The sequence below is a fragment of the Vibrio phycocola genome (genome assembly GCF_054404255.1).
Window position 1 is genome coordinate 1 of the sequence record NZ_JBTAMQ010000012.1, and the last position, 115,343, is coordinate 115,343.

Below are 115,343 nucleotides of genomic sequence, written 5' to 3' on the forward strand. Positions count from 1 at the left end.
ATTTTTTTAAAGAACGGATATGTCTATTAGGATTTCTGACTTTTGCATTTGGACGCTGGAAGCTTAACCTACGCATTCTTTGTACCTTATAACATCTTTAATAACATGCCGGCTCGTTTTCGCAGGCTAGCTGTATAGTCGTCAAAACCAACAAACATCTGATTTATATTAAATAAGTATTAATATCTAAGTAATTTATTACTAGAAAAACGAGCCTACATAAATCATTCTTCAATTTTGGCGCGTTATCTCGAGAGTACTAATACCTAACCTAATAATATGTAACATATTTCGTATTTTACTACTAGAAAATCGAGCCAATTTAAACGACGTTCTTTCCAGATAGTGATAAAATCCCCGAACCAAAATTTCCGAGAACCCTCTATGTTTATCCATCGTGTTAACGACATCGACTGGCTGGTGATTACAGCTTATGAAGAACTGAAAACCATGTTTATTGAAGATGCCGGTACTATCCCCTCTTGCTTCTCGACCACCAGCGAATTAAGCCTGATTGACCAAGCTAAGCGCACGTATGGATATTTGCCTCCACTCAGCGGTGTGATCACCGATACCGGCACGTTTCAAAGCCAAAATCTCGAGGAAGATTTAAATCCACAACTTGCCTGCATAGTTGAAGGGCGTGGTCGGGTATTTATCTATTACGGCGACTATGTGGCTTTTGTCGATGACGAGCAAACCTTTATAACCCGATTGGACTGAAAGCTACTCAGTAAGTTGAAATTGGCGAATTGAATAAGGTCGGTTAACTGGCGAGCGGTTTACCTAACAAGAAATAGAGCAAACGATTTAGAATTGCTGCCTAAATTTTTCAGCTATCAAACCCAAGTTATGCATGATAGTTCGATTACGGGCTTGCTCATGAGCATTAGGTGCAAGGATAGCGATTAACAGAAAACAACTAAGGTCATTCCAGCCTTGGCAATACACTAAATGCTTATCACTCGTTTGGTAAAATTGGATGGAACTTAAAAACGGAGCATCACTAGAAGCTAAATGAATGTGCTTCACTTCCTCTGACTTCAAGATCGGTAATGTATTGGGATGATTATAAGCTTCATCTCGACCAAAAAAATCTGGTTTCTGACCCGTCTTCTTATAGTGTCTAAAGTCGTTAGTCAAAGATTGAAGCTCACTTTCAGTAAGCGAATCAATTAAGATTTTATGTTTAAAAATCCTAATATTTAATGACTTACTCACTCTTGAAACTCACCCAAATTACTCTCATCTAGCTCTGTCAATGCTTGAGCGTTCAGGTGTGCAATGGTTTCTAAGCGAGCGCTAATTGGTCTAAATGATGAAACGGAGTCAGCATTCTTCTCTTCTAAAGCTTTCATAAGTCCTTCAAAAAAAGTGGCGCTCATCATATAACCAGCAGGCTCATTGTTCGATAAAACCACGACAGGCTCCCCTGATAAGCAATCTTTAAAATGCTTTCTAGCTTCGCTCGATGACACTGCTTTTTCTGCATAGATTGTACTTATTTTCATAACACACCTGAGTACTTGATTGCGTACTTAATATTGTATATCGGCATTATGTGTTTGTACAGAATCAAGTTGATTGAGGTGTGTACTGTCACGAAATAAGGTAATTTTGAATTACAGTCAGTGCGCTAAACGCTTTCTGCCAGCTTAAGAAATTAACTTAATAAATGATAAGCTAAGTTAGCTTTCCGATTAAAACACTAACGCCAGTAGCAACGCGACAAACAGAATCAATGATATTCTCTGCCAAAACAGAATGGGATTGCGCTCTGCGATCGGTTTCCACCTGTTTTTATCCGCCTTGGGGTTTGGATTTGTGAGATCAAAGACAAATTCAGAGACCTCTTCATAACGCCGATGAGGCTCGACACTGGTGGCTTTTTTCAAGGCAAAATCGATCCAATCTGGAAGGTGGGTATTGATCGACGATGCGGACACATATTGCAGTTTCTGTTGGGATTTAACCGTGGTGGATTTTGATACCATAACACCATATGGGAATTTACCCGTGTACATCTGATAGGCAATCACTCCTAAAGAAAAGATATCCGATCGGTGAGAACCAGCATGACCAATAAAATACTCTGGGGCCGTATACTGGGCCGTTCCCATTATTGATTGTGGGTGAGAATAGATTTCGGTAATACCGGCGACATTCGTCGCACCAAAATCAATAATCTTAACAACGCCAAATTTGTCAATCATGATATTGTACGGGCGGATATCCTGATGGATCATTTCCTGCCGATGCATCGCCTGCAACCCTTTCGCTATCTGGGTGATGATTTGTCTGACCGTATTGATATCAGGCTCAGGGTTGTCCTTAATCCACTGCGATAACGTTAACCCATCAATGTACTCAGTTACAGTATATAAGCTACTTTGAACACGATTTGATTTATGCGATTGCATTAAGTGAGGATTACTCAGTTTTTTTGCGATCCAATCTTCCAACAAAAAAGTATCGAGGTGCGCAATGTCCTGACTACTTTCAGCGGAAGGGGTTTTTAACACCACAAAAGTCTCAGTTTGTGTATCTTGAGCAAGAAATACATGACTACGGCTACTTATGGAAAGCTCTCGGAGAATTTGATAACCATCGATAGAATCTCCTGGAGTCAAAATCGGTGCAGGAGAAAGGTTTAACGCCGTATAGGTTAGTTCCGTTAACTGAGGCTCGGGCAAAGCGATAACATCAACAATTTGAATCGATAGATTATCGTCACTTCCTTTATCTAACGCCTTCTGAATAAGGATGTCACAACGCTCTTTTGTACCAAGATCCAGCTGACTTGCTTGTTTAGCGATCTCTTTTTCCGAAACAAAGTTAAACAAACCGTCTGTTGCTAATAAAAACGTTTCTCCTTCTTTCACGACAAATGATCGATAGTCGATCTCGATCTCTGGATCTATCCCCAAAGCTCGACTTAAGTAACTGGTCTCGTCATTAATTCTGCGCCTATGGTCTACTGTAAGTTGCTCTAGAGTGTCACCGGTCAGTCGGTAAACTCGCGAGTCTCCGGTATGGAATAAATGGGCGGTGTGGGATTTAATGACCAAAGCACTAAAGGTACAAACATAACCTTTATTAAAATCAAAACGATGTTCGCTATTTTTCGTCTGTGAGTAGAGCCAATAGTTAATGGCTTTGAGAACTTTTAAACCCGAACTTTTCACTGTCCAAGCATCCGACGTAGAATAATAGTCAGAAAGAAAACTCAGAACGGCGGTTTCACTGGCGACTTGGCTCACCTGACTGGAACTGATCCCGTCACTGATTGCCACTGCGACACCTTTACTCGTTAAAGTCGGTTCATCAGGAACACGAGCGCCGACACTGTCTTGGTTAACAGGCTTCAATCCCGCGACTGAAGCCTGACCTATTTTTATATCAAGCACGATAGAACAATTACATTTCTACGGCTTTCTTAGACGCATCAATCTTACGCTCTGATTTTGTACGAACGTGAGTCAGATAGATTGGCAGTCCCACTAACAAGAAGCCACCAAATAGGTTTCCTAATGCTGTCGGAATTTCATTCCAAACAAAGTAATCAAGAACCGTAAATTCACCACCCATGATCATAGAGAAAGGGAACAAGAACATATTTACAATTGAGTGCTCAAAGCCCATAAAGAAGAACAACATGATTGGCATCCACATCGCCATCATTTTACCAGCCGCAGACGTTGAAATCATTGCACCGACAACACCCATTGAAACCATCCAGTTACACAACATTCCTCGGATGAAAATGGTGAACCACCCTGCAGTACCATGCTCCTGATACCCTAAGGTACGTGACTCACCTATCGTACTTACTTTGGCGGCTAGTGCTCCACCGTCAGTGTTGTAACCATAAGTCAAAATAAATGAAGCGAAAAATGCAACGGTTAGCGCGCCAGCGAAGTTTCCTAGAAATACTAAGCCCCAGTTTCGGAAAAGTTGATTTGGCGTACATCCGGGACGCTTATCAATGACGGCCAACGGGACAAGCGTAAACACACCCGTTAACAGGTCGAACTTCATCAAATAAAGCATGATAAAACCAACTGGGAATAGCACCGCACCAATTAATGCGTTGCCCGTCGTGACGATAACAGTAATGGCGAAAAATGCTGCTAGAGCAAGAATAGCGCCTGCCATGTAGGCTCTTACTAGGGTATCTTGGGTTGACATAAATATTTTCTGTTCGCCTGCATCAACCATCTTGGTTGCAAACTCACGGGGTTCTATATAAGACATCGTTACTCTCCTTGAAATGATTGTCATTTAGTTGATAGCGATTTTCATGCCAACCCCTCAACAGCCTTATATCTCTAGTGATCGTTGGCTTTTTTGTTGTTTATTTGTTAACAATTCATACCATTGTAGAACAGAGAGCACATCGATTGGGCAGATAAACTACTACTAAAGGGTTAACTTTACTTAGCGGATTTGTCTATCTAACTTGTTACTTTTAAATAAACTTATCTTAAAATACGCAGTACAAATTAATCTTAAAAACAAACTAGGACGTCATATATGTTGGTTATAGCGGTTTATGTTCCAGAAGATCATGTCAATGTAGTAATTGATGCCATGGCAACGGCAGGCGCTGGAGAGATCGGTGATTATCGGCGTTGCGCCTTTACAATAAAAGGTGAAGGAACGTTTCAACCCAAGGCTGGAGCGACACCCTTTATTGGTACCGTTGGTGAAGTTGAAGTGGTATCTGAACGAAAGATCGAAATGGTGTGTTTAAGAGACAAAGCAAAGCTCGCCATCCAAGCGATGATTCAAGCACACCCCTACGAAACGCCCGCCTATCATATCCTTGAAGCTAAAACCCTGGAGGATTTAATCTGATTAATGAAAGAGGCTCATACCTCCGCCAATAACTAAACACGATACGCTAATTTTAAGAAGCTTCTTTCGCTTCTCGGTGTTATTAATCATTGTCAGGGATAGTAAAAAACACAGTGACACGATAATAAAATACATCATTAACAGAGTATAAAAAGGCATAAGCAAGCTCCATTTTTTCATTGATGAATCTATATTTTCAATGAGATTTAGATAAATACAACAATCATTAATACGTCTCTATAGACATAATGACTCTCCGTAAAAATATTAGACCACAAGTTATCTAGGTTAGTTTCACCGCAGCGACACTGCATATCATCTACGAAGCTAAACCACGTGACACCAAGGCTTTTCGTTTAATCAGGAAGACACGATTTTCAGTTGCGTCTTCACTGCGCTATCGGGGATGTCTTTCACGTCATGCGTGACCAATACTGCGGGAATGTTTTGAGTTTGAATCTGACTAAACACCCAACTTCTAAATTGGTCGCGCAGCGTTTCATCGAGCTTTGAGAAAGGCTCATCGAGCAAGATCACTTTAGGCTCTGAAAGCAAGGTTCTCAGTAGACTAATACGTGAACGCTGCCCACCCGATAATGTCGCAATATCACGCTCTTCAAATCCAGATAACCCCGCGTGATTCAATGCGCTCGAAATTCGTTCATGCTTTTGTTGTTGGCTCAATTTAGAGGGTAATCCAAACACCAAGTTTTCGAAGACATTTAGGTGCGGAAACAGCAAATCATCTTGAAATAAAATGCCAATTTGACGCTTGGAGGTTGGGATACCAGATAGCTCTGTACCGTTTAATATCATCCCGCCCTTGCGAGAGAACACTGGCGCTAAATCACCCAAAATATCCGATAAAATGGTCGACTTACCCGAACCACTCGGGCCAGTTATTGCGCCAACTTGCCCCGCTTTAACGGTTAAAGAGAAAGGTTCGAACAGTGGGCTATCACCCATGGCGATTTGAAAATCAATTAGCTCAAATGACATACTTTATACTCTCACCTATAACGAGCTTTGCTGCATCGCTTTTCGGTTTCTAAACAAAACGGCAGGCACTAAGGTCGCCAACAAAAAAATCACGAGCGGTAGCAATTGTTGCCACATCGCCATGACCGAGATTAACCGACGATCACCACCGCTGGTCATCGCGACGGTTTCAGTCGTGATGGTGGCAAACTTCCCAGCTCCGACAAATAGTGTCGGTAAATACTGCGCAATTGAAACGGAAAAACCTGTCGCAAATGCGTAGAGTATCGGCCGCAACAACATTTGAAATTTCACTTTCCAAAAACTTTTTACCGGACATGCGCACAAAGTGACAGCGGCAACACTATAACGCTGATCGAATTTCCGGTAAGGCCCACTCAGCGTTAGAAACACGTAAGGAATAACAAACACGCTATGTGACCATAACAAGGAATAAAAATTTGCATCTAAGCCCGTTTGAATCAGAAAAACCTGAAAACCAAACAGAAAGGCAATTTGAGGAATCAATAATGGCAGATACACGATGAACAACGTTTTATCCGCATCATAATTTGGCTTTCTCTTTTTCACCCTAACTTCATTTTCAAGCATGACAATGGCAAGTACGAGCGCAAAGAATGCAGACAAACTTGCCAGTAACAAACTGTTATAGAAGGGTTCTTCGATGCGGTTAAAAATTCGGCTCCACGACCTCATTGATACCTGTTCAGGAATAAGGTCTGGATAACGCCAACGCGAAGCAAAGCTCCACATCAGCAATTGTACGATTGACGCAACGTAGAGTGAGATTAATGAAAACATGGCGAACATCGCCACTGGGTATTCCCAATATACGCTTCTTCTATGCGAGACACCGCGCAGCAATTGTCGACCACGCAGGTTTCTTAATGGCGCTTCTACGAAATGTAAACCAACCAACACCACAACATTGATAGCAAGTAACAGCGTCGCACCTGCTGCCCCTATCGTTCTATATTGAAAGTCTGGATTATAAAACCATTGATTAACCATAACCGCCAGTGTTGGTGGCGTCGTTGGCCCGGCGATCATCGCGATATCAACCACCGTTAACGAATACGCGACCACAGCAAAAAACGGTAATTTGATTTGTTTATAGAGCCTTGGAAACAACAACCAAGCCCACGCGTAACGTTTTGTGTGTCCCAAGCTTTCCGCCAAAATCAGCGTCTGCTTTGCTTTCAAGGTTGGTAAAATCGCCAACGACATAAACAATAGAAATGGTATCTCTTTTAGAGCAAGAGTTACGATTAAACTGATGCCATTTACATCCTGAAACGTTGTCCATAATGGCGGGAGCGATAAGCTTTCGGTAAATTGCGCGGCAAAACGAACCAGCCAACCACTCGGCATCACCAGCAAGCCTAACCCTATCGCAAAAGCGGCATGAGGTATTGATAATAAAGGAGCAAGGCTACGTTCAATTCGATTGAAAACCGTTGATGGGTATAACCCAATTAAAATCAGTAAGGTCACGATAAGTGCTAATAAAGAAGCACCTAAGCCCGTAACTAAGGTTTTTATGGTCGCAGGAAGCGCACCGGGATGGGCGAATAATTGTTCCCACGGCGTAAAGCTAAGCGTGTTGCTATTTATTGCCGGAAACCAACCGAAGGCAGGTAACCATGTTCCGAGAAGGCCAACAACAACAGGCACAAGAAATAGGCTCGTTGTAAGCCAAGGTGAGGCCCCAAAAATGGAGCCTCTTAATAAAACGGATTTTAAAATACTCAAGGTCGCTATTAGTTTCCGTATCGTTCTAACCAAGCTGCTTCAAGTGCTCTAACCCAACTGGTATCAGGTTCGCGCAATACATTAGAAAGCTCTTCATTTGAAAGGGTTGCAACGCCCTTTGGTAAGTTCTCAAATATAGCACGATCGCTATCGGTTAGCTTGCCCATTGCAAGAACGGTTGGGTCTCCCCAAATATCGGTGTTGGCTTTACGAGCCTGAGCTTCCGGTGACATTAGGAAGTTAGAAAAGACCATCGCACCTTCTGCGTGACTGGTATTAAATGGAATGGTCAAGAAATGGGTATTACCGATTGTCCCACCTTGGTGAATGTAAGTACGGACAGTATCCGGCAGCTGACCTGTCGCAATTGCACTGCTGGCGTCAAATGGGTTAAAGCTAAGTGAAATAAAGATCTCACCATCATTCAACAACTGCTTCATGCGAGGTGCGCCATCGGTGAATGTCGTGCCCTTTTGCCACATGTTTGGATGCAACTGGTCAAGATAGTTCCACAATGGAGCTGTCACTTCATCGAAATTACTCTCTTCTACAGGCGAATAAAGTGCCGGATTATTATCGGTAAGTTCCAATAACACTTGTTTTACAAACGTGGTGCCGTGAAAAGCAGGTGGAGCTGGGTAAGTAAATCGTCCAGGATTCTGCTTCGCAAACGCCAGAAGATCTTCAACATTGTCAGGTGCTTTAGAAACGTACTCAGAATCATACTGGAAGATTAACTGTGCCATGCCCCAAGGTGCTTCTAAATTATCAACAGGAACAGTGAAATCAAACACCGTTGTCGGTTTATTCTCGACATCAACATACTGATAACTCGGCAGGTCTTGTGTAAATGGGCCGTAGAGCAAACCATTCGACTTCATGTTGGCGAAATTTTCACCGTTAATCCAAATAAGGTCGACCGCACCACCTGTATCCTTGCCAGCAGACTTTTCAGCAAGCACTTGACTCACCGCATTCGGCGCAATGTTTTTGACATGTTTTACCGTGACGCCATACTGATCGTTTACTCGGTCAGCGGCCCACTGAATGTAGTCATTTATATTTTCATCCCCACCCCAGGCATGAAAATAAACGGTTTGTCCTTGTGCTTTTTCAACAATACTATCCCAGTCTGCTGCCGTAGCAACCGAAGTAGACAATGCGGCGGCAAGGGTAAGTAAACGAGTGGAAAGTTTCATGTAATTCCTTATTTTTTATATGATTATAGTTAATAAATTCTGATACTCTCACAAAATTCAAGACTATCGTTTCACCAAATAGTTCCGAACTTACCAAGTAAACATAAGTAGCTCCTTAAATAAGGATAGCTCATATGAGAAGTTATCTGATTATCATTAGTCGTTCTTAACGGGACTATTGTTACAGTAGTTATCACAATATTTTTAATCATCTTTGTAAGCATATGTTTTCGCATGACTAACATTAATAAGAGACACTGTAACTAAAACAACAAAGGCGAACCATTCAGGCTCGCCTTTAATTTGCAATTACCACACTTTTTAGCCCACAAACGCTAAATTGATTAGGCTAATACATATTCACTAATCGCACGGTTAAACGTGACAATATCGAACGAACCTTTTACTTCAAAACGAACGCATCCGACTTCGCTCAAATAGAGTTCAATTTCGCAATCTATGTCGAAAGTTCCCGACGTTTCTACCGAGAATGCATTTACTTTACTGAAAGGTAGCGACGTATAGTCAACTTTTGAACCCGTAATCCCTTGAACATTCGCCGCTATAACGCGCTTATTTGTAAAGATCACCTGGTCACGAACACTTTTAAATGCCGTCAGTATGGTTTCACCGTCTATTAGAAACTTATGAAAATCTTCTCTCGCATCCGAAAGCTTAATCGGCTTGAGTTTAAACACTGAGGAGTTTTTGAAATCAATCATTTATCTATCCTATTTCGATAATTTATACGAGTGTATTGAATTGTAAGGCGAATGGGTGAATTGGATGTGATTTTTTTGGAATTGGTCCGAATTAATGAAATCAAATTTACTCTCATAAAAATTCGAGTCACTTCATCGATTTCAAACAAGAAAAATAGCAGATGAATTGGATAAAATGGTAAAAACGTCAGAATAAATACAAATTATAAGAAAAACGTCAGATTAAAATATCAATTTGAGTAAAACATCAGAATAAGCCGAATACTCATTCATTATGCATCTGAATTATATTTACAGCCATATTGTCCTCCTCAATTTGAAAGTTTTACCTATTCGAATCACCACATAATTCGAATACGCCCATTAATCAAATCAAAATATGATGTGAATAAGGACATTATTCGCATCATTAGAGAGTTTTAGGATGGGATAATTTTAAAGTGAGAGGCAAGAAATCGATCTAAAACGCATAGCGAGTTGAAAGGATCAATCGGTCTCGGTCACTTACACCTGAAAGTAACGAATAATCTCCGCTCACATAATCGACATAACGAAGCGTGGTTTTCCAGTTGTCGCTGATGTCGTATTCCAATTTGATCGACTGAATTCGGCCTCCTGCCATATCCGCATCATACGCTAACATTTGAGCCGATAAACTGAGTTGTTCATGGAGAAAACTTTGCGTGTAGATCAACGCCCAGCGCGCGGTTGCTTCATCTGGAGCAAAATCGGTCTCCATGAAATCATAACTATCGAAGTCGATAATAGTTGCAGCTTGGAATTCCACCACCAATCGACCAATACTCGAGGGATCGTAATCAAACCCTAGCGAACCAATAACGCGATCGTAACGACTCATTTCACCATTGTTACTCTGTGCTTCCATCCCATTCTCAAACGCACCTTCTGCTTTCAGTAAAAACGCATCAATAACATAACTTGTGGCCAACGCAATGGTGTGAGTTCGAGGGTACTGAACATCGACAATAGAGCCATTTTGCAATTTCAAAACTGGAGTGTGAGACAACTGCGTAATAAGGTTAAGCTGCCAATCAAGCGCGCCTTTTACCCCAGAGAATGAGCTAAACCAGCCCATATTCTCTAGCGAAAACGCTTCCGCTTCGAGCTCGAAACCAGACGCTTCTAACGTACTTTGAATACCGATATCAAAATCAGAACCGGTGACTGGGTAACGTAATAATTCATGAGTATGAACAATCCCTGCTTTAATCAAAATATCACCGACATTCCCCTTTAGCGCGGTGGTCCACGCTGGAGCATAACTGTCACCAACATCGACAATACCGGGTACTTCCAAGTTCTGCGCATACAGAACATTCGAGGCGGACAGAGCATCGGCGATACCCAAGGTAATACGTTGAATACCTGTACTTATTTGCCAATTACCCAATTGATAAGAGGCTTTGAGCTCATTTATATCAGAATCAAATTCTCGAGCATCAACATCGTCATCACTCCACGTCTCATCAGATCGCAGCTCGAAAATAAGATCGGTGCTTAACTCAATATCCGCATCAATACGAAACTCGTCATTCGGTTGATAGGTAATGTCTGGATTGAGACTAATAGCCAAACTTGATAGGCCAGAATAAGCCTCGTCAACGGCGGTATCTTCATTACTATTAGTGTTGATAATCGTTTTAACACCTGCCGCCAATTCTATTTGGAGTGGACCTGTTTCACTTTGTATGGTTTCGATTTCAATATCGGCAAAGGGATCTTCGGCGAATAAATCAGAAAATTCATCTGCAATTGCCGAAACCGAATATAACGAGAGTCCCATCAGTACAGTAAGGAATCGAACTCTCAATCCCTGATACTGTTCTAACTGTGCTGGCTTAGGATAATTCAAAGCCATACGCCTTCCCCTCATCATAATCCCCGTTCTAAGCGATTTAAGGTAAACTCACCGTCATCCAACGCCGGACCCACTTCAACATCATCAACTTTCATCAATGTACGGTGAACCGTTTTACCGTTTTTCTGAGTGATCATTTGCGTTTCTAGGTTAATCCAGTAGCCATTTATAAACTCCGATTTCGCGATATTAAGGAGCTTGATTTCACCTTTTTTCTTCTTGTAGCTAATGCCGCGAACAACCTGAAAATTATCTTGTTTCACGTAGATGATTGAGCGGGTATAGCCATACTTATCAATGATCTCGTCGCTCACTGGGAGAGATTCAATAATCCAAACGGAAGCGCCATTGACTTGATCTTCTTTAATTATTTTATAGTTCCATTCTTCTAGGTTCCGGTCGTTCATATCGGCGTAAGAGAAATCACTCCCCATAAAACTCGAGGTCTTATCTGCGCTGGCAATCCGTTTCGTTTTCTTCAGCGAAGGCAATAGCATCCATTGGTCGTCATCTTTAACGGCTTCGCCATAATCGACCATGAGAAATCCTGTCCCTTTAACATCTGACGGTTCTAAAAAGAACATCAGCGATTTTTCATCATCACCAAATTTTTTTCTTTGAGTCGTTAACGAACGAATACGTTGCTTCCCTTTATTATCCACCAGCACCATACTCATTTTTGAGGTTAGAGAATCCGGCTCAGGAAAGGCATCGACGTTTTGCATAATTTCATCAGCAGTTAGCGCCAATGCCGAGCTTGATAACGCAATCGCAGTAACAGCCGTCACTAATTGAACGAACTTTTTCATGTTAAGCTCCTGTGTGAGCAATCGATTGAGGCTGATGATTTCGATAGTACCAGCGCAATAAAAATGGAGTTAGAGTGAAGTTAGAAATCAGCGCGAGAATAAAGGCGGTACCGCATAAAAAGCCTAAATTAAACACACTCGATACTTCGCTGAATAGAAATACATAAAAGCCAACGGTCAAGACAATACACGTGGTGAACAGTGCCTGACCTGCCCCAGCAAAGGCATCCAACATCGCATTGTAACTCGTGTGTCCTTGCTCCAAACCGTGGCGGAAATGGTGGGTAAAGTGCACGGTGTTATCTACTGCAATACCGATCGCTATCGTAGCGACTAGCATAGTCAGCATATCGAGCGGAATCCCCATCGGATGCATAAAGCCCATCACTACGATGATCGGAGCCATATTTGGGATCATCGCAAGCGCACCTAAGCCAAATGATGACAGCAGTAACATCATCATGATGCCAATCACTATGGTCGCAATCAGATAACTAAATGCCGTCGACGTAATCAGAGCCGACAACGCCCCCGCCATAATGGCGACCAGTCCTGTGACTTTAACCTTGACGGTGTCACCGAATATCTCGGCACCTTGCTGTTGCAGCTCGTCGACAAGGTGGCTGTAATGAATAAGGTCATTCCAAGGCAACACCAAGCGCATTTTGGTTTGACTGAAATCACCATCAACAATCTTGAATAGCTCATCGGAGGCACTATTTTCAAATAAGAACAGTTCTTCAATCAAGAGCTGCTCTGAATCGGGCAAACGATACTGGCTATTTTCGCCGCCTTGAAGAGCGCGATTCGATTCCCGCACCACATCAATAATAGAGCTGGTTCCTTTTATCTCGACTTCACCATCTTTAAAACCATTTAGCTTGTCTTGCCAAATCGCCAATTTTTTCAGTAATTCGAGATTTTTTATACCATTGCTTTTACCCGTATCAATCACCACATCAAAGGTCATGGTTCCGCTCATATTGTCATCGATAATTAAGGTGTTTCGAGTGATCTCAGCCCCCTGTGGCATCCAATTCATCGGGTCATGAGAAAATTTAAGATTCGCGATTTGAGTCAGTGAAATCAATACCACCACTAACCAAGCTATCGCAAGCTTGCCGCCATGACGCCAACTAAAATTCGCGATTATTTCCATCACATGACTAGCGCTGTGACGTTCACTTTTCTGTGTCACTTTTCGCATTGGTAATATCATAACAACCGCAGGAATCACACAAATGGTTAATACGAATGCGAGCATGACTCCGACAGCAGCAAACACACCTAAATTTCTAATCGGCACAACATCGGCTATACCCAAAGACAGCAAGCCGCCTGCGGTGGTTAAAGAGGTCAATAACATCGGAACCGCGGTACGCTCAACAGCATGGATCATTGCGGACTTTTTATCGTCTCCAATTCGAATCTTACGATAAAAATGCGTCAGTAAATGCACGGCGTCACCAATGGTGATCGCCAATAAAAATGACGGCAACAGAATAAGAGGAAGCTGAATTTTATTTCCGGTTAAGACCAATATCGATATCGTCAGCAGTAACGCCGCCAAAACCGCAAACATAGGCGCAACCACCGCGTTTAACTGACGGAAGAAGACAACCAAGGTTAACGCTATCAACAATACCGTCAAACGCAGGAAGAAACTCATTTCCGATTGCATCGTGTTTTGCAGCGCTTCATCAATAAGCGGCATCCCAGCAAGTACCGGTTTCAAATCTTGGTAGTTTTCTAGCTCAGTTCGGATCATAGAAATAAGGGATATCACTTGATCACGGCTAACTTCTGGCAGCTCAGTGTTTAACTCTGGATCTGGATTTTTTGAGTCAAAATTTGTGGCCGAAAAATCAAAATCATCTGTGGTAAAAGGATCTTGCTCAGCGTCTGCTTCATTTTGGTCTTGGCCATAGTCATAGGTTTGTAACTCAATAATGATCAACGCCATGCTCCGATCTTCATTCACTAACATCTCATTGGCCAATTTGTTTTGAGTTATTCGTCGTTCTATTTCAGCAACATCTGTATCGTTTTTTGGCAATTCATCAATCAGGTCTAGCACCTGAAGTTCATCTACCGAACCCTGTTGAAATGGCGCATTAACCAGACTGGTGACATCGCTGACATACGGTAACTCGTATTCAATATATTCATGGAGACTTATTAGCTTAGTTAAAAACTCAGGGGTTAATACTTCACCCTGTAATGCCAACATGATTACATCATTGCGACCAAACTGCTCTTTTACTTCATTGTAAATAACGCGCACATCGGCTTGTTCGTCGACAAAGCTTTCCATTTCAGGATCAAACTCAACCGATCTCAGTGCTGTCGAAAATGCCGCCAACAACATGACAAAAACCAACAGCGATGTTTTCGGACGCTGCATAATTTTATCGCTCAACGTGGAGAAAAATCCTTCCAACTGCTGTCGCCATGTCGTCATCTTATTTCTCCAAACCAAAAAATTTCGTCAGTAATTGGCTATTCAGTTCCGCCAACTGTTCATAAAATTCATCATTTATTCGGCCTGGTTCAAGTTCCTCAACCATAGGCTGGAGCACCTTAGGCATTACCAACATGCTCTGAATAACGGTTCGAATAAGGTGAGGGTCATAATCCTTGCCACTCTTATCACCAATTTGGCGAGAGGTTTTAAGTGCTAATTGCAACACTCGTTTAAATATGGTGTCCATAATCCAGTCACGCATGTCATTGCGTTCGTATAAAACGGTTCGGAGTATTAAATGAGTAAATTCTGCAGGAACAGAACGATAGAAATTGAGAAAGAAGCTATTTAGACTTTCATGATTCAAATCATCCAAGATGTACTCTAAACGATCCAAATTATGATTGAGGTAAGAGCCGAGCATTTCGCGGAACAAGCCGCTTTTAGACCCAAAATAATACCCAATCAGTGCGGAGTTAACTTGCGCCCTATCGGCAATTTTTCGAATTGAAATATTGTTGTAACTGTTTTTAAGAAAGAGTTCACGGCTCGCATCCAACAATGCTTGTCGTTTACCATCATCAGAGGATTTGGTTTCGGTCATTGTTAAGATCCAAGCAAATTAATCAACTGATTAACAGCTTAGATCTTTGCTTACAGTTAAGACATCTTTTTCGCTAATCAAATTTAATCATTTGATTAAAGTCAAAAACAACTTAACTCGTCGACTGCAATAACAAACAAATCACGATCAACCCCATGCCAAACCAGCCGATCAAAGGAATCACCTCACCGACCACCAACACGGCTAACGCAGCGGCAACAACAGGCTCAAACAAGGTTAATAACGTCGCGCTGCTGGCCTTAACATGCCTTAATCCGAAGCCAAACGCGATATACGCAATACACATTGGGATAATAGCCATGTAGCCCAAAATCAGCGTATTTGATGCAGAAGTAAACAAATTGCCACCCGTAAATGCCAGTGTGGGAAGCAGCAACAGCGCGCCAAGACCAAAAATACTGCCAAGTGCCGCTTGAGATGGGATCCCCTCATCAATCATGGCTTTCGCTATCCAAGAATACGTTGCATAGGTGAGGCCTGCGACAAGGCCCAAAACAATGCCCAACGTTTGTAGGCTTTCATCCCGTATTGGAACAGAATGAGCTGAAACGGAAGACTCAGAAAATGTGAGTAAGGCAATACCAACCATTCCAATAACAAAGCTAATTAGCCACTTTTTTGTAATATGACTATTATTGCTAAAAAGACGCTCTAATAACACAGTAAAGAAAGGCGCCGTAGCGATGGAAATTACCGTCCCTACCGCCACACCAGCAAGTCGCATCGACGTGTAAAAAGCCAATGGATACACAGCTAACGCTAACGCGCCGATCAACAGCATTTTCTTGTGTTTGATTAATTGGCTCGATGCCTGATTTAACGCCTTATAAGCAAAACATGCTTGTAAAAGTCCACCAACGCCCATGGAAAAAGCACCTATTGCGAGAGAACTAATCTCAGGAGCAAAGCTCGCAGCCGTGCCAGTAGTACCCCATAAAATTGACGCGAACAAGATTGCGAAGCTACCAAATTGATAGGGTGTAATTCGATGCTCAGCCATTAACATTGTCATTTTAACTCTTTCCCGTGCATTATCTTAGTCATTAGGATAACGAAGTTAAAAATATATGTTTGTGCTAAAAGGACGTAAACATTGATTAACGAGACGCTTTTAATCAAGATTGACTAAATTCGCGAGGCGTACGCCCAAAGTAAACTGAGAATCGACGGCTAAATGCAGAAAGGTCGCTGTATCCTACTTTCTCAGCCACCAACTGAACCGGTAAGTCGGTATACGTCAGGAGGGCTTTCGCTTTTTCCATGCGTTGCTGCGTAATGTATTGAAGAGCACTCATTCCCAAGCTCTCTTTGAAGAGCTTTTTAAATTGCGTAGGACTTAGAAAAGCCGCCTGAGCAAGCTGAGTAATCGTTAGCGGTTGGTCAAGATGTTCAGCAATGAATGACAACACCGTACGAATACGAGGATCAAGCGTTTGAACGATATCCTGCTGTTCAAGCAACATCCCGAAAACGCTCAGTATCGATGCTTCCATTCCACTATCAACTTGATGCTCTAATTGCTTTTCAACAAACTGAAGAAAACTCAGCATAGGCGGTGACACAGAAAATACACTCAGGTGACTATTAAGCAAATGAGCGGGTAGCTCAGCCATATCGGCCACAATAAAACGCGAAGCTTCGTCGGCTTTGAATCCATGTGCCACACCGAGAGGAATCACCACACATTCACCCACCGACACTTTGCCCACGTAATCATTCATCACCATGCTAATACTGCCTTGAATCGGCAATACCAGTTGGTGATGATCACTGTGCGAGTGACTTTTCAATTGCTTGGTGTAACAGCGAATACTTAAACTAGTTTTCATCAGGGCCACAGGTAAATGAAAAGAAAAAATAGTATAACGCCTAAATACCGATCCTTAAATCTTGAATAAAGCGAGTCATATCTGACAAAAAGAACTAAGCACTTCTGCTGCAACATGATTCCGATATTAAGCCTATTTAATTAAGATTATTAACCTTGGAATAAAAAAAACCACTTCCTACTTTTCTTTAAAATATAGAGTAAAAAAACATCATTTAGAAAGATGCCATAACACTAATTGTTAATTTATTAATGATTCAGATCAATTTTATATCAAATGTCTAAAAAATAAAGTTTTAAAAAATAAATTTATATTTTACAAACACTTATAATTAAATATACCCCCAAAGTAGTAGCACGTGCAATTGCATTTATTTCGCGCCGTGAATAAACTAAATTCACACTAAGAAACAATAAAAAATTGATCATTATTACTCGCTGTTTTAGGCAAACTATTTTTGTAACGTATCGATAAAAACACCAAATAATAACCGAAAACCTAATTCAAAAATAGCCACCAGATTCAACAAAAATGTCTTCGAATTTGGTACCACACCGGCGAGAACAGATTTAAAATTACTACAAGGACCTGGGACATGAGCAAGCAAAGAATAATCGTGGTCGGAAATGGTATGGTAGGCCATAAATTTATCGACACACTCATACAAACTGAGCGCGATGACTTTGAAATAATTACGTTTTCTGAAGAGCCACGGTTAGCCTATGACCGTGTTTACCTTACATCATACCTTGAAGGAAAATCAGCTGAAGATTTGGCTTTGACCAGCGAAGCTTATTACCAGGAAAACGACGTTACTTATGCGGTAAACGAAAAAGTAGAACAGATAAAAATCGAAGAAAAGCAAGTTATCACCACCAGCGGTCGCGTCGAAGCTTACGATAAATTAGTGTTTGCGACTGGGTCTTACCCGTTTGTTCCACCGATCCCTGGAAACAACCAAGAGCATTGCTTTGTTTATCGCACACTGGAAGATCTCGATGCAATTGAAGCATCAAGTAAACAAAGTAAAAGTGGCGTTGTCATTGGCGGAGGCTTGCTAGGTCTAGAAGCCGCGAATGCAATTAAATCTCTAGGTTTAGAAACTCACGTTGTTGAATTCGCACCACGCTTGATGGCCGTACAACTCGATAACGGCGGCGGTGACCTACTACGCAGTAAAATTGAAAGCATGGGCGTTTCTGTGCACACAGGCAAAGCAACTACCGAAATCGTCGCCGGTGAGCAAGCTCGTTACCGCCTTAACTTTTCCGATGACACATTTATAGAAACCGACATCGTAGTCTTTTCAGCCGGCATTCGTGCTCAAGATGCACTCGCAAAAGGTACCGAGATCGAACTCGGTGCGCGTGGCGGTATTGCGATCAACGACCATTGCCAAACCAACCTTGCCGACGTTTACGCAATTGGCGAATGTGCCGCTTGGCAAAATCAAACCTACGGCCTTGTAGCACCGGGCTACCAAATGGCCAAAGTCGCAGCAATGCATATTCTAGAAGATCAATCAGCACCTGAATTTGTCGGCGCAGATATGAGCACCAAACTCAAGTTGCTCGGTGTTGATGTGGCTAGCATTGGTGACCCAACCGGTGAAACCCCAAACTGTAAGAGCTACGTGTATCTAAACGAAACCCAAGGCGTCTACAAACGTTTGATCACATCTGAAGACAACAAAACCTTACTTGGTGCTGTTTTAGTGGGCGATGCTTCTGATTACGGCAACTTACTTCAGTTAAAACTTAATGACATGGAGCTGCCAGAACATCCTGATACTCTGATTCTCCCAGCTCATGCAGGTGCAGAAAAACCCGTGATGGGCGCAGATTCACTGCCAGAAAGCGCGGTAATTTGTTCTTGTTTTGATGTCACCAAAGGCAAAATAGCTCAAGCTGTTGCCGAAGGCCACCACACCATCGGCGATATTAAAGCAGTAACCGGTGCAGGTACCGGCTGTGGTGGCTGTGTTCCTCTTGTGACCGATGTACTCAATGCTGAACTTACGAAAGCGGGAATCGAAGTTAACGACCATGTATGTGCACACTTTGAATATTCTCGTCAGGAATTATTCCACCTTATTCGCGTTGAAGGCATCCAATCCTTTGATGAATTAATAGAAAAACACGGTCAAGGTTATGGCTGTGAAGTATGTAAGCCAACCGTGGGTTCTATCCTTGCTTCTTGCTGGGGTGAACATATTCTCAACCCTCAATTGGTCGGTCTTCACGATACCAATGACAACTTCCTTGGCAACATGCAAAAAGATGGCACGTATTCTGTCATTCCTCGTATGGCTGGCGGTGAAGTGACGCCTAAAGCGCTCGGTGCTCTCGCTAAAGTCGCGGAAGATTATAACCTGTACACCAAAATTACCGGTGCTCAACGTATTGGGCTATTTGGCGCTCAAAAAGACGATCTTCCAGCAATTTGGCGCGAGTTGATTGACGCTGGATACGAAACCGGACAAGCCTACGCGAAAGCCTTACGCATGGCGAAAACCTGTGTCGGTAAAACCTGGTGCCGTTATGGTGTGCAAGACAGTGTCGGCCTTGGGGTTGAGTTAGAAAACCGTTACAAGGGAATCCGAACGCCTCATAAAATGAAGTTTGGTGTGTCTGGTTGTACTCGCGAATGTGCCGAAGCGCAAGGTAAAGACCTCGGCATTATTGCCACTGATGCGGGCTGGAATATGTACGTATGTGGAAATGGCGGGATGAACCCTCGTCATGCCGACCTACTCGCCTCTGATCTTGATAAAGAGACTCTGATTAAGTACATCGACCGTTTCATGATGTTCTACATCCGTACTGCAGACAAGCTGCAACGTACGTCTTTATGGATGGATAACCTAGAAGGTGGCATCGATTACCTACGCGATGTTGTGATTAATGACAAATTAAGCATCAACCATCAACTCGAACAGGATGTCGAGAAGCTGATTGAAGAATATCGATGTGAGTGGACCGACGCTATCAACAGCCAAGAGCAATTGACGCGTTTCTCTCATTTCATCAACTCTGACCAACGCGATGACAATGTTGTGTTTGTCAGCGCTCGAGATCAACATCGTCCGGCAACTTTTACTGAAAAACACCCTGAACTTAAAGGCGACATCATGCACGTAACTTTGGAGGAAGAAGTATGAGCAATTGGACCAAAATCTGCGAAGTAAACGCGATCGCACCGGGAACAGGTGTTTGTGCTTTAGTCGACAATCAACAAGTTGCGGTATTTCGCCCGCGATCAGATGAAAACGTGTTCGCGATCAGCAACATGGATCCATACGGAAAAGCGAATGTGCTATCTCGCGGCTTAATTGCCGAACATAAAGACGCACTTTGGGTGGCGAGTCCGTTAAAAAAACAGCGGTTTAACCTCGCAACTGGCGCGTGCATGGAAGATGAAAACTACAACGTAAAAGCCTACAGCACACGCGTGGTAGATGGCTTAATTGAAGTCTCCGCATAAGCTGATTTAAATTTTCGCCATCGAGATTCAATAGCTTAAACACTCTCGGTTTTTCGTATAAAGACTGAACCACCGAGAGTATTTCACTATTTAATTTTAACTTTTAACTTTTAACTTTTAACTTTATGTAGGTATTAACTATGTCAGATCCAAAACCAATGGAATTCGTTCAAACCATGATTGATGTGGGCGAAGCGAAAGTAAAAACCGGCACTCGTGATCTTATTCTTCGCGGCACAATGGCGGGCATCATTTTATCTTTAGCGGTTGTGGTTGCGATTACCACAATCGTTCAAACCGGTATCGGCATTGTGGGCGCACTCGTGTTCCCGGTCGGTTTTGTTATTCTGAGCCTAATGGGCTATGACTTGGTTACTGGCGTATTTGGTCTAGCACCACTGGCTAAACTCGATAACCGCCCGGGTATCACCTGGAGCCGAGTATTTCGTTGTTGGGGGCTCGTTGGATTGGGCAACCTAATTGGTTCTCTCATTGTTGCTGCGTTAATTGCTGTTTCACTGACGAAAAACTTCAGCATCGACCCAAATGCAATCGCACAAAAGTTCATTGCTGCATCGACCGCTCGCTCTGCTGGTTTTGAAAGCTTGGGAACCGATGGCTGGATCACTTGTTTTGTTCGCGCTATTTTTTGTAACTTAATGGTATGTCTAGGTGTAATTGGCAACATGACCGCTCGCTCAGTTCCAGGTAAAGTGGCCGCAATGTGGTTCCCTATCTTTATCTTCTTCGCACTCGTGTTTGAGCACACTGTTGTTAACATGTTCCTATTCCCACTGGGTATGATGTTAGGCGCCGATTTTGGTATCGCAACTTGGTTAAATTTCAACCTCGTTCCAACCATTCTAGGTAACATCGTTGGTGGCTTAGTGTTCACGTGTTTACCTCTTTACTTAACTCACGCAAAAACAGCGCCAACACTGGATTCAGAAAAAACTGAACAACGCGCTTTAAAAACTGCAGTTAATACTAAATAGGTCCTATCAAATCCCCCATTCATCCCCTTCGATTACTTAGGGGATGAATTTAAATGCTTCAAATTTCTTCCAGCTAAAAATTACATTCTTAAATCCGTAAAACTAGCAACCTCTAACTAGGATATTATTTCCCGTTTTGGACGCGAGATAACATTCCATTAACACCGCGCTACGTCTTTAAAATAAACTTCCAAAATTATTTACAAATCTCAGATCTCGTCTAACTTTTAAATATGTAACAAATAATAATCATAACGTTGAAGAGAGTAAGCATGAAGATTAAACATAAGCTGTGGGGTTTAACGCTTTTCGCGCTCCTAGCCCTAGCGTCAGTAGTCGCGATAACTGAGATCGCGAACTTAAAAATATTAAAAATCGAAAAAACCTTAATTGAAGTTAAGTCTCTAGAAATCTCACTACTCAGCCTAAGCAACTATGAACTGGAGTATCTTTACTCTCATGATGTGACTTTAACAGAGAAGTTTAGTAAAGAAGCGAAACATTTTGATGCTTTCCTCAAGACTTTTAAAGAGGAGCTTGAAGCTTTAAATATCCCTACAGACAAATTTTCGACTCTGCAAGAAGAAATTCGCCTTTACAAGAAAGACTTTGCTCTGCTGGTTGATGGGTTTAATGCCACTGGAATAAATGACAAAAAGTTAGTCGGTGAAATGAAACATCTCCTTGAAGATATCAATTCTATATTTCTAACGTTTGAAGAAGCTCTCGAACATGAAATTGAGACAAACCAAGCCAGCATAGCCACTACCATTGTCGTATCGATACTCCTAGTTACAGGCATTCTTCTAACTATGTCTTTCTTTATAACAACTCAAATTATTCGCAAGATTGGTGACTTAGGTCAAATCATGGCCGATGTCCAAATTAATAATGATTTCACCGTTAGAGCTGACTCGAGTGGTATGGATGAATTTAGTTGCATGGCCTTTAGGTTTAACGATTTACTTTCAAAAGTTCAAACTCTCATAAAAAGCACACAAAACACTATTACTGAGCTAAATGGGACATCTAAAGAACTCGAAACGGGTAGTGTCCAAACTCAGGAAGCATTAAGTCAGCAGCAACTAGAAACCGATAGTGTTGCAACAGCAATGACGGAGATGAGAGAAACGATTAGAGAAGTTGCAGTAACCACAGAACATGCGGCAGAAAATACTCAAAATAGCTATCAAGTCGCTCAAGCGGGACTAGAGGATATCGAAAAGACTCGAAATACCATTACCGAATTATCGTCGGAGTTGGTAACAGCGAGCAACGAAGTTGATAGCCTTTCAGCCTTATCAGAGCAAATCAATTCAGTACTCGATGTAATTAAAGGGATTGCCGAACAAACGAACTTACTGGCTTTAAATGCTGCTATTGAAGCTGCTCGTGCAGGTGAACAAGGCAGAGGATTCGCGGTTGTTGCTGATGAAGTAAGAACATTGGCAGGTCGAACGCAAAACTCTACTGAGGAGATCAGTACCATTATCACATCGGTACAACAACAGACTCAGACCGTGGTCGATACAATCACACACTGTACAGAAAACGGACAGAAAAGTGTGGTCAATGCCGGTGAAGCACATGCTAGGATCCAAACAATGATGGCAGATCTGCAGAATATCTTAGACAGCAGTACTCAAATAGCAACGGCCGTCGAAGAACAAAGTGCGGTATCTGAAGAGATGTCTAGAAACATTAACAACATTAGTAATATCGCGTTGGATAATGTTCAAGCCGTAACTCAGAACACGGCATCGTCAGAGCAATTGGCGGTTCAAGCAGATGAATTAGCACATGCGATATCGCTATTTAAAGCCTAGTTAACTGTATTGGTTCAAACTAGAGCTGAAACATCGTTACATGAATGATTGTTAACCAAACAAAAATGCCCCATCTCTTTAAACTCTAGAAAGGACATGGGGCATTCTGGTTAAGAGACAAATATACAAAGGCCTAGTTTGCAAACTAGGCCTTTGATTTATACTCTAAGTAAACTGATACCGTTGCAGGTCAAGCTTTTACAACCGTCAACATTACATCGACATCGCTTTATCAAATACAACGTGACTGTATGCGCCGACTGGTTTCTTGGAGATCACGGGGGCAGATTCACTACCCAACAAAATTTCAACAGTACGTTCATAGGCCGCAGGATCTAAATAGCCGATTCCTTTGCCCGATGTATTGAGCAATTTCGCCACCTCACCCATCATACGAACCTGATGCTCTTCAGTTTGAGCACCTGTGTCATCGTAATCGAGAACGATCATTGCAGCGTCTTCGGTATTGTCCGCTGCCCACTGCCACCCTTTAATGGTTGCTTTTAAGAACTTCGCGTAGTTTTCCACTTTTTTCGCGTCGGTTAGGTCCTCTTCCATCACGTAAAGTCCATCTTCGAGTGTTGCAACACCTTGATCTTCATATTTAAACAAGGTCAACTCAGAAGGCTCTAAACCACCGTCTAGCACTTGGCCGTACTCATTGTAAGTCATGGTTGAAACACAATCTGCTTGGCCTTGGAAAATCGGGTCGACATTAAAGCCTTGCTTTAGAACGGTCACACCATCACCGCCCATCGTTTCATAGCCCAATTTAGACATCCAGCTCAAGAACGGGTACTCATTACCAAAGAACCATACACCAAGTGTTTTACCGCCAAAGTCTTGCGGTGTGCTGATTCCACTAGATTTCAAACAAGTTAACATCATCCCAGATTTGCCGTAAATCTGTCCGATATTCACCATTGATAAACCCTTTTCACGTGTTGCCAGAGCAGAAGGTAGCCAATCGACGATAATATCAGCACCACCACCAGCCAAAGCTTGTGCTGGAGCAATGTCGGGCCCTCCGGGTTTAATCGTGACATCCAAACCCATCTCTTTGTAATAGCCTTTTTCTAGAGCTACGTAATAGCCGGCAAACTGAGCTTGGGTTACCCACTTCAGTTGTAATGTTAATTTTTCTGCCGCATTTACAGCCATGCTTGAAGCAAACATAACTGCACAAACTGCTAGTGAAACGTATTTTTTCATCCATGTATCCTCGTTTATTGCCTAACAATGAGCACTTTAAGTTACTTGATATGCGTCGTTCGCACTGACTGATGCCAGAACAACACAATCCTTTCAAGTAGCGCTAAAGCACCGTAGCTCATGGAACCAGCCAAGGCTGCAACGAGAATTGTCGCCCAGACCATTTCCATATTCATCCGACCCACTTCAGTCGAAATTCTAAATCCCATACCAACGATGGGAGTACCAAAAAACTCCGCAACAATAGCGCCAATTAACGCCATGGTAGAGTTGAGTTTTAAAGCATTAAAAATAAAAGGTAGCGCCTGTGGAAGCTGACTTTTAAAGAAAATATGTCTCTTCTTAGCGGCGTACGTATGCATAAGATCTTTGTGTAACGGATCAACAGACTGCAAACCGGCCAACGTGTTAATAAACATTGGGAAGAACGTCATCACCACGACAACAGCCGCTTTTGACTGCCAATCAAACCCAAACCACATCACCATAATCGGTGCGATACCCACGATAGGAATGGCCGAGACAAAGTTACCCAATGGCAACAAACCGTTCTGTAGAAAACGACTTTTAACCGCCCACTGCGCGACAAGAAAACCCGACGTACACCCAATAACATAACCCGCAATCACGGCTTTCATAAACGTTTGCTTAAAGTCAGCCCACAGCGTGGGTAAATTAGAAATAAAAGCCATGAAAATATTACTTGGCGCGGGTAACAAAACCTGTGGAACTTCATAGCCTTGCGTTAAACTTTGCCAACAAACCAACAGTACCAGAGCAAACAGTGCAGGAACCAACGGCTTAATCAGTGTTTTATTGCCCTTGTCGTTTACCACCAATTTGGCGAGATAAGACATCAACATTGCCGCGCAAAACACCGAAACTGGCAGTAATACAATGAGCAACGCCTGTCGGTTATAGAAACCCGGCTCCAAGAAAAAACAGATATACACCTGTACCAATAACAGAAAAAAATACGCAGCATTTTTTTGCATTAGACTCATACTTTCATCCCTCTACGCCGTAGTAGCACTTTTTCAAATATCGCGACGATGGTCACCAAACTCGCACCTAATATTGCGGCCATGAACAGTGCGGACCATATTTGTACGGTTTGCCCATAGTACGACCCGCTAAGCAAGCGGGAGCCTAGACCGCCTTGTGCCCCAGTCGGCAACTCCGCGACCACCGCGCCAACAAGCGAAGCCGCAATACCAATTTTGAGACTAGCGAAAAGATAAGGCTGTGCAGAAAACCAGCGCAATTTCCAAAACAACTGAGATTTAGACGCGTTATACGTTTGCAGTAATTCCATATGCAATTTATCGGACGATCTGAGCCCTTTAACCATGCCAATCGTTACCGGGAAGAAAGAGAGATACATAGATATAATGGCTTTCGGGATAACACCAGTGAGGTTTATGGCGCCAAGTACAACAACAATAATGGGCGCAATCGCCAATATAGGGATTGTTTGCGATGCAATAACCCATGGCATAAAGCTCATTTCCAGCGTTCGGTTGTGAATAATACCGACGGCAATCATGATGCCCAGCAAGGAACCAAGCAAAAACCCTAACATAGTCGATTCGAGAGTGATCATCGAGTGATAAACGAGTGATCGCTTCGAGGTCACTTTAGTATCAAAAACCGTTTTATACCATTGCTGAGCAACCTGATGAGGCGGCGGCAGCATTGGCCTTTTTACGCTATACGCTTCCTGTGCGATTTGACTGTATGACCATTCCTGGTTTTTGCGTTCATAGGTATTAATCAGTTGATTGCCATTCATCCATAATGACGCTCCATACCAGATCACAATGACGGTAATCACAGTACACGCGACAGCAAACCATTTTTGGTGTGTGAGTTTTTCTTGCATAACCTTACCCGTCTTAGTCATTAATCGATGGCATGTTCATCTGCCAGCGCTTCACGAATTTCAGCTGCGAGTGCGTGGAAGGTATCGGTGTCTCGTAGCTCCAATGTCTTCATTTTCGGCAACGGACTCTTGATAATTTTGGTAATTCGACCCGGCCTCGGAGACATGACGACGATGTGCGTTGACAACATTACCGCTTCCGAAATTGAGTGCGTAACAAACACCACTGTTTTGCGTGTCTCTTGCCAAATTTTTAACAATTCAATATTCATGTGGTCGCGAGTAATTTCATCCAATGCCCCAAACGGTTCATCCATTAGCAATAAGTCAGGCTCAATACACAATGCACGTGCAATCGAGGCACGCTGTTGCATTCCTCCCGAGAGCTGCCAAGGGTACTTTTCATGAAAATCTTGCAGTCCCACCATTTTCAAATATTTATCAATTTTCTTATTTTGGTGGTCCTGAGAATGACCGGCAATCTCCATAGGCACTGCACAATTTTTGTTGATCGTTCGCCAAGGCAATAACGCTGGCGCTTGAAAAACATAGCCGTATAACCGATTTAAACGGGAGTCTTCAGGTGTTGTTCCATTAACTTTAATCTTTCCCGATGTCTGCTTTTCTAAATCTGCGATCACGCGCAACAAGGTTGTTTTGCCACAACCTGATGGCCCAATAAACGATACGAAATCACCTTCGTTAATTTTTAAATTGATATTGGATAGCGCATTGACCGGACCATCATTAGTTTCAAAAACCAACGACAAATCTTCCACTTCAATCATTGTTCTATTTGAGTGCGACACTGCATTCATATTGACTTCTCTTCTAATCGACAGGTTTATTAATCACGCGTAACGCTAACCGGTTGGTTATCAGCGTTGTATTTTTTAACCGCATCAAAAATGTTTGGAAAGGCTGGTCTCTTGATGTAACGCCCTGCCCCTTCAACGACATTTAATTCGCCGTTAGCGTAAACAACCTTACCCTGACTGATCGTAATAATTGGCGCGCCCTTGACAGTGCGTCCTTCGAAGATATTGAAGTCGATATTTTGGTGATGTGTCTTGGCGGAGATGGTGTGCTCTTGATCAGCGTCCCACACAACGATATCGGCATCCGAGCCAACCGCTATGCACCCTTTTTGTGGAAATATATTGAAGATTTTTGCAGCGTTGGTAGACGCTACCGCGACAAATTCATTTTCCGATAAACGCCCTTTATTAACGCCAGAATCCCATAAGACCTTCATTCGATCTTCGACACCTGCGGTGCCATTTGGAATTTTCGTAAAATCATCTTTACCCGCTGCTTTTTGCTCGGCGCAGAAACAGCAGTGATCCGTTGCTGTGGTCTGTAACGTTCCGCCTTGTAATGCGCTCCATAGAACTTCCTGATGTTTTTTGGGACGGAATGGAGGACTCATCACATGGGCAGCCGCTTTGGCCCAATCTTTTTGGTAATACACCGAATCATCAATTTCCAAGTGACCAGCAAGCACTTCACCATATACTCGTTGGCCTTCATGACGTGCTCGAGCAATTTCATCCACCGCTTCCTTACAAGAAACATGAACTAGATAGAGTGGCACTCCCAAAGATTGCGCAATACGAATGGCACGGTTGGCGGCTTCACCTTCTACTTGGGTTGGGCGAGATTGTGGGTGCGCTTCAGGTCCTGTAAGTCCAGCAGCAATTAACTTTTGTTGTAAGTGATATACCAGCTCGCCATTTTCGGCGTGTACCGTTGGCATTGCACCAAGCTCAAGGCAACGGTTGAAACTGTTCACTAGGGTTTCGTCTTCCGCCATTATCGCGTTTTTATACGCCATAAAGTGTTTAAAACTGTTGATGCCATGTTCGTTGACCAACTTACCCATATCTTCATAAACCGAGTCATCCCACCAGGTGACAGCAACATGAAATGAGTAATCAGAGACAGAGCGCGAGGCCCAATCCATCCATGTTTCGTACGCTTCCATAAGCGGTTGTTGAGGATTTGGAATCACAAAGTCAATAATCATCGTTGTACCACCAGCCAAACCAGCGGCAGTACCGGTGTAAAAGTCTTCGCTTGCGACCGTTCCCATGAATGGCAATTGCATATGAGTGTGGGGATCAATACCACCGGGCATCACTATCTTTCCAGTAGCGTCAATGACTTCAGTACCGTCTGGTACTGATAAGTCAGTTCCGATTTGCTGAATAATGCCATCTTCACAATACACATCTGCAAATAGAGTTGTATCGGCGTTTACGACTTTTCCACCTTTGACTAATAATCCCATTTTGCCATCCTTTTTCATCTGTCCATGTCTAGCGGCTTCGAAACAACGATCAATCACTCGCTAAGTTTTATAGTGATTCCCTATGCAATCATCTGACCAATTGGACAAGATATATTTTTAACTGCCTATCAAATTAACTATAAAGCCATGAAATTATTAAGTTTATTAATTTAAAAAATAATTCTACCCCCTAAATAGTGGACTAATATTTATTTATCCAAATACTCACTTTGACCCAAAACTGGGCGTAACATAACTGAGTGGTGCAATATCGTTCAATAATCTCATGCTTCTATCTTTCTTTCTGCTGAGTCCATTTAATCACCAAGAATAAAAATATCTAATAAACAATAAGTTAACAAAATTTTTATTAAAATCTGTCCAATTGGTCAAAAGATTGCATCTGTCGATTTGATTATTTTTGCACTCGACACTCGATTGCTTAGGAGCCATACATGAAAACATTTGAAATAAATAGCGACCGTTTATGGGATAGCCTGATGCAGATGGCTAAAATAGGCGGGACAGAGAAAGGTGGATGTCGCCGACTTGCTCTCACCGATTTAGACAAACAGGGTCGAGAGCTTTATATAAAGTGGGCCGAGGAAGCGGGTTGTACTGTTAAAGTTGACCAAATCGGTAATATTTTCTGCACTCGACCTGGAACGGATAACAGCCTTCCGCCTGTTGGTACTGGTAGCCACTTAGATACCCAGCCAAGCGGTGGAAAATTTGATGGTGTGTTTGGCGTACTTTCTGGCTTAGAAGTAGTGCGTTCGCTAAACGACCATAACATTGAGACCAAGCACCCAATTGAAATTTCGGTGTGGACAAATGAAGAAGGGTCACGCTTTGCGCCTGCTATGATGGGTTCGGGTGTGGTTTCGGGACGCTTCTCTTTAGAAGAGATCTTGGATACGAAAGACGTCGATGGGATTCGCTTAGGTGATGAATTAGAGCGCATTGGTTTTGCTGGAAGTGAACCCGCAACACAACGCAGCTACCACGCCTTTTTCGAAACCCATATCGAACAAGGACCTTACCTCGAAGCAGAAGACAAAATTATTGGTGTCGTCACAGGTGGTCAGGGTCAACGATGGTTTAATGCGACCATCACAGGTCGTGAGTCACATGCAGGGACCACACCAATGCATCTAAGAAAAGATGCCCTACTGGCAACGACAAAACTGATCCAAAAAATTGAAGACATTGCCAATGACCACCCACCTGGTTGTGGCACTGTTGGATTTGTTCAGGTGACACCAAACTCTCGTAATACCATACCCGGAGAAGTGTCCATCAGTATCGATATGCGACATCCAATCGATGAAGAACTTACTAAGATGGACCTAGAGCTGAAAGCTTATGTGGAGGCGTTACGTATAAGCGATAGCGTTGACATCGCTCTTGACCCATTCTGGTACTATGAGCCGATCCATTTTAACCAGAACTGTATTAGTGCGGTACGGAGTGCGACACAAGATTTGGGCTATAGCCATATGGATATTATTGCCGGTGCAGGCCACGACGCTTGTTATGTTTCGGACTTCGCTCCGACCAGCATGATTTTCACACCTTGTTTGAATGGTATTAGTCACAATGAAATAGAGAGTACCACACCAGAAGAGTGTGAAGCAGGCTGTTCTGTCTTGCTTAACGCGATGCTAAGAATGGCAGAATCGGCATCACTTATCGAAACCACAGAGACTGAAGCCGAAATCACGTAATCCGAATTCTAACGCTTTACGAAATAGCGCTTTTATTACATAAAACGCCATTACAGAAAATGGAGTGTGGCATTACACCAAACTAATGCCACACCCTTTTAATACCAACCGTGTAATCAACTCCACACCGGTATCGTAATCTTCATCATCCAACTCTTTTTTATCGAGCATAATGCAACTTTGTAAAGCGTGATCAGCGTAACCTTGGGTCGATGTCCATAGCATAAACATCAGATGTTCAGGACTGATCGGATCCATCCACTTTTTGGCAATCCAGCCACGAAAAACATCGCAAGTTCGGTCAAATTGATCTTTCAATTCCGTCTTGAGCTGCTCTTCCAAGAATTCCGCACCATGCAGTATCTCTGCTGCAAATATTTTTGAGGCTTTCGGATGCTCCTTAGATTGCTTTATTTTATTGCGAATATAGTTACGCAGAGCATCTCTTGGATGTTGATCCACCGTCATGGCATCCATGTGTTTCATCCACAACTTTAATTGGTTGCTCAGCACTGCCTGATACAATGCTTCTTTGGTTTTAAAATAGTAGAGAATGTTTGCCTTAGGTAAATCGGCCTCTTCAGCAATTGCGGCAATGGTACTTCCGCGATAACCTCGCTCAGCAAATATCGTTTCAGCCACCGATAAGATTTGCTCCGAATTTCCTTTCCGTATATCCGCTAATTTTCGACGTACAGAGGTTCCAGTTTTCTCTTTTTTCATTTCGTTTCTATGCACCCTTATGAAACTTCATGCCAAATTATAGTGCGAACGTGTCAACAAGTAAGATTCAATTTATGAATTGAATTTGAGACTCGGTGCTCCATTTTCATTGAAATTCTATTATATCAAATAATAACAAACTAATTAAATCATTGTTATTTATGAAGTTTAATTAAACACCTCAAAAATACTAACCATTTGGTCAGGAATTGGCACAGGCAATGCAAGCGTCATCCAGTATTCGTTTAACATTACCATGGAAGGGAACCCCGAATGAATTCCTATACTTCTGCTATAGATGCGACACAGGAATCGGCACTGGACGAGCTGTTCACTGACATTAATCCTGCGCTAACCGATCGCCAAGCTAATATTGAAAGCTCTCGCTGCTATTATTGTTACGATGCGCCATGTATAAAGGCCTGCCCTAGTGATATCAATATACCAAGCTTTATTTCTAGTATCCACAATGGAGACTTAGAAGGTGCGGCTAAAACCATTTATGACAACAATATTTTAGGAGGCAGTTGTGCCCGAGTCTGTCCGACTGAAATACTTTGTGAGCAATCGTGTGTGCGTAATAAAGAAGAAGAATGTTCACCCGTTTTGATTGGTCTATTGCAACGTCACGCGACAGACAACGCCAATTTTACTGACCACCCGGTCAACAGAAGTGCACCGACAGGTAAAACCATTGCGGTTGTCGGAGGCGGACCTGCCGGCTTATCGTGCGCACACCGCCTATCTATGCTTGGGAATGACGTAGAAATCTTTGAAGCAGAATCAAAAGCGGGCGGACTCAATGAATACGGAATCGCCAAATATAAACTGACCAATAATTTCGCTCAAAAAGAGGTCGACTTCATTTTAAGTATTGGTGGCATTACTTTGCATACGAATACTGCTCTTGGCCGTGATATTGAATTAACCGAACTGACTGAAAGATTTGATGCGGTATTCATCAGTATTGGCTTACAAGGAACCCGTGCTTTGGGTCTAGAAGGTGAAGAAACAAGTGGTGTCTATAACTCGGTTGATTTCATCAAGGAGCTACGCCAAGCCGAGGATATCGACAAGCTCGACGTTCCTACAAATAGTGCGGTTGTCATTGGCGCAGGTAATACCGCTATCGATATCGCCTGTCAGTTAAAGCGTCTAGGAACAGAAGAAGTAACCTTGGTTTATCGCCGTGGTTATGAGCATATGACAGCGACTGAGCACGAACAGCAAATTGCAAAGAACCACGAAGTTAGGATCAAAACTTGGTCTCGTCCTGAGGCCATTACGTTTACTGATGACGGTAAGGTCAGTGGCATGGTGTTTCAGAAAACAGCCCTTAAAGAAGGCAAACTCATCGATCTAGAGCAGCAATTTGATGTTCCTTGCGAAGCCATATTTAAGGCTGTGGGCCAAACATTAACCTTACCGGAATCTAAACAATGGTTACCTGAGATGTCTGGTGGAAAGCTTTTCACCACAGACAACTTCCAAACCAATTTAAACAATGTATTTGCTGGTGGAGATTGCACAAGCGTAGGTGAAGACTTAACAGTAGAAGCCGTACAACAAGGCAAACTCGCCGCGATCGCCATCAATAAGCAACTCACTATTGGTGCCAACATAATTGCAGAGGGCAAATAACATGGCTGACTTATCAACGAATTTTATTGGCATTAAATCTCCTAATCCATTCTGGCTTGCTTCTGCGCCACCAACTGACAAAGCTTACAACGTTGAACGTGCCTTTGAAGCGGGCTGGGGTGGCGTTGTTTGGAAAACGTTGGGTGAAGATCCCGCCGCAGTCAATGTGTCATCTCGCTACTCAGCAATATATGACACTTATGGTGAGGTAGCAGGATTTAACAACATCGAACTCATCACCGACCGCTCATTGGAAGTAAACCTACGCGAAATCGAAGCGGTGAAAAAAAGCTGGCCTGACCGAGCATTGGTTGTATCGTTAATGGTGCCATGTGAAGAAGAGTCATGGAAAAAAATTGTTCAGGAAGTGGAAAAAACCGGAGCGGATGGACTCGAACTAAACTTCGGCTGCCCTCATGGCATGCCAGAACGAGGCATGGGTGCGGCAGTTGGTCAAGTACCAGAATACGTTGAGCAAGTTGCACGCTGGTGCAAGATGTACTGCAAGATGCCAGTGATCGTGAAACTAACGCCTAACATCACAGACATTCGCTTCCCTGCTCGAGCCGCTAAGCGTGGCGGTGCCGATGCCGTTTCCTTAATCAATACCATTAATTCAGTCACAGGAATCGATCTCGACAATATGGTGGCTCGACCAACCGTTGATGGCAAAAGTACCCACGGTGGATATTGTGGCCCAGCAGTCAAACCTATCGCACTAAGCATGACGAGCGAGATTGCACGAGATCCTGAAACCTACGGTTTACCTATTTCAGGCATCGGAGGGATCAGCAATTGGCGAGATGCCGCAGAATTTATTTCGCTCGGTGCTGGTTGTGTTCAAGTATGTACCGCGGCAATGGTCTATGGCTTTCGAATTGTCGAGGAGATGAAATCTGGGCTTTCAAATTGGATGGATAGCCAAGGGTATGAAACGATAGAAGACTTCCGTGGTTTGGCCGTACCAAATACCACTGACTGGAAGCATCTAAATATGAACTACAAAGTCGTAGCGAGTATTGATGAAGATAAATGCATTGGATGTGGTCGTTGCTATATTGGCTGTGAAGATACCTCACACCAAGCCATATCGATGGTTGAGCAGCAAGAAGGCACGAATAAGTTCAGCATCATCGAAGAGGAGTGCGTTGGCTGTAACCTTTGCCAAATCACATGCCCTGTTGATGATTGCATTACCATGGTTCGTAAAGATGAAGACAAGCCTTATATGGCCTGGACACAGGACCCGCGTAACCCTTATCGTGATGCCTCATAAACAAGAGATAGCTATCCGCATTAGGTCTCATTAAAAACCAAATGCCCCATAACCTTTGACGTAAAAAGGTGATGGGGCATTTTATATTTCCAGTAGTACTTTGACGTCTATCGATTACTTAGCGTCAAGTGTTAACAGTACACTGCTGCTGTCTTGTTCTATATCGAAACGACTATCGAGCAAGAACACACGGGATGCATCGACTTTGATAACATCAACCAAGTAAGCTTTAACGGCTTGAGCGCGCTGTTGAGCGAGTAAACCAAGTTCCGCTTCCGTCACTTCTTGTTTATTCAACACGAAGTTATACAGAGCGATATGCCAACGTTGAGCCAAGTCTTCCTTGGTTAACTTAACGCCTTTGCTCTTCTGCTCATCGTTAATGGTGTCTCTAACCGTTTTGGCTTTTTCACCAAATTGTGTTTTGTAGAGTGCTTGTAATGCATCTGACAAATCACCAGAAACCGGCATCGTACTCGCGCTGAGATCAGAAGGTAACTGATCGACCGTAATTTTCGCTTCTTGCGCTAATAGCTGATTGAACTTACTAAGCGCAATCGCCTTACTATCTTCAACCACATTCACCGCACCGTCCACACTGACAGAGAGCTTAGGACGAGAATCTAATGCGTCACCCAACGTTTTCAGCTTCTTTTGTTCTGCAGCGGTTAGTGAACTAATACCGTAATCAAATGCGATGCTATTTAGCTCTTCATCTGACCCAACAAGGTTACCAATCAATGCAAATGGCGCTGTTGCGGCTTTAACAATGACATTGGATATGGCGTGCCAAACAATCGCACCAATTCCAAATTCTGGATCATCTACATCTCCTGAAACATCAACACCGAGATCAATCACGCCATTACGGTCTTGTAACAGTGCGACCGCCAAATCAAGAGGTAAAGAGGCGGCTTCTTTACTGTCACTCGATTTACCCAATTGCAGTTGGTTAATGGTCACGTGGTTTGAACCCTTGAGTTTGTTTTTCTCTAGCTGATAATTTAATGCTAGAGATAACTGACCTTTATCGATATAACGACCAGCATAGGTACCCGAATATGGGTTTACCGTGGTGAGTTCAACACTGTCGAAAATAACGTCCAAATCCAAGAATGGCTGTTCAAGTAACGGGTTAATTTCTCCGTTGACCTTAACCGGTGCATAACGGTCAATTTTACCGCTGATATCAACCGATGCTTTCGTTCCTGGAACACTTGATATTTGACCAATTTTCCCCTCAAGTTGCTCAATACCAGACGCAAAATTAGGCGTTAATGAGTTATCTGCAAAGAATGCCGATCCATCGTTGAACGCAACTTTCTTCACACTGAGTGCAAAAGGTTTATCGTTGCCCGAACTTTTTGTTTCTTTCTTAGCTTGGTCGCTACTTGGCTGCTCAACTACAAGGTCACCGATGTTGGTGGTGCGATCTTTATTGATCACCACGCGAGCATATGGTTGTCCTAACGTCAGCGTATCAATACCCAGCTTTGAGTTTTTCAAATCGAAATCAAACTGATTGACGGCCAATGAACGCCATTTCACAAACGGTTTCTTAAGCTGATTATCGCGAACAGACAATTTATCCACTTGCAGCCCACCACTCGCTTTAACCTTACCTTCCGCATTTGCATCTAACTTAACTTGAGTACTGAATGCACCATCAGTCAGCGTCGCATTCATTGCGGTTGCTAAGTACGGTTGAAATTGAGTCAGTTTCAGCGATTTTACATCGATATCGGCAAGAACCGCTTGCTGCTTAGCATCGGCTTGACCTTTCACGCTGATGTCTCCTTTGCCATTTACTGACGTAAAGAAATCAAAGTCTATTGGCGTTGAAAGATCACTAACGATTTTTTGAGTGGTTAAGTTAATAGGTGCGATAACCCATTGGTTCGCCCCTTTGGTTATCACTTTTTCATCGACATTCAACTGATATTCTTTCAGTTCAATGCCATTAAGTGTCACTAACCATCCGGGAGCCTCAGTCGTTGGCTCTGACATCTCTTCCGCAGGTGCACTTGCTGTGTTACCACTTGACTTAGGAGTAAACAAAGTCGCGAGATCGGCTCCGTTTTCATCAACTTTCGCAGAAACTTTTAGGCCATTGGAGGTAATAGACGCAATATCCACGGTTTGATTTTCAACATTAGTCGCAATGTCGTTCACAGCAAACGTGGGCAATGAGACCACAGATTGATCATTGGCATCAAAATTAAGATTGTTAACCGCAAACATGCCTTTAGCTGTGGTGATACTCATGGCATCGTCTTCTTCAGTCTGACCCAATGTTTGCACAATGTGGTAGTCAGACGAGAAATTAACGTCACCAGTTGTCAGTTTTGCTTCGATGTCTTTTTCAACAAATCCCCATAAACGTGATAATTGAAGACTCTTAATCTCAACATCACCGACGACTTCTAATGGCTTCAACTGAACTTGGCCTTGCACCGCAACCATCGCAGAATCGGCATCGGTAATGTTCAGTTGGTACTCATTCTTTTTCTCTGTATCGCTAATTAAGCTTCGTGTCGAAAATTCACCCAGCGATACATTAATATCTGGATAACTAAGTTCCGTGTCCGTTACACCATCTAATAGGCGTACATTACCCTGAACCAATGCCGTTTTCTTGATGGCCACAGGGAACAATGGCGCTTGTCGATCTTCTGGCTCTTCAGCAACAGGCTCTTCTTCCTGAGTCGTATTGCGAGCAACTGCCTCGAGAATATCACTGAAGTTAAACACCAATTCATCACTGTTGTTCAAACGTTCAATATTGATGAAAGGCTTGTCTAAGGTAATGTACTCAACCGAAACCGCAGCGTTAAAAATCGATTCCCAGAAATTAACTTGAATACTTGCTAGATCAAATTGAACAAACGGTTCTGATTCTTCCATAATCGCAAACTGTTCAACATCAAACTGAAGCGTAAATGGGTTAATGCGAATATCGGATAAAGTCACTGGGCGTTCAATCAACTTCGAAACCTGTTCCGGGATCTGCTGTTTGGCGACATAAGGTACTAATAAACCAAGCAAGGCTGCATAAATGAGATAGGCACATATTGCGTATGAGCCCCAGCGAATGGTCCGTGGGTATGACCGAAACTTCGCGGCGCCCGCTTTGAATTTGTTCGTCATGATGGCTTACTACTCCTCGGCTAAAACAATAATTATTGGTCACTCATCAAGATAATGCTCTACTTTACGATAATCCAGATAAGTCGTTATCTCTCGAAGTACTTTGCAAGGCCGTTCAAAGCGATTTACTTGTCACTCGAAACGACCTTATAGCGTAATAGTGCTTTCTAACGTTGCAAACGAGCTTTTGCTTCGTCGACTTTAGCAACATCTAACCCTAGCTCTTGCACCGCTTCTTTAATCAAAGCTGGGTTCTGCATTACCTGCCCCATTAACAGTTTTAACTCCTCTTGAGGCAACCCTAGTTGACTGATCGTCGCCATCGCTGCGAGAGGATTTTCTGTTAGCGCTTGAAAAATCTCGTTAATTTGTTCGTCGCCAATACTGTTTTCTTTTAACATTGCAAGAATCGGATTCATTCGATTACCTTTTTTATTTCCAAGTAAAATAGCAGTCTATCACTGGGTTCAATCGGATTGAACTCTCATTTGTCGTCATTGCATTAATATGAAAAATGGCGAACAAGGATCTCCCCTATTCACCACAATCGATAGACACTATATTGGTGGCTAAATAATACTGGAACCCAGTATCAAAAACGCCATATGTCTTGATTCTTATTTGCCAATAACGCGTACCGCTCGCACCATATTGCGTGCATGAGTTTCGTCTCCTTGAGGATGCTTCCCCCCATTCCAAGGGTAGAAGGTATCAGGTTGGGCTGAACGAGTATCGCCACGTTGCGCTCCTGCGCCATGAACATCCATCGGACTACCACCTAATGCTCCCATACCACGACCAAAGCTGATATCGATACTTTCATTACGTTCACAAAAGGGAGTGGACGTCCAATAGTCACTCCAATCTTGCAAGCCTGCCATATTCACAAACGGTGTACATTCTAATAGTGGATCAATGGCGGGAGAGTTTGTCACATCTGGACAACGGTCATAATCGACAATACTGTGCAGTTGCTTAGCATCCGGTAGCCGCCAATCATCGTGCCCAGCAAATAACAAGTTTTCACAATAGTTCATCGCAGATAGCCAATCCATTCTACCGTCACCCGTTGGTCCTGTACGAAAGAAACCACTGTCATATTTCATCCACATTAGACCGGTAGCCAAATCTGAGACGGTTCCATCGCCGTTATCAACAAGCATATTTTGGCCGTAATGAGTATTGCCGCGTACATAGAAAACGGTAAACGTTTTAACCGAAGGGTAACCTTTCAAAAAGCCATCGCGGAAGTTATACCCAAACATCGTCGTGGTGGAGCCTAATGTTCTGCTGCGATAGATCGTACTAGTCACGGTCTGAGTATCTAAAAATCGGTCACCTGGATTTAATACCGCTGGCTCATCGGGCATTTCAAAAAAATCAGTATTGAAAAATGGCTCTGAAGTATCAAATTCAAAACCAAATGAACCAGAAAAATCAGCCAGAGAGTAAAGCTCTTTAATCGTTGGGATACGCCAATCATTAAAACCACCCAGCTTTTTGGCGTTAAAATCATTTAAGCCTTCAAGTGCCTCACGGAACGTTTTTTTCTCTTTTCCAAATAAAAACGGGCTACTTGTCCACATCAATCCCGTCACTTCATCTTCAACAATGTTCTTTTCAGCATCAAAAAATCGATAGCTCGCCTTATTTACCTTATCCGTTTGATTGTAGTAAGCACTTTGCTTACCGAAATCTTGTTCTGGTTTAGGCTCTGAACCTTCTTCATAAACACCCGTATTGTGGTAATACTTTTTCGTACCGCAACTAACGATTGGATAGCCACCTTCGGCAGCGGTATAACCAACCTTATTATGAAGCTTCTTAGTGAGTGCTCTAGCTTCTTCAACAGTAAATTGAGGTATGTTTGACAGTAGAAAGGCCAGTGTATCGGCTTCCGTGTCATTCAATAATCCAACATCTTTTGCAATCTCAATCGCTTTTTCTTCGTCACCATCAGCTTCACCATCAAGAATTTCAACAAACTTCACCTGTTGGTCCCAGCTAATGGCGTGCTGAGTATGAGCTTGCGCCACCCGTGGGTCGATATAACCTAGCACGTCTTTAGCTTTCATTCCGGTTCCGATACAGAGTTTTGAATTGGTATTGTAATTCATGCTCGTGAGCCTCATTCAATATGCACTTACTGATAACTTATGATTGACTCAATATAAAGATTCACAGACAACTGAAAATACTTAAAAACATTAAGTCACTATTCGAGATTGCTAAACACTGTAATATATATACATGATTCAATTCGAATAGTTGCTCACAAATTAATGAAGCACTATTGGCGCAACTTTGTCACTAAAATAAAAACGAAGAAAATATTAGATTTATTTTATGGTATCTATCAATAGCAATAATTACATACAAAACATTAATTTAATTATTGTCTTCAATAAAATATATAAACATTTACTCGTAGGAAGGAATATAAATCCACTTTAAAACTAAGGATTTTATTTATGGGAATGTGATTTTTATATATGGGAATTAATTTATTGAAGAAGAAAAAATAAATTTAATTTTTATACAATAATGCTAAATGAACCTACAGGTAAATAAAAAGCCAGATTAAAAATAATCTGACTTTCTAAAGTGCACTTCTATCTTGATAATAATATCGAAAGCGATTATGACTTATTTAACCAAGGGTCAAACAGCTTACCTAATTTTGGCATGATAACCCAAGTTAGGAGGCCGATAACAACAAAGGTTTCAATCCCGAATCCAACCCAAGATGGTACGACACCTTGATGAAGTGGACCAAGTATTTTTGCAGCCGCATACACACATGGCCATACGCCAAACCATGTCACTAACGCCATTTTCCATGTAGGTGGATTTTTAAGGCCATTCGAGGCAAAGAACGCTTCCATTCCGTGCAAAGTCTTACGAGTGTAGTCTGGTTCAACAAGAGGTTGAATGTACGCAGTCCACTCGCGGAAAGTATCAGAAGCATAAAACGCGTCATGATCTTCCTTAGTAGCAAAAGAACGAATAATGCCATATACATGATTGTCTTCACCTGGCATAGGACGTATTAATTGTGCGCCAAGAGCACCCGGAGCTTTCGCTGATGTAGAAAAGAAATCACGAATTGCCTCTTCAAATGCCTTTTCTTTACCTGGCAGAACTCGGCGTGTGATCGCAACGTGAACAGTTTTACTCATATATCTTTCCTTGGAACCTCTTTATTTTCAGGCGGCAGTATAACGGATTTTTAACATATCTCAATCATACTTGGTAATATTTATTAACCAATGTTTTTCTTTCTTTACCATAAATCTTAATTTATTTTCTGGAGGCCCTGAAAAACCTAGCATTTTCGCTTTTTAGTAAATGGAAAGTTTAATTTACCTATCTATCATTAATGAATAAAATCACGACTAAACATTAAGTTTCTCTGCTTAACTCTCACTTATATAACTAAAAACAGCTATTCAAATGGCTTGAAAAATATAGTCATGCGTACTGTATAAATAACTCACTATTACCGATGACCAATTGTGACCTCAAAATAGAATGGAATGTACCGGTCAACTTTCCTTTTTTAACTGAAATACAGAATCATTTTGTCGAGCTTTATTGAATGCATAACTGGCGATCACTCCCCAACACAAAGTCTGTGCCCAAAGTAGAGTCCAATCACTTTTGACCTGAGCCCAATCGGCCCCCATCTGATTCAATTTAAGGAAGCCACTCACCGCGGGTTTAGTTGGAAATAATGAAGCTAACCAATTCAGTGGGGCCGGAACCATCTCTGACGGCCAAATAAAGCCCGCGGTAAATATCAATGGCATCGAACTAAGCAGTACAACAACCGTAACCCATTCTCGACTCGGTGTGACGGCACCAAGCCAAATACCGATAAAGCAGGAAGTGAGTAAAAATGGCAGCATCAACGTAAGAATATCGACTGGACTTGCAAGTCTGCTGATACCATAACTATCAAAGCTCATTCCAAAATAATACATCCCCATTAGATAATAGATGAGGACAAGCATGACCGTTCTAATCGCTAAAGTCGTGTAATTCGGCTGAGATTCCCAATAGCCGTAACTTTCTCGTTGCGTGCCTCCAATAAGCCCCGCCGCCATAGCCAAAGTTTGTTGAAGAATTAGGACAAACACCCCAGCAACAACATAGTCAACATAACCAAGTCTAGGGTTAAATGTCGGCTTAGTATTTAAATAGGTCGCAGAATATTGCTTGCTCGCCAACGCCAATGGAACGCCATCGTTAAGTAGCTTGGCGACTTTAACTTTCGCAGCTAACGTTCCTCCAGCCCCTGCAAGACCTTGAACAACAGTTCCATAGACCAGAATAAGAGATGCATCTCCGGCATAGGAAAGCACCGGGCTTTTTCCCAGCAGAAGGTTTTTGTAAAAATCTTCAGGAATCACGATATAACCCGTGATCTCTTCGTTTAAGAATGACTCCTTTGCAGCGGCTATTGAGTACAACCGGCTAACGACTTTTACGTTTGGTGACGCATCGACCATTCTCTCTAATTGATAACTGGTTTGACTTCCATCTAGATTGACAACCGCAATCGCTTGCTCTCTAGGTGTTTGATGGCTGTAAGGTAGCGGATAAAGAAAAGAATAAAATACAATCCCACCGAAGATCGTTAGTACAACAACGGGATTCGTTAAAATGGCCTTAAGCTCAAGCTTAATATGTTCCATTAGCCTCATGCCGCCATCTCCTTATTCATGTGCTTTTTAATCAAAAGCACGGTAAGAATGAGCGGAAAAACATACCCAACCATAGGAACAAGATGAGAAAGTGACTGCAACGCTCCTACCCCAGCACTTGCTTGGCTTACTTGAACTTCAATATAGTGGCTAGCCGGAAGTAATCCTCGCCATATTTGCGCTAATGAGCCCATATCGGTAGCGGGAAATGTAATGCCCATAAAAGCAAATCCAGGTGCCGTAAACGCCCCAGCAAAACTCATGGCTCTAGCGGCGTTACATGTTAAGAAAAAGAAAAAACACGCCATAACCATACACGCCAAAGTCGTAATAGCTTGAGCAAAAAGCAATACCACCCAACTTCCTTCCATTGGCCACTCAATAAGTTTATAAAACCAAAGCAAAAAAGTGGCGCCTAACAACCAGAACCAAATAAAGTAAGGGAATAAGCTTTTGCTTAAATCTATAACCGTAGTTGAACGACCTAGCCATGATTTCAACCCAGCTATTTGATAATTTGCATTCAGCACTAACACCGTGAATGCAACGATACATATTTGCCAAATAGCTGGAATAATTGCCGATACCAAAAACTGAGCATAATTCGTGCTTTTGTTATATAACGGTGTAATTTGAGTCCTAACGGAAACGGCACGACCAAAGGCAGCAGCACTTGTCGTATTACCCTTGGCTAAATTCTGAACCACGCCCACCTTCGCATTAAACGTTCCTTGTGCGCTTTGAGCAGCAGAACTGATCAATTTGCCAACAAGCAGGTATTGGCTGTTGTAAAATAGCGTAACTTGCGGAGGATTCGATTGGACAATCGATTTGGTAAATCCTCTGGGAATATAGAGAATTGCGTAAATATCACCGCTGACCATCGCGTGCTTGGCTTGAGAAATATCATCGAGCTGATGGTTCACGTTAAGCATTGATGTCGCATCATAATGTTGAACCAATGATTGCGACAACGAGCTCTTACTCAAATCAACCACCCCTATCGGTAAGTTGTTTACGATGCCTTGAGAGAAAATCCAATACATGCAAAGACAAAGTAAGATTGGTACCCATGTGAGCGATGACAATAACCATTTATCTTGACGTACGACTTGCCATTGACTGCGAGAGCGCGTCAAATCATCAATTGACGCTTCGGAGGCTTGAGAAGAATGCGGCATCATATTTTACCTACATCTCAACCACTAAACTCATGCCCATTCTCAACGACACATCATTATCAACTGGGCGAGCTTCCACCTCAAACGTTCGTAAATCAAACCCTTGAGTTGCATCGGTTGAGCGCCAGGTTGCAAAGTCGCCCATCACCGCAATATGCGTTACTTTAAACCTCACATCGGCATTTAAAGCTGGAACAAAGGCATCAAACTCTTTACCTTTTTCGAACTGTTGAAGAAGATCTTCTCGAACATTTAGCACGGCCCACGTATCTTGAGTATCAATAACCGTGACAACTGGAAACCCTTGTGGAGCCAGTTCACCACTGTGAAGTAGAACCTGAGCGACTTCTCCATTGAACCATGAATGTATTTGTGTGTCCGCGGCATACGCTTCTACTTCTGCTACCGCACCTGCTGCCATGCGCTCTTTTTCTGCTGCCGCTTGCTTGGTTTCATCTCGAGCGCCTTCTTTGGTCATGGTAAACATTTGGTAGGCTGCACTTTCATTGTATTGAGCCGCTTTCCATTGCGTTAACGCTTCATCTCGCTTTTGCTCAGATACTACACCATCTTCATATAAGCTATTGATTCTTCGGTATGTTTTTTCCATCAATTCCGAAGCCGCTTTGGCTTTACGCCATTGATCTTGAGAGGCTTGGATTTGTTGTTGTCGCGCACCAGTTGCGGCTTCTTTCGCCAACGCACCCGCCGCTTTTTGGCCTGCAACCGCTTGATCCAGTTTGGCATCGATTTCTGGGCTATGAATGGTAAACACAAGGTCACCTTCTTTCACATTGTCACCCTTGCGCACTAAGACCTGGTCAATTCGCCCTGCGACTTTTGAAGATATGCTGTATTGCTGAGACTCAATTTGCCCTTGAATTCGAAAGGCTGGTGCTTCATAAGCATCAAAAAATTTAAAACCAACCCAACCAGCAATGGCGAGTACTCCTAGTGAAATCAGAAGAGGTTTAACCTTATTCATGATGCATCCTTTAATCTAAGTTGTGCTGGCGTAATCGCATTTCGTTTATAGGTGTCGAAACTGTCCATTTCATTAGAAAGTGCGAGCAATTTATTCAGAGAAAGCAAATATTGGAAACTGGCCGCGTCCTGCTGAGTTTTGATATTAGCGAGATACAATTCGGCATCAACCACATCGAGCGATCGTCCCAAGCCTTGAGTGAATGCTTTTTGTCTTAAGCGCAAATTTTCTTCCGCGAGTGTAATACTGGAATTTAGTCCCATCACTTCATCAAGCGCTTGCTCAGCTTCGAGGTACGTTTTTTCAACTAATACGCTCAGATCCTGGCGAGCTTGCTTTCTTAAATATTGAATCTGAGAAACAGCACTGCTGGCCGCTTTCATATTTTCACCGCGTCCCGTATTTTCAGTCAGCGGAATACTGACTCCAATACCAACTAACCACTCTGGTCGCAGTTGACTATACAGTGAGTCATTTTCATATAGGTTGTAATCACCGAAAGCATACACTTCTGGAAAGAACTTGCCCTTTTCAGCGTTAATCAAACTTCTTGCTTGTGTTTCTTTAGCATCAAGAATATCAAGGCCAGGGTATGTGTTTAACGTTTGGTCAATAAATGCTTCAAGTGCGGGTAAATGTTGATTAATAAAAATCTCATCACGCGGTACAACTGCTTCGGTTTGCCCTAGCACTTGAGTGAGAGCTACTTGCGCGATATTTAAATTATGTTGAGCTTTTTTGCGTTCAACCACGGCTTTATCTAACGATGCTTCCGCTTGCAATCTTTCCACGCGAGCAATCTGCCCTTGCTGTTCAAGTTTAATTGCATGGCTGCGGTGGGCAATCAACCCTTGTTCGACCGCAAGTCGAGTTTCAACCACGTGCTCAGCTAAAATGACGCTGAAATAGTACTTGCTGAGATCTTCATAACGGGCTTGAACTTCCATCGCAAGCTGACTCTCAGCCTCTTTAGTTCGCCCTTCTGCCGCACTTTTTGCGGCCGAAATCCGTCCTCCGGTAAAAATAGGCCAAATAGCACGAATCGAAGAGGTGAAGATCTCTTTATCAATTAGTGTCGCGGACACACCACCAAGCAAACTTGATAATGCACCCAAGCCAGAAATACTTTCAGTAAGATCTGATCCTGTAATCGTGACATCATCATCCAGTCGGGTGTAGGTCGCACCAATGGAGATTTGAGGCAAATTGAGGCTGTCAGTCGCATCTTCTAGATGACTATAGCGCTCAACACTGGCTCTTTGGGCAGCAATAGAATTGTTATTTTTTTGCAGTAATTCCCATGCTTCATCAAAGGAAACATCGGCTGAATTAGCGCCGAATGACAACATTCCTATCAGTGCGCCCATTGCATAAGCCACGGACCGACTCTTCATATTTGCTCCAGAAAAATACAGACGAAAAAAAGAGTTAGAGTATAAGCTCTACAACTACCCTACGCAACTAGTTAACACACACCAAATTCAGGGTCTAAGAATAGCTTCTAGACCGAATCTGATATTTGGATTAGTGGATGAAAGAGCGGCATTGTGCATAGCGAATTTAGGCGATCTATTATCCACCGAGGCATATTAATGTGACTTTAATCACGTTAATTACAAGTTGAGATCCTCACTACAAACAGAAAGGTTTATATATACAAAATATATACTCGGAGGTATTACCATGAGCGGTAAAAAAAAGTCATCGAATAAAAAAGACAGCCAACTTCTGCTGAGAATCAACAAAGAAGATCGAGATGAGTTTATCGCGTTATGTGAAGACTTAGACACCTCAGCGGCACGAGAAGTCCGTCGCTTTATTAAGCAATTTATAAAGGATCATAATAAAGGTTGAACATCATACGTTAGAAAGAAATATACGTGATTTACTCTGTTATGAACTCCCTCCTTAGATACACTTTAATTGACTAGAGACTAATGAAAACACCTTGCGTTGCTGCGTGCAAAAATGTCGATGGTATATGTTCCGGATGCCATAGAACAATGACAGAAATAATAGAATGGAAACAGTACAGTGACGAACAACGAGAAATAATTCTTCAGCGATTAAAAGGCGCGAATGAAACTCATCGATGCCCAAGTTGCAATGAACCCGTATTTTGTGGCATCAGCGCCGGAGAAAATACCTGTTGGTGCATGGGCCTTGAACGTCGCGATACATCATTGATAGTACCCAGTGATAGCTTATGTTTATGTCGAGAGTGTTTACGCAAAGCAAAATTACTAAACATCGACGAGTAGAGAACAAAAGACACTTCTATTCTCTACTACAAAGCTAACTACTTCTCTTTTAGTGCTTCACTCGTAAACTCAATGCCTTCCCAACCAAATTCGATAAAGTTACGAATATTTTGGTGATCATCATTGGTTGGGTGGAGTAAAACATCTTTACGATAAAAATCACCAAACAGTGCTAATGCTTCCTCTGCGGCCAAACCTTGTAACTTGGCGAATGCGAAAATCTTACACGATCCATTGTTTTGATCGGCAGCATTGGTTAATGCTCCGTTAGTAAACTGAGTTGGCGTAAAATCGTAGTTGGCATCAATCACAGCAATGACATCACTAAATTCTATCGATTTAGGGTCATTCTTAACGGTTTCAATAAGTGTCGTGAGTTTCATCGTTTATCCTTAACTTAACACGGTTTTATTACGTTTTTTAAAGGTAATGTAGTCTAAAGAAATTCAACTCTGATGCAAGATCTCGATTTCTCTTGGTTCATTCCGTTGCTACTCCAATCAAGGCCTATCTCATTTACTGATAGCTCTGTGTTTGTTCAATCAGTTTAATAACCGAAGGGGTTGTTAAACCCTCGACACTCTCTTTATTTTGCAAACGAGTTCGAATATCGGTACTCCGGACTTTTACTTTTTCAGGTAATGCCATCACTGAAAAATGATCCATAATCTTATCTGCATTATAAAACTTACCAAAATTCATTAGGTTATCAGGCCCAATAATAAACGTTAGGTTATCCGCTGAATACAGCTCAGCAAGATAGTTTAACAATTGATAAGTCGTCACACTCTGATTAGATTCGAGTAACTCCTCTTCAACACGGCACAACTCAACGCGATTAGATCTCGGCGCAAGATCATCGATAAAAGCCTCAACGAGCTCACAGCGTAACTGAAAATCCAGCATCTCTTTGCCCCATGCATGAGCAATGCTTGGAACGAGCAAGATAAGATCAAATTGGGTCAGTGATTCAATAACATTTTTATGTCCGAATGACGGGGGGTTGAAAGCACTGCCAAAGACGGCAATATTCCTCATATTCATCCTTTAAACTCAATTGAGAGTTTTATAATCGACTAATTTCGGTATGATACTATGTACTATTTATTATTGCTTGCACAAAAAGGGAAGGCCTTATGGAACAATTAATCCGCGACGAGATGCGTGTCTCGCCAAGCATTGACCCAAATTTTGAGATAGAACGAAGAGTAGCGTTTATTAAAGACAAATTAACCTCTTCTGGATGCAAAGCTTTAGTACTTGGGATCAGTGGTGGCGTTGATTCCACAACGTGTGGACGTTTGGCACAACTTGCAATCAATCAACTTAACGATGAATCTCAAAGTAACGACTATCAATTTATCGCTGTTCGCCTGCCTTATGGCGAGCAAAAAGATGAAGATGAAGCTCAAATTTCACTTCAGTTTATCCAGCCAACACATGCGGTTGCAGTCAATATAAAATCGGGTGTTGATGGATTGCATGCAGCATCACATGCAGCACTGGAAAACACAGGCTTGTTACCAACCGATTCTGCCAAAGTCGATTTTGTTAAAGGTAACGTTAAAGCTCGCGCACGTATGGTCGCACAGTACGAAATTGCTGGTTACGTAGGAGCATTGGTCTTAGGAACCGATCATTCTGCGGAAAACATTACCGGTTTCTACACCAAGTATGGAGATGGCGCTTGCGATCTCGCACCTCTATTTGGACTGAGTAAGCGTCAAGTTCGTCAAGTTGCAGCGACGTTAGGTGCTCCAGAAATTTTGGTCACCAAAACCCCTACCGCTGATTTAGAAGAGCTTGCTCCGCAAAAAGCAGACGAAGATGCGCTAATGCTGACTTACGATCAAATTGATGATTTCTTAGAAGGAAAACCCGTACCTCAAGAAGTCACTGAGCGACTAGTTGCGATTTATCAAGCGACACAACATAAACGTCAGCCAATTCCAACGATTTATGACTAATTAACTCAAAATTAATTGCATCACTAATTAAGCCGCCAAACTTTTAGTTGTTTGGCGGTTTTGTTTTATAAAATCAAGAATCAGTGCCGATCTCAATGATTAGCGACGCTTTTTCCCACGATTCGCATGGACATTTAATTTAGCCTTTAGCTTGCGCTTCTCAGATGAACGGCTGCGCTTTTTAGGGTTACTGTCAGTATAAACTTCGGCATTTGGACTCGGTTCAAATCCAGCGAGCCACTCTTGTGGTAAGCGCTTATCCAGTAAGTTTTCTATCGCTTCCAATAAGTACTCTTCGTCGTGACCCATGAACGAATAGGCTTTCCCTGTTTGCCCAGCTCGCCCTGTTCTACCGATGCGATGGATATAGTCTTCGGCTTTAAAAGGCAGATCGAAATTCACGACTTGCTCTAGTTGCTCAATATCAAGACCACGAGCCGCGACATCCGTCGCAATTAATGCTCGAACCTTACCCGACTTAAAATCATCGAGCGCCTTCTGACGAGCGCCCTGACTTTTATCACCATTAATTGAAGCCGCATGAATTCCATCTAATTTAAGCTCTTTGGCAAGAGCATCACTGCCTTGCCTTGTTTTAGTGAAAACCAAGACTTGATGCCAATTTCGAGAGCCAATCAAGTAGGCTAACAATGCGCTTTTCTTGGAACGGTCAACCGGGTAAACCAACTGTTCTACGGTATCAGCGGTCGCATTTTGCGCGGCCACCTGAATCGGCACGGCGTCCCGCATCAGGTGTTGTGCAAATGCGCGAACTTTATCGTCGAGGGTTGCAGAAAAACACAAGGTTTGCCTAGATGAATTCAAGCGCTTCACTATCCGTTGAATATCAGGGGTGAAACCCATATCCAACATTCGATCGGCTTCATCAAGAACCCAAAACTCCACCTTCTCTAAAGTGATGATTTGATTAAAAAGATGATCCAGTAAGCGGCCAGGTGTCGCGACTAAAATATCGCACCCTAACTTGAGTTTATCGCTCTGCGCTCTGATACTGACACCACCATATACCGCAACGATCTTCAACTCTGTGTGTGCAGAATACGCGACTAAATTGTCATAAACCTGCTGGGCTAGTTCGCGAGTTGGGACAAGAATAAGCCCTCTTACTTCACCTTTTTCAGGCCGATCAATCGCAGCTCGTTCGGTTAAACGCTGAATCATCGGTAACCCAAATGCCGCCGTTTTCCCTGTACCAGTCTGAGCACCAGCCAATATATCCACACCATCAAGAACTCTCGGGATTGCTTGAGTCTGAATTTCCGTAGGCGTCTGAATATGTAATTTTTCTAAGGTATTACTAAGAAAAGTAGCGATACCTAATTGGGTAAATGTTGCGGACATATTTAATTTCCAGTTGAAATTTTGGTGAGTCTAACAAAATAACGCTAAGACTGCTCTTCCACATATATTGAAGCAATATCACGTTCTTACCAAGTCAGTTCTAAAAATGTATCAATATATCACTCAGTTACTAGATTTAGTTGCAGTAATCACATACGTTTATATATAAGAAAAATCATTGACTTAAGTAATGTGTAACACATATGCGTGGACAATCGGCGAATCTAAACACATTAACAAACAACTACCATTCGCTGCAAAATCGCGTTGGCATCATTCTGCCCGTCTTGGCAATTTTTATTATTACCTTTTTCGCAGGTAGCTTATACACCTATTACAGTACATTCAGCACCGCTCACACTCTTGGGCGACAAGCCATCTCTAACCTAGAAGTCTTCATTAATCGAACGGCGCATGATTTAGATCGTGTCAGCATTTCTGCCTCTGAAACATGCAATAAAAATGACATCTCAAAACTACGAAATTATGTGTTTGCAACCGATAGAATTAAAGAAGTCGGTATGTATGATGCTAATGGCAGTATTTATTGTACAAGTAATGCAGGACAAGCCAACATTGCTATCTACCGCTCTGTTTTAGACCGACTAGAACATTCGACGGATCGCACCACTATTGAATTAACTGATTCACCTGATGGAATTCCAACCTTTTTTATTTTCTCTTCTACCCCAAAAAAATCAGGCATCAATGCGCTTATTCCTCCACGCCACTTTCTCGAATTGATTTCATCTTCATTTGATGACATGTCTTTTGGATATCAGATCCAAGTATTAACTCACGTTATCGATGGCCAACAAATCGTCCCGAGTAAATCAAACCGAGTATTAACATTTCGCTCCAATATTTATCCACTATCTATTCGACTAAATATAGGGTTAGAAGCCTATATTACCTATTTCACCAACCTAGCTTGGGTCATCATACTGTGCGCAAGTTTATTGACCGTTGGGTATTTAATTGTTCGGGATTATCGACGCAGCAATCACACACTTGATGCCTCTCTCCGCTCAGCGATTCAAAACAATCAACTTAAGTTGTACTTTCAACCAATTGTTGATAGCCGGACTCGAAGTGTCGTTGGCAGTGAAGCTTTATTACGTTGGAATGATCCGAATAAAGGGTACATTTCACCCGCTATTTTTATCCCATTAGCAGAGCAGATCGGCATAATTAAGGAATTAACTTACCGAGTTATAGATTATTTAACTAACTACATCGAACGACATAAACTTGAATTTGAAGATCGTTATATCAGCATGAATATCAGTCGAACATTGGTATTGGACGATGAGTTCATTTCATATATTTACGACTATGCGATTACTCATCCGATTATGGCCAAAGTAGTAATGTTAGAAATTACTGAAGATAACAACTTTTCACCAGAAGAAATGGTCAAAGCTGTACACAATCTAACCCTTCTTAAAAACCTCGGTTTCAGAATGGCGATCGATGACTTTGGGACGGGGTATTCTGGGTTAAACTTTATCCACCAACACCCATTTGACAAGCTGAAAATAGATCAGGTGTTTATTCGAAGCCTATCTCAAAACGAAGCACTCGATGCAGTCGTGCTCTCAATGATAGATCTATCCAATCAACTAGGAATGGAAATTATTGCGGAAGGTGTCGAAGATTCTAAACAAGTTGAAGCACTAGCAGATATGGGCGTAACGCAAATTCAAGGATTTTATTACGCTAAGCCAATGCCCGCAGAAGAATTTATCGGCTACATTAAAGCCTCTGAAAAAAATGTATTGTAATTAACGATTCTGTTCACGCTTAAGCCTAATAAAAAGACCATAATGATCATGTCATTATGGTCTTTTTAGTTTAACTGCATAACAAAAAAGTTTTAGTTGCTACCTAATACAACACGAGCGTTGATCGCCTGTAATGGACGGTTATTTTTCCCCATAGCACCGCTCATTAACTGCTCTTGATTATCTGATAACGACTTAGCATTTTTTAATACAAACCAACGCACGCCTTCGCTACACGGTGGTGTCGTTAAAGAACCATTGAAACGGTAATATGAAGAGTAGTCCGGTAGCATATCTTTCACATCAAATGACTCAGCCAACGTCACTGTTTCACCGTTTTTAGGAAGTGTTTGAATTAAGTTAGCCAGTTGTTCGTTTTTCTTACCCATATCGAACATCACAGCCACTACCGCTAGATTGCCATCTTTATCAGCATGAACAAAATGTCCCTCTAAAGGATAAGATTTGTTATTGATTTGATTTTCTGAAGGCGTATGGAAGTGAAACTGTTTCAATTCGAATTCTCGACCATCAATCGATAATGTATTGCTTCCTTCAATCGTTGCTTGCAACGTGTGACCATTATTCATCAAGGCCGTCACCGAACCCGTATATTGAATATCTAATGGCGCAAGCTTAGCGTCTGTGATTGAATTTAAATTAATTGGGCTTTGGTTTACACCAGTTGCACAAGTCTGAGATACCTTATCCCAGTGCTCAGGGCCATGTGCGCCTTCGTAACCCCACTCTGATGCTTGAGCAACGTTAAATAAAGAAGTTAGAGATACAGCCAAAATTAGTTTTTTCATTTCATGGTCCAAAAATTAGTTTTAAGTCATCACCATGTATTGTCATCATGATGAGCGATGGTAATCATCTTAAAGGGAGTGTTCGTGATTCAATAACACGTGCGCTACTGAAGGCATATGATAATACCGCAACATTATTCGTCGATAATAGATAACCATTTGAAAAATAAGATTTCATTAGCAACCCGATTCATTTGAACACACTATTTTTTCCGGCGATTAATCAATATGAAAAAACTCTGTAAGTAAAATGCAAAAAACAAAATAACCATGTGCAACTCGCGACATAATTCGCATTTTGCAATTGCAAAATGCGAATTATATTTGATGAATGATTGATTACGACGAATGGTCAACGACTTAGAAAGAAATAAACTTGGCACACTATATGCTTTATGTACTATGACCCTTATTAAGCCAAGGGTCACCTAGCCAACTGACGTTGTTAGTGAACGCCACTTGTTCACAATTAATATAACCAATCACCTTTTTGTGGTTGGTTTTTTTTCTTTTTTAACCAGCCATAATTGCTTTCAAAAAAATCGCTTGAACTCCTCTTTGCGATCGTAGCGAAACCATCGTTCATATACTCTGACAAAATAACCACCCGACTTTTTATTGGAATGATAAGTAATATTTAGAACGGGACAGGCAATAAAAAAGGACCTGTTTTTCAACAGATCCTTTTTTATTTCTACTATGATTATTATTTTAGTTAGTGCTCTAGCCAATGTTGTTAGTCAACATTTGAATATTTTTGATCGATACTTTTTCTAAGTAATCTTGAATCATCTGATCCATTAAACGTGAACATCGAAATGAAATACAAGTTGAAGCTAAAATTTGTTATAAATATGCGTATTGGATTCCAAAAATATAATTATATATCCGTAAATTTACATGAAAATGTGACTTTGGTCACATTTAATATCTGTTCGATATCTCTACTTAAGAGCTATACCCATTAATATACTTTGCATGCCTTTAGGCGTATTTATTTTAAAAGGTTGAGTAACCGATACCTCTGAGAAGCCAGCTTGAATCAACTCATCTTGCATCTCTATCAGCCCTAAGCCGAATCCGTCTTCATCATCAGCGACCCAATCCCAATGCACAAATACACCACCTTTATCTAACAGTGAATAGATAATGGCCAATACTTCAGATAGGTTGTCGAGATAACTGCACACTGCACATGCAATCACCCCATCAAATTGCTTTCGAAAGGCTGGATGCTGAGCAACGAGGCCTCGAGTTAACGAATCAACGACAGGCTCGACATTAAATAGTTCTTTCGTATCCAACTCTTCAATCATCGCTTCCGATGAATCTAGTGCGATGATTGATTTAACCTGAGGAGAAATTGATTGGCTTAAACGACCAGAACCACACCCAAAGTCTAAAATGTGCTTTCCCGCTAAATCCATCACACTGCCAAGTGAAGCAGACGCCTTATCAGCTAACTCGATATTTTCGGGATTATCTTCCCAATCTACAGCAAGCAAATCCCACTGGTTCGCCATCGTGGTCTCCATTGAAGGTGGTCATGTCATCATTTAAAATAAAAGAATAAACCAAAATAAGACTAACTTCATAGTATTAAGTCACTATCTTAGCTCAGAAATGCTCATTGAGTCCCAACTATTTACCCCTTTAATTTTATCATTTGACATAATTTCTCCCAACACCTTACGAACAGTAAGTTATACTTAGTTTACAAAAACATGGCTCATTTGTTATGTGTAAGTAAATGATGAAAGGAAGTGAATAATGAAAAGAGAAACGACTCTACGTTTTCTTGCCGAGCCAAGCGATGTAAATTTCGGTGGAAAAGTCCATGGTGGCGCGGTAATGAAATGGATTGATCTAGCAGCATATGCTGGAGCTGCAGCATGGAGCGGTAAATACTGTATCACTGCATATGCCGGTGGTATCCGCTTTGTAAAGCCCATCACGGTAGGAAGTTTAGTAGAAGTTAACGCCAAAGTCGTTTACACCGGACGAAGTTCTATGCATATCGCGATCGACGTCCAAGCTAGCGATCCCAAAACACTCATCAACTGCCTCACTACCCACTGTATCGTTATCATGGTTGCCGTTGACGAAGAAGGCAAACCCACCAGTGTCCCAGAGTGGAAACCGACCGACCCCGACGATATCGCTCTTAGAGAGTCAGCCATTAAGCTAATGAATATGAGAAAAGAGATTGGAGAAGAGATGGAAGCTCACGTTAAATACTTAAAATCTATCCAATAAAGCGAATTTCCTTCTGTCATCGAACGGTCATTTAATTTTGCTTTAATAGGTCAATTATTTGCTCGTTCGGATTTTTTGAAGGTACCTTGGCTTGAAAACGCCTCAAATCACTCTCAGTATTAACACACTAAAAAACCAACAATCAGTTGAATATCAATGGGTTCGCTCGCTTTACGTTAGTGGGTACACGCCAGAAGAAATCAATAAATATATTAACAACTGCTTTGGTGGTGATCATATATTTGCCAACCTTTTCCGTCGGGTTGCACTAAAACAAGTTAGCCTATATGTACTACTTCAACATTTAGGGTGCGCGCCTTCAAATCAAGAGATCAAAAGAGATCAATAGTCACTAAGTTATACCCCAATGTGACGAAAGTTATTTTAGAAGCTAAATGACCACGACGTTGCCATATTAAATCAGCTTGTTCACCTTATTCTACTCAACTGAGATTTTTCACATCAAAAAATAAAATTAAATCATCGTTTCAAAAATATTGATTTATTCTTTTAAAAATATAAAATAGCTTTCAAAGAATGGATATTCCGGAGTAAAGAGCAGTGATAAAGCAACAGCGCGTGGCCGTTATCGGCGAATGTATGGTTGAACTTCAACAACATGGTGAGCTGTACAAACAAAGTTTTGGCGGCGACACTCTAAATACTGCTCTTTACCTTTCGCGACTGACATACGAGAAAGATGTTTCAACCTCTTATTTAACGGGTCTGGGCCTCGACCCTTTCAGTGAAGAAATGTTGAATCAGTGGAAAAAAGAGAATATCGATATATCGATGGTACTTCGTTCTCAAACCAAGCTTCCTGGTCTTTATACGATTGAAACACAAGATGATGGCGAACGTAGCTTTTACTACTGGCGAAATGATTCCGCAGCGCGATTTTGGCTACTGGAAGCAGACCTTGATGCTCTCGTCACTCAACTTTCAACGTTTGATATGATCTATCTCAGTGGAATTAGCCTTGCGATCTTGCCTTTAGAGTGCCTAAGTTCACTGATCGACGTACTTCAACGTTGTCGTGATAACGGCTGTAAAATCGCCTTTGATAACAACTATCGTCCAAAGCTTTGGAACTCTACCGAACAAGCTCAGCAGGCCTATCGTCAGGTGCTCTCATTAACCGATTGCGCATTCTTAACATTTGATGATGAAGTGATGCTTTACGGTGATGATAATGAACAACAAGCGATTGAACGTACTCAACAGCTCGGTGTGACAGAAATTGTTGTTAAACGAGGTGCGGATGCATGTTTTGTCGTCGTCGATGGCGAAATGCACACGGTTGCCGCGAACAAAATATCTAACGTTGTCGATACAACTGCAGCGGGAGACTCATTTAGCGCAGGTTACCTAGCCAAACGAGTAACAGGCGGTACACCTATTGAGTCAGCACAAGCAGGTCACCTATTAGCGGGAACCGTGATCCAATACCCTGGTGCTATTATCCCTAAAAAAGCGATGCCACATATTTAAAGTGTTTAAGACAAAGAAACATTGAAGTTGTCTTGAACGAACCAAATGTTCTCATTTTTGTAACCAAAATGAGATGAACTAGCTCTGCTAGTTAAAGAAGTCATAGGTTTGATCGACATGCCGATCAAGCTTGTGCCTAAATGTAGTGATTAAATTTTCTGTTTTGTTTTATTTTGAGCCCATTTATATGGGCTCTTTTTTTTGGCTACTCACAGGGCTTATCACCTCATGAGTCGACGCTCTTATCTAACCGGCTGACCTCGCTTGGCGTGATGACAACGGCTATTGATTTGGATGTTGGAGTATCACTAAATTCACCAACGCTCTCCAATGGAATCAGTGCATTTGCCTCGGGAAAATACGCGGCAACATTCCCTTCTGCAATCTGGTAAGGAATGACTTTAAATCCGTGTATCTTTCGCTTCTTGTCATCCGTCCACAGAGTTTCAATATCAACCAATTGTTCGTATTTCAACCCTAAATTATCGATGTCTGCTTGATGCATAAAAACAACATTTCGCTCGCCAAATACCCCGCGATAGCGATCATCATATCCATATACCGTTGTGTTATATTGATCATGAGAACGCATCGTTTGCATTACAAACACAGGCTTCTTAGAGGAACTTGGTGCATCAAAAATAAGGATATTTTCTGGCAATTCATGACTACAAATTTGAGCCTTACCTTGTGGGGTATTCCATACCAAATCCCGAGCACTATTTCCTAAATAAAATCCGCCAGGAATATCCAAGCGTTGATTAAATTGAGTAAAACCAGGAATGGTCTTCTCTATGTAGTCTCTGATATTGTTGTAATCATCGACCAATGATTGCCAGCAAACGGGATTATTTTCACCAAGAGTCGCTTTAGCCATACCCGACACAATAGCGATTTCTGAACGCATGTTTTCTCCTGATGCGTCCATTCTTCCAGCGGATGCATGTACCATGGAGAACGAATCCTCTACCGTGACTTTTTGTTCGCCATTTGCTTGCATATCAATATCAGTTCGCCCATAGCAAGGCAGAATGAGGGAATCTTTTCCTGGATTAACATGACTACGATTAAGTTTGGTTGCAATATTTACGGTCAGTTGGCACTGATGCATTGCTTCCATAACTCGTTCGGTATCCGGTGCAGCGGCGACTAAATTCCCACCCAAACCAATAAACACCTTGCTTTCGCCTTTACTCATTGCTTGCAACGCATTGACGACATTATGCCCATATTCTGTGGGCGGCTTGAAGCCAAAAACTTTTTCAAGATTTTCGAGCAATAACGCCGGCGGTTTTTCATTTATACCAACAGTACGGTCGCCCTGCACATTCGAATGACCTCTCACTGGACACAAACCACTGCCCGGTTTACCAATCTGACCAAATAGTAGCTGTAAATTGGCGATTTCTTGAATGGTTGCCACAGAGTGCTTATGTTGAGTAACGCCCATCGCCCAAGTCACAATGCGAGTCTTGGCATTGTGATAAATATCCGCGGCCTGCACGATGTCATCTTTACTCAATCCCGACTGATCTAGAATCTGCTCCCATGGCGTAGCCTCAACAGTCGCTAGATAATCATCCAACCCGTCTGTATGTTGCTCAATAAATTCGAGGTCGAATACATTTTTGCCCTTCTCCACCGCTTGCTTATGTAAATCCAACAAAACTTTTACCATGCCGCGAACCACGGCCATATCACCACCTAATTTGGGCATAAAGTAGTGACTGGTGGTTGGCGTGGAGCCGTTACTCAGCATCTCAAGTGGATGTTGAGGATTGGTAAATCTCTCTAACCCACGTTCTTTAAGGTTATTGAAGGCGACCACTTGAGCGCCACGCTTGTTTGCGGATGCTAAGGTTTCCAACATACGAGGATGATTGGTTCCCGGATTTTGTCCAAATAAGAAGATAGCATCGGCAACCTCAAAATCCTCGATCGTTACCGTACCCTTGCCGATACCGATTGATTCAATGAGTGCGTGGCCCGTTGCTTCATGGCACATGTTTGAACAGTCTGGAAAGTTATTGGTCCCAAAACGACGCGCAAATAGTTGATATACGAACGCGGCTTCATTACTTGCTCGACCAGAAGTATAAAACTCAGCTTGATTCGGATTCTCAAGTTGGTTTAGATGTTCAGCGACGACATTAAACGCTTCATCCCAGCTTATCGGCTCATAATGATCCGTTTCAGGGTTATAGCGCATCGGCTCATTTAAACGCCCTTGATACTCTAAAAAGTAATCGGTTTGCTTATTCAGCCAAGACACGGAATATTTGGCAAAAAATTCATGCCCAACTCGGCGAGTTGTTGCTTCCCAGTTTACGGCCTTCGCACCATTTTCACAAAAGCGAAATCGTCCAGGAACGCCTTTTTCACCCCAAGCACAACCCGGGCAATCAAAGCCGCTATCTTGATTGGCACGAAATAAATTCACGATGTTCTTAGCGACATTTTCGCTTTTAAAAAGATGTTGCGTAGTTGATTTTAATGCAGCCCAACCACCAGCCGATCCGGAATATTCTTTATAACTCATCTAATTATCTTCTCATCATTATTCTGGCTTCATTCGCCAGTACCCGTTGTATAAATTGAAGTGTTCCGCTGTGGTAAAACCAATCAGCGTAATATCGAACTGACGGGCAATATCCAGCGCGATTTTTGAAGGCGCTCCAACCGATACAATAACGGCAACACCAGAGATCACCGCTTTTTGCATTAATTCGTAACTGACTCGACTTGTCAAAACCACAACACCACGAGGGTGCCACTGTTGTTGGCGAGACAAAAATCCTAATAATTTATCTAGTGCGTTATGACGACCAATATCTTCAGCAACAGCGCTCAATTCCCCATCAATCATATAAGCGGCACCATGGACAGAACCGGTTTCATGAAATTGAAATTGATGCTCAGCGAGTAAGGACGAGTAACTCAACACATCACTCGGTGACAGCCAACTCTCGGTTTTATCAATCGCTCTACGAGCCATAAATTGAAGTGTTCGGACAGACGTCGCGCCACACACACCACAACTGGACGTGCTCATGTTACGACGACTAGAAATCGACAAATTTGGTTCAATATCAGCTACTAAGATTACAACAACATGATTCATCGCATGACTCGTATGATCATCAAAGTAACGTATTGAATCAATATCAGACCAACGCTTTATAACGCTATGACTTAAAAGCAAACCATACACTAAATTTTCATCGTCACCGGGGGTCCTCATCGTCATACTCCACAATTCACACTGCGAGTGACCATTAGAAGTCCATTCAATACTTATTTGTAATGGCTCTTCTACAATAAGAGTGTCACGACTAAGGCTGTACCCCTTACCTTTCTGATAACGTTTTCGAGAAACCCGTTTAAGAGAAACAGGATCATCATTGTTCCATTGATTTGCGCTATCTGATTGCATTGACACCATTCTTTAAGGTTTGAGGCCCCATACGAAATTTATTGCGTAAGTTACTCCTTACATATAAATCCGTCAATAAAAACACCGAGTTTTTAATAATATTTATGAAACATTTGAGTAAAGTTTAACCTAACAGTTTCTAACATCTACTGGTATCTAATAACATTGCTTTTCACACTTACATCACAATCTCGCTACCTACAGAATTTGAACATTTGCCCAAAGGAAACAAACCTACCACAGGCTATTTCTTACTCGTTTACACATGGAGTCTACCTGTGGTTCGACATTGGTTACTGGCGATGTAAGTCATACCGTATGAGGATGAACTCATGGTATGGGATCGGGGAAATTGATGATAAGCAGAAAAAGACAGAGAGGGCGTACGGCAGATTATTTAGTTAGCTTAGAACTATCCTGTAATTGAATTAAGAATTGAGCATCAACCTCTCTAGTGAATGCAAACTATGTACGGTAAAGCACTTTAATAACATGCCAACCAAATTTAGTTTTTACGACAAGTGGTGTTAACACTTCCCCATTAAAACAGGCTTTATCAAACGCAGGAACCATTTGGCCACGTTTAAACTCTCCCAAATCACCCCCCTTCTTACCCGATGGGCATAAGGAGTGTTTTTTTGCCAGCACATGAAATTTAGCCCCTTTCTTCAATTGACTAACAATATCATCAGCTTGATTCTTGTGTTTCACTAAAATATGCAATGCAGCTGCTGTCGTTGCCATTGGTGTTCTCCTTTTTTAACCGCGTAAGTGTATGGAGTTTACTTATAAATGTCATCCTCAAATCCTTTGATCTTACAAAAGCGATATGCAATACAAGCGAGTCGTTGCGAGATCAATAAAAAAGGAGATAAATACAGAATCATTTGAAGACTGGGGATTATCCATTAGTATTAAAAATAAGACAATTAAGGTGTCACAGTCATGTCCAAAATCACAAGCAAAACACATCAGTCTCAAGGAATGTTGATGTTTACTCTAAATAGTCAACGGCATCATTTTGCAATGGGAACATTAAAAATAAGAGAAATCATTTCTTTCCTCCCAATGACTCAAATACCGTACTCTCACCAACATGTAATTGGGACAGTGACAGTGCGAAATAAAACTATCCCGGTTATTGATATGGCTGCAGCGATCGGATTTCGGCGTATTGATCCAAGTGAATATAAAAACTGTTATTTGATTGTCACTGATTGTATGCGCAAAGTGGTGGCATTTATGGTTCGAACTATTGAAAAAATAGTGGAATGTGATTGGCGATCAATCGAGCCCTCACCGGATACGGCTGGACACAATGTTTTCGTCACGGGAATCACACGTTATCAAGAAAAACTGATTCAGCTACTCGATGTCGAACTCTTACTGTCTAAAATTTACCCTCAAGAAGAATCAACTAAACGCGCAATCTTATCTGATGTCGACAGAGAAAAATTAAAGCCGTTTAACATTATGTTGGTAGACGACTCTTCCATCGCCAGAAAACAACTTTCTGATGCGCTTGAATTCATTAATATTCCTTATTGTGTTTGCAATAATGGGCTTGAAGCACTTGAAAAGATGAAAGAGCTATCTCAAATGGGCCAAGGTATAGATATTCTAGTAAGCGATATAGAAATGCCGGGGTTAGATGGATATGAATTAGCATTTGAAGTTCAAAATGATGCGATGATCAATAACGCCTATACCATCCTCCATACTTCACTTTCGAGCGAAATTTGTGTTGATCGAGCCAAGCAGGTAGGCGCACAAGATGCCCTTGAGAAGTTTAATGCTCATGAACTCGTTCATGCCATGCTTAAGGGAGCCGAAAAACTTAACACAAAAACATTGCAACAAGAGCAATAAAAGCGACTACACTTTATTTATACAATTTCTGATCCATCCTGTTTGGGTAACAAATTGATATTGAGAACAATTAGAACCAGATTACCTATATGCAATTTATAGATTTATCCAATTGGCATAAAATTAATTTAGAACAGTGACAGTGACTAGAGTGATTTCAATGAGTATTCAAGACGAATTTAAGCGTTCAGCAGAAAATTTGAAAAAAACAGTGCCCTTGATGCTGAAGTATAAGGTACCAACAACCCCTGCAAATTACGCACTTTGGTACACTTATGTGGAAGAATCTCACCCAAAGCTAAATGAAGCGATTGATCTCACCGTTGAGCAATATGGGAACTGTCCTCCGAGTGTCAATAATAGTCTTTATTCACAATTCATCGCTCAAGAGCACGAAACTGAGTTTAACGACCTAAAGGTCAGTGTCGAAAAATTATTACTTCAACTCTCTAATTCCATGAGCGACACCATCAATGAAACTTCTACTTTCTCGAATCAGTTAGAAAAAAGCTGTCAAAATTTAGAGCAAATTGAAGACGGTAAGTTTTCCGTTGAGGAAATCACTTCGCTAGTTAAAAAAGTCATATCCGAAACTCAAGACCTCAGTCATTCAACTAAAGACCTTGAGTCAAAATTAACCAATTCAAGTAAAGAAATAGAGCAACTCAAAGATCAATTAGAGCAAGTAAAACATCAATCACTTCTCGACAGCTTAACTGGCTTGAAAAATCGTCAGTCGTTTGATTACGACATCGCTATGGTAACGAGCTCAAATAAACCGATATGCCTCATTATTCTCGATGTTGACCACTTCAAATCATTCAACGACCAATTTGGTCACCAGTTTGGTGATGCGGTACTAAAAGCAATCGGTAATAGAATGTCATCACTATGTCGTGATCAAATCACCGCTTATCGATATGGTGGGGAAGAGTTCGCGCTTATTATCCCTAACAAGACTTTGTCTATGGCAAGACAGTTTGCCGATAATATTCGTCGTTCTCTTGAGAAGATTTCAATAAAAGATCGTAAGTCTGGCACCATGGTAGGCACAATCACTGCGTCTTTTGGCGTTGCTCAGGTTCAATCAGATGACTCTATAGATTCATTTATTGAACGAGCCGACAGTTTGATGTATGAGGCAAAAAAACTCGGCCGAAACCGAGTCATGCCAATGCTCTAATCAACATTTAAATCATTCGCGTACAAAGTAAATTCCGAGCAGTTTTTACTAATGAACTCACGATCTTCACGCGAAACACAAGGCTTAGAATCAACATCATCGCGCAATAAACTTACCCAGTACCGGGCACGGCAAGTCGTTGGAGTATTTTCCTCATGAACCATCATGTATGAGAGGGTCTCCATTTGAACATCAACCAAATAGCTGTCCTGAAGCTTCCCATTTCCCGTTTGACGACCTAGCATAATCTCAACATAGCAACCATCGCGCTGACGCAATAAAAGTGAATCAGGGTTTTCGCGCTCACCAATATATGCCACAAAATGACCAGGGTACTTCAAGCCAGTCTGTTGACCATCTTTAAAACAAGCCACGATATGCTTCATATCGATACGGTAGCTGCATACCTCTGAGTGACTTCTATCATTTAGAGGAAATAAGCGGTCAAGCACACGTTTTGCTCGTTGTTGCTGATCAATGTCCATGTTAGTTCCTTGCTGGTCAACATGCACACAGTGCAACGCTTGATTTTTATGCTGCATTTCAGTTATTGGATTCGATAGTTGTATAGTCATGTGCACGCCCTCTCTTAGACAAAATTGTTTGCTAATTCACAAATTCAAATGATTTAAAGTGATGTCTCACCGCTTTGTGAATTGGCTTACTATTTAAGCTACACGAATTTAATGTACAATTTCACAACAAAAATTTTACAATGTGAATTTTACAAATGGCGATATCTAAAAGCTTAATCAGACAGTCTCACTTTTTAGGAACAAAAATTCGCAATCTACGTAAGCGAAACCATCTCACGATGGAAGATCTTTCCACACGATGCGTCCGTATCAATGCGGAATATGCACCTTCGGTCTCTTATTTATCGATGATAGAACGTGGAAAACGAGTTCCAAGTGTTGAGATGTTAGAAGTCGTCGCCCAAGTGTTTCAAAAGTCTCCAAAATGGTTTTTAGATGACGAACCTGAAAACAATGACATCACTCCGGATAAAGGGAGCCGAGGTGGGATTAATGGTATTGCCCTAGAGCCGAGTTTTCTGTTCTCAAATGACATATTGCAGATAGCCATCCCAGAAATGCTGTCACAAACCGGCGTAACGGGGAAACAGTTTGCCCAGCTTTTGATTCGAGCCCACCAGGAAAACCTACAAAATCACTTCCCCGATTTAGAGCGAGCAGCGGAAGAAATAGGACTCAAACGCTTAAATTTATCGGTCGAAGATCTACAAGCAATGGCTAAGAGTCAGGGGATCAGCATCAAATGGTTCGATAAGGCTCCCGAATCAACAACTAACCTGCTTGGTGTATCTGCAAAGCAGTTGGTTACATCCTATTTTGAACCACCTAAATGCATCTATGTAAACAAAATTATGTTGCAATACCCTACGCGACTAAAATACGACTTAGCGGTATATATTGGACATGCGATCTTACATAACATCGATGAATTCCACACTACCCTTTCTATTGGTCATAGTCATCATGATGAGCTACACGCAGATAATTCTTCGGCCTACAACTTGAAATCTCAAGATATATTGAAAGCTTGGCGTGATTTTGAATCGAGTTTTTTTGCCGGAGCTTTATTGTGCCCCAAAGTTCCTTTTAGACAGTTACTCGACCGTCATAGCTATGATATTAATGTTCACAAAAAAGTTGGGGTCTCACCTTCTGTTGCCATGCGGAGAATGACCTCTGTCTCTCCATACCCACACTGGCATTATTTTGATGCCTATGGCCAAGGAAAGTTAAAAGCCGTCTATCGTGGCAATGGGATTCCTTTACCGTGGGGAAATATGAGAACAGTAAATGATCCTTGCCAACATTGGGCTGTATTTCGCCAACTGTCTCAACCACAACCAACAAGTTCAGCTCAAATTTCTATTTTAGAAGTCGATGGCAAACCTAGAATCTACTGCTGCGAGTCATTAAACGTTTCTGATGCCGCGGGAAACAATCGAGTGCTATGTGCTGGGATTGATCTCAATCCAGCCATCGATGCTCAAGGGTGGGATTCATCTTCGGTTGCAGAACAGTTAAAACAATCCTGTGCGCTTAATGGCGGATCAACAACCGTTCCATCTTCCATTCAGAAAGACTTAGTCACTGTCGGGAAAATTTTAAATATCAATTGGATAGAACGAGGCTTGGTCAATCAAGCTCGTTTAATTTGTTCCCGAGGAAACGTATGTCCTCGCCAACCGAGTTGTTACGAACAAGATAAATAAGTTTAAAAAAGAGGCTATCCAATGGATATAGCCTCTCTTTTTTCTTCGCCTAAACCGATCTGCTATAAAAACCCATAAAAAGGCGTTTATAAATACTCGCATAGATACGCTGTTGGGATCTCGACCTTAAGATCAAATGATGAATCACCAATCACGTCAAAGCTCTCACCTGAAGAAAATGTCGTCCACTCGCTATCACCAACACGTTTAATTGTTAATGCTCCCGAAATGACAGACATACGCTCTGGTGCGGCTGTACCAAACGTATACTCCCCCTTATCCATAACCCCGACAGATGACGTCGCGCCATTCTGTTCAAAAGCCAGTGACTTCACATTACCTTCAAAATACACATTTTCTTTAATCATTTTTCTCATCCTTGTTAGCATAACCGCTATTCACACGCTTATTTTGGCAGCATGTTTTAACTCATTCACCTTTGATTCACAATAGCCACGCCATAATATATTGAGAATAATACGCTCAACGAAAACGATAGACATATAATCGTTTATTTCACCAATTACTTGCCGACTTGAAGATTGTCTGCTGAACTAATATAGATCCTCGATAAATAAGTGGTAAATCGATTGAAAAAACTATTAATGCTATTAGGCTTGGTGATGCTTTCAATAAGCGGCGTGATTTTATATAAAACTTTGCATACTCCAGCTGATCCATCAATCATATATGGACGTTGGGTTGAGGTGCAAGTCCCTAAGAATCGCCAGGAAATTCTGACATTTTCATCATCACGAGTTCTACGTAACGATCATTTAGTCGCGTCCAAGTTCAAGTTTGACGGCTCAAATATATATTTTGAAACCGGCGAAGGACTGTTTCACTATGAATGGAATGGGTCAACTATTTCACCTCAGCTTGAGCGAAAATCCCCACCGCAACCAACTCAAAGGTTAATAAAAATGGGCTATGAAGATAGCTTAAATGATTACAAACCCAATAAAATAGGTATGTAAGCGTCTAAATAAGAGTACGCAGATAATTAATTTCTATATCAATTACTTATTTGCTATTTCTCTATCTGAACATAAATAAACGGCACCCAAATGGATGCCGTTTATTTACGTTTAAAATCACAGGTTATTTACGTAGGGAGTTTAATTTAGCTTGCGCCGTTCCGTATACCGAATCCACGGGGTAGCTTCCATCACCATTCGACTGGCCAGCGACCTTGCCAGTAAACAGTTCAATCGCCTCCGTGACATGATCGATTGCCCAAATGTGAAACTCATTCTTATGTACTGCTTTTACGATGTCATCACGTAACATTAAGTTGTGACTATTTGAACGAGGAATGATGACCCCCTGCGCAGAATGACGCCCCTTGATCACACATACATCAAAGAAGCCTTCAATTTTCTCATTTACACCACCTATCGGTTGCGCTTCACCAAATTGATTCATTGATCCGGTTATCGCAATATCTTGCCGATTCGGTTGTTTGGAAAACGCCGACACAATCGCACAGAACTCCGCCATGCTCGCGCTATCCCCATCCACTCCACCATAGGATTGTTCAAAGGTAATCGTTGTATTCAGCGGCACTCTCGCGGTTTTACCAAATACCGAATTGAGATAAGCGGAAAGAATCATAACGCCTTTAGAGTGAATACTGCCTCCCAATTCGACGCTGCGCTCAATATCAATAATATCACCATCGCCATATGACGTTGACGCCGTTATACGATTTGGAATACCAAAAGCATGATCAGTCGTTTGCAGCACAGACAATGCATTGACTTGACCAACAGCACTGCCATCAGTTTCGATCAATGTCGTCCCGTTGATAAATGATTCCATCACGTTGTGTTGCATACGATTCACGCGCAACTCTTGGTTATGCAGCGCTTCGTCAATATGACCAAGACGAATCATTGTCGAATTTGCTTGGCGCGCGACATAGTTTGATTCACGTAATAAATTAGCGATGTTTGCCGAATGAAGAGACAACTTATTTTGATCACCGGCTAAACGAGAACTGTGTTCGACGATGCGAGCGATGGCTTTGCGATCACAATGCAACAAACTGTTATCATGGACAAAACTGGAAATAAAACGCGCATATTGAAGTTCAGACTCTTCATGGCGAGGCATCTCATCTTCAAAATCCGCCGTTACCCTAAACAGCTCACTAAACTCAGGATCGTAATTAGTGAGTAATTGATAGGTATGATAGTCACCAAAAAGAATTATTTTTACATCCAATGGAATCGGTTCAGGATCGAGAGAAACAGCGCCAGATAGCGTTACTTCTTTCTCTAGAGACGTTAAGCTAATTTGACGGGAACGTAGCGTTCTTTTTAATCCGTCCCATACATAAGGGCGCTCCAATACTTTTACCGCGTCAATTAGCAGGACGCCACCATTGGCTTTGTGCAGACTTCCTGGGCGTATCAGAGAGAGATCGGTAAATACGGTGCCTTTGTATGTTGCCGTCTCAATGCTACCGAATAAGGTGTGATAATTCGGGTTGTCCTCAACGACAATTGGAAACTCGCCTTTTTTGTGATTGATAAGCACATTAATTTTATAACGACGCGGCAATTTTTTATCCATAGACGCGGTCGCAAGCTCGCCTTGTTCATTGACATCATCTAGAAATAAATCGTAATTCTGAAGAAGATCTTTCTTCAAATCTCCAAGGTAGGTCTTAACTTCGGAATATTCGGAATACTGTTTTTTAAGACGCTTAATAATATGGTTAATGACATCGAGAGTGACATTTTCATTTAGCTTTGTAATTTTCTCACTAAATGTATCGTCCAACTCGGTAAGATCTCGAACCATGGTTCGTAACACAACCTCAAGCTCGTCAATGGTATCACCTAGCCTATCTTGCTCTTTCTCTGATAACGCATTGAATGTTTCTTCGGTATGAGGCTCTTCACCATTTAACGCGATAAACTGATAATCACCTTGTGGCGTCATCGCCAAACTGACACCACGCTCTTCCGCTTTTTTACTGATAGACTCAAGAGCGGTTTGTTGTTTAACCGCAAGATCATTTTTTAGCTTATCGGCTCGAGTAATATACAGTTCATTATCAAATGCCAAAGGTATAGCAGTCACCAACTTCGTCATTAATGCTTCGATATCATCACGAAGGCACTTCCCGACTCCTGGCGGCAGCCTTAGTACCTTGGGCGTTCGGATATCTTCAAAGTTAGATACATAACACCAATCAAACAGATCGTTTGGATCATGTTTATGCCTATTTAAATAACGTAATACCATGGTTCGCTTACCCAAACCATTACGCCCAATTGCATATATATTGTATCCTTTCTCCTTGATAGACATCGCAAACTCAACCGCTTTTTGAGCACGTTCTTGTCCAACGATCTCATCAATTGGTGGTAATTCCTTTGTCGATTTATAAGCTAACTGTTCAAACGGCATACTGCGATACAACTGTTCTGCTTCTAATCGTTTACTCGTCATAATCCACCTCTCCAGAGAACCAATCTCAATTTATATTATCAGTGTAAATGTAATTTGTTGAAATTTTAGTGATTTCGCGCCGAATGGCTACTGAGTGAACAAAAAATAGCCAATAGGGAATAGTTTCTCTACTTAACTAAGCCAAAATAGCGAAATCGATTCGGTTCGCGAATATGCTATAGTTCTATTCGCAGCTCACTTTCGAACTCGATCACCTAATTTGGCAACCCATGCAGTCACAAACTACTTCTCTTTCACGTCAACTCGTACACACAACTTGGCCAATGGTATTTGGCGTACTGTCTTTAATGAGCTTTCAATTAGTCGACAGTGCATTTATCGGCCAACTTGGTGTTTTACCACTTGCTGCTCAAGGCTTCACCATGCCTATGCAAATGATCATTATTGGTATTCAGGTAGGGCTAGGTATTGCAACCACATCTGTCATATCCAAAGCCATTGGTGAGAAAAAAAACCAGTATGCGCAGCAGCTTGGAGCTCTAATACTAACTTTGGGAACATTCAGCATCGGTGTTATCGCATTGCTCATTTATTTATTCAGAAATATCCTGCTTTCGATGCTCGATGCACCACAAAATCTCTACGCGATAATCGACAGTTATTGGATCATTTGGTTAGCGGGAGCTTGGTTAGGGTCGATTTTATATTTCTTATACAGTGTCTGTCGCTCCAACGGAAATACTGTACTTCCAGGTAGCATGATGGTTGTGACTAGTGTTCTAAACATTGCCTTAGACCCCATTTTTATATTCTATTTTGACTTGGGAATTCAAGGTGCGGCATGGGCGACAATTATCTCATTCGGGCTCGGAATTGTAATCGTCGCTCCCAGAGTGGTCACCAACCGCTGGATGGTTTTTGACTGGAAGGGGTTAAATTTACGTCGTAGCCTCAGTTCTATATTCCATATTATGGGACCCGCCATGATTAGCCAGCTCTTTCCTCCTCTATCTGCGGTGTTAGCGACAAAACTACTCGCCAGCTTTGGAGCTGCTGCGGTTGCCGCGTGGGCTGTTGCTATTCGCTTTGAATTTTTTGCTATTGTGCCAGTGTTAGCTTTAACAATGTCAATGCCACCAATGATAGGAAGGCGACTAGGTGAAGGCAACATTGGTGAAATACGTCAACTCGTCGCCATCGCAGCAAAATCGATTCTGATCTATCAAACCGCGCTTGCATTGATCACTCTTGCCATGATTTCACCAATGACAGCCTTAATGACGAGTGATATCAAAGTTCAATCGATATTGACTTGGCACCTAACGTTAGTTCCCTTTAGCCTCGGCTTTCTCGGGATTTGTATCCTACTTGTTTCAACGTGCAATGCGATTGGTCGACCGTATACAGCTCTAACTGTTTCAGCACTGCGTTTATTTGTCTTTTTCCTCCCATGTTTATGGGTAGGAGCACAACTCTATGGCATTCAGGGGCTATTCTATGGGGCATTTATGGGCAATGTTTTAGCGGGAATTGTTGCCTGGTCTATCTACCAACGAGCCATGCAGAGCATACAAAAATAGAGAGTTATCAAACGAAAAAAACCCTCGAACGTCGAGGGTTTTAATGTACTGATAATCTAATGATATCGATTTGCTAAAGAATTATGCTTTCGTCGCGCGACGAGCAATTACACCATCAGCTAAGGTTCTTAGTACTTTTTCAGTATCATCCCAACCGATACAAGCATCCGTGATTGACTGGCCATAAGTAGCCGCCACACCATCACATAAATCTTGACGCCCTTCGACTAAGTGAGACTCGATCATCACACCAAAAATAGCATCTTCGCCAGCAGCAAGTTGATCAGCACAATCTTGTGCCACTACCATTTGGCGCTCGTACTGCTTTGAACTATTGGCATGACTAAAGTCGATCATCACTTTCTTAGGTAAACCAATGCCTTCAAGTTGCTCTTTTACTTCTGTAACATGCTTCGCGCTGTAGTTTGGCTCTTTACCACCACGTAAAATAATATGGCAATCAGGGTTACCTGCTGTTTCTACAATCGCTGAGTGACCAAACTTTGTTACCGATAAGAAATGGTGAGACGCGCTTGCTGAACGAATAGCATCCGTTGCAATGCGAATATTGCCATCAGTGCCGTTTTTAAATCCTACTGGGCAAGAAAGGCCTGAAGAGAGTTCGCGGTGAACTTGAGATTCCGTGGTACGAGCTCCAATGGCACCCCAACTGATAAGATCGGCCACATATTGTGGGGTGATCATATCTAGGAATTCACTCGCAGTCGGCATCCCCATATCCGTTAGATCTAATAGGAGCTTACGGCCAATACGTAAACCATCATTGATTTTATACGTATCGTTTAGGTAAGGGTCGTTAATTAATCCTTTCCAGCCCACTGTAGTACGAGGTTTTTCAAAATAAACACGCATCACGATTTCTAAATCATCGCTTAATTCTTCACGCAATACTTTTAGACGTTTACCATATTCAATCGCTGCTTCTGGATCGTGAATAGAACATGGGCCAATAACGACAAGCAAACGGTCATCTTTATCAGTCAAAATGTTATGAATTGCTTCACGTGCGTTATATACCGTTGACGCTGATACTTCTGTAGCAGCAAATCTCTCTAAGATAGCAACTGGTGGTAATAGCTCTTTTATACGTTTAATTCTTACATCATCATTTTTAAACATTTGTGGATTCTTCCTCTACAACTCAATTGCTTTATCTTGAACTTCCAGTATGAACAAAAAACGATGCCCATAACCATGATGTGGCTAAGGTAACGATAACATCTAATTTTTTCAATCATTTTTTTAAATAAAAGGCAATAGTATGGCTATTTTTACATGCCAATTGAAATGTACAAAAAATTTTACACCCTAGCTAAACGTTTGCGTCACATAAAAGTCACCATATTGCTATTTAACATTTGATCAGACTGAAATATTACCGTTAGTATCTATACATTATTCCTATATATGGCCTAAAGCACAGCATGAATACTCAAGTAGAGAAATGGTTAGAACGCGATCCGGATAACACCACTCGAGAGGAACTGAAGTCTCTGATCAATCAAGAACGTTGGTCTGAAATAGAACAACGTTTTTCGAGTCGTCTCCAGTTTGGTACCGCAGGGCTCCGTGGTGAAGTAGGTGCGGGACCAAATAGAATGAACCGTTTAGTCATCCAAGAAACCGCTCTGGGACTTGGAACATATTTACTCGAATCAACACCAAATGCGGCTGAACAAGGCATTATTATCGGATATGACGGACGTTTATTGTCAAAGCAATTCGCTTATGACACCGCATCAGTCATGCTCGCATTAGGGATTAAAGTATACCTAAGTCACAAAGTATCTCCGACACCAACCATCGCTTTTGGTATCACTCATCTTAATACGGCCGCAGGCGTCGTTGTAACTGCAAGCCATAATCCGCCACAAGATAATGGATTTAAAGTTTATTGGGACAATGGTGCTCAAATCATCTCACCTCATGATAGTGGAATCGCAAAAGCAATTGATTTAGCGTCTGTTGCCCCTATACCACTCTCAGATTTAGCCCAAGCGGAAAGTAACGAACAATTAGTCTGGCTCGATGAGCAATTCTTCACAGATTATCAAGTGATGGTCTTAAGTGATTCATCCCCCAAAAACCGAACCACTGCATTTAAAGCCGCTTATACCCCAATGCATGGTGTAGGCGCGGATATCGCTGAACAGCTCATTCAAGACCAAGGGTTATGTGAGCTTCATACTGTTGCGAGTCAGCGCGAGCCCGATGGTCATTTTCCGACAGTGAACTTCCCGAACCCAGAAGAGCCGGGAGCTATGGATCTCGTCATCGAGTTGGCCAACCAAATTGATGCCGAATTTGCCATCGCCAATGACCCAGATGCTGATCGCTTCGCCATAGCTGTAAGAACGCCGACGAATGACTTTAAAATGCTCACCGGTGATCAGGTCGGTGTATTATTAGCAAATCATCTGCTCTCGAAAAGCCAAGCTAATGTTTGGGTCGGTAACACAATCGTTTCATCTCGCCTGCTCGAAAAAGTCGCGACGAGTTATGGCGCGAGTTACTATCAAACGCTAACCGGTTTTAAATGGTTGGCAAATATCGCAATGAGTAAACGCAGCGATTCCAAACCATTCCTGTTTGCTTATGAAGAAGCGCTAGGGTACGCCGCAGGAGAAAAAGTGTGGGATAAAGATGGATTAAGCGCGTTAGTGATATTTATCGAGCTGATCGATAAGCTAAAGTCACAAAATATGACGATCTGGGATCAACTTGCTGCACTCTATCAACAACACGGCTTGCATACGACCGTACAAAAAAGCCTCCGTCTTGCAGCAGGCTCACCTTCGGTTGGAGAACGATTACGCCAACAACCACCAAGTACCATTGCACAGCAAAACGTCACCGCGATACTGGATTACAAGACCAGCCAAGTGACATACCAAGATGGCACTACGAGTACTATCGACCTACCCCAAAGTGATGTATTGGTGTATGTATTAGAAGATCAAACTCGTATCATTGTCCGCCCTTCTGGTACTGAGCCAAAACTCAAATGCTATTACGAACAGATCACAAGCTACAACACAGAAAACGATTTCTGGATTGAAGAACAGCAAGCCCAAACTCAGTTAGCGTCGTTAATCGATCAACATCAAGCCTCGATACAAGCACTGTTGAATTAACTGAATTTATTGTGCGACCCACTCAATTTCAAGTAGAGTGCGGTCGCCTGATTTTAAACGTGCAAGGAATATATCGCCCGATTGAACCACACCAACCCCTTGAGGCGTTCCTGTCATCACTACATCACCGTCATATAAGCTGGTATAGCTTTGAATTTCGTCCAATATGGCATTCGGAGAATAAATCATCTGATCGATCGAACCACACTGCACTCGCACACAATTGATAAGTAACTCTAAATTCAGCGATGCAATATCAATACTATCGAGTGAAACAAAGCGACTTAGTACCGCAGAGTTATCAAATGCTTTCGCGCGTTCCCAAGGTAACCCCTTATCTTTTAACGACGATTGCAACTTTCTCTTGGTCAAATCTAAACCAATACCGACTCCGCAATAGGCGCCGTTCTTAACCAAGAAACAGATCTCAGTTTCGTAGTGAAGTTGCTCTTGATGAAATGAATGCAGCTTATGAGTAATAGCACTATTTGTTTTGTGAAACAGCACCATACTTTCGGGAACAGCATTGTTCAACTCTCGAATATGTTCCATATAGTTACGCCCAACACACACTACTTTGTTCGGCTGATAGGTCGTTCCATCGAGTTGAACACTTTTTAATTTCACATCCATGTTGCCATTAATCCTATTATTTAGTGTCGTTTAGGTTGCTGATACGTTCGCCCTGCTGCGGAATAGATGTCTTTTCGTTTCATATCGAAGTAGGACTCAAAAAACCAAGATATAAAGACGATAGAATCATCATCTTCATTCATTACGTGCTCTACATACTCAGTCTCGACACCTTCATCATTGAGTTCAGTCGTAACATGATAAATACGTTTTTCACCATCCACATCGGCGATTGAAAACTGTCCAGCTAACGAGTTGGCGACTTCGACAATGTCTAACTCATCGACTTGCTGTAAATACGCCAAAACCAAAGGTAAGCTTTTCATTTGATTTGCATCTTTGATTAAAGCTGAGAATGCTTGTTGATTCATAGTATACCTAATAATAAAAAAGGCGTGATGATCACGCCTTTTGATGATTAATTATATTCTTGTAGTGGCACAGGGCCTTCGTTAGCAGCGACTTCCAGAGCTTGATTATTCATAAGAAGATCTAGCTCATCTCGATGAGCAACAAACTCAGGCATCTCTTTTTTTGAAATCGATGTTGCCATTGGTATATCTGCTTTCATTGCATTCACTGCACGACCTTTAACAAGTAACTCGAAATGCAAATGAGGACCTGTTACTCGCCCTGACTTTCCTGATAAACCAATTTTTTCGCCCTTAAATATTTTTTGCCCTTTCGATACATAAATGCGACTTAAATGAAGATACCGAGTGGTGTATGTATTGTCGTGCTTAATCACGACGTAGTTGCCTGCATACGGATGTTTACGTACCGCTTCAACTCGCCCATCACCAATAGAAACAATCGGAATACCAACGGGGGTACCGAAATCGGTGCCATTATGTGGAGAAACACGACCAGTCACTGGATGACGCCGTTTCGGATTAAAACCAGAAGTGATGCGCCAACGTTTACTCATTGGGTATCGCTGAAACGCTTTTTGTAAACTTTGGCCATCCTTATCATAATACTGGCCATCGCTATGCAAATACGCACCAACCTCTTGACCGCGTGTGATAATTTTTATCGCCTTAAGTTCAGACTTCCCGGAACGTACGCCATCAATATATTGTTTGGACTGAACAATTTCAAAGCGATCGCCCTTGTGAATATCACGGCTGAAATTGAGCTTATCCTTAAATAAAGACACAATTCGTTCAACTTCTATGCTATTAATTCCAACTCGGTTCGCAGATTGAGAAAAAGAGCCATAGATTTCGCCTGCTCGAGCGTTGGTGTCCCATGTTCCTGGAAGTGAAATACTATTTGCAGTATAGGATTCATCAAGGTTTCGGCTATAAATTACCTTGTCAGCCAAATTCAGCTGAATCGCCATTTCATGAACGACGCCAGCTTCACCTTTCCAAAAGGTCAGATTGTCTCCTGGCTTTAAAGTATCCAACGCTAATATGGTGAGATCCGCTTCCATGATTTGCATTAAATCAGAGTAATTAAACCCTAGACGACTGAATATTTCACTTAAACTATCGCCTTTCTGAATTTGATACTCAAAACTTGGAGGCGCTAAGTCTTCAGCCTCTTGGGCTAACTTTTCGTCAATAACATTCTGTACGATTTGATTTTCTGAGAGAGAGAGAACAAGCTCTTTACGTGCAGATGAGTCGGTTGCGATAGGGCTATGTATCGCGACAGCAGCTAATATTGGTAAACCAAATAATGCTACTTTTTGAACTTTTGTGAGAACAGAAAAGCGTGCTGAAATCGCTTTAGCCACTGTTCTAACTCCTATTTAAATAAAATTACACTAAATCATAGTTCTTAATGTTAAAAAAGTCATCTATCACCATGTAAATAAACGTAAAAAGGCACTTGAGTAAGTGCCTTTTTGCATATCTAAATGTGACTCTTTAGCTACGCATATGTCGTCACTAAGCTATTGTCTTCACCTAGGCCATTAGAAATATAGTTATCCGCATTTGGATCGTTCATCCATTGCTGATCATCTAATAAATAGCGGAATTGAAACTCACCATTTTTTGGCAGGCGAACTTTAAATTTATATACTGGACGCTTGGCCATTTTCTTCATCGGCTCAGGTTTCCACTCTAAAAAGTCGGCGACAATTGAAACCTTTGAAGCCGCATCCTGCACTTCCAATTCAAATGTTACTTCAACTTCATCCTTGGTCTTAAAAAAACGTTTGTTAATCATAATCCGCTCCCTTGTGCTGCAACATTCATCAACTAGAAATCATCATAAGCAATATGACACACATACACAACTCTCATTTTGAACAAAAAACTGATATTTATTTGTATCAAACCTAACTTCATGAGGATAAATGATAACTTACTCTTCGTTAGGCTCAGGTTTTTTCTTCTTAGGAATAAACACCGAGTCACCCACTGGCACATTTTTGTAGAAACTCTTATCGGTTTGTTTTGTTGATCGTTTCTTCTTCGTAGTCGAAGAATGTTTTGCTTTATTCGTAGGCTTAGTATTTTTTCGTACCGCTGAAGGTGGCTTCAGTCCTTTAAATTTGCCTTTAAGACCTTCCAATTCAGAAAAAACAATCGTTTGTTGTAAATAAGCTTCAATATTCTTAAAACTATTCCAATCTTTAGGCCCGACAAGCGACATAGCATCACCATGATTTCCAGCGCGTCCGGTACGCCCAACTCTATGGACATACTCTTCAGTGTGCTTTGGCATATCAAAGTTAATAACATGAGTGACATTTAAGATGTCTAAGCCACGAGAAGCAATATCTGTCGTCACCAGAATCTTGAATACTCCACGCTCAAACTGACTCATGATTGTGTTACGTTTGGTTTGAATCAACTCTCCACTCAATGCTACCGCTTTTAAATTCTTTTCGTTTAGTTTTTCAGTTAAACGTTCGGTATCACTTCGAGTGGCCGTAAACACAATAAGTTGACGGTATTCTTCTTGTTCCAACAATTTATCCAAGATGGCTTCTTTATGGTCCAAGTGATCACAAAGAAAAAACTGTTGTGTGATGTCTTTATGTTGCTCGTTTTCTGAGCCCACTGAAATACTTTTGGGATCGTTCAACATTTGATTCGCAATATGGTTTACCGAAGTATGTCCAATGGTTGCTGAGAACATCAGTGTTTGACGGCGGCGATGTTTCGCTGCACGATGGATTTTCATTAATTCTTTTTCAAAGCCCAGATCCAACATTCGGTCCGCTTCATCCAAAATTAATGTTTCAACGCCATCCAAAAATAGAGAGCGATGTTCTAAATGATCGGCGAGTCTTCCTGGAGTTGCGACAATAAAGCGAGGGAAACGTCGTAAAGCATTCACTTGATCATTGAAATTCTCTCCACCAACAATCAATGAGGCGGTATAAGTTAGCCCCCCCATCATGGTTCGAAGCTCACCATACACTTGTTTTGCTAATTCACGAGTTGGGGCAAGAATAACTGCTCGGGGATCTCGAGCTGAAAGCGCTTTGGTTTTCAGTGCTTTATGTAGCATGGGTAATACAAATGCTAACGTTTTGCCAGATCCCGTTTTAGAGGACGCCAAAATATCTTTTCCCACCATAGCAACAGGAATCGAAAGCTGTTGAATCTCCGTCACCTGCTTAAATGCGAGGTGATTCAAATTCTTCAGTAAACGGTTATCTAGACCTAACTCTTTAAACTGCAAAGGATACTCCAACGTTAGCAATTATATTCAATAAACAACGCGACATAATAACGTAAACAGGTAGGGGTTGAATAGAAAAAGCGTGAATGAATGGATATAGAAAGAGCTTTAAGTCATGAACAGAACGGTCATTATTTGACTTAAAGTCATATATAGAACCTGGTTTTTCATAATATTTGTTTTTTGATGACTTCTTATTCATAATAATGGTGATACAATGTGCAACTAGATAAAGTTGCTCATGTGTTGCTTTCAAAGAATATGTGCAACATTTATTATGTATAGTCTATTTTTTATTATTATAAATCCATCAAGGAGTTCAGTATGAACAAGGTTTTACTTGCAGCAGCATCGTCCGTTATTATTCTTACTGGCTGTGCATCAGAACCAGCTGAAGTTGATACTTCATCATCACTTGCAGAGCTAAGCAATCAAGTTACACAACTAAGCGACCAAGTTTCTGCACTTTCTAGCCAACAGAGCACTCTTTCTTCTCAAGTAGCAGCATCTGAAGAAGCAGCAAACCGTGCTAACGAGCGTATCGACAACATCGCACAATCTTACACTAAGTAATTTAGTGTCATGAATTTAAAAAAGGGGTTAGCATTTGCTAACCCCTTTTTGTTTACTCTTATTTCTCTTCTTATTCAGCAACCTGCAACGGTAGACCACTTTGATTACTGATCGCAGCAATCGCTTTGCTGTCAGAATGTTCAAATTCTTGCAACCACCATGTTAACTCTTGTGGTACCGTGAGTTCTTTCTTTACACCGTCACTACGAGTCAAGGGTTCATGAACTTCCATCAGTACACTGTGATCGGGTTCAAGTGAAACTTTAATCGGTTCATTAATGATTCTTACTTTTTCGCCTTTTGCAACTTTCCCATACAACCACTCGATATCAGCAGGGTTCATACGTATACAACCCGAGCTTACACGAAGCCCAATGCCGAAATCTTTATTGGTTCCGTGAATTAAATACTCTCCGTAACCGTAGCCTAAACGCAGTGCAAACAAACCAAGCGGGTTATCTTTCCCCGCAGGGACAACAGCGGGCAATGTTATGCCCTTTTTTAAATACTCATTACGAATGTTTTGAGTCGGTGTCCAAGTCGGGTTTGCACGTTTTTGTACAATCTTGGTTTCCATTTCTGGAGTATCGCGTCCAATACGTCCGATGCCTACCGGGAAAACATGCACAACCCCTTTACTGGGTTCGTAGTAATAAAGTCGCAGCTCGGCCAAATTAACAATAATGCCTTCATGAGGATACGACGGCAAAATCAACGACGTAGGTATCGTCAATACGTGCCCTGGATCGGGTAAAAAAGGATCAACACCTTTATTCGCCGCCATAAGCGCAAGCAAGCCAATATTATAGTCATCAGAAATTTTAGCTAATGTTTCCCCTTTCTGAACCTCATGATACTGAATATTCCCAACAAGGTTACTGCCCGGAGCGGGCAAAGAAAACGTATTAGCTAAGGTCAAATGACTCATTAGTAACATTAAAAGCACTATACAACATCGCATTAGTTTAACTTTCCTTCGCATTTTTTCGCTTCTTTATAGATCATTAGAGTCGTCTCTCTCTCTATTTTATGATCAACTATAGGAGAAGGATAAGATAAGGAGCTTGTATTCGTCCAGTGCCAAGGCTGATGAATCACATTATCCGGAACATTTTTTAACTCAGGAACCCAAAAACGAACATATTCCCCTTGTTTATCGAACTTTTCACCCTGAGAGACTGGGTTAAATATTCTAAAATATGGCTGTGCATCACACCCAGTCGACGCTGACCACTGCCAACCACCATTGTTCGCGGCATAATCTCCATCAATTAATTTCGACATAAAGTACGCTTCACCTTCTCGCCAAGAAATATGCAAATCCTTAGTTAGAAAACTGGCGGTTACCATTCGGAGACGATTAGGCATCCACCCATCGGCATTTAGTTGCCGCATTGCCGCATCGACAATTGGAAAACCGGTTTTTCCACTTTTCCACCGTGCCAGCCATTCATCGTTCACATTCCAAGTAAGTCCATCTGCCCACTGGTGAAAATTGCTTCCTTTCGATATGTCTGGGCGGAAAAATAGCAAATGTTGATAAAATTCTCGCCAAATCAATTCGTTCATCCATGCTTCTGCGCCGTCGCTAAGCACTCCATTGTTAGACTCCAGATACAGACGAGCAACGCATTGTCTTGGTGATAATATCCCTAACGCTAAATAGGGAGATAACTGACTACCGCCATTGGCACTTGGATAATCTCTTAGGATATTATAATCGTTCACATACGACCGACAAAATTGGCGAAGGCGTGCTTTCACGTCGGAGTGACTCACAGGCCAAGCATCGCTCGGCTGTCTAGGGTAGTGAAAAGGAGATGTGGAACTATCAAATAATAACTTATCAAATTTTGCTAATGATTTATCGGCGTTGAGAGGTCTAATTTTCTCTATATGAGGGTGAAAGAACGCTTTTTTCCACGCGTTTTTGAATGGCGTATAAACCTTATAAGGTAGCCCTTGCTGATTTAGTATCGAACCTGGAGCTTGAATACATTTATCATCAAATTGAACCACATTGATATGGTAACGTTCAGCAAGCTCACTTAACTCCTGATCTCGCCGGATCTCATTAACTTCGTATTCTTTGTTTATTGAAATCGAAGAAATTGAATATCGCTTAGCAAACGTCGCTAGATATCTAACACTGTCAGAAAAGTCGTCCACTTCCTCATAAACCAATGGAATGTTGAGTTGTGCTAGCTCTTTTTGTAACGCCGCTAAACGCCGGAATATTAAATCAGCTTGTATCGGTGCCAAATGATGCGCAGCCCATTGCTTAGGCGTTGCAAGATATATCGCAACGACAGGATTACCATTCTTCACTGCATTAAGCAACGCCTTATTATCTTCAACTCGTAAATCTCGACGAAACCAGATTAATCGCACAATCAAGAACCAGATTGATCAAATTGAGATATCGTGCCTGCAGCCGTGACCGGAACCGGAGAACCACTCAGTGTTTCTAAATAACGCCGTTGCATTTCTGTCAGTGTTTTATTAGAAAAAATTTCCATTGCCTTAAAATTACTTAGACCATCATGTTCGACCAATCCCGACAAATCCTCCACACCATCGAGTAAGGTTATATGAAAACCTTGCTCTGCTTTGCTCATCGCCCAAAGCCACGCGTAGATGCTCCCGACCGGCTCAAGACTAATACACAACATCTTCCCCTTATTACTCGCTTTATTTTGAGATTCAATCACCGCGGATAAGCGAGTAATCAGAGTTGATTGAAAAAGACCTCTCTGAAGTGTTCGTAGCGGGGCTTTGACGCATGCTAGCGATTCTAATATAGGATCAATGAACTGGGACTCGACAATATTAAGTGGGTACTCCTTTAATGTCATTGCAATAATCGCTTCTGTTCTTCCTCGGTTAAGCGTGGCTAAGGCGTGAGACATGTCTTCGCAAGATTCCAGCTTCAAAGAGCGCTCTTCACCAAGTACAACTTCTTCTTCATTCAGCTCTAACAATGATACAACTCGTCCTATAGACACTCCTTTGGCCAACCAGCGCTGAATCTCATTGACTTTATCGACATCCTGCTGCGAATAAAGGCGATGCCCTTTATCAGTCCGCTGTGGCTGGATCAAATTATATCGTCGTTGCCATGCTCTTAATGTGACAGGTTTTACTCCTGTCAATTCAGAGACTTCTCGAATTGCGTATACCGCTTCTAGTTTAGAGTCCATAACGTAATCGTAACTCCTGAGGATAGGGATTTAAATAATGTTGCTGTTCTAAATACTCATCTGGATGAGTAGATAAGTAATGCTTAATTAAGGTTAATGGTGCTAATAAAGGTAATAAACCCAATCGATATTCTTCAATAAGCCGGGAAAGTTCCGCCTTATGTTCTTTACTCAAACTGTTTTTAAAATAGCCTTGTAAATGCATTAGCGTATTAGTGTTGTTTTTCCGAGATGCGCGTACTGTAAGTGCCTGCATGAAACGAAGACGATAATTCTCAAAAAAGTCATCAATGGAATAGTGTTTTATATTGGCGACTAACTTGCCTAATTCCCGGTAAGAAGCTGGATGATGTGCCATCAATGTCAACTTATAACGACTGTGGAATGCCACTATTTTTCCAGGAGAAGGATTATCCCCAACAGACTGCTGAAGATCATGTAATGCATAAATACGAGATATAAAGTTTTCTTTTAAAATCGCATCATTGAGCCGGCCATCTTCTTCAATCGGTAGCCAAGGCATTTGCGCTTGAAGCTGTTGGGTAAATAAACCGACTCCATTCTTATCTGCGCGATTGTCTTGGTATACTTTGACTCGTTCCATTCCGCACGTTGGTGATTTAGCACAAACCACATAGCCACACAGAGGTTGCTGTTTCAATTCACCCACTTTACGCGAACTGAACTCTACTAATTTATCAGTATGATCATTCTCCACAGCCTTGGTTTCAACTAAACGAATACTATCATCAATATTTACAAGCCTAATGGTTGGGCGAGGAACAGGTAGGCCAGCACCAATCTCAGGGCAAATGGGGATAAATTCGCAATAATCAGCAAGTTCATTCGACACAAATTGATTATTCTTATGCCCACCATCAAAACGCACATTTTGCCCGAGAACACATGAACTTACACCAATCAGTAGCTTGTTTTCCATCGTATGCTCTCCTCAAATGAATCTAGTTAACCTCTGTATATTGTTGTACATAAATTTTAATTGTACAAGATTTAAGATTCTAAATTTCTACTAAAGCGGAGTAAAACGGCAAAATATTCTATTTAAGAAAGGGTTTCCTCTTACTTGGTCAAAAGATTGACTAAATCGTTTTACTCATCGAAAACAGAAAATTAAGATATAAATCATTTAAATTCAAATACTTAATGTAATTATTAGATTTGAGAATTAATTTATCGAAAATGGCCATTTTTGGCATGATGAATGCTTATATTCCGGTAGTGACAACTATCATTTATTGTCGATGTAGTTCGTGCAAGATGGCTTTAAGGAAATTTGAATTTGGATAAGAGCCTTTATCTACTTGAAATTGAAATTGATCAGCTAAAGCGACGATTGGAATCGGATCCTCTTGAGGTTCAAATTCAAGCGGAGCAATGTTTAGCTCGCTCAAAACAAATTCATTACCCACAAGGTACAATTACGTGCTTGATGATTTTGTCTCGCTGTTCATGGCATCTCAATAAATATCGTGTGGGCTTGCGGTATGCCCGTGAAGCGCTAACAGCACAAAGTCGCCTTGATAATGATGATTTATTACCTGAAATACTTCACTTACATGCCTTACATTACTGGAGTGAAGGTAAGTACTACACCTCACAACAGTATTGGATTCATGCTTTAGAGCAATCTGCTTTAGAAGAACAAGTTGAAATAGAAATTGAGAGTTTACTCGGCCTGGGTAATATCTGGAGAGCAAACCACGAATACCAACTGGCGTGTTCGACCCACGCGCTAGCCGTTAAAGTTGCCAATAGCGTCCGACTTGCTTCTTTTGAGGCTCGTTCTCGTATTTTATGGGCTAGAGATCACTATTTACTTAATAACTTCGCAGAAATGCTCAGTGTTCTTGATGGTGCAATGGAGTTATTAGACGAACGCAAAGATGCACAGTGGTGTGCTGAAGCGTGGGACTTTAGAGCACTTGCGCTCATTGGGCTAGAACGCTTAGAAGACGCAGAAAAAGCAGCGCAGACGGCACACGATATTGCCACTGCCAATAACCTCACCCGGGTTCGCTCCCATTCTTACATCTCACGCGCACGCTTAGAGTTATTACGAGAAAATATCGACGAAGCGGCTCACTTACTTGAAGCGGCTGAAAAATATGCTGATAGCGCGAACGATGGCGAATTACTATCGCAAATCTACTACCAACAATCACTCGTTGCAGAACAGAAAAACCAATATAAAGATACCTTTTATTCATTTAAGAAGTATCGCAACCTCTCGATTCAACTCTTAAAGGATCAAACCGCTCGAGAAAGCCGAGATAAAGCTCATACCTCGAAGCGTCAACTCGAGCAACGTGCTCGTAAACTCATTAACCGAGTACGTACTCAATACGAATATGACCCGGAGAAATTGCTTTCGAACGTCGTATCAGAAACCTACTGGTGGGAACAACTTGTCTTATTTAAAACCCAATTAAAAAGTACCAACCATACGGTTATCATTATTCACCATTTCGATTCTCGCTATCTCGATATTTGTACTGAAATCACGCATTCACTCTGTACACAACACGACTTAGTTTCCAGACTGAGCGGCGAATATCTCGGATTGCTCCTAGACGATAAAGGTGAGGCTGCAATAAATATTCATGCGATCCTGCAGCAAATGATTTCTATTTATCCTTGGAAACGGCATGGATTGGATCCTCAACTACCATCTGTGATCATTGAAGACATTCTCAGTTTCCCATTTACATTGGATCAATTGGAACAAAACATGTTAAAGGATGAGACAAATGGATGAGTTACTGAGTAAAGTTAAAGAAGCTGGACTCGATCCTTCATCAGTACGAGGTGAAGATGCCATTATTTTTTGGAGTCATATCCAATCTCATATTGCCACCTCCACTCTAGAACAAGCTCAATGTTACATCATCAGTGCAGAATATCGCGCTGAGCTAAAACAATTTCGCACCAGTAGTGAAGACCTAAACTCTGCGCTAGCATTGTTGCAAATACCCAACGATGCCGAGCTTATCCTGTCGATTCGAGAAAGTTTAAGTTATCGATTAATTGAAATGGGTGAATACAGTGCAGCCCTTGACCAATATGTATTGATGTCAAACATTGCGGTTGAAAATAGCTGTATTGATGAGTATGTCATCGCCATACTTGGTATGGCCAATCTATGTGATATTTATGGCGATTCTGCAAACGCATTACGCTACTACCAGAAAGTAGACAGTATCGATCATGCAATTTCTACTCGCTCTCTTCGGTTACGATTTAAAATAGGCATGTTGTCGTGCTTAATTTCCCTTGGACGCTTAACCGCCGCTCGTGAATTAATTTTAGAATGTGAAGAGCTCAGTATATTGGTGAGTGATAAATCATTAGCTGGTTTAATACTTCTCATGCAAGCTAGGTTAGAGTTGAGTTTGGATAATATCGATGAAGCACTAAAAATCATCGCACATGTCCCATATACAACTGGATGTAATTACCAGTCATCACTCGCCTGCTTAATAAAAATCGAACTGGCATTTTGTTTGGCACGAACAGGAAAAGCACATATCGGTGAAATGCTGTTGGTTAATCAGGCAAAAAAAGTCCAACGACTTTTCCAACCAGACCTATCTAAAAGGCTGTATCAGGCACTGAGCCATATCTATGAAAAAATGGGTCGCTATAAAGAAGCGCTGCACTATGAAAAATTAGCGTTCAGAATTGAAACCGACCTGATGCGCAAAATTCCAATTGGGGATCTTGGTGCAGGACAACTGCGTCGCCTCACTCGATTTGAGCTCCAATTAAAACTAATACTATCTGAAATAGAAAATAGAGAACTAAAAGAAACTACAGAAAATCAACAGGTCACTGTGGCTCAGTTACAACAAGATGTATTTACCGATCCACTAACTAAGCTACATAATCGCCGTTGGCTTGAAACCAAACTGAAAGATCTATTACTGCATGAAACGCCGTTTGCTTTCTTAGTCGTCGATATCGACCACTTTAAGTCAATTAACGACGAGCTCAGTCACTTAGTCGGTGATAAAGCGATCGTCAACGTCTCGGCTGAACTCGCGAGTTATTTTAAATTTAAAGATGCTTCATGTGTGCGATTCGGTGGCGAAGAATTCCTCGTTATCTTAGAAAATACACCACTTGAAAGAGCAGCAATGCATGCCGAAAACTACCGTGAGCGGATTTACCAATTCCCATGGACTGACATTTTAGGCGAACGTGGGTTAACGGTGAGTGTTGGTGTGACGCTACACAGAGAAGGCGAAAACACACAAAGAACGTTCTATCGAGCTGACAAAGCTTTATATCGTGCTAAAGCAAATGGCCGAAATCAGATTTGTACCGAATAGGCCATTTCATCGACTCGCTCGTTGGCGCTTCAACAAAACGTACCTATTAATACTCGTTTATTTAACTCTAAGAATTCGCGTTTCATTATTCATATCAGGTAAGCGTGGAATATTAAACGACAACAACAAGGAAATGCCCGCCATTCCAGCGCCAAGGTAGAATACTGCTGCTGGAGAGTATAACCAAACAACACCAAACGCCGCTGGAATAACAACCGCTGCAATATGGTTGATAGTAAAAGAAACACCAGCTGTAGAGGCCATATCGGCTGGGTCAGCTATTTTCTGAAAGTAGGTCTTCACCGCCAAAGCCAGTGCAAAGAAAAGATGGTCGATCACATATAATGCCGCAGCATGTTGGCTATCTTTCACCAAGGCATAACCAACAAAAACAAAAATCAGCCCAACATACTCAATGATCAATGCTTTTTGCTCACCAATAATACCGATAATGCGGCCAATTCGCTTTGCAAATAAAAAGTTAAACATATAGTTGATTAAAAACAGTAGCGTAATGTCGGCAGCAGAATAGCCAAACTTTTCAACCATTAAAAATCCAGCAAAAACGGTGAAAATTTGTCGACGGGCACCACTCATAAAGGTTAACGCATAAAATAACCAATATCGTTTTCGAATCACTAATCGCTTATTTTGCGGTATTTTAGCTGCAAATTCTGGAAACGCAAAAGCGAGAAATGCGACCAACAATAATGCTATTCCACCCATTACGACATAAATCGTTTTATAGGAAAGCTCAAGCTCCTCAAGCATGACCCACATACACCCGTAAGTAATAAGAGATGCAAATGCACCAACAGAAATGAGTTTCCCCAACGTTTCTGGCGCTTCATCTTTAGATAGCCATTGCAATGCTAACGATTGTTTAATCGCTTCAAAATAGTGAAATCCGGTAGACATCAACAAAGTAGTAAATATAAGGCCATAAAAACTCGGGAAAAAACCCGTTAATGCAGTTCCTAACGTGAGCATCACGAGCGCTAGAACTAAAAGCCTTTGCTCTCTGATAAAAAGCAGTAAAAAGACGGCAGTAAATGATAAAAAGCCTGGGATCTCTCGGATGCTCTGTAGGATTCCCATATCTGAACCATTAAAACTCGCACGTTCAATGGCGAAATTATTCAGCAGAGCCATCCAACTCGAAAACGCAATCGGCACAATGATCGAAATAACCATGAGGAAGTTTATTGGGTTACGCCAATTATCAGTGTTGGAACGAGTCATAATTTCTCCTTAAATTCAGAACGCAATAATACGTATCATTTATCACAAAGAGAAATAGTTATTTTCCCAGAAGAAAACAAAACTTAAGAAATAGTCAAACTCTCCATATTTAGGCCAACGTAATATCGATAATGATGGATACTGCACAAAATAAAATTCGATACAAAAATAATCAATGCTAATATCAAAGTAATTAACGAGTTAAGTAATAGGACAATATATGACGTCTACAGACGAGCAGAAAACCGTTAAGGCTCAGTCGAAAAAGAAAGTACTCACTACCTTAAATAGTACCGATGCTCTTGCGTTAATTGAGCATGGTAGTGACGTGACATTAAACATGAACACGCCTGTTGGAACCAAATTCGTCTGTCATTCTCATCTTATCGGAATTCATCCTGATAATTTTATATTGACTGAAATTCCACAAATATCAAAACAAGATCTCGGATATTACTTTCAAGAAGGGTTTTGGAGTAATATTCGAGCCATATCTCCCCGCGGAGAAGGGGCAATTATCGTGTTTAAGAGCCAATTACAACATATTATTCAATCCCCAATACCAATGGCTCTTTTTTCTATTCCTAATACAATGCAAGTCACTCAGTTACGTCGTGAGCCTAGATTCGAAGTGAACCTTTCAGGTAAAGCCATTTCAGACAAATATAAGTTAGATTGTGATATTCGTGATATCTCTCGTAATGGTTGCCGTTTTCTAACCTCCCCACTTGGCCAAATATATGAGGTCGGTGACACAGTCGGCATTCATTTAAAAATAAAGAGTGACTTCAACCTAGCCATAGATGATCTAATCGGCACCGTATGTAACACTCAACGTTCAACACATTATGCAAGTTACGGCATACAGTTCTCAGAAGTAGGCATGAAAAATGCGGAAGTATTGCTGAGTAATCTCAAGTTTACGGGGACAAAACTTACTTTCAATCCCCAGAAAAAACACTAGGCTCATGTCTCTTTACCAGATGGACAGACAAATAGCATGTCACTTGAAAGGTGTGGTAAATGAAAAAATTTGGTTATACTGACAGTTCAATAACCTTATAAAATAAAGAATAACATGAACTATATAGCAACGTTTTTTAAAGGCATGGCAATGGGAGCGGCGGATGTTGTCCCTGGCGTATCGGGCGGAACAATCGCATTTATCACAGGAATTTACGATACCTTACTCGAGAGCATCCGACGCATTAACCCTTCACTGATCACCCTGCTTCGCCAATCTGGCGTTAAAGCAGCTTTTCAACATATCAACGGCTTCTTTTTAATCGCATTATTTGGTGGCATTTTTACGAGTATATTAACACTCGCAAAGCTCATATCTTGGCTGCTCACCACTCACCCAGTGCCATTATGGTCGTTCTTCTTTGGCTTGATTTTAGTCTCTGTCTATCATATTGGTAAGCAAATTGAATCTTTCTCACTTACTCGCATCCTTGGTTTTTTAGCAGGATTAGGCTTTGCTTACACGATTACGGTATTACAACCTATGTCGATGAGCCCAACCTCATTCAATTTTATGATTGCAGGTAGTATCGCAATTTGCGCGATGATTCTACCGGGGATTTCAGGCAGTTTTATTTTGCTTTTACTTGGAATGTATCAACCAGTGCTCAACGCAGTTAAACTGTTCCAGTTTTCTCCACTAGTTCTATTTATGTCTGGTTGCGTTATTGGGTTACTCTCTTTCTCACACCTACTATCATGGCTGCTAAAACATGCTCGTGATGTAACTTTAATTACACTAACTGGCTTAATGGTTGGAACACTGCCGAAAATTTGGCCATGGAAAGAAACCATTACATGGCGCACGAATTCTCATGGTGAACAAGTGCCACTCATACAAAATAACCTAACTCCTAGTGCTTACGAGGCTATAACAAGCCAACCCTCTCAGTTATCGTTAGCATTAATTTTAATGGTCATGGCCATCGGGTTCGTTTTACTACTCGAGAAATTTGGTAACAAATAACTTATTGATTTATAGATATTTATATAATGATAAGCATAATTTGAATTACTCCACAAAAATGCTGATCCCCGTCACTCCAATCCATACCTTGTGCTAGCATGAGTGATTCATTGGAGTGAAATTTTTGTAAGGACATCACGTTGATCGTTTTAAAATGGTTGAGTTTATTTGTTGCACTAGGTGCCGGATTTTTTGCAAGTCAGCTATTGGACTTCACGACAGTAAATAACGTTGATATTGAATATTGCTATCTTTCGTCCCAAGTATGCGAACAAGATAATGTTCAAATAAAACTGGAACGAGACATCACTCGCCCATTGCAAGCCAATAAAATGACAATAGTGTGGCCATTTGACCAAGAGAAACCGTTAACATTGACATTACGAGGGTTAGAAATGGACATGGGAATCGTAAAGGTCCCCATCACATCTGTGGGAAACAACACTTATCAAGCCGATGTTGTTTTACCTATTTGCACACAAAATCAAATGACTTGGATTGGTGAATTAACCGATGGGTCATTAACCATCCACCCGGCAATAAGGTCCATTAATGAGTAAAAAATATTTCATCGCAATCATCATACTCTTTATTTTCGGCCTGTATTTAGGACAACGTTATTCCATTAATACCCCAGTCAGCGATATTGAGCCTGATCCTATCGTTGATTTGCAATCTATTGTATTCCATGGAAAACTTGGTGAGCAAACGTTCCCTTTTGATACCAGTGATTCTCGTATTAGGATTTTATACTTTGGTTTCACAAAGTGCCCAGATGTGTGCCCAACATCCTTAGCCGTACTTGCTGGTGCACTGAATCAACTCTCTCCTGAAGTACTTACTCAATTTCGCCCTATTTTTATTACTCTCGATCCAGAGAGAGATTTGGGTAAAAATGTCGACGAATTTGCAGGATACTTTAATCCAAACATTAGTGGCATGGCGACCTCATTAGAACAAACGGCACAACTCGCCAATTTCTATAACGTATTTTATAAAAAAATCACGTTGGAAAATTCCAACCTCAATTACACTTTAGATCACACGTCATACTTCTATTTTGTGAAACCTGATGGCACACTACTGCAAAAAGTACCACATACTATGACGCCCAAGCCCATCTTGGACGCAATAGAAACGGTCATTTCATCTCCATCTCAGCCTACGTCAGGAAAATAACAATGAATAAAAAACGCTTTCTACTTACCTCACTTTTACTTACTTTTGCTCAAGCCACTTATGCCGATATTGTCGCAGAAGGAGCCTATGCTCGTGAAACAGCCCCATCAGCAACAACCAGTGCGATATTTGTTACATTAAGCAACCCGGACTCAGAAAATATCGAGTTGGTAAGCGCAACAGCGTCTAAAGCAGGCAAAGTAGAATTACACGATATGATCAAGGAAGGGGACGTAATGAAAATGCGTCAAGTGGAAAAGATCACAGTGCCAGCACAAGGGAAAACAGAACTAAAACCTGGTGGCTACCATGTGATGCTGTTTGATTTAGCGGGGCCACTCAAAGAGGGGGAAAACATCTCTGTAAAATTAAACTTTTCCAATCAACAGTCTATTTCCTTCGATGCCCCAATCAAGAAAGTAATGATGGGAATGAAAGCATCACATCATCATTAAGTATCAATAAGAATCAGTCGTAATATGTATCTTCCCCCCCCCTCTTGGCATTTTTCAACGACAAGAGGGGGGGGTTAATTTTAATGTGACGAGGTTCAAGCAGACCTTAACTTACTTTGTCCTCACGCGAGCTTGCAAATCGTTCCTGCGATAACAACTGACTCAGAAAGACTTCATCTCCGTTATCATTTGGATCCTCCGCAGATATCCGACTCTCAGGAATAGGGATCCCTCGTTTATATAATCGATTCAACGCTCGAATAATTAAGTGACGATGTACCGTCCCACCGACTAATTTTTTTAATAAAGGGTCGGCAAATGCTTGTAGAGAAACGATTGAATCAACGCCTAGTTTATTCGCTACCTCATCGCGCAATGACCGAGCTGGCGAATAATTACACTGTGAAGACATATATAACCAAATATAAGAAATCGCATCGCCATGCTTTCCAACATCAATCCATGCTTTTCCAGCATGATACATGGCCTTAGTATTACCACGCTCTGCTGCACACTCAAGCCAAAAACACCCTTTCTTATGATCTTTTGTTACGCCGCGACCATTAACGTAATTCAACCCCAGCTTTATCATTCCATCATGATTCTCTAGCTGAGCAGCTTTCGCAAACCAATAGTTTGCATCAACAACTTGTTCTTTGGGTGAATCATCACTTAGGCACCAATCTCCCAAAAATAGCTGTGCATCGATATGCCTAGCGTGCGCAGCATCTTGAATAACTTTAATGCCAAGTTTATGATTTTTATTTACGCCTAGGCCCGAAAGTAAAGCCTTGCCAGCTTCAAATAAAGCCGACATATCACCTTCGATCCCTTTAATATAAGTCTTCCAAAAACGGGCATTTTCGACCATGATTGGATCTTGCCCAAAGCGGCTACATAGCCTTACAACTCCATACATTCCAGTTGCATTTCCTAATAATGCAGCTTTTTCATACCAAAAAATGGCCTCTTTGAAGTCTTTCAGTTCCGCTTGTTTCGCTAACAAAAGTATCGATGGGAGATGATTTTCTTCTGCTTTTTGAAGAAGTTCTTGTTTTTCTTGAGCATGATTGCGCTGTATTGCTTTACGGTGAGCAGCCGCACGAGCTTTCTTATCAGATGCTGCGAGTTTTTGTTTTGCGGAAACCGCCGTCATCCAGATCACACTAAAAATTAGCATCACCCCAACTAAGCCAATAAATATTCCTATTAGATTCATATACCCGTCATTATTTGTTGTGGAAACGCCCATCAATCATTGCGTAAAACTGGTTCTTTACTTATACAGCATAGGTAACGAGCTGTGATTACACCAATAAATCCGATTTATAATTCGCCAGAAAAGCGCCCAGAGTCTAGTTTTTATGACAAATCTACTATTATTTTTTTAGTTGATAACTTGACCAATTGGATGCAAAGCTTTTAACTTGAGATGTCAGCAAATCAATTTAATGATAAAAAGTGATCAAATACAACAATGACTAAATTATATGCTCGTCCCTACCCTTTAGGCGCAACAATTGACTTAAGTGGTTGTAATTTTTCTATTTACTCGCCAACCACCAAGCCTATTCAATTAGCGCTATTTGATGGTAAAACCGATACGTACACACTCCATCCCCTAGAGAATAATTATGCCGGAGTGCAATACACCTATCTATCCAGTATCGAGCCAGGGCAGAAATATGGCTACGTTATCGAGCAAGAGGACGGAGAGTTGCAACTCATTTCCGATCCTTACGCAAAAGCGCTAGACAAAGAACTTAACTACGAGCCACCTTATACGGCGGAAAAAAGTTTTACGATGGCAAAATCCACCGTCGTCGACGATCTATTTGATTGGCAAAATATCGAAAAACCTGACATCCCGCTTGATGAGACAGTACTTTTCGAAACACATGTGAAAGGAGTGACTCAGCTCAATCAAGAAGTAAACAAAGTGGTTCGAGGGAAGTACTTAGGGTTAATTGATCCTGCTATGCTCGCTTTTTATAAACAAAACCACATAAAGACCCTACAGCTTCTCCCCATTGCCGCCTGTATGCATGAACCTCATTTATTAAACATGGATAAGGTTAACTATTGGGGATACAACCCATACTTATTTATGGCTCCAGATCCTCGCTACGCGGTATCGGATGCAGTAACCGAATTAAAAACCGTCGTTCGTGAGCTACACAGGCAAGGTATTGAAGTCGTATTGGATGTTGTATACAACCATACGGCAGAAGCCGGCGAAGATGGTCCTACATTTAATTTACGTGGACTCGATCCTAATTACTACATTACCCATGGCTCTCACTATGCCAATTTCACGGGCTGTGGCAATACACTTGACCTCAACCATCAACCATCATTGAATCTCGTGATGGATACGCTCCGCTATTGGGTAACAGAATACAAAATAGATGGCTTCCGTTTTGATTTAGCTGCGACGCTAGGCCGAAATGGTGAAAACTTCAGCCAAGATGCTGCATTCTTTAAAGCTGTTGCTCAAGATCCCGTTTTAAAACAGGTGAAAATGATTGCGGAACCTTGGGATATTGGCCCTAACGGCTACCAAGTTGGCAACTTCCCATTAGGGTGGAATGAAACCAACGATAAACTCCGTGATATATCTCGCAGCTTCTGGCGCGGAGATCAAGGCTTCCTTAAAGAATTTGCAACACGCATTATGGGGTCACGGGATCTTTATAGTGCAGCGAATTGGCCACATAAATTAACCGTAAACTACATCACCTATCACGATGGTTTTACACTGCAAGATCTCGTTTCGTATAAGCACAAACATAACGAAGATAATGGAGAGCAAAACCGCGATGGGCATGGTGACAATCGCTCAGACAACTACGGAGTCGAAGGTGAAACATCCGATCCCGAAATCATTTTGGTACGTGAGAGACAAAAGCGAAACCTTATGACGTCTTTGCTGTTCGCTTTTGGTATTCCTCATGTATTAACCGCCGATCTCCTTTCTCATAGTCAAGGCGGAAACAATAATGCCTATTGTCAAGATAACGCAATCAGCTGGTTAGACTGGCAACTCACACCAACTCAATCCAGTTTTAATAACTGGTTAGCGAGTCTCATCAGTGTACGTCAAGAAATTATGCTGCCATTTATTCGAGCCTTCAGTGGCGTTTCAAGAAACTCTAACCGAGTATTTTGGCGTAAAGTCGATGGTTCACTCTTGGAACACGATGATTGGAATAGACTCAATACCGTCGCGCTGCATTTAGGCATAGGGGAAGATGGAGAAGAACTTCTCTACTTAATAAACCAAACCCAAGCAACTGCTCGATTTATACTTCCAGCGGAGCTCAGGCAAGAATGGGTGACTGTGTGCGATTCTAACGACAGTGAATTCAATACTACTCCTGTTACAAGCCGCGACATTATTCAGCCCAAAATGTCGATTCGGATTTTGCATTGCAAACCGTAAGTTGGTTTTAGTCACTAAAAAGAGCCGGGGGAATAATTCTCTCGGCTCTTTTTAATTAGATCTTTTTTATTCAGCTCTCTTTATTCAACTATCTTTATTCAGCCCTATTTATTCACAAAAAGTCCTTTGTTTTTACATTGGTGGTTTAGATTTTTCTCGCACTGCTGCACAATATCGTTAGACTATGGCTCCACTCTCGAAATGAGATGTATTCTTAGTTCTGTTTGAAATCCCTAAATTAGGATTATTATGTTCAAATTATTTGAAAGTTTTACACAAGCTTTCCCGACCGATGATCCACAGTGCCCCCCTGATACTTTATGGGCATTTTGCCGGCATTACACCAAAGGCTTTGGTTGGCCTTTACTCGCCATCGGCTTTCTGAGTACCTCTATTGCCATTATTGAAGTGTCGCTATTCGGTTATATGGGCTCGCTTGTTGATTGGTTAAGTACCAGTAACCCAGAGACTTTATTTACAGAGAACGGTTCGGAGCTTTTGATCCTAGCATTTCTTATAGTGATAGTGATGCCCGCACTTGTAACACTGCATTCGCTTCTATTGCATCAAACCATGTTGGGGAATTACCCAATGTCAATTCGGTGGTTAGCTCACCGCTATTTACTCAAGCAGAGTTTATCTTATTACCAAGATGAGTTTGCGGGTAGAATTGCAACTAAAGTGATGCAGACCTCTCTCGCAGTACGCGAGACCGTCATGAAAGGTGTTGATGTCTTTGTTTACGTCATCGTCTATTTTTTCTCTATTTTGGTGATGCTTGCCGACGCAGATTGGCGTTTAATGCTGCCGATGTTTTGCTGGTTCTTAGCTTACTTAGCCATTCAATTTCACTTCGTGCCAAAACTGAAAAAAATCGCGTCAGCTCAAGCCGATGCACGCTCGATGATGACAGGTCGTTTGGTCGATAGTTACACCAATATCCAAACCGTAAAGCTTTTCTCTCACCACCAACGAGAGACAGAATACGTCAAAGATAGCATGAACGATTTCTTAGCGACGGTAAAAACACAGATGCGCTTGGTAACCGGCTTTAACATGCTGGTAGAGTTTGCTAACTATCTATTGCTCTTCAGTATTTCTGCCATTTCAATTTACCTCTGGAGCATTGAATCAATCAGCGTTGGAGCCATTGCCATTGCGATTTCACTCGCTCTTAGAATTAACGGCATGTCAAAGTGGATCATGTGGGAAGTCGGTGGTTTATTCGAAAATATGGGAACGGTCGTTGATGGTATGAACTCATTGTCAAAACCGGTCCAAATTCAAGATGCGCCAAAAGCACAGGAATTGGCAAAATGCGAAGGAGAGATAACGTTTGATCAAATCCGTTTCAATTACGGTGAAAATATCAACGTCATTGATGGCCTATCGCTTACCATTAAACCCGGTGAAAAAATTGGTATCGTCGGACGTTCCGGGGCTGGGAAGTCCACCCTAGTCAACCTGCTGTTACGATTCCACAACATATCGGAAGGTGAGATTCGCATCGATGGCCACCCGATTAACGCACTTACTCAAGATTCTCTGCGCAGTATGATCGGCATGGTTACTCAAGATACCTCACTACTGCACCGCTCGATACGTGAGAATATTATTTACGGTAAACCCGATGCAACGGAAGAAGAATTGCTGGCAGCGACCAAACAAGCACACGCACATGAGTTTATCGAAACCTTGACCGACCCACACGGTAACGTCGGTTACGATGCACAAGTTGGTGAACGAGGGGTTAAACTCTCCGGGGGTCAACGTCAGCGTATAGCTATATCTCGTGTATTGCTAAAAAATGCACCGATCCTCGTACTTGATGAAGCCACTTCAGCTCTCGATTCTGAGGTCGAAGCGGCCATTCAAGAAAGCCTCAATCAACTGATGGAAGGAAAAACTGTTATCGCCATAGCGCACCGTTTGTCCACGATTGCAGCGATGGATAAATTAATCGTTCTCGATCAAGGCTCGATTTCCGAGCAAGGAACTCATCAAGAATTATTGGAGAAGAACGGTATTTACGCCCACCTTTGGGCACACCAAACCGGTGGGTTTATAGCCGAAAATTAACGGTGAAAAGGGGGAATTCCCCCTTTTCGTTTAGCTGCAACTTCCTTAGAATCCCCTAATCTTTTTCACATTTCTGTTTTAGGTAAGTATTAACCATGAATAAAAGCGTGATTACCAATTTAATCGCCGCAAGCGTCGTATTAATAGGCTATCAAACTGGCAACAATCTCATTCTATCTGCCGGTTTATTTGCACTTTCAGGAGCCATAACCAACTGGCTTGCTGTCTATATGTTGTTTGAGAAAATTCCTGGCGTATACGGATCAGGCGTCATTCCACTGCGCTTTGAAGCTTTCAAAAAAGCCATTAAAGATATGATGATGGATCAATTTTTCAGCTCTGAAAACATCGCTCGTTTTTTAAAGCCCGGAGGCATCAGTCAGAAATCCATCAATTTTGGCGCGGTGTTGGATAAGATAGATTTCGATCCAACCTTCAATAGCCTAGGCGAAGTGATTATGACGTCACAATTTGGCGCGATGCTTGAAATGCTGGGTGGTGTTGAAGCTCTTGAACCAATGAAAGAGCCTTTTATCGAAAAGATGAAAGCGGCGGTTGAAGAAATTAGCGAAAGTGATGAAGTCAAAGAAGCGATTGCAACCCAACTCAGTGAAGGAATGAATAGCAGCGAGATTCGAGCACACATCGAAGAGATCATTGAGTTACGCTTAAATGAACTCACACCACAAGTGGTTAAAGAGATAGTTCAATCAATGATCAAAGAGCACCTTGGGTGGCTCGTGGTTTGGGGTGGTGTACTTGGTGGTTTAATCGGTATCGTCGCGGCTTGTTTATCGTAGTCAGCCAACAACTATCCACATAGAACGGTCAGGAATTCAATGAACCTCGAAGAGATATATCGCCGCGATTTAAACCTATTGGTAGCACTGCGCGTGTTAATCGAAGAGAACAGCGTCAGTAAAGCGGCTGCTCGGCTTAACCTAAGTCAATCGGCCATGAGTCGAGTGCTTAGCCGTTTGCGAATCTTGCTCGATGATCCCTTGTTCACACGCCATGGCCAACATTTAATCCCAACGGAGAAAGCGCTCGAACTGAACCAAAGCTTTAGTGGTCCATTGGAATCGATTCGAGAGCTACTCTCACCGATCGATTTTAACCCGAAAGAGTGTACGCAATCTTTTACCATTGCGACGACTGACTACGCAATGCAAACCATATTGCCATTTGCGTTACCACGGATATATCAAGAAGCGCCTAATGTATCGTTTAATTTTCACCCATTACAGCATGAACGCTTAGCGGATCAATTAACTCATGAAGGCGCAGACTTAGCTATTTGTCGACCAACTGGCAGCGTTTCTCCATTGCAAAGCGACGTACTAGGCAGAGTAAGTGTCTCTTGTCTGCTGTCAAAGAATCACCCATTAGCCAAGAAAAACTTAACCTTAGATGACTACCTCCATTATCCCCATGCCATGATCGCAATCAGTGATGGGGTAAAAGCGCTCATTGAACAAGCATTAACTGGGCAGCCAGAAAGGAAAATGGTTCTGCGCGCTTATCATTTAGAGGCTGCTCTAGCCATTGTCGATGTACTTCCGGTCATTATCACGGTTCCAGCCGATCTCGCTTATCTGGTTTCAGAACGCTACGATTTAGTGGTAAAACCACTCCCGTTTAGCTTTACTCCGTTTGAATATATGATGATTTGGCATCCTCGCTGCGACCACGCTACATCTCAGCAGTGGCTTAGAAATATTGTCAGTCAAGAGTGCAGCCGTCTTATCGCCAAACGAGTAGAAGACTTAGGGTTAGAGGCATAAAAAAGCCTAATCATTTGATTAGGCGTTAGAAATTCACAACAAATAAAGCGGTAATTAAAGCTTAATCACAACACGCCCTGTTGTCTGTCCATTGGTAATCGCTTCAGCAAACTCAGCGGCTTGTTCAAGAGAAATTTCAGTACACGCATTTTGATAATAACTATCTGGAAGAAGTTGAGTGAGCTTATTCCATGCCTCCAAACGTTTCTCGTAAGGACAATGCACTGAATCGACACCTTGCAAACGAACATTACGCAAAATAAATGGCATCACAGTTGTCGGTAAATCAAAACCACCAGCCAAACCACACGCGGCCACGGTACTGTTATAGTCCATTTGCGCTAGCACTTTCGACAATACCTTAGATCCTACAGTATCAACACACCCAGCCCAAACTTGCTTTTCTAGTGGTCTTGCTGACTCTTCAAACGCAGAGCGATCAATGATTTCGCTTGCACCTAAGTCTGTCAAAAGTGGACCATTTACGTCAACACGTCCGGTAACCACACTCACCGTGTAACCCAATTGTGCGAGCAAACTCACTGCAACACTGCCAACGCCTCCGCTTGCGCCTGTCACCAATACTTTACCGCTTTCAGGTGTCACGCCACCATCAATCAACGCTTGAACACACAACATGGCCGTTAGACCGGCAGTTCCAACCATCATTGCATGTTTCGCTTCTAAACCATCAACCAGAGGTACCAACCAATCTGCCTTCACACGAGCTTGCTCTGCCATTCCACCCCAATGGTTTTCTCCAACGCCCCAGCCGGTCAGTACCACCTTGTCGCCAACGGCAAAGCGCTGGTCATTCGATTCAAGCACACTGCCAACGAAATCAATACCTGGAACCATTGGAAATTCACGAATAATTTTTCCTTTGCCGGTTATCGCTAATCCATCTTTGTAGTTAAGCGAAGAATAATCGACCGCTACAAGCACATCACCATCGGGTAACTGGCTACTGTCTAGTGTTTCTATTGCTGATGTTGTTTTCTTATCTTGTTGATTTAAAACCAATGCCTTAAACATGAAAATCTCCACAAACCATTCAAATAATGTCTACCGACAGTCTACTCTCAGACTATAAATGAAAAAAATGAAAGTTAAACATAAATGATATGCATAAAACACATAACCTTTTAGCAAAGTGTTTATGTAAAACGATAAACCGTAAAGACAAAGCATAAATGAAATGGTACTTTCAAAGCGTGACCTAATTTTCAAACCTGACCACCCCCCGACTAAAGCGGTAGATAATGGACATTTTACTCGATAATTTTCTCTTTTCCGGCACTGTCACCGGGCCAATATGCTTAATGCTATTTCTTGGGATTATCTTTCGCCGCATTGGATTAATCGATGGTCATTTTATTGAGGTCGCTTCTCGGCTGGTTTATAACGTAACGCTTCCTGCGCTTCTATTTCTTAGTGTTATGGGCTCAAGTCACGATATCAGCAGCAGTGGAACTCTCGTCGCGTTCGGTATTATCGGCACATTGCTTTTCTTTATCTTTCTCTCCTTAGTGACCCATCGCTTATTTTCTCATGACAGCGACAATGGCGTCATTATTCAAGGGGGATTTAGAGGCAATGTTGCTGTCATCGCACTTGCTTATGTCTCAAATGCTTATGGAGATGATGCGTTAGCCGTAGCTGCCTTGTACGTTGCCGGACTGACCTTAACGTATAATGTATTAAGTGTGATTACACTGTCTCCTAAAACTGAGAACAGTGCTGTGAAAGCGCTACCAACAGTGGTGAAATCCTTAACAAAAAACCCACTTATTATTGCCATTATCCTTGGCATAATCTGTAGTCAGCTTCAGCTAACCATGCCCAAAATTGCCAACGATGCCGGTCGATACTTAGCCAATATGACATTACCCCTCGCTTTGATGTGTGGCGGTGGATCACTCGATCTACGTCAACTGTATCGCGACAAACATTCAGCCTGGTTTTCAACAGGCGTTAAGTTGATTATTTGCCCAATAGTGTTCACATCGCTCGCTATTATGATGGGCTTTAGAGGCTTAGAATTAGGCATAATCTTCCTCACCAGCTCCTCTCCCACCGCCGCCGCCAGCTTTGTACTTGCCAAAGCAATGAACGCAAATGGCACCTTAGCAGCAAATATTATTGTGCTCTCTACATTGCTGTCGATCATCACCAGCACTATGGGGCTTTTTATCCTTTCAAGCCTGTCGTTAATCTAAACTTAATTCAACTAAGTGACTGAAACCATCAACGTTAATGTGTAGTTCCAAGTAAGTTATGTAGCAGCAACGTCTAGTTAAATAGATAAATAAGTTAATAGCTGCACCAATTTGGAACACAACACTTAATTAATGCCTTCAACGTCAGAATAACTAGCTAAACCCTCCAAATTTTGCACTATTTTAGGACTTAACATCTAGTTAACACCTTCAATTTCAGCATGACTCGCTAAATTACCCTATATATATTATCAACTTCACCCTTCAGCCTCTTGCTATATAGAGTTTAACTCTGTTATTTTGGTGCAAAGCAGATAATAGGCTCAATAATAACCTACAGTGTGGATATAAAATCCATCAATTGATAACATATTTCGAGTTTTGTAAAATTCTAAATAGAAATAAAAGCGCTTTCATGAGGTTTAGCGATAAGAAATATCTCATAGAAGCAATAAATAACATGGAGTAACACAATGAACAGAAATTCAATTACCAAAGCGTTATGGCTGAGTCTTGGTTTAACCGCAATCACCGCATCTAGCGCCACATTTGCAGCCAATGTACCTGAAGGAACGAAACTCGCAGCAGTACAAGAACTTGTTCGTGGTAACGGCTCAGAAGTCGCTTCATTAGATCCGCACAAGACTGAAGGTGTACCAGAATCCATGGTAATTCGTGATTTATTGGAAGGTTTGGTTAACCAAGATGCAAACGGTAATACCATTCCTGGTGTGGCAGAAAGTTGGGAAACCGCTGACAACCAAACATTCATCTTCCATCTTCGCCCTGAAGCAAAATGGTCAAATGGCGATTCAGTTACTGCCGAAGATTTCGTATATAGCTTACAACGCGCCGTTGATCCTGCGACTGCTTCTCCATACTCTTGGTATCTTGAAATGACCACAATGGAAAACGCAGCCGATATTATCGCGGCTAAAAAAGACAAATCCACGCTTGGTGTTAAGGCAATTGATGCTCACACATTAGAGATCAAACTTGAGCAAGCGGTACCGTATTTCATCCAAATGATGGGTCACACCACTGTTAAGCCGGTTCACCAAGCGAGCATTGAAAAATTTGGCGATCAGTGGACCAAGCCTGAAAACTTTGTTGGTAATGGTGCCTACACACCTGATACATGGGTAATTAACGAACGACTAGTGCTAAAACGCAACCCGAACTATTGGGACAATGACCATACCGTCATCGACCAAGTGACTTACCTTCCAATTGAAAACCAAAATGCCGATATGAACCGTTTCCTTGCCGGTGAAGTCGACATGACGTATGAAGTCCCTGTTGAGCAATTCAAACGCTTGAAAAAAGAACACCCAGAATCTGTCGTCGTTACTGGCAACCTATGTTCATATTACTATGGCTTTAACAATGAACGCGCGCCGTTCGACAATGTGAATGTTCGTAAAGCACTGTCTTACGCGATTGATCGTGATGTCATCGCTAACGCTATCATGGGACAAGGAGAAAAACCTGCTTATTTCTTAACGCCAGAGATCGTCAATGGGTTTAGTCCAGTGGAACCAGACTACGCAAAATTAACCCAAAAAGAGCGTGTAGAAAAAGCGAAAGAACTGCTTGCTGAAGCAGGTTTTGATAAATCAAATCCACTTAGCTTTACGCTGCTTTACAACACCTCAGAAAACCATAAAAAAGTCGCGACAGCTGTTCAATCAATGTGAAAACAAGCACTTGGTGTGAAAGTGTCTCTAGAGAATCAAGAGTGGAAAACCTATCTTGATACTCGTCGCCAAGGTGATTTCGAAGTGACTCGTGCCGGCTGGTGTGGTGACTATAACGAAGCTTCTACCTTCCTCTCTTTAATGCAGTCAAATAACAGCTCCAATGACCCGCGTTACCACAGTGCTGATTATGACAAAGTGATGGAAAAAGCATTAGCAAGTACCTCAGAAGAGGAACGTAGCGCGTTGTATGCCGAAGCAGAGAAACTCCTAGCGAACGATATGCCAATCGCCCCTATCTATCAATATGTTAAAGCTCGCCTTCTATCTCCAAAAGTCGGTGGTTACCCATATAACAACGCAGAAGAGAAGATCTTCACCAAAGATCTTTACATTAAAGCTGAGTAATAACTTTTAGTATCACTCCGTACGCTGGCTACTCGAATGCGGTAGCCAGTGGCTTAACGTCAGTAATTACAATAACTTAAGAGTTATCTCATGCTTAGATTTATATTAAAGCGGGTATTAGAAGCAATACCTACCCTTTTGGTGCTCATTACCATCTCCTTTTTCCTGATGCGATTTGCACCCGGTAATCCTTTTTCCAGTGAGCGGCCACTTCCTCCAGAAGTTATGGCAAACATTAACGCCAAGTATGGCTTAGATAAGCCGGTTTCCGTTCAATACTTGACCTATCTCGGAAATGTCTTGCACGGCGATTTTGGACCTTCTTTTAAATACAAAGATTTTTCAGTTAACGAACTCGTATTCAGTGCACTGCCTGTATCAGCAAAAGTTGGCTTTGCCGCGTTTATATTTACCGTCATTCTCGGGGTGCTGATTGGCACGCTGGCCGCGATACGGCAAAACTCCTGGTTTGACTACATCATAATGGCGTCTTCGATGATCGGAGTGGTCATGCCCTCCTTTGTTTTGGCTCCGGTATTAATTTATATTTTTTCAATCAAATTAGGCTGGTTTCCAGCTGGTGGTTGGCAAGATGGTTCCTTTAAATACATGGCGTTGCCCGTTGTTGGTATGTCGATGCTTTATGTTGCCACCTTCGCTCGGATAACACGCGGCTCGATGATTGAAACGCTCAAAAGCAACTTTATCCGTACCGCTAAGGCCAAAGGACTCAATTATCGTTACATCATAATGAAACACGCATTAAAGCCCGCCATGCTCCCTGTTGTCTCATATATGGGGCCAGCCTTCGTAGGAATCATCACCGGTTCCGTCGTCATCGAAACCATATTTGGTTTGCCCGGTATCGGTAAGTTATTCGTCAATGCCGCCTTTAACCGAGATTACTCATTAGTCATGGGCGTCACCATTTTAATCGGATTTCTGTTTATTTTGTTCAATGCTGTCGTCGATATTCTGCTTGCCTATATCGACCCGAAAATTCGCTACTAGGAGGCTAAGATGATTACCAAAAAAGAAAATCTCAAAGCCCTAGAAAACTTCTCAGAGCAACTTGAAGTTGAAGGCCGAAGTTTATGGCAGGATGCTCGTATTCGTTTTATGCGTAACCGAGCTGCAATGGTGAGTCTGTTCATTCTTGTACTTATTACTCTTGCCGTTATTTTCTTGCCTATGCTGGCAACATTTAGCTATGAAGATACCGACTGGTATGCAATGAATGCCGCCCCTTCAGCGGACCATATTTTCGGCACCGATTCACTGGGTCGAGATATTTATGTGCGAACGCTAATTGGTGGCCGAATTTCTCTGATGGTTGGCATATTAGGCGCAATGGTGGCCGTGCTCATAGGGACGCTTTATGGGGCGACATCAGGATTTTTAGGTGGCCGAGTTGATCGCATTATGATGCGTATCCTTGAAATCTTATATGCGATTCCGTTTATGTTTTTAGTCATCGTATTAGTGACCTTTTTTGGTCGTAACATTATGCTGATTTTCGTCGCAATCGGTGCCATTGCCTGGTTGGATATGGCTCGGATAGTTCGCGGTCAAACACTCAGTTTACGTGGTAAAGAGTTTATCGAAGCTGCACACGTTTGTGGTGTTAGCAAATGGAAAATCATTACCCGCCACATAGTACCGAATGTACTAGGCATTGTTGTGGTCTATTCAACTTTACTGATCCCAAGCATGATACTGACTGAGTCTTTCTTATCCTTCCTAGGATTAGGTGTGCAAGAACCAATGACCAGTTGGGGAGCTCTACTTCAAGAAGGTGCAAACACCATGGAGATCGCTATTTGGCAACTCGGCTTCCCCGCTGCTTTTATGATATTAACCCTATTCTGCTTTAACTATGTCGGTGACGGTCTACGTGACGCTCTCGACCCTAAAGACCGCTAAGTTAAGGATATAACTATGAATTTATTAGATGTACGAGACCTTAGAGTCGAGTTTGCCACTCAAGATGGCAGTGTCACGGCAGTTAACGACTTAAACTTTTCTCTTAACCAAGGCGAAACACTCGGAATTGTAGGTGAATCAGGTTCAGGTAAATCTCAAACCGTATTTGCCATCATGGGCTTGCTGGCCAACAACGGTCGAGTTTCTGGTAGCGCGAAGTTTGAAGGCAAAGAAATTCTAAACCTTCCAGAGAGCGATCTAAATAAGATTCGAGCGAATCAAATCTCGATGATATTTCAAGATCCAATGACATCACTGAACCCTTATATGAAAGTCAGTGATCAATTAATGGAAGTGCTCAAACTACACAAAAATATGAGCCAAAATGAGGCCTTTGAAGCATCATTGAAAATGCTCGATGCGGTTAAAATTCCCGAGGCTCGTCAGCGCATTAATATGTATCCACATGAGTTTTCTGGTGGTATGCGTCAGCGAGTGATGATCGCAATGGCTTTACTGTGTAATCCAAAACTCTTAATTGCCGATGAGCCAACCACAGCCCTTGATGTAACGGTTCAAGCTCAAATAATGGACTTGCTGAATGAACTGAAAAAAGAGTTTAATACCGCCATCATTATGATCACCCACGATTTAGGCGTTGTTGCCGGATCTTGCGATCAAGTTTTAGTGATGTATGCAGGACGCACGATGGAATACGGCGGCGTCAATGACATTTTCTATCACCCAAGTCATCCCTATTCAGAAGGGTTACTCAAAGCAATCCCACGACTTGACACCGAAGGTGATATTTTGCCAACCATACCGGGTAATCCTCCCAACTTGTTGAACTTACCACCAGGCTGCCCTTACCAAGAGCGCTGCCATCGTGTTGTTGAGCATTGTAAGCAGCAAGCACCCTCGTTAGAAACGTTTGCCAACCAACGCCAACGCGCTTGCTTCTCATCGTGGGAGGAATGGAAAAAATGATCAATGAAAAAGATCTGTTACTAGATATCAACAACCTCAAGGTGCACTTTAACTTAGCGTCGAAATCAGCGTGGCCCTGGGCCAAACCAATAACGTTGAAAGCCGTAGATGGTATTGAAGTAAAACTATACCAAGGTGAAACTCTGGGCGTGGTTGGTGAATCCGGTTGTGGTAAGTCGACATTTGCCCGAGCCATTATTGGCTTGGTTGAGGCGACAGAAGGCCAAGTTATGTGGCTTGGTCAAGATTTAACCCGGATGAAAGATGTTCAGCGTCGTGAAACTCGCAAAGAAATTCAAATGATTTTCCAAGACCCGCTTGCCTCGCTTAACCCGAGAATGACGATTGGAGAAATTATAGCTGAGCCCTTGCAGACGTTTTATCCGAACTTAAAAAAGGATGAGATAAAGCAACAAGTGAAGGAAATGATGACCAAGGTTGGTTTATTACCTAATGTCATCAACCGCTACCCTCACGAATTTTCTGGTGGCCAATGTCAGCGCATCGGTATCGCCCGAGCTCTGATCCTTAAGCCCAAGATGGTAATCTGTGATGAGCCAGTCTCAGCTTTGGATGTATCGATCCAAGCTCAGGTTATTAATCTACTGATGGAAATTCAAAAAGAGATGGGGCTAAGTTTAGTCTTTATCGCGCATGACCTTTCTGTAGTTAAACATATCTCAGATCGCGTAATGGTGATGTACTTAGGTAATGTTGTCGAATCTGGTGAATCCAAGGCTCTCTTTGCTGATCCGAAACATCCTTATACCAAAGCATTGATGTCTGCGGTGCCAATACCGGATCCTAGGTTAGAGCGAGCCAAACAGATCGAAATGCTAGAAGGAGATTTGCCTTCACCAATCAACCCTCCTTCAGGTTGCGTATTTCGTACTCGCTGCCCCAAAGCCACTTCACAATGCTCTAAAACAAAACCGACTTTAGTGGGAAGTGAAAAGCATAAAGTGGCTTGTTGGATGGCAGAAGGGTAACTAAGCCTTTCAAATGCTTGGCTTGCTATTCGACTTAATCATCGAGGACTGTTCGTCGAAACGTTCAGTCCTTTTTCCACCAACATCTCTTCAATTGGTCCAACACGTTTAGACATCTATAAAGTGCCCTTTCTCTGGCAAGCGTTTAGACTAGCCACAAGTTAATATACTTTACGTTTGATATTAAGCTGAACTTTTATCTTAAATCGCATAGTATTACTAGGTTGTGGACTCAAGGTGAAATTTTCTCAGAATTACTTGTAAATTTAGTCACATAGACCTTGGATTTACATCAATTTTAACGAATATATACTTCATTTTCGGATTAATTATGAACATTGAAAAGGCGATATTTGACGCAGCCGTAGAATTGATAAACTCTCGATACCCAAGTGGTTGGGGTGGTGCAGCGGCAGTCCGCACTGAAACAGGCAAGATTCTTACTAGTGTTGCTCCGGATATTAAAGTGGAATCGTTGGGATTATGTATGGAAGTTGGCGCTTATCTTGAAGCTCATAAGCTGAACGAAGCTGTCACTCATTCATTGTGTATCGCAAGAGACGACGAACACTCAGAGTTTAAAGTACTATCGCCCTGTGGCGTATGTCGAGAAAGACTTGTTCATTGGGGAGGGGACGTCATGGCAGCGGTAAGTACGCCTAACGATGAACTAACGTTTAAATCGATACGCGAATTAATGCCACATCATTGGTCTTTGGCGTTTGGTGAAGAACTATAGCGCATTAATATCTGCTGCAGACTTTACTAATTTGCTTCTAAAAATAGAAACCAAACGGAGAATATCGTGAAAGGAAAGCATGTCGTTATTGTTGGAGGCAGTTCAGGCATCGGGCTCGCGCTGGCAAAACAGGTTGTTGATCTGGGCGGTAAAGTGACGATCGCCTCTCGATCAGAAGAGAAGTTACAACTGGCAGCAGAATCAATTGGCTCTAGCATTTCCACCCATGTATTAGACGCCAGTAATGAGACTGAAGTTATCGCATTTTTCAACAAAGTTGCCGACATCGATCACCTCGTCGCAACGATTAAGCCAACTCACATCTCAAACCAATTTACTGATGGAGAGGTGAATTCACACAAAGCGGCATTTGAGGCCAAATATTGGGGGCAGTACTATTTAGCCTTGCATTCAATTCGTTCAAACTCGGTGACCAACAGTATTACGCTCACATCCGGCATTGCAGCCTCACGCGGTTACACCGGATTCTCTGGTACAGCTGCGATTAATGGTGCAATCGAATCATTAGTTAAATCGCTGGCTGTCGAGTTAGCTCCCGTTCGTGTTAACGCATTGTCCCCTGGCTTTATAGAACGCTTCCCCGACGATCATCAACGATATGATACGGTTCAAAATTTAGGCAGCAAAATACCGTTGAAACGCTTGGGAAGCCATGAAGACGTCGCGCAAGGGTATCTATTTCTAATGAACAATAACTATTCTACGGGCACTGTTCTTACCATCGATGGTGGAGAATTAAGCGCATAAGACGATCCTCATTGTCAAAATAAATGCCACACTGATCAACAGTGTGGCATTTATTTTAAGTTCTTATTGCAGTACAGAGGTTCGAGAAAATAGGTTCAGCCTAAGACTCGCTTGGTTGGAAGTAGTTACTCTTGATCATCACTTGTGCTGAATAATTCTGACGAACAATATCCAATAATGTGGTGACTTGAACGGCCAGTTTTGCATAAGCGCTACTTGGGCTAACTTCAGTCAGGCGGGCAAAATAAAAGGTCGTCCACGTTGCTAAATATTCACCAATTAATTCTTTTACGTGCTGTTCTTGCTCATCGTCGATCAACATCCCTAACACTATTAGCATCAAACCAATATGATCTTCTGGGTCTTCAGCATTTTCACGCAACCCTAATCCACAATGTTCAATAAAGTCACAATAACTCTTGTTCGATTGACCGAATAAAATCGACTCTTTATCAAGGTACATCGAAGACCACGGTGGAGCAGGCATCAACTCTTGCATTGTAAACAAGCGCTCATGTTCGGTTTGCAATTCCGTGCGATCGACAAACTTAAATGCATCCAGCGCTTCGCTCACTTCCTTGATTGGGGTTTCGACATCGTCATTATCAAGATAGGTGTTGATTGGAAGGTGTTCAAAATCATTTGGCTGATAATAAAACAAGGTTCCGAAGAGTTTGCAAACAATGGCGAGATCAGGTCGAGAGAGGTCTTGTAGCTGCACAATAAAGCCTTAATAAATCCGTGTGCGATAATATCCATTACCATCGCGTTATTCTGAGCGAGTAAACATAACGGATTTTTTTGAATTAATCGACCTAAAACCCAACGCCATCGGTAAATGGCATCGACTAAAACTGATCACGAATGCGTTGATAATGGCCACGAATATGATCAATCAACAACTTAACCTTATTGGGTGGTTGGCGTGTATAAGGATACACCGCGTAAATACCCAGCATTTTTCCGACCTGTTCTGGGAAAAGATCCACCAACAGCCCCTCTTGAATATCCTGATACACCAATACACGAGGCACATAAATAACGCCCTGCCCAGCCAACGCTGCTTTGCGTAAGCCTGCCAAACTATCGGTAAAAAAACTCCCTTTTACATGGACTAAATAGTGCCCGTCACTATTCTTAAACTCCCACTCACTCGCCCCAGTGGTCTGATACGCATACTGAAGACAATTATGGTTTGCCAAAACATCTGGGGTGATAGGTAAACCTTGGCGACGAATATAGCTAGGTGACGCACAGACCACCCAATGTGAATCAACGAGATGACGTGCAATCATGCTTGAGTCTTCTAAGTATCCAGTTCGAATAACTAAGTCATAGCCATCTTCAATCAAATCAACAAACTTATTATTAAGCGACATTTCAACGGTTAAACCGGGATGCTGATTGCAAAACTCCGCCACTACTTCCGCCAATAAAAGCTCCCCAGAAGTCGTCGGCACTGACATTCGAATATGTCCGCTCACATCTTCACCATAACCAGATACAGCATCAAACGCTTCTTGAGCGGCTTGCTTCACACTTTTCGCATTGTGTAACAATACCCGCCCCGCCTCAGTTAACGTGAGTTTTCTAGTCGTTCGATACATAAGTTGAACACCTAACTCCTCCTCTAAACGCGCAATTCTCTTGCTAACCACTGAATTCGTAAGGTTATTTTTCTCTGCTGCTTTACTAAAACTTCCCAACTCAATCACTTGAGAAAACAGGATTAGGTCATCCGCACGCATGTTATTAGTCCACTTTTAGAAGTAATCAATTTCATTATTTCTCTATATTCATAAAAAAGAAAGGGGTAAATTCACGCCAACTTAACAAATTAGTCACATTTGTTAAGAACAAAGTGAACTTTCGATTGCAACATACGACACAGCTTAAACCCTAAAATAACAATGCTCGTAGAGTTAGCCGATCGGATGGAATATTTAATTTATAAGGAAGTACCCATGAGTGAAACCCTACTAGCATTAATTGCTTTTTCCCCGATTGTCGTAGCGGGAATACTTTTAGTCGGCCTCAACTGGCCAGCTAAGAAAGCAATGCCCATCGCCTTTATCTTAACCGTCATCATCGCCCTTACCGCATGGGATATGTCGACTACCCGCGTTTTCGCCTCTATTTTCCAAGGATTTGGAATAACTGTATCCGTATTATGGATTGTGTTTGGTGCCATATTCTTACTTAACACTCTGAAGCATACCGGAGCGATTACCACCATTCGCAACGGCTTTACCAATATATCCCCTGACCGCCGAATCCAGGCTATTATCATCGCTTGGTGTTTCGGGTCCTTCATTGAAGGTGCATCAGGGTTTGGTACGCCAGCCGCGATCGCCGCGCCGTTATTAGTTGCTATCGGGTTCCCAGCACTTGCCGCTGTTTTAATGGGAATGATGATTCAATCGACGCCAGTTTCGTTTGGCGCAGTTGGAACACCGATTATTGTTGGTGTAAACCGTGGGCTTGATACTCACAATATCGGTGAAGTTTTGGTTGCCAATGGCTCGAACTGGGATGCGTACTTACAACACATCACCTCGACAGTTGCCCTAACTCACGCAACAGTCGGTACGTTCATGCCAATTCTAATGGCAATAATGCTGACTCGCTTCTTTGGTAAAAATAAGAGTTGGAGTGAAGGTTTAGATATTTTACCTTTTGCAATCTTCGCTGGCCTAGCCTTTACCATTCCATATGCACTAACCGGTGTATTCCTTGGTCCTGAATTCCCATCGCTCATCGGTGGTATGTTGGGGCTTGCTATCGTAGTAACTGCGGCGAAAAAAGGATTTTTGGTTCCTAAATCAACTTGGAACTTCGATTCAGAAGACAACTGGCCAACCGAGTGGCTAGGATCGTTAAAGCTTGACCTCGACTCAATGAAACACAAGCCAATGGGATTAGCCATGGCATGGCTTCCGTATGTGTTGCTAGCGTTAATCCTTGTTGCAAGTCGAGTGAGCAGTGAGTTCAAGTCAACGCTAACGGACGTGAGCCTTTCATTCTCTAATATCTTCGGTGAAGCAGGGATCAGCACTTCTATCCAGCCTCTGTATCTACCGGGCGGAATCTTAGTCTTTACTGCATTTCTTGCCGTCATTATTCAGAGCCGCAGCTTAAAGCCACTCGCACAAGCGGTTGGTGAATCGAGCAAGACACTGATTGGCGCAGGGTTTGTTCTTGTGTTTACCATTCCGATGGTTCGTATTTTCATTAACTCAGGCGTAAATGCTTCTGATTTGGCAAGTATGCCTGTCACCACAGCTAACTTCGCAGCAGGTCTAGTTGGCGATGCATTCCCAGCGTTAAGTGCCGCTGTGGGTGCTCTGGGTGCCTTCATTGCTGGCTCGAATACCGTTTCCAATATGATGTTTAGTCAATTCCAATATGAAGTGGCACAAACCTTATCAATATCGAGTGTGGTTGTCGTAGCACTTCAAGCCGTTGGTGCAGCAGCAGGTAATATGATTGCGATTCATAACGTTGTTGCGGCGTCGGCGACGGTGGGTCTATTGGGTCGTGAAGGTGCGATACTTCGTAAAACCATTATTCCAACATTTTTCTACATTGTATTAACAGGTATCATCGGCTTAACCTTGATTTACGGTTTCCAATTCACTGACGAATTAATGTAGCCACCATCCGTATTACCAATACAAGTATAAGAAATAAGTAGGAAATCATTATGCAAAGTCAGTCATTAGACGCGAAATATACAACTCTAGAACAGAACCTTTCGGCTCAAATCGCGCCGGAACGCATCATCACCCAGGAAGCGAAGCGTCTTGCTTATGGTACGGATGCGAGTTTCTATCGATTGGTGCCAAAAATCGTTTTGCAGCTCAAAAGTCTCGATGAAGTTGTTTTTGCCATTAAATCGTGTGGTGAACTTCAAATTCCATTTACCTTTCGAGCAGCCGGAACAAGCCTTTCGGGCCAAGCAGTCTCTGATTCTGTTTTGATTACGCTAACTGATGACTGGCGCAAGCATAAGATTTTGAACGAAGGCAATAAGATACTATTACAACCAGGCGTGATCGGAGCCGATGCAAACGGCTATCTTGCACCGTTTCAGCGAAAAATTGGTCCTGATCCCGCTTCGATTAATACCTGTAAAATTGGCGGAATCGCGGCCAACAATGCCAGTGGAATGTGTTGTGGCACAGCACAAAATAGCTACCGTACCGTCGACAGCATGAGCATTGTCTTTGCAGATGGTACCTTGCTCGATACAGGTAATGAAGCAAGCATTGCTGCATTTAAAGCCGCAAAACCTGAGTTTATCGCTGATATAGAAGCGCTTTGCCAACAAACTCTTGCAAATACCACACTTACTGAACGAATTAGACATAAATACCGTCTGAAAAATACCACCGGTTATGCGCTTAACTCGCTGGTGGATTACCACGATCCTATCGATGTCATTGAACATTTGATGATTGGTTCGGAAGGAACATTAGGTTTCATCGCCGACATTACTTACAACACAGTGATCGAACACCCTCACAAAGCTTCAGCTTTATTTATATTTAAAGATATCGAACAAGCCAGTCAAGCCGTAACCACTTTATCAAAAACTCCAGTCGCTGCGGTTGAAATGATGGATGGCCGCTCACTACATTCCATTGCAGGCAAACCGGGGATGCCCGACTTTATCGCATCGCTCGATTTAGAAGCAGCCTCTTTGTTAGTTGAATCGAGAGCAACCGATCACCAAACGTTAGACCAGCAATGTGACGCCATTCTTGAAGCCCTAAAAGAGTATGAGATTATTGAATCTGTGCCCTTTACTTCTGATGCAAATGTAGTGGCAAGCCTTTGGGGAATACGCAAAGGCCTATTTCCAGCCGTCGGTGCGGTTCGTGAAGTTGGCACTACGGTGATCATTGAAGATGTCGCGTTTCCGGTTGAAAATCTCGCAGCTGGTGTACGTGATCTTCAAGAGTTGTTTGACCTCTATAAGTACGATGAAGCGATTATTTTTGGCCATGCTCTTGAGGGAAATCTTCACTTTGTATTCACACAAGGTTTTGAATCACAAGATGAAATTGATCGCTATGGTCAGTTTATGGAAGATGTTGCTCAACTTGTCGCGGTGAAATACCAAGGTTCGCTAAAAGCCGAGCATGGAACCGGACGAAACATGGCTCCTTATGTGGAACTCGAATGGGGTAAAGATGCGTATCAATTAATGATAGCGATCAAACGTTTATTTGATCCAAATGGGCTCTTAAATCCAGGCGTGATCATTAATGACAATCCTAATTCTCATATAGAAGATCTTAAGCCAATGCCAGCAGCTGACGATTTGGTTGACCGCTGTATTGAGTGTGGCTTTTGTGAGCCAGTTTGCCCTTCGCGAACCTTGAGCCTTTCCCCTCGCCAACGAATCGTACTTTACCGAGAGTTACAACGCAGAGAAAGCTCAGGCGAGACCCAATCTGCTGACGAATTAAATAGTGTCTTCGAATACCAAGGTATTGATACCTGTGCGGCAACAGGACTGTGTGCCGATCGCTGCCCTGTCGGCATTAATACAGGCGATTTAGTTAAGAAACTCCGTACCGCGAAATACAAAAAATTTACGCCTATCGCCACATGGACTGCGGATCACTTTGAAACTACAACGACGTTGACCAAAATTGGATTAAGAACCAATCACTTTGCAACAAAAGTGGCGGGAGAAAAAGCTGTCGGCGGTATCACCAACGGGCTACGGAATCTCACTCGTGGTAAAACGCCATTTTGGATGGCAGAAATGCCACAAGCCAATCGATTCAAGCTTGATCAAGCGATTCGCTATCAGGCCAACTTCGACAAAAAAGTCGTCTATATGCCATCGTGCGCCAGTCGTACCATGGGACAACAAAGTGATGCTCAAGATCAACGCTCACTCACTGAAGTTACACTGAATCTACTTGAAAAAGCAGGGTTTGAAGTCATTACTCCAAATGAACTCAGCAGCCAATGCTGTGGAATGCCATACAGCAGTAAAGGCATGAATGACATTGCGACAAGTAAGTCTGAACAACTAGAACAAGCACTATGGAATGCCACTGAACAAGGTAAATACCCAGTGCTGATGGATACCAGTCCTTGTGCTAAACGCAGTACCGAAGAGTTTACCAAACCATTGGAAATTCTAGAGCCGACAATGTTTACTCTAAAATACCTGATCGATCATTTAAACATCACTCAGAAACAAGAGACCGTTATGTTGCACGTTACCTGCAGCTCTCGTCGCATGGGTATTGAACAGAAAATGGTTGAGCTAACGAAAGCGTGTGTCAGTGATGTCATTATTCCAGAGCACATTCAGTGCTGTGGTTGGGCTGGCGACAAAGGCTTTACTACACCAGAACTCAACGCCGCAGCGGTTCACCCCCTCAAAGAGCAAGTCCCAACGGGTTGCATACGCGGATTTAGTAACAGTCGAACATGTGAAATTGGACTGTCACATCACAGTGGTATTCCTTATCAATCGATTCTTTATCTTGTCGATGAAGTAAGTGCATAAACCTAACTTTTGAGGCCCAGTTATTTTACTGAGCCTCAATATTTCACTCGACTCTCCGCTCTCACGTCATCCCATAATTCGAGTATTACTTGCCACTTTGTGCACCAAACTTAAGACAACTTAAGGAATGCATAATATTGTATAAGTAATTATTTGAATAGCACCAAACAACCACCTATATTTATGTGATTATCTAATATTCATTACTTTAGGCTCGCTTATGAAACCCCAAATTATTCTCCTTTCGTTACTTGCAGCTTGCACGACTGTTCAAGCAGAAGATGACTATTTCTCTGCCGGGTTATCCGTAATAGGAGTGAATGTTGACAAACATGGCGGTGATTTTAACTATGGCGCGGGGTTCACAGCGGCAAAAATTCACGATGGGAATAATTGGGGAGTCGTTAGCTCTTTTGATGTGACGTCAATCGATAGTGCTGTTGTATACGATGCCTTGGTTGGGCCAATCTATCAATTTCCAGAAGCACCTTGGTTACGATTATATCCCTTAATTGGTCTAGGTTACTTTTACTCAAATGGGAGTGGTTCATTAGATGGCGATCGCTTTCGAGCAGAGCACTATGATCGTCCAGGGTTCGCATACGGTGGTGGAGCGCAATTCTCTATCGTAGAAAACAAACCAATCTACCTTGAAGTAAACTATAAGCGTTTAGAATTGAGAAGCGAACTATCAGACTACAATTTTGATGTGATGTTTTTTGGTTTCGGCTTCAATTTCTAGATCTAGAACGAGTTCTAATAATGTATGTAGGTTAATAAGACCTACATACATTTCAGCAATTCAATGGTGTTTTTATTTTTCAGAAGCTATGACATTGTTACGTTAGAGTTCTTTCTGAACAAGGTAGTCAATCAAATCACATTCCGTCAGAATCCCCGTGTACTCCCCTCTTCTTGTAACCACTAACGGTAACTGATAGGTTTTTTCCTTAAGTAATGTTAACAAACTCTCTATATCTAACGTTTCATCGACAGAGTGGAATTTTACATCCATAACCGAATTAATAGGTCGACGCCACATCCTCGACTCTTTTTCAGTTTCTAAGTTTGTTCCCATTGTCGGAGATAAAAACAAATTCAGTTGTGCTCGCTCTACAATCCCGACACATTCTTTGTTATCAACGACTGGCAATACACTAATAGACTCGGTAGTGAAATACTGATATACGAGTGAAATGGTTGCACTCGGGTCTATCCTCGGTAGCGATTGAGTCGCAATACTACCGATGTTGGTCACGAGAAGATCGGATGTAACACCGTCTGAATCGTCGGCTTGCTGAAGAATCTGCTCAACCGTAAGGTTAATACGCTCAGGCAGTTTTCCAAACTCTTCAATTTTTGCAGGCAATGTAAACAAAGGCCCCTGAAGAAAATCGATACCTAAGAAGACTAAAACTCTCGCTTGTTCGACACTTTCAACACCTTCAACAATAACTTTCACACCCATTCCATGACA

Annotated in this window: 98 protein-coding genes and 2 pseudogenes (1 of these 100 running past the window's edge); 45 read left to right on the top strand and 55 right to left on the bottom strand. The window is 42.0% G+C overall.

The window, feature by feature from the left end:
• Positions 1–384 precede the first annotated feature (384 nt).
• Positions 385–723, top strand: a complete 339-nt coding sequence (locus tag ACXJY6_RS15020) for a cytosolic protein (RefSeq protein WP_458768819.1) — start codon at positions 385–387, stop codon at positions 721–723.
• A gap of 87 nt (positions 724–810) precedes the next feature.
• On the opposite strand, the gene ACXJY6_RS15025 is transcribed toward ACXJY6_RS15020, so the two are convergent.
• From ACXJY6_RS15025 to ACXJY6_RS15040, 4 genes are all read right to left on the bottom strand, one after another.
• Complete coding sequence (locus ACXJY6_RS15025) at positions 811–1,221, bottom strand: type II toxin-antitoxin system YafO family toxin (RefSeq protein ID WP_458768820.1); 411 nt, start codon at positions 1,219–1,221, stop codon at positions 811–813.
• Positions 1,218–1,511 carry a type II toxin-antitoxin system Phd/YefM family antitoxin gene (locus ACXJY6_RS15030; protein WP_458768821.1) on the bottom strand — a complete coding sequence of 98 codons (294 nt, stop codon included), beginning with the start codon at positions 1,509–1,511 and terminating at the stop codon, positions 1,218–1,220. Before ACXJY6_RS15030 ends, ACXJY6_RS15025 begins: the two co-directional genes overlap by 4 nt.
• Positions 1,512–1,700: 189 nt before the next feature.
• The gene (locus ACXJY6_RS15035) at positions 1,701–3,407 is read right to left on the bottom strand and encodes a bifunctional protein-serine/threonine kinase/phosphatase (protein ID WP_458768822.1); all 1,707 of its coding nucleotides are present in this window, start codon (positions 3,405–3,407) and stop codon (positions 1,701–1,703) included.
• A 10-nt stretch (positions 3,408–3,417) separates the two neighbouring features.
• Positions 3,418–4,254 (bottom strand): formate/nitrite transporter family protein, encoded by an 837-nt coding sequence (locus ACXJY6_RS15040; protein ID WP_456050133.1) that lies wholly within the window; start codon positions 4,252–4,254, stop codon positions 3,418–3,420.
• Between the two features lie 279 nt (positions 4,255–4,533).
• Between ACXJY6_RS15040 and ACXJY6_RS15045 the strand changes: the two genes are divergently transcribed.
• The gene (locus ACXJY6_RS15045; protein ID WP_456050132.1) at positions 4,534–4,857 is read left to right on the top strand and encodes a YqfO family protein; all 324 of its coding nucleotides are present in this window, start codon (positions 4,534–4,536) and stop codon (positions 4,855–4,857) included.
• A 360-nt stretch (positions 4,858–5,217) separates the two neighbouring features.
• Here the strand turns inward: ACXJY6_RS15045 and ACXJY6_RS15050 are convergent, their stop codons facing one another.
• The 10 genes from ACXJY6_RS15050 to ACXJY6_RS15095 all read right to left on the bottom strand — a co-directional run bounded on the left by ACXJY6_RS15050 (position 5,218) and on the right by ACXJY6_RS15095 (position 17,135).
• The gene (locus tag ACXJY6_RS15050) at positions 5,218–5,856 is read right to left on the bottom strand and encodes an ATP-binding cassette domain-containing protein (protein WP_458768823.1); all 639 of its coding nucleotides are present in this window, start codon (positions 5,854–5,856) and stop codon (positions 5,218–5,220) included.
• Positions 5,857–5,871: 15 nt separating this feature from the next.
• A complete protein-coding gene (locus ACXJY6_RS15055) occupies positions 5,872–7,608 on the bottom strand; it encodes an ABC transporter permease (protein ID WP_458768824.1) in 1,737 nt (578 codons plus the stop codon).
• An 8-nt stretch (positions 7,609–7,616) separates the two neighbouring features.
• Positions 7,617–8,807 (bottom strand): ABC transporter substrate-binding protein, encoded by a 1,191-nt coding sequence (locus ACXJY6_RS15060; protein WP_458768825.1) that lies wholly within the window; start codon positions 8,805–8,807, stop codon positions 7,617–7,619.
• A 344-nt stretch (positions 8,808–9,151) separates the two neighbouring features.
• Positions 9,152–9,529, bottom strand: coding sequence for a PH domain-containing protein (locus tag ACXJY6_RS15065; protein ID WP_456050128.1), 378 nt, complete (start codon positions 9,527–9,529; stop codon positions 9,152–9,154).
• 460 nt (positions 9,530–9,989) lie between these two features.
• The gene (locus ACXJY6_RS15070; protein ID WP_458768826.1) at positions 9,990–11,408 is read right to left on the bottom strand and encodes a DUF1302 family protein; all 1,419 of its coding nucleotides are present in this window, start codon (positions 11,406–11,408) and stop codon (positions 9,990–9,992) included.
• Between the two features lie 14 nt (positions 11,409–11,422).
• Entirely contained in the window at positions 11,423–12,217 is a 795-nt protein-coding gene (locus ACXJY6_RS15075; protein ID WP_458768827.1) for an outer membrane lipoprotein-sorting protein, read from the bottom strand.
• Between the two features lies 1 nt (position 12,218).
• Complete coding sequence (locus ACXJY6_RS15080; RefSeq protein WP_458768828.1) at positions 12,219–14,678, bottom strand: efflux RND transporter permease subunit; 2,460 nt, start codon at positions 14,676–14,678, stop codon at positions 12,219–12,221.
• Between the two features lies 1 nt (position 14,679).
• Positions 14,680–15,285 carry a TetR/AcrR family transcriptional regulator gene (locus tag ACXJY6_RS15085; protein ID WP_458768829.1) on the bottom strand — a complete coding sequence of 202 codons (606 nt, stop codon included), beginning with the start codon at positions 15,283–15,285 and terminating at the stop codon, positions 14,680–14,682.
• 112 nt (positions 15,286–15,397) lie between these two features.
• Complete coding sequence (locus ACXJY6_RS15090; protein ID WP_458768916.1) at positions 15,398–16,312, bottom strand: DMT family transporter; 915 nt, start codon at positions 16,310–16,312, stop codon at positions 15,398–15,400.
• Positions 16,313–16,421: 109 nt separating this feature from the next.
• Positions 16,422–17,135 carry a helix-turn-helix domain-containing protein gene (locus ACXJY6_RS15095; RefSeq protein ID WP_456050122.1) on the bottom strand — a complete coding sequence of 238 codons (714 nt, stop codon included), beginning with the start codon at positions 17,133–17,135 and terminating at the stop codon, positions 16,422–16,424.
• 595 nt (positions 17,136–17,730) lie between these two features.
• Between ACXJY6_RS15095 and nirB the strand changes: the two genes are divergently transcribed.
• From nirB to ACXJY6_RS15115, 4 genes are all read left to right on the top strand, one after another.
• The gene (gene nirB, locus ACXJY6_RS15100) at positions 17,731–20,295 is read left to right on the top strand and encodes a nitrite reductase large subunit NirB (protein ID WP_458768830.1); all 2,565 of its coding nucleotides are present in this window, start codon (positions 17,731–17,733) and stop codon (positions 20,293–20,295) included.
• Positions 20,292–20,618, top strand: coding sequence for a nitrite reductase small subunit NirD (nirD, locus tag ACXJY6_RS15105; RefSeq protein ID WP_456050120.1), 327 nt, complete (start codon positions 20,292–20,294; stop codon positions 20,616–20,618). The genes nirB and nirD overlap by 4 nt, the downstream gene beginning before the upstream one ends.
• 140 nt (positions 20,619–20,758) lie before the next feature.
• Positions 20,759–21,613, top strand: coding sequence for a formate/nitrite transporter family protein (locus ACXJY6_RS15110; RefSeq protein ID WP_456050119.1), 855 nt, complete (start codon positions 20,759–20,761; stop codon positions 21,611–21,613).
• A gap of 272 nt (positions 21,614–21,885) precedes the next feature.
• Complete coding sequence (locus ACXJY6_RS15115; RefSeq protein ID WP_456050118.1) at positions 21,886–23,439, top strand: methyl-accepting chemotaxis protein; 1,554 nt, start codon at positions 21,886–21,888, stop codon at positions 23,437–23,439.
• A gap of 213 nt (positions 23,440–23,652) precedes the next feature.
• On the opposite strand, the gene ACXJY6_RS15120 is transcribed toward ACXJY6_RS15115, so the two are convergent.
• From ACXJY6_RS15120 to hydA, 5 genes are read right to left on the bottom strand one after another with little or no spacing between them, the layout of a single operon-like run.
• Positions 23,653–24,651: an ABC transporter substrate-binding protein gene (locus ACXJY6_RS15120; RefSeq protein WP_456050117.1), complete on the bottom strand. Its 999-nt coding sequence runs from the start codon at positions 24,649–24,651 to the stop codon at positions 23,653–23,655.
• Between the two features lie 41 nt (positions 24,652–24,692).
• Positions 24,693–25,655: an ABC transporter permease gene (locus ACXJY6_RS15125; RefSeq protein WP_458768831.1), complete on the bottom strand. Its 963-nt coding sequence runs from the start codon at positions 25,653–25,655 to the stop codon at positions 24,693–24,695.
• On the bottom strand, positions 25,652–26,533 hold the full coding sequence (locus ACXJY6_RS15130; RefSeq protein WP_458768832.1) for an ABC transporter permease: 882 nt from the start codon (positions 26,531–26,533) through the stop codon (positions 25,652–25,654). Before ACXJY6_RS15130 ends, ACXJY6_RS15125 begins: the two co-directional genes overlap by 4 nt.
• Positions 26,534–26,553: 20 nt before the next feature.
• The gene (locus tag ACXJY6_RS15135; RefSeq protein ID WP_456050114.1) at positions 26,554–27,351 is read right to left on the bottom strand and encodes an ABC transporter ATP-binding protein; all 798 of its coding nucleotides are present in this window, start codon (positions 27,349–27,351) and stop codon (positions 26,554–26,556) included.
• 29 nt (positions 27,352–27,380) lie between these two features.
• Positions 27,381–28,823, bottom strand: a complete 1,443-nt coding sequence (hydA, locus tag ACXJY6_RS15140; RefSeq protein WP_458768833.1) for a dihydropyrimidinase — start codon at positions 28,821–28,823, stop codon at positions 27,381–27,383.
• A gap of 455 nt (positions 28,824–29,278) precedes the next feature.
• Between hydA and ACXJY6_RS15145 the strand changes: the two genes are divergently transcribed.
• A complete protein-coding gene (locus ACXJY6_RS15145) occupies positions 29,279–30,550 on the top strand; it encodes a Zn-dependent hydrolase (protein WP_458768834.1) in 1,272 nt (423 codons plus the stop codon).
• Positions 30,551–30,622: 72 nt separating this feature from the next.
• Here the strand turns inward: ACXJY6_RS15145 and ACXJY6_RS15150 are convergent, their stop codons facing one another.
• Entirely contained in the window at positions 30,623–31,273 is a 651-nt protein-coding gene (locus ACXJY6_RS15150) for a TetR/AcrR family transcriptional regulator (RefSeq protein WP_458768835.1), read from the bottom strand.
• A 273-nt stretch (positions 31,274–31,546) separates the two neighbouring features.
• Between ACXJY6_RS15150 and ACXJY6_RS15155 the strand changes: the two genes are divergently transcribed.
• Both ACXJY6_RS15155 and preA read left to right on the top strand, forming a co-directional pair.
• Positions 31,547–32,914, top strand: a complete 1,368-nt coding sequence (locus tag ACXJY6_RS15155) for an NAD(P)-dependent oxidoreductase (protein WP_458768836.1) — start codon at positions 31,547–31,549, stop codon at positions 32,912–32,914.
• A gap of 1 nt (position 32,915) precedes the next feature.
• Positions 32,916–34,190 carry an NAD-dependent dihydropyrimidine dehydrogenase subunit PreA gene (gene preA, locus ACXJY6_RS15160; RefSeq protein ID WP_458768837.1) on the top strand — a complete coding sequence of 425 codons (1,275 nt, stop codon included), beginning with the start codon at positions 32,916–32,918 and terminating at the stop codon, positions 34,188–34,190.
• Positions 34,191–34,304: 114 nt separating this feature from the next.
• On the opposite strand, the gene ACXJY6_RS15165 is transcribed toward preA, so the two are convergent.
• From ACXJY6_RS15165 to ACXJY6_RS15200, 8 genes and pseudogenes are all read right to left on the bottom strand, one after another.
• Positions 34,305–37,337, bottom strand: a complete 3,033-nt coding sequence (locus ACXJY6_RS15165; RefSeq protein ID WP_458768838.1) for a DUF748 domain-containing protein — start codon at positions 37,335–37,337, stop codon at positions 34,305–34,307.
• Between the two features lie 167 nt (positions 37,338–37,504).
• On the bottom strand, positions 37,505–37,756 hold the full coding sequence (locus tag ACXJY6_RS15170) for a DUF2999 family protein (RefSeq protein ID WP_458768839.1): 252 nt from the start codon (positions 37,754–37,756) through the stop codon (positions 37,505–37,507).
• A 198-nt stretch (positions 37,757–37,954) separates the two neighbouring features.
• On the bottom strand, positions 37,955–39,454 hold the full coding sequence (locus ACXJY6_RS15175) for an Lcl C-terminal domain-containing protein (protein WP_458768840.1): 1,500 nt from the start codon (positions 39,452–39,454) through the stop codon (positions 37,955–37,957).
• A gap of 522 nt (positions 39,455–39,976) precedes the next feature.
• Positions 39,977–40,516, bottom strand: coding sequence for an antibiotic biosynthesis monooxygenase (locus ACXJY6_RS15180; RefSeq protein ID WP_456050104.1), 540 nt, complete (start codon positions 40,514–40,516; stop codon positions 39,977–39,979).
• A 366-nt stretch (positions 40,517–40,882) separates the two neighbouring features.
• Positions 40,883–42,043, bottom strand: coding sequence for an ABC transporter permease (locus ACXJY6_RS15185; RefSeq protein ID WP_458768841.1), 1,161 nt, complete (start codon positions 42,041–42,043; stop codon positions 40,883–40,885).
• A complete protein-coding gene (locus tag ACXJY6_RS15190) occupies positions 42,040–43,224 on the bottom strand; it encodes an ABC transporter permease (RefSeq protein ID WP_458768917.1) in 1,185 nt (394 codons plus the stop codon). The genes ACXJY6_RS15185 and ACXJY6_RS15190 overlap by 4 nt, the downstream gene beginning before the upstream one ends.
• Positions 43,225–43,234: 10 nt before the next feature.
• Complete coding sequence (locus ACXJY6_RS15195; RefSeq protein ID WP_458768842.1) at positions 43,235–44,209, bottom strand: HlyD family secretion protein; 975 nt, start codon at positions 44,207–44,209, stop codon at positions 43,235–43,237.
• A pseudogene (locus ACXJY6_RS15200) lies at positions 44,206–45,534 on the bottom strand (TolC family protein); the annotation flags it as partial. The pseudogene ACXJY6_RS15200 and the gene ACXJY6_RS15195, both read right to left, overlap by 4 nt.
• 358 nt (positions 45,535–45,892) lie before the next feature.
• Here ACXJY6_RS15200 and ACXJY6_RS15205 point away from each other — a divergent pair.
• Together ACXJY6_RS15205 and ACXJY6_RS15210 are read left to right on the top strand one after the other, a co-directional pair.
• Positions 45,893–46,063: a hypothetical protein gene (locus tag ACXJY6_RS15205; RefSeq protein ID WP_456050101.1), complete on the top strand. Its 171-nt coding sequence runs from the start codon at positions 45,893–45,895 to the stop codon at positions 46,061–46,063.
• A gap of 83 nt (positions 46,064–46,146) precedes the next feature.
• Entirely contained in the window at positions 46,147–46,470 is a 324-nt protein-coding gene (locus ACXJY6_RS15210) for a cysteine-rich CWC family protein (protein ID WP_458768843.1), read from the top strand.
• A 38-nt stretch (positions 46,471–46,508) separates the two neighbouring features.
• Here ACXJY6_RS15210 and ACXJY6_RS15215 read toward each other — a convergent pair whose 3' ends face one another.
• Positions 46,509–46,853, bottom strand: coding sequence for a HopJ type III effector protein (locus tag ACXJY6_RS15215; protein WP_458768844.1), 345 nt, complete (start codon positions 46,851–46,853; stop codon positions 46,509–46,511).
• Positions 46,854–46,986: 133 nt separating this feature from the next.
• Positions 46,987–47,508 (bottom strand): nicotinate-nicotinamide nucleotide adenylyltransferase, encoded by a 522-nt coding sequence (locus ACXJY6_RS15220; RefSeq protein WP_458768845.1) that lies wholly within the window; start codon positions 47,506–47,508, stop codon positions 46,987–46,989.
• Positions 47,509–47,606: 98 nt separating this feature from the next.
• Here ACXJY6_RS15220 and nadE point away from each other — a divergent pair, with 98 nt between their 5' ends.
• Complete coding sequence (gene nadE, locus ACXJY6_RS15225) at positions 47,607–48,437, top strand: NAD(+) synthase (RefSeq protein ID WP_458768846.1); 831 nt, start codon at positions 47,607–47,609, stop codon at positions 48,435–48,437.
• A 99-nt stretch (positions 48,438–48,536) separates the two neighbouring features.
• Here nadE and ACXJY6_RS15230 read toward each other — a convergent pair whose 3' ends face one another.
• Complete coding sequence (locus tag ACXJY6_RS15230; protein ID WP_458768847.1) at positions 48,537–49,799, bottom strand: DEAD/DEAH box helicase; 1,263 nt, start codon at positions 49,797–49,799, stop codon at positions 48,537–48,539.
• Between the two features lie 203 nt (positions 49,800–50,002).
• Here ACXJY6_RS15230 and ACXJY6_RS15235 point away from each other — a divergent pair, with 203 nt between their 5' ends.
• Complete coding sequence (locus tag ACXJY6_RS15235; RefSeq protein ID WP_458768848.1) at positions 50,003–51,583, top strand: EAL domain-containing protein; 1,581 nt, start codon at positions 50,003–50,005, stop codon at positions 51,581–51,583.
• Positions 51,584–51,675: 92 nt separating this feature from the next.
• On the opposite strand, the gene ACXJY6_RS15240 is transcribed toward ACXJY6_RS15235, so the two are convergent.
• Together ACXJY6_RS15240 and ACXJY6_RS15245 are read right to left on the bottom strand one after the other, a co-directional pair.
• Positions 51,676–52,392 (bottom strand): carbonic anhydrase, encoded by a 717-nt coding sequence (locus ACXJY6_RS15240; protein WP_458768849.1) that lies wholly within the window; start codon positions 52,390–52,392, stop codon positions 51,676–51,678.
• 944 nt (positions 52,393–53,336) lie between these two features.
• Positions 53,337–53,915: a class I SAM-dependent DNA methyltransferase gene (locus ACXJY6_RS15245; RefSeq protein ID WP_456050093.1), complete on the bottom strand. Its 579-nt coding sequence runs from the start codon at positions 53,913–53,915 to the stop codon at positions 53,337–53,339.
• 247 nt (positions 53,916–54,162) lie between these two features.
• Between ACXJY6_RS15245 and ACXJY6_RS15250 the strand changes: the two genes are divergently transcribed.
• From ACXJY6_RS15250 to kdgK, 3 genes are all read left to right on the top strand, one after another.
• Positions 54,163–54,648, top strand: coding sequence for an acyl-CoA thioesterase (locus tag ACXJY6_RS15250; protein ID WP_456050092.1), 486 nt, complete (start codon positions 54,163–54,165; stop codon positions 54,646–54,648).
• A gap of 91 nt (positions 54,649–54,739) precedes the next feature.
• On the top strand, positions 54,740–54,997 hold the full coding sequence (locus ACXJY6_RS15255; protein ID WP_458768850.1) for a hypothetical protein: 258 nt from the start codon (positions 54,740–54,742) through the stop codon (positions 54,995–54,997).
• A gap of 215 nt (positions 54,998–55,212) precedes the next feature.
• Positions 55,213–56,139 carry a 2-dehydro-3-deoxygluconokinase gene (kdgK, locus tag ACXJY6_RS15260; protein ID WP_458768918.1) on the top strand — a complete coding sequence of 309 codons (927 nt, stop codon included), beginning with the start codon at positions 55,213–55,215 and terminating at the stop codon, positions 56,137–56,139.
• 226 nt (positions 56,140–56,365) lie between these two features.
• Here kdgK and ACXJY6_RS15265 read toward each other — a convergent pair whose 3' ends face one another.
• From ACXJY6_RS15265 to ppiC, 3 genes are all read right to left on the bottom strand, one after another.
• On the bottom strand, positions 56,366–58,678 hold the full coding sequence (locus ACXJY6_RS15265; protein WP_458768851.1) for an FdhF/YdeP family oxidoreductase: 2,313 nt from the start codon (positions 58,676–58,678) through the stop codon (positions 56,366–56,368).
• 18 nt (positions 58,679–58,696) lie between these two features.
• The gene (locus ACXJY6_RS15270; protein ID WP_458768852.1) at positions 58,697–59,572 is read right to left on the bottom strand and encodes a formate dehydrogenase accessory sulfurtransferase FdhD; all 876 of its coding nucleotides are present in this window, start codon (positions 59,570–59,572) and stop codon (positions 58,697–58,699) included.
• A gap of 465 nt (positions 59,573–60,037) precedes the next feature.
• Positions 60,038–60,316 carry a peptidylprolyl isomerase PpiC gene (gene ppiC / locus ACXJY6_RS15275; protein WP_456050088.1) on the bottom strand — a complete coding sequence of 93 codons (279 nt, stop codon included), beginning with the start codon at positions 60,314–60,316 and terminating at the stop codon, positions 60,038–60,040.
• Positions 60,317–60,517: 201 nt separating this feature from the next.
• Between ppiC and ACXJY6_RS15280 the strand changes: the two genes are divergently transcribed.
• Both ACXJY6_RS15280 and ACXJY6_RS15285 read left to right on the top strand, forming a co-directional pair.
• Positions 60,518–61,441 carry a chemotaxis protein gene (locus tag ACXJY6_RS15280; protein WP_458768853.1) on the top strand — a complete coding sequence of 308 codons (924 nt, stop codon included), beginning with the start codon at positions 60,518–60,520 and terminating at the stop codon, positions 61,439–61,441.
• A 160-nt stretch (positions 61,442–61,601) separates the two neighbouring features.
• Entirely contained in the window at positions 61,602–62,624 is a 1,023-nt protein-coding gene (locus tag ACXJY6_RS15285; protein WP_458768854.1) for a GGDEF domain-containing protein, read from the top strand.
• Here the strand turns inward: ACXJY6_RS15285 and ACXJY6_RS15290 are convergent.
• Complete coding sequence (locus ACXJY6_RS15290) at positions 62,621–63,199, bottom strand: aldolase/citrate lyase/malate synthase family protein (RefSeq protein WP_458768855.1); 579 nt, start codon at positions 63,197–63,199, stop codon at positions 62,621–62,623. The two genes, ACXJY6_RS15285 and ACXJY6_RS15290, sit on opposite strands and share 4 nt — an antisense overlap.
• Before the next feature lie 155 nt (positions 63,200–63,354).
• On the opposite strand from ACXJY6_RS15290, the gene ACXJY6_RS15295 reads away from it, so the two are divergent.
• Positions 63,355–64,869: a DUF3612 domain-containing protein gene (locus ACXJY6_RS15295; RefSeq protein ID WP_458768856.1), complete on the top strand. Its 1,515-nt coding sequence runs from the start codon at positions 63,355–63,357 to the stop codon at positions 64,867–64,869.
• Positions 64,870–64,955: 86 nt separating this feature from the next.
• Here the strand turns inward: ACXJY6_RS15295 and ppnP are convergent, their stop codons facing one another.
• Positions 64,956–65,237, bottom strand: coding sequence for a pyrimidine/purine nucleoside phosphorylase (gene ppnP, locus ACXJY6_RS15300; RefSeq protein WP_456050083.1), 282 nt, complete (start codon positions 65,235–65,237; stop codon positions 64,956–64,958).
• A gap of 222 nt (positions 65,238–65,459) precedes the next feature.
• On the opposite strand from ppnP, the gene ACXJY6_RS15305 reads away from it, so the two are divergent.
• A complete protein-coding gene (locus ACXJY6_RS15305; RefSeq protein WP_456050082.1) occupies positions 65,460–65,846 on the top strand; it encodes a DUF2850 domain-containing protein in 387 nt (128 codons plus the stop codon).
• Positions 65,847–65,970: 124 nt separating this feature from the next.
• Here ACXJY6_RS15305 and ACXJY6_RS15310 read toward each other — a convergent pair whose 3' ends face one another.
• On the bottom strand, positions 65,971–68,331 hold the full coding sequence (locus ACXJY6_RS15310; protein ID WP_458768857.1) for a Lon protease family protein: 2,361 nt from the start codon (positions 68,329–68,331) through the stop codon (positions 65,971–65,973).
• A 230-nt stretch (positions 68,332–68,561) separates the two neighbouring features.
• Between ACXJY6_RS15310 and ACXJY6_RS15315 the strand changes: the two genes are divergently transcribed.
• On the top strand, positions 68,562–69,872 hold the full coding sequence (locus tag ACXJY6_RS15315; RefSeq protein WP_458768858.1) for an MATE family efflux transporter: 1,311 nt from the start codon (positions 68,562–68,564) through the stop codon (positions 69,870–69,872).
• A gap of 81 nt (positions 69,873–69,953) precedes the next feature.
• Here ACXJY6_RS15315 and aroG read toward each other — a convergent pair whose 3' ends face one another.
• On the bottom strand, positions 69,954–71,012 hold the full coding sequence (gene aroG / locus ACXJY6_RS15320) for a 3-deoxy-7-phosphoheptulonate synthase AroG (protein ID WP_458768859.1): 1,059 nt from the start codon (positions 71,010–71,012) through the stop codon (positions 69,954–69,956).
• 305 nt (positions 71,013–71,317) lie between these two features.
• Here aroG and ACXJY6_RS15325 point away from each other — a divergent pair, with 305 nt between their 5' ends.
• Positions 71,318–73,027, top strand: a complete 1,710-nt coding sequence (locus tag ACXJY6_RS15325; RefSeq protein WP_458768860.1) for a phospho-sugar mutase — start codon at positions 71,318–71,320, stop codon at positions 73,025–73,027.
• 6 nt (positions 73,028–73,033) lie between these two features.
• Here ACXJY6_RS15325 and ACXJY6_RS15330 read toward each other — a convergent pair whose 3' ends face one another.
• The 5 genes from ACXJY6_RS15330 to ACXJY6_RS15350 all read right to left on the bottom strand — a co-directional run bounded on the left by ACXJY6_RS15330 (position 73,034) and on the right by ACXJY6_RS15350 (position 77,320).
• On the bottom strand, positions 73,034–73,660 hold the full coding sequence (locus ACXJY6_RS15330; RefSeq protein WP_458768861.1) for a fumarylacetoacetate hydrolase family protein: 627 nt from the start codon (positions 73,658–73,660) through the stop codon (positions 73,034–73,036).
• Between the two features lie 20 nt (positions 73,661–73,680).
• Positions 73,681–74,031, bottom strand: a complete 351-nt coding sequence (locus ACXJY6_RS15335) for a hypothetical protein (protein ID WP_456050076.1) — start codon at positions 74,029–74,031, stop codon at positions 73,681–73,683.
• Between the two features lie 47 nt (positions 74,032–74,078).
• Positions 74,079–75,404, bottom strand: coding sequence for a peptidoglycan DD-metalloendopeptidase family protein (locus ACXJY6_RS15340; protein WP_458768862.1), 1,326 nt, complete (start codon positions 75,402–75,404; stop codon positions 74,079–74,081).
• 137 nt (positions 75,405–75,541) lie between these two features.
• Positions 75,542–75,841 (bottom strand): isoamylase early set domain-containing protein, encoded by a 300-nt coding sequence (locus ACXJY6_RS15345; protein ID WP_456050074.1) that lies wholly within the window; start codon positions 75,839–75,841, stop codon positions 75,542–75,544.
• 138 nt (positions 75,842–75,979) lie between these two features.
• A complete protein-coding gene (locus tag ACXJY6_RS15350) occupies positions 75,980–77,320 on the bottom strand; it encodes a DEAD/DEAH box helicase (RefSeq protein WP_456050535.1) in 1,341 nt (446 codons plus the stop codon).
• A 312-nt stretch (positions 77,321–77,632) separates the two neighbouring features.
• Here ACXJY6_RS15350 and ACXJY6_RS15355 point away from each other — a divergent pair, with 312 nt between their 5' ends.
• Positions 77,633–77,881 carry an LPP leucine zipper domain-containing protein gene (locus ACXJY6_RS15355; protein WP_456050073.1) on the top strand — a complete coding sequence of 83 codons (249 nt, stop codon included), beginning with the start codon at positions 77,633–77,635 and terminating at the stop codon, positions 77,879–77,881.
• Positions 77,882–77,951: 70 nt separating this feature from the next.
• Here the strand turns inward: ACXJY6_RS15355 and ACXJY6_RS15360 are convergent, their stop codons facing one another.
• Genes ACXJY6_RS15360 through ACXJY6_RS15375 form a run of 4 tightly spaced genes read right to left on the bottom strand, consistent with a single transcriptional unit; the run spans position 77,952 to position 82,021 of the window.
• Positions 77,952–78,863, bottom strand: coding sequence for a L,D-transpeptidase family protein (locus ACXJY6_RS15360; RefSeq protein WP_456050072.1), 912 nt, complete (start codon positions 78,861–78,863; stop codon positions 77,952–77,954).
• Positions 78,842–80,272, bottom strand: coding sequence for a deoxyribodipyrimidine photo-lyase (gene phrB / locus ACXJY6_RS15365; RefSeq protein WP_458768863.1), 1,431 nt, complete (start codon positions 80,270–80,272; stop codon positions 78,842–78,844). The genes ACXJY6_RS15360 and phrB overlap by 22 nt, the downstream gene beginning before the upstream one ends.
• A gap of 2 nt (positions 80,273–80,274) precedes the next feature.
• A complete protein-coding gene (locus ACXJY6_RS15370) occupies positions 80,275–81,081 on the bottom strand; it encodes a MerR family transcriptional regulator (RefSeq protein ID WP_458768864.1) in 807 nt (268 codons plus the stop codon).
• Positions 81,071–82,021: a YbgA family protein gene (locus ACXJY6_RS15375; protein ID WP_456050069.1), complete on the bottom strand. Its 951-nt coding sequence runs from the start codon at positions 82,019–82,021 to the stop codon at positions 81,071–81,073. The genes ACXJY6_RS15370 and ACXJY6_RS15375 overlap by 11 nt, the downstream gene beginning before the upstream one ends.
• Before the next feature lie 360 nt (positions 82,022–82,381).
• Here ACXJY6_RS15375 and ACXJY6_RS15380 point away from each other — a divergent pair, with 360 nt between their 5' ends.
• Both ACXJY6_RS15380 and ACXJY6_RS15385 read left to right on the top strand, forming a co-directional pair.
• Complete coding sequence (locus ACXJY6_RS15380) at positions 82,382–83,857, top strand: hypothetical protein (protein WP_456050068.1); 1,476 nt, start codon at positions 82,382–82,384, stop codon at positions 83,855–83,857.
• The gene (locus ACXJY6_RS15385; RefSeq protein WP_456050067.1) at positions 83,850–85,430 is read left to right on the top strand and encodes a GGDEF domain-containing protein; all 1,581 of its coding nucleotides are present in this window, start codon (positions 83,850–83,852) and stop codon (positions 85,428–85,430) included. The genes ACXJY6_RS15380 and ACXJY6_RS15385 overlap by 8 nt, the downstream gene beginning before the upstream one ends.
• A 57-nt stretch (positions 85,431–85,487) precedes the next feature.
• Here the strand turns inward: ACXJY6_RS15385 and ACXJY6_RS15390 are convergent, their stop codons facing one another.
• Positions 85,488–86,672: an MFS transporter gene (locus ACXJY6_RS15390; RefSeq protein ID WP_458768865.1), complete on the bottom strand. Its 1,185-nt coding sequence runs from the start codon at positions 86,670–86,672 to the stop codon at positions 85,488–85,490.
• A 220-nt stretch (positions 86,673–86,892) separates the two neighbouring features.
• On the opposite strand from ACXJY6_RS15390, the gene ACXJY6_RS15395 reads away from it, so the two are divergent.
• The 5 genes from ACXJY6_RS15395 (at position 86,893) to ACXJY6_RS15415 (ending at position 90,296) form a co-directional block, all read left to right on the top strand.
• Entirely contained in the window at positions 86,893–87,636 is a 744-nt protein-coding gene (locus tag ACXJY6_RS15395; protein ID WP_456050065.1) for a PilZ domain-containing protein, read from the top strand.
• A gap of 114 nt (positions 87,637–87,750) precedes the next feature.
• Positions 87,751–88,662 (top strand): polyprenyl-phosphate transporter, encoded by a 912-nt coding sequence (locus ACXJY6_RS15400; protein WP_458768866.1) that lies wholly within the window; start codon positions 87,751–87,753, stop codon positions 88,660–88,662.
• Between the two features lie 140 nt (positions 88,663–88,802).
• Positions 88,803–89,222 (top strand): hypothetical protein, encoded by a 420-nt coding sequence (locus ACXJY6_RS15405; protein ID WP_458768867.1) that lies wholly within the window; start codon positions 88,803–88,805, stop codon positions 89,220–89,222.
• Positions 89,215–89,841, top strand: coding sequence for an SCO family protein (locus tag ACXJY6_RS15410; protein WP_458768868.1), 627 nt, complete (start codon positions 89,215–89,217; stop codon positions 89,839–89,841). Before ACXJY6_RS15405 ends, ACXJY6_RS15410 begins: the two co-directional genes overlap by 8 nt.
• 2 nt (positions 89,842–89,843) lie before the next feature.
• Complete coding sequence (locus tag ACXJY6_RS15415) at positions 89,844–90,296, top strand: copper chaperone PCu(A)C (RefSeq protein WP_458768869.1); 453 nt, start codon at positions 89,844–89,846, stop codon at positions 90,294–90,296.
• Between the two features lie 106 nt (positions 90,297–90,402).
• Here ACXJY6_RS15415 and ACXJY6_RS15420 read toward each other — a convergent pair whose 3' ends face one another.
• A complete protein-coding gene (locus ACXJY6_RS15420; RefSeq protein ID WP_458768870.1) occupies positions 90,403–91,515 on the bottom strand; it encodes a tetratricopeptide repeat protein in 1,113 nt (370 codons plus the stop codon).
• Positions 91,516–91,773: 258 nt separating this feature from the next.
• Here ACXJY6_RS15420 and glgX point away from each other — a divergent pair, with 258 nt between their 5' ends.
• From glgX to ACXJY6_RS15440, 4 genes are all read left to right on the top strand, one after another.
• Positions 91,774–93,738: a glycogen debranching protein GlgX gene (gene glgX, locus ACXJY6_RS15425; protein ID WP_458768871.1), complete on the top strand. Its 1,965-nt coding sequence runs from the start codon at positions 91,774–91,776 to the stop codon at positions 93,736–93,738.
• Between the two features lie 249 nt (positions 93,739–93,987).
• Positions 93,988–95,817, top strand: coding sequence for an ABC transporter ATP-binding protein (locus ACXJY6_RS15430; RefSeq protein WP_458768872.1), 1,830 nt, complete (start codon positions 93,988–93,990; stop codon positions 95,815–95,817).
• Positions 95,818–95,912: 95 nt separating this feature from the next.
• A complete protein-coding gene (locus tag ACXJY6_RS15435; RefSeq protein ID WP_458768873.1) occupies positions 95,913–96,617 on the top strand; it encodes a DUF445 domain-containing protein in 705 nt (234 codons plus the stop codon).
• Between the two features lie 39 nt (positions 96,618–96,656).
• Complete coding sequence (locus ACXJY6_RS15440) at positions 96,657–97,601, top strand: LysR family transcriptional regulator (protein WP_456050056.1); 945 nt, start codon at positions 96,657–96,659, stop codon at positions 97,599–97,601.
• 54 nt (positions 97,602–97,655) lie between these two features.
• Here ACXJY6_RS15440 and acuI read toward each other — a convergent pair whose 3' ends face one another.
• Complete coding sequence (gene acuI / locus ACXJY6_RS15445; protein ID WP_456050055.1) at positions 97,656–98,636, bottom strand: acrylyl-CoA reductase (NADPH); 981 nt, start codon at positions 98,634–98,636, stop codon at positions 97,656–97,658.
• A gap of 227 nt (positions 98,637–98,863) precedes the next feature.
• On the opposite strand from acuI, the gene ACXJY6_RS15450 reads away from it, so the two are divergent.
• From ACXJY6_RS15450 to ACXJY6_RS15485, 8 genes and pseudogenes are all read left to right on the top strand, one after another.
• Positions 98,864–99,820, top strand: a complete 957-nt coding sequence (locus tag ACXJY6_RS15450) for an AEC family transporter (protein WP_456050054.1) — start codon at positions 98,864–98,866, stop codon at positions 99,818–99,820.
• A gap of 473 nt (positions 99,821–100,293) precedes the next feature.
• Positions 100,294–101,925 (top strand): annotated as a pseudogene (locus ACXJY6_RS15455) (ABC transporter substrate-binding protein).
• 90 nt (positions 101,926–102,015) lie between these two features.
• Positions 102,016–102,936 (top strand): oligopeptide ABC transporter permease OppB, encoded by a 921-nt coding sequence (gene oppB, locus ACXJY6_RS15460; RefSeq protein WP_456050052.1) that lies wholly within the window; start codon positions 102,016–102,018, stop codon positions 102,934–102,936.
• A 9-nt stretch (positions 102,937–102,945) separates the two neighbouring features.
• On the top strand, positions 102,946–103,848 hold the full coding sequence (gene oppC, locus ACXJY6_RS15465) for an oligopeptide ABC transporter permease OppC (protein ID WP_456050051.1): 903 nt from the start codon (positions 102,946–102,948) through the stop codon (positions 103,846–103,848).
• A 15-nt stretch (positions 103,849–103,863) separates the two neighbouring features.
• Positions 103,864–104,835, top strand: a complete 972-nt coding sequence (oppD, locus tag ACXJY6_RS15470; RefSeq protein ID WP_458768874.1) for an oligopeptide ABC transporter ATP-binding protein OppD — start codon at positions 103,864–103,866, stop codon at positions 104,833–104,835.
• Positions 104,832–105,824, top strand: coding sequence for a murein tripeptide/oligopeptide ABC transporter ATP binding protein OppF (gene oppF / locus ACXJY6_RS15475; RefSeq protein WP_456050049.1), 993 nt, complete (start codon positions 104,832–104,834; stop codon positions 105,822–105,824). The genes oppD and oppF overlap by 4 nt, the downstream gene beginning before the upstream one ends.
• A gap of 328 nt (positions 105,825–106,152) precedes the next feature.
• Entirely contained in the window at positions 106,153–106,563 is a 411-nt protein-coding gene (locus ACXJY6_RS15480; RefSeq protein ID WP_458768919.1) for a cytidine deaminase, read from the top strand.
• 66 nt (positions 106,564–106,629) lie between these two features.
• Entirely contained in the window at positions 106,630–107,331 is a 702-nt protein-coding gene (locus ACXJY6_RS15485; protein WP_458768875.1) for an SDR family oxidoreductase, read from the top strand.
• Positions 107,332–107,431: 100 nt separating this feature from the next.
• Here the strand turns inward: ACXJY6_RS15485 and ACXJY6_RS15490 are convergent, their stop codons facing one another.
• Positions 107,432–108,052, bottom strand: a complete 621-nt coding sequence (locus ACXJY6_RS15490; protein ID WP_458768876.1) for a TorD/DmsD family molecular chaperone — start codon at positions 108,050–108,052, stop codon at positions 107,432–107,434.
• Positions 108,053–108,179: 127 nt separating this feature from the next.
• On the bottom strand, positions 108,180–109,079 hold the full coding sequence (locus ACXJY6_RS15495) for a LysR family transcriptional regulator (protein ID WP_458768877.1): 900 nt from the start codon (positions 109,077–109,079) through the stop codon (positions 108,180–108,182).
• A 216-nt stretch (positions 109,080–109,295) separates the two neighbouring features.
• Between ACXJY6_RS15495 and ACXJY6_RS15500 the strand changes: the two genes are divergently transcribed.
• From ACXJY6_RS15500 to ACXJY6_RS15510, 3 genes are all read left to right on the top strand, one after another.
• The gene (locus ACXJY6_RS15500; protein WP_458768878.1) at positions 109,296–110,984 is read left to right on the top strand and encodes an L-lactate permease; all 1,689 of its coding nucleotides are present in this window, start codon (positions 109,296–109,298) and stop codon (positions 110,982–110,984) included.
• A gap of 50 nt (positions 110,985–111,034) precedes the next feature.
• Complete coding sequence (locus tag ACXJY6_RS15505; protein WP_458768879.1) at positions 111,035–113,866, top strand: FAD-binding and (Fe-S)-binding domain-containing protein; 2,832 nt, start codon at positions 111,035–111,037, stop codon at positions 113,864–113,866.
• A 220-nt stretch (positions 113,867–114,086) separates the two neighbouring features.
• Complete coding sequence (locus ACXJY6_RS15510; RefSeq protein ID WP_456050043.1) at positions 114,087–114,608, top strand: outer membrane beta-barrel protein; 522 nt, start codon at positions 114,087–114,089, stop codon at positions 114,606–114,608.
• Between the two features lie 102 nt (positions 114,609–114,710).
• On the opposite strand, the gene ACXJY6_RS15515 is transcribed toward ACXJY6_RS15510, so the two are convergent.
• Positions 114,711–115,343, bottom strand: the final stretch of a protein-coding gene (locus ACXJY6_RS15515; RefSeq protein ID WP_458768880.1) for an EAL domain-containing protein. It continues 1,089 nt past the right edge of the window; only the last 633 of its 1,722 coding nucleotides appear in the window; its start codon lies beyond the right edge, outside the window — the gene reads right to left on this strand; it ends in the stop codon at positions 114,711–114,713.

Bases quoted from the DNA above. Each gene is read 5' to 3' on its own strand.
- ACXJY6_RS15325 (WP_458768860.1), top strand. From the start codon at position 71,318: ATGAATACTCAAGTAGAGAAATGGTTAGAACGCGATCCGGATAACACC.
- ACXJY6_RS15435 (WP_458768873.1), top strand. From the start codon at position 95,913: ATGAATAAAAGCGTGATTACCAATTTAATCGCCGCAAGCGTCGTATTA.
- ACXJY6_RS15195 (WP_458768842.1), bottom strand. From the start codon at position 44,209: ATGAATAAGGTTAAACCTCTTCTGATTTCACTAGGAGTACTCGCCATT.
- ACXJY6_RS15175 (WP_458768840.1), bottom strand. From the start codon at position 39,454: ATGAATTACAATACCAATTCAAAACTCTGTATCGGAACCGGAATGAAA.
- ACXJY6_RS15155 (WP_458768836.1), top strand. From the start codon at position 31,547: ATGAATTCCTATACTTCTGCTATAGATGCGACACAGGAATCGGCACTG.
- nirD (WP_456050120.1), top strand. From the start codon at position 20,292: ATGAGCAATTGGACCAAAATCTGCGAAGTAAACGCGATCGCACCGGGA.
- nirB (WP_458768830.1), top strand. From the start codon at position 17,731: ATGAGCAAGCAAAGAATAATCGTGGTCGGAAATGGTATGGTAGGCCAT.
- ACXJY6_RS15230 (WP_458768847.1), bottom strand. From the start codon at position 49,799: ATGTCCGCAACATTTACCCAATTAGGTATCGCTACTTTTCTTAGTAAT.
- ACXJY6_RS15090 (WP_458768916.1), bottom strand. From the start codon at position 16,312: ATGTTAATGGCTGAGCATCGAATTACACCCTATCAATTTGGTAGCTTC.
- ACXJY6_RS15370 (WP_458768864.1), bottom strand. From the start codon at position 81,081: ATGGACTCTAAACTAGAAGCGGTATACGCAATTCGAGAAGTCTCTGAA.
- ACXJY6_RS15125 (WP_458768831.1), bottom strand. From the start codon at position 25,655: ATGAGTCTAATGCAAAAAAATGCTGCGTATTTTTTTCTGTTATTGGTA.
- ACXJY6_RS15360 (WP_456050072.1), bottom strand. From the start codon at position 78,863: ATGCGAAGGAAAGTTAAACTAATGCGATGTTGTATAGTGCTTTTAATG.
- ACXJY6_RS15385 (WP_456050067.1), top strand. From the start codon at position 83,850: ATGGATGAGTTACTGAGTAAAGTTAAAGAAGCTGGACTCGATCCTTCA.
- ACXJY6_RS15145 (WP_458768834.1), top strand. From the start codon at position 29,279: ATGAAAACATTTGAAATAAATAGCGACCGTTTATGGGATAGCCTGATG.
- ACXJY6_RS15265 (WP_458768851.1), bottom strand. From the start codon at position 58,678: ATGAGTTATAAAGAATATTCCGGATCGGCTGGTGGTTGGGCTGCATTA.
- acuI (WP_456050055.1), bottom strand. From the start codon at position 98,636: ATGTTTAAGGCATTGGTTTTAAATCAACAAGATAAGAAAACAACATCA.
- ACXJY6_RS15215 (WP_458768844.1), bottom strand. From the start codon at position 46,853: ATGAAACTCACGACACTTATTGAAACCGTTAAGAATGACCCTAAATCG.
- ACXJY6_RS15085 (WP_458768829.1), bottom strand. From the start codon at position 15,285: ATGACCGAAACCAAATCCTCTGATGATGGTAAACGACAAGCATTGTTG.
- ACXJY6_RS15335 (WP_456050076.1), bottom strand. From the start codon at position 74,031: ATGAATCAACAAGCATTCTCAGCTTTAATCAAAGATGCAAATCAAATG.
- ACXJY6_RS15410 (WP_458768868.1), top strand. From the start codon at position 89,215: ATGAGTAAAAAATATTTCATCGCAATCATCATACTCTTTATTTTCGGC.
- oppC (WP_456050051.1), top strand. From the start codon at position 102,946: ATGATTACCAAAAAAGAAAATCTCAAAGCCCTAGAAAACTTCTCAGAG.
- ACXJY6_RS15240 (WP_458768849.1), bottom strand. From the start codon at position 52,392: ATGAAAAAACTAATTTTGGCTGTATCTCTAACTTCTTTATTTAACGTT.
- ACXJY6_RS15290 (WP_458768855.1), bottom strand. From the start codon at position 63,199: ATGACTATACAACTATCGAATCCAATAACTGAAATGCAGCATAAAAAT.
- ACXJY6_RS15415 (WP_458768869.1), top strand. From the start codon at position 89,844: ATGAATAAAAAACGCTTTCTACTTACCTCACTTTTACTTACTTTTGCT.
- ACXJY6_RS15500 (WP_458768878.1), top strand. From the start codon at position 109,296: ATGAGTGAAACCCTACTAGCATTAATTGCTTTTTCCCCGATTGTCGTA.
- ACXJY6_RS15190 (WP_458768917.1), bottom strand. From the start codon at position 43,224: ATGCCGCATTCTTCTCAAGCCTCCGAAGCGTCAATTGATGATTTGACG.
- ACXJY6_RS15180 (WP_456050104.1), bottom strand. From the start codon at position 40,516: ATGAGTAAAACTGTTCACGTTGCGATCACACGCCGAGTTCTGCCAGGT.
- ACXJY6_RS15050 (WP_458768823.1), bottom strand. From the start codon at position 5,856: ATGTCATTTGAGCTAATTGATTTTCAAATCGCCATGGGTGATAGCCCA.
- glgX (WP_458768871.1), top strand. From the start codon at position 91,774: ATGACTAAATTATATGCTCGTCCCTACCCTTTAGGCGCAACAATTGAC.
- ACXJY6_RS15440 (WP_456050056.1), top strand. From the start codon at position 96,657: ATGAACCTCGAAGAGATATATCGCCGCGATTTAAACCTATTGGTAGCA.
- ACXJY6_RS15130 (WP_458768832.1), bottom strand. From the start codon at position 26,533: ATGCAAGAAAAACTCACACACCAAAAATGGTTTGCTGTCGCGTGTACT.
- ACXJY6_RS15330 (WP_458768861.1), bottom strand. From the start codon at position 73,660: ATGGATGTGAAATTAAAAAGTGTTCAACTCGATGGAACGACCTATCAG.
- ACXJY6_RS15165 (WP_458768838.1), bottom strand. From the start codon at position 37,337: ATGACGAACAAATTCAAAGCGGGCGCCGCGAAGTTTCGGTCATACCCA.
- ACXJY6_RS15120 (WP_456050117.1), bottom strand. From the start codon at position 24,651: ATGAAAAAATACGTTTCACTAGCAGTTTGTGCAGTTATGTTTGCTTCA.
- hydA (WP_458768833.1), bottom strand. From the start codon at position 28,823: ATGGGATTATTAGTCAAAGGTGGAAAAGTCGTAAACGCCGATACAACT.
- ACXJY6_RS15020 (WP_458768819.1), top strand. From the start codon at position 385: ATGTTTATCCATCGTGTTAACGACATCGACTGGCTGGTGATTACAGCT.
- ACXJY6_RS15170 (WP_458768839.1), bottom strand. From the start codon at position 37,756: ATGAATCCGATTCTTGCAATGTTAAAAGAAAACAGTATTGGCGACGAA.
- ACXJY6_RS15040 (WP_456050133.1), bottom strand. From the start codon at position 4,254: ATGTCTTATATAGAACCCCGTGAGTTTGCAACCAAGATGGTTGATGCA.
- ACXJY6_RS15150 (WP_458768835.1), bottom strand. From the start codon at position 31,273: ATGAAAAAAGAGAAAACTGGAACCTCTGTACGTCGAAAATTAGCGGAT.
- ACXJY6_RS15185 (WP_458768841.1), bottom strand. From the start codon at position 42,043: ATGAGGCTAATGGAACATATTAAGCTTGAGCTTAAGGCCATTTTAACG.
- ACXJY6_RS15345 (WP_456050074.1), bottom strand. From the start codon at position 75,841: ATGATTAACAAACGTTTTTTTAAGACCAAGGATGAAGTTGAAGTAACA.
- ACXJY6_RS15495 (WP_458768877.1), bottom strand. From the start codon at position 109,079: ATGCGTGCGGATGACCTAATCCTGTTTTCTCAAGTGATTGAGTTGGGA.
- ACXJY6_RS15450 (WP_456050054.1), top strand. From the start codon at position 98,864: ATGGACATTTTACTCGATAATTTTCTCTTTTCCGGCACTGTCACCGGG.
- nadE (WP_458768846.1), top strand. From the start codon at position 47,607: ATGGAACAATTAATCCGCGACGAGATGCGTGTCTCGCCAAGCATTGAC.
- ACXJY6_RS15135 (WP_456050114.1), bottom strand. From the start codon at position 27,351: ATGAATGCAGTGTCGCACTCAAATAGAACAATGATTGAAGTGGAAGAT.
- ACXJY6_RS15510 (WP_456050043.1), top strand. From the start codon at position 114,087: ATGAAACCCCAAATTATTCTCCTTTCGTTACTTGCAGCTTGCACGACT.
- ACXJY6_RS15245 (WP_456050093.1), bottom strand. From the start codon at position 53,915: ATGGCGAACCAGTGGGATTTGCTTGCTGTAGATTGGGAAGATAATCCC.
- ACXJY6_RS15045 (WP_456050132.1), top strand. From the start codon at position 4,534: ATGTTGGTTATAGCGGTTTATGTTCCAGAAGATCATGTCAATGTAGTA.
- ACXJY6_RS15095 (WP_456050122.1), bottom strand. From the start codon at position 17,135: ATGAAAACTAGTTTAAGTATTCGCTGTTACACCAAGCAATTGAAAAGT.
- ppiC (WP_456050088.1), bottom strand. From the start codon at position 60,316: ATGGCAACGACAGCAGCTGCATTGCATATTTTAGTGAAACACAAGAAT.
- ACXJY6_RS15205 (WP_456050101.1), top strand. From the start codon at position 45,893: ATGAGCGGTAAAAAAAAGTCATCGAATAAAAAAGACAGCCAACTTCTG.
- ACXJY6_RS15065 (WP_456050128.1), bottom strand. From the start codon at position 9,529: ATGATTGATTTCAAAAACTCCTCAGTGTTTAAACTCAAGCCGATTAAG.
- ACXJY6_RS15390 (WP_458768865.1), bottom strand. From the start codon at position 86,672: ATGACTCGTTCCAACACTGATAATTGGCGTAACCCAATAAACTTCCTC.
- aroG (WP_458768859.1), bottom strand. From the start codon at position 71,012: ATGTTTAAAAATGATGATGTAAGAATTAAACGTATAAAAGAGCTATTA.
- ACXJY6_RS15080 (WP_458768828.1), bottom strand. From the start codon at position 14,678: ATGACGACATGGCGACAGCAGTTGGAAGGATTTTTCTCCACGTTGAGC.
- ACXJY6_RS15210 (WP_458768843.1), top strand. From the start codon at position 46,147: ATGAAAACACCTTGCGTTGCTGCGTGCAAAAATGTCGATGGTATATGT.
- ACXJY6_RS15110 (WP_456050119.1), top strand. From the start codon at position 20,759: ATGTCAGATCCAAAACCAATGGAATTCGTTCAAACCATGATTGATGTG.
- ACXJY6_RS15250 (WP_456050092.1), top strand. From the start codon at position 54,163: ATGAAAAGAGAAACGACTCTACGTTTTCTTGCCGAGCCAAGCGATGTA.
- ACXJY6_RS15220 (WP_458768845.1), bottom strand. From the start codon at position 47,508: ATGAGGAATATTGCCGTCTTTGGCAGTGCTTTCAACCCCCCGTCATTC.
- ACXJY6_RS15310 (WP_458768857.1), bottom strand. From the start codon at position 68,331: ATGACGAGTAAACGATTAGAAGCAGAACAGTTGTATCGCAGTATGCCG.
- ACXJY6_RS15375 (WP_456050069.1), bottom strand. From the start codon at position 82,021: ATGGAAAACAAGCTACTGATTGGTGTAAGTTCATGTGTTCTCGGGCAA.
- ACXJY6_RS15400 (WP_458768866.1), top strand. From the start codon at position 87,751: ATGAACTATATAGCAACGTTTTTTAAAGGCATGGCAATGGGAGCGGCG.
- preA (WP_458768837.1), top strand. From the start codon at position 32,916: ATGGCTGACTTATCAACGAATTTTATTGGCATTAAATCTCCTAATCCA.
- ACXJY6_RS15280 (WP_458768853.1), top strand. From the start codon at position 60,518: ATGTCCAAAATCACAAGCAAAACACATCAGTCTCAAGGAATGTTGATG.
- ACXJY6_RS15070 (WP_458768826.1), bottom strand. From the start codon at position 11,408: ATGGCTTTGAATTATCCTAAGCCAGCACAGTTAGAACAGTATCAGGGA.
- ppnP (WP_456050083.1), bottom strand. From the start codon at position 65,237: ATGATTAAAGAAAATGTGTATTTTGAAGGTAATGTGAAGTCACTGGCT.
- oppD (WP_458768874.1), top strand. From the start codon at position 103,864: ATGAATTTATTAGATGTACGAGACCTTAGAGTCGAGTTTGCCACTCAA.
- ACXJY6_RS15315 (WP_458768858.1), top strand. From the start codon at position 68,562: ATGCAGTCACAAACTACTTCTCTTTCACGTCAACTCGTACACACAACT.
- ACXJY6_RS15395 (WP_456050065.1), top strand. From the start codon at position 86,893: ATGACGTCTACAGACGAGCAGAAAACCGTTAAGGCTCAGTCGAAAAAG.
- ACXJY6_RS15430 (WP_458768872.1), top strand. From the start codon at position 93,988: ATGTTCAAATTATTTGAAAGTTTTACACAAGCTTTCCCGACCGATGAT.
- ACXJY6_RS15060 (WP_458768825.1), bottom strand. From the start codon at position 8,807: ATGAAACTTTCCACTCGTTTACTTACCCTTGCCGCCGCATTGTCTACT.
- ACXJY6_RS15285 (WP_458768854.1), top strand. From the start codon at position 61,602: ATGAGTATTCAAGACGAATTTAAGCGTTCAGCAGAAAATTTGAAAAAA.
- ACXJY6_RS15270 (WP_458768852.1), bottom strand. From the start codon at position 59,572: ATGCAATCAGATAGCGCAAATCAATGGAACAATGATGATCCTGTTTCT.
- oppB (WP_456050052.1), top strand. From the start codon at position 102,016: ATGCTTAGATTTATATTAAAGCGGGTATTAGAAGCAATACCTACCCTT.
- ACXJY6_RS15505 (WP_458768879.1), top strand. From the start codon at position 111,035: ATGCAAAGTCAGTCATTAGACGCGAAATATACAACTCTAGAACAGAAC.
- ACXJY6_RS15420 (WP_458768870.1), bottom strand. From the start codon at position 91,515: ATGAATCTAATAGGAATATTTATTGGCTTAGTTGGGGTGATGCTAATT.
- ACXJY6_RS15075 (WP_458768827.1), bottom strand. From the start codon at position 12,217: ATGAAAAAGTTCGTTCAATTAGTGACGGCTGTTACTGCGATTGCGTTA.
- ACXJY6_RS15295 (WP_458768856.1), top strand. From the start codon at position 63,355: ATGGCGATATCTAAAAGCTTAATCAGACAGTCTCACTTTTTAGGAACA.
- ACXJY6_RS15235 (WP_458768848.1), top strand. From the start codon at position 50,003: ATGCGTGGACAATCGGCGAATCTAAACACATTAACAAACAACTACCAT.
- ACXJY6_RS15355 (WP_456050073.1), top strand. From the start codon at position 77,633: ATGAACAAGGTTTTACTTGCAGCAGCATCGTCCGTTATTATTCTTACT.
- oppF (WP_456050049.1), top strand. From the start codon at position 104,832: ATGATCAATGAAAAAGATCTGTTACTAGATATCAACAACCTCAAGGTG.
- ACXJY6_RS15030 (WP_458768821.1), bottom strand. From the start codon at position 1,511: ATGAAAATAAGTACAATCTATGCAGAAAAAGCAGTGTCATCGAGCGAA.
- ACXJY6_RS15115 (WP_456050118.1), top strand. From the start codon at position 21,886: ATGAAGATTAAACATAAGCTGTGGGGTTTAACGCTTTTCGCGCTCCTA.